The organism is Tropicibacter oceani, from assembly GCF_029958925.1.
Classification (GTDB): domain Bacteria; phylum Pseudomonadota; class Alphaproteobacteria; order Rhodobacterales; family Rhodobacteraceae; genus Pacificoceanicola; species Pacificoceanicola oceani.
This window is the reverse complement of the sequence record NZ_CP124616.1, coordinates 1,239,373-1,352,983: the sequence shown is the minus strand read 5'-3', so window position 1 is coordinate 1,352,983 and position 113,611 is coordinate 1,239,373. Positions and strand designations below refer to the sequence as shown.

General features: G+C 62.2%; 103 protein-coding genes, 1 tRNA gene and 3 pseudogenes (2 of these 107 running past the window's edge). 52 read left to right on the top strand and 55 right to left on the bottom strand.

Annotated features, from left to right (window positions below; translation table 11 throughout):
- A protein-coding gene (locus tag QF118_RS06455; RefSeq protein ID WP_282301813.1) for an electron transfer flavoprotein subunit alpha/FixB family protein crosses the window boundary here: on the top strand, positions 1-776 show its 3' portion. 151 nt of this gene lie to the left of the window's left edge; only the last 776 of its 927 coding nucleotides appear in the window; its start codon lies off the left edge, out of view; the stop codon is at positions 774-776.
- Positions 777-868: 92 nt separating this feature from the next.
- Here QF118_RS06455 and QF118_RS06450 read toward each other — a convergent pair whose 3' ends face one another.
- Positions 869-1,708 (bottom strand): DUF6473 family protein, encoded by an 840-nt coding sequence (locus QF118_RS06450; protein ID WP_282302423.1) that lies wholly within the window; start codon positions 1,706-1,708, stop codon positions 869-871.
- 157 nt (positions 1,709-1,865) lie between these two features.
- Here QF118_RS06450 and QF118_RS06445 point away from each other — a divergent pair, with 157 nt between their 5' ends.
- Complete coding sequence (locus QF118_RS06445) at positions 1,866-2,741, top strand: 3-hydroxybutyryl-CoA dehydrogenase (protein ID WP_282301812.1); 876 nt, start codon at positions 1,866-1,868, stop codon at positions 2,739-2,741.
- Positions 2,742-2,747: 6 nt separating this feature from the next.
- Here QF118_RS06445 and QF118_RS06440 read toward each other — a convergent pair whose 3' ends face one another.
- The 7 genes from QF118_RS06440 to QF118_RS06410 all read right to left on the bottom strand — a co-directional run bounded on the left by QF118_RS06440 (position 2,748) and on the right by QF118_RS06410 (position 8,208).
- A complete protein-coding gene (locus QF118_RS06440; protein WP_282301811.1) occupies positions 2,748-3,623 on the bottom strand; it encodes a lysophospholipid acyltransferase family protein in 876 nt (291 codons plus the stop codon).
- 78 nt (positions 3,624-3,701) lie between these two features.
- Positions 3,702-3,980 carry an HPr family phosphocarrier protein gene (locus QF118_RS06435; RefSeq protein WP_282301810.1) on the bottom strand — a complete coding sequence of 93 codons (279 nt, stop codon included), beginning with the start codon at positions 3,978-3,980 and terminating at the stop codon, positions 3,702-3,704.
- Positions 3,981-4,019: 39 nt separating this feature from the next.
- Complete coding sequence (locus tag QF118_RS06430) at positions 4,020-4,418, bottom strand: PTS sugar transporter subunit IIA (RefSeq protein WP_282301809.1); 399 nt, start codon at positions 4,416-4,418, stop codon at positions 4,020-4,022.
- On the bottom strand, positions 4,415-5,335 hold the full coding sequence (rapZ, locus tag QF118_RS06425; RefSeq protein WP_282301808.1) for an RNase adapter RapZ: 921 nt from the start codon (positions 5,333-5,335) through the stop codon (positions 4,415-4,417). Before rapZ ends, QF118_RS06430 begins: the two co-directional genes overlap by 4 nt.
- A 2-nt stretch (positions 5,336-5,337) precedes the next feature.
- On the bottom strand, positions 5,338-5,772 hold the full coding sequence (locus QF118_RS06420) for an HPr kinase/phosphorylase (RefSeq protein ID WP_282301807.1): 435 nt from the start codon (positions 5,770-5,772) through the stop codon (positions 5,338-5,340).
- A 3-nt stretch (positions 5,773-5,775) separates the two neighbouring features.
- Complete coding sequence (locus QF118_RS06415; protein WP_394357075.1) at positions 5,776-7,503, bottom strand: sensor N-terminal transmembrane domain-containing protein; 1,728 nt, start codon at positions 7,501-7,503, stop codon at positions 5,776-5,778.
- 3 nt (positions 7,504-7,506) lie between these two features.
- Positions 7,507-8,208: a response regulator transcription factor gene (locus tag QF118_RS06410; protein ID WP_282301805.1), complete on the bottom strand. Its 702-nt coding sequence runs from the start codon at positions 8,206-8,208 to the stop codon at positions 7,507-7,509.
- A 362-nt stretch (positions 8,209-8,570) separates the two neighbouring features.
- Between QF118_RS06410 and QF118_RS06405 the strand changes: the two genes are divergently transcribed.
- Entirely contained in the window at positions 8,571-10,169 is a 1,599-nt protein-coding gene (locus QF118_RS06405; protein WP_282301804.1) for a phosphoenolpyruvate carboxykinase, read from the top strand.
- A gap of 268 nt (positions 10,170-10,437) precedes the next feature.
- Positions 10,438-10,944, top strand: coding sequence for a DUF3859 domain-containing protein (locus tag QF118_RS06400; protein ID WP_282301803.1), 507 nt, complete (start codon positions 10,438-10,440; stop codon positions 10,942-10,944).
- A 3-nt stretch (positions 10,945-10,947) separates the two neighbouring features.
- Here QF118_RS06400 and QF118_RS06395 read toward each other — a convergent pair whose 3' ends face one another.
- The 6 genes from QF118_RS06395 to pobA all read right to left on the bottom strand — a co-directional run bounded on the left by QF118_RS06395 (position 10,948) and on the right by pobA (position 16,265).
- A complete protein-coding gene (locus tag QF118_RS06395) occupies positions 10,948-12,339 on the bottom strand; it encodes a citrate lyase subunit alpha (RefSeq protein ID WP_282301802.1) in 1,392 nt (463 codons plus the stop codon).
- Entirely contained in the window at positions 12,336-13,166 is an 831-nt protein-coding gene (locus tag QF118_RS06390) for a 3-oxoadipate:acetyl-CoA acetyltransferase (protein ID WP_282301801.1), read from the bottom strand. The genes QF118_RS06395 and QF118_RS06390 overlap by 4 nt, the downstream gene beginning before the upstream one ends.
- A gap of 102 nt (positions 13,167-13,268) precedes the next feature.
- Positions 13,269-13,889, bottom strand: coding sequence for a protocatechuate 3,4-dioxygenase subunit alpha (gene pcaG / locus QF118_RS06385; RefSeq protein WP_282301800.1), 621 nt, complete (start codon positions 13,887-13,889; stop codon positions 13,269-13,271).
- Between the two features lies 1 nt (position 13,890).
- Entirely contained in the window at positions 13,891-14,619 is a 729-nt protein-coding gene (gene pcaH / locus QF118_RS06380; RefSeq protein WP_282301799.1) for a protocatechuate 3,4-dioxygenase subunit beta, read from the bottom strand.
- Between the two features lie 45 nt (positions 14,620-14,664).
- Positions 14,665-15,042: a 4-carboxymuconolactone decarboxylase gene (gene pcaC / locus QF118_RS06375; RefSeq protein ID WP_282302422.1), complete on the bottom strand. Its 378-nt coding sequence runs from the start codon at positions 15,040-15,042 to the stop codon at positions 14,665-14,667.
- Between the two features lie 53 nt (positions 15,043-15,095).
- On the bottom strand, positions 15,096-16,265 hold the full coding sequence (pobA, locus tag QF118_RS06370) for a 4-hydroxybenzoate 3-monooxygenase (protein WP_282301798.1): 1,170 nt from the start codon (positions 16,263-16,265) through the stop codon (positions 15,096-15,098).
- Positions 16,266-16,361: 96 nt separating this feature from the next.
- Here pobA and pcaQ point away from each other — a divergent pair, with 96 nt between their 5' ends.
- The 6 genes from pcaQ to QF118_RS06340 all read left to right on the top strand — a co-directional run bounded on the left by pcaQ (position 16,362) and on the right by QF118_RS06340 (position 21,359).
- A complete protein-coding gene (pcaQ, locus tag QF118_RS06365; protein ID WP_282301797.1) occupies positions 16,362-17,282 on the top strand; it encodes a pca operon transcription factor PcaQ in 921 nt (306 codons plus the stop codon).
- Positions 17,283-17,462: 180 nt separating this feature from the next.
- Positions 17,463-17,963: a type III secretion system chaperone family protein gene (locus tag QF118_RS06360; RefSeq protein WP_282301796.1), complete on the top strand. Its 501-nt coding sequence runs from the start codon at positions 17,463-17,465 to the stop codon at positions 17,961-17,963.
- A 134-nt stretch (positions 17,964-18,097) separates the two neighbouring features.
- Entirely contained in the window at positions 18,098-18,913 is an 816-nt protein-coding gene (gene proC, locus QF118_RS06355; RefSeq protein WP_282301795.1) for a pyrroline-5-carboxylate reductase, read from the top strand.
- On the top strand, positions 18,906-19,244 hold the full coding sequence (locus tag QF118_RS06350) for a tRNA-binding protein (RefSeq protein ID WP_282301794.1): 339 nt from the start codon (positions 18,906-18,908) through the stop codon (positions 19,242-19,244). Before proC ends, QF118_RS06350 begins: the two co-directional genes overlap by 8 nt.
- Positions 19,245-19,311: 67 nt before the next feature.
- Entirely contained in the window at positions 19,312-20,430 is a 1,119-nt protein-coding gene (locus QF118_RS06345; protein WP_282301793.1) for a beta-ketoacyl-ACP synthase III, read from the top strand.
- A gap of 17 nt (positions 20,431-20,447) precedes the next feature.
- Complete coding sequence (locus QF118_RS06340) at positions 20,448-21,359, top strand: MBL fold metallo-hydrolase (protein ID WP_282301792.1); 912 nt, start codon at positions 20,448-20,450, stop codon at positions 21,357-21,359.
- A gap of 3 nt (positions 21,360-21,362) precedes the next feature.
- Here the strand turns inward: QF118_RS06340 and QF118_RS06335 are convergent, their stop codons facing one another.
- Both QF118_RS06335 and QF118_RS06330 read right to left on the bottom strand, forming a co-directional pair.
- Positions 21,363-23,066, bottom strand: coding sequence for a DUF1963 domain-containing protein (locus QF118_RS06335; protein ID WP_282301791.1), 1,704 nt, complete (start codon positions 23,064-23,066; stop codon positions 21,363-21,365).
- A gap of 111 nt (positions 23,067-23,177) precedes the next feature.
- Positions 23,178-23,762: a thymidine kinase gene (locus QF118_RS06330; protein ID WP_282301790.1), complete on the bottom strand. Its 585-nt coding sequence runs from the start codon at positions 23,760-23,762 to the stop codon at positions 23,178-23,180.
- On the opposite strand from QF118_RS06330, the gene QF118_RS06325 reads away from it, so the two are divergent.
- On the top strand, positions 23,748-24,053 hold the full coding sequence (locus tag QF118_RS06325; protein ID WP_282301789.1) for a hypothetical protein: 306 nt from the start codon (positions 23,748-23,750) through the stop codon (positions 24,051-24,053). The genes QF118_RS06330 and QF118_RS06325 overlap by 15 nt on opposite strands.
- Positions 24,050-24,508 (top strand): phage regulatory CII family protein, encoded by a 459-nt coding sequence (locus tag QF118_RS06320; RefSeq protein WP_282301788.1) that lies wholly within the window; start codon positions 24,050-24,052, stop codon positions 24,506-24,508. The genes QF118_RS06325 and QF118_RS06320 overlap by 4 nt, the downstream gene beginning before the upstream one ends.
- A gap of 84 nt (positions 24,509-24,592) precedes the next feature.
- On the opposite strand, the gene rimO is transcribed toward QF118_RS06320, so the two are convergent.
- On the bottom strand, positions 24,593-25,957 hold the full coding sequence (rimO, locus tag QF118_RS06315; RefSeq protein ID WP_282301787.1) for a 30S ribosomal protein S12 methylthiotransferase RimO: 1,365 nt from the start codon (positions 25,955-25,957) through the stop codon (positions 24,593-24,595).
- 182 nt (positions 25,958-26,139) lie between these two features.
- On the opposite strand from rimO, the gene QF118_RS06310 reads away from it, so the two are divergent.
- Positions 26,140-28,089 (top strand): AsmA family protein, encoded by a 1,950-nt coding sequence (locus QF118_RS06310; RefSeq protein WP_282301786.1) that lies wholly within the window; start codon positions 26,140-26,142, stop codon positions 28,087-28,089.
- Positions 28,090-28,146: 57 nt separating this feature from the next.
- Complete coding sequence (locus QF118_RS06305; protein WP_282301785.1) at positions 28,147-30,069, top strand: hypothetical protein; 1,923 nt, start codon at positions 28,147-28,149, stop codon at positions 30,067-30,069.
- 252 nt (positions 30,070-30,321) lie between these two features.
- On the opposite strand, the gene QF118_RS06300 is transcribed toward QF118_RS06305, so the two are convergent.
- Positions 30,322-30,924 (bottom strand): GcrA family cell cycle regulator, encoded by a 603-nt coding sequence (locus tag QF118_RS06300; protein ID WP_282301784.1) that lies wholly within the window; start codon positions 30,922-30,924, stop codon positions 30,322-30,324.
- A 117-nt stretch (positions 30,925-31,041) separates the two neighbouring features.
- On the opposite strand from QF118_RS06300, the gene QF118_RS06295 reads away from it, so the two are divergent.
- A complete protein-coding gene (locus tag QF118_RS06295; protein WP_282301783.1) occupies positions 31,042-31,851 on the top strand; it encodes an ABC transporter permease in 810 nt (269 codons plus the stop codon).
- Between the two features lie 58 nt (positions 31,852-31,909).
- Here QF118_RS06295 and urtE read toward each other — a convergent pair whose 3' ends face one another.
- Genes urtE through urtA form a run of 5 tightly spaced genes read right to left on the bottom strand, consistent with a single transcriptional unit; the run spans position 31,910 to position 37,931 of the window.
- Complete coding sequence (urtE, locus tag QF118_RS06290) at positions 31,910-32,605, bottom strand: urea ABC transporter ATP-binding subunit UrtE (RefSeq protein ID WP_282301782.1); 696 nt, start codon at positions 32,603-32,605, stop codon at positions 31,910-31,912.
- Between the two features lie 3 nt (positions 32,606-32,608).
- Positions 32,609-33,346 carry an urea ABC transporter ATP-binding protein UrtD gene (gene urtD / locus QF118_RS06285; protein ID WP_282301781.1) on the bottom strand — a complete coding sequence of 246 codons (738 nt, stop codon included), beginning with the start codon at positions 33,344-33,346 and terminating at the stop codon, positions 32,609-32,611.
- Complete coding sequence (gene urtC / locus QF118_RS06280) at positions 33,343-34,665, bottom strand: urea ABC transporter permease subunit UrtC (RefSeq protein ID WP_282301780.1); 1,323 nt, start codon at positions 34,663-34,665, stop codon at positions 33,343-33,345. The genes urtD and urtC overlap by 4 nt, the downstream gene beginning before the upstream one ends.
- On the bottom strand, positions 34,666-36,591 hold the full coding sequence (urtB, locus tag QF118_RS06275; RefSeq protein ID WP_282301779.1) for an urea ABC transporter permease subunit UrtB: 1,926 nt from the start codon (positions 36,589-36,591) through the stop codon (positions 34,666-34,668).
- Positions 36,592-36,650: 59 nt separating this feature from the next.
- The gene (urtA, locus tag QF118_RS06270) at positions 36,651-37,931 is read right to left on the bottom strand and encodes an urea ABC transporter substrate-binding protein (RefSeq protein ID WP_282301778.1); all 1,281 of its coding nucleotides are present in this window, start codon (positions 37,929-37,931) and stop codon (positions 36,651-36,653) included.
- Between the two features lie 464 nt (positions 37,932-38,395).
- Here urtA and dapD point away from each other — a divergent pair, with 464 nt between their 5' ends.
- The 3 genes from dapD (at position 38,396) to QF118_RS06255 (ending at position 39,929) form a co-directional block, all read left to right on the top strand.
- Positions 38,396-39,223, top strand: a complete 828-nt coding sequence (gene dapD / locus QF118_RS06265; RefSeq protein ID WP_282301777.1) for a 2,3,4,5-tetrahydropyridine-2,6-dicarboxylate N-succinyltransferase — start codon at positions 38,396-38,398, stop codon at positions 39,221-39,223.
- 63 nt (positions 39,224-39,286) lie between these two features.
- The gene (locus tag QF118_RS06260) at positions 39,287-39,625 is read left to right on the top strand and encodes a DUF8846 family protein (protein WP_282301776.1); all 339 of its coding nucleotides are present in this window, start codon (positions 39,287-39,289) and stop codon (positions 39,623-39,625) included.
- A gap of 58 nt (positions 39,626-39,683) precedes the next feature.
- Positions 39,684-39,929, top strand: a complete 246-nt coding sequence (locus QF118_RS06255) for a GlsB/YeaQ/YmgE family stress response membrane protein (RefSeq protein ID WP_282301775.1) — start codon at positions 39,684-39,686, stop codon at positions 39,927-39,929.
- A gap of 2 nt (positions 39,930-39,931) precedes the next feature.
- Here the strand turns inward: QF118_RS06255 and QF118_RS06250 are convergent, their stop codons facing one another.
- Positions 39,932-41,005 carry a Hint domain-containing protein gene (locus tag QF118_RS06250; RefSeq protein ID WP_282301774.1) on the bottom strand — a complete coding sequence of 358 codons (1,074 nt, stop codon included), beginning with the start codon at positions 41,003-41,005 and terminating at the stop codon, positions 39,932-39,934.
- 186 nt (positions 41,006-41,191) lie between these two features.
- On the opposite strand from QF118_RS06250, the gene dapE reads away from it, so the two are divergent.
- The 3 genes from dapE to rnr are packed head-to-tail and all read left to right on the top strand — an operon-like array spanning position 41,192 to position 45,259.
- Positions 41,192-42,337: a succinyl-diaminopimelate desuccinylase gene (dapE, locus tag QF118_RS06245; protein WP_282301773.1), complete on the top strand. Its 1,146-nt coding sequence runs from the start codon at positions 41,192-41,194 to the stop codon at positions 42,335-42,337.
- Positions 42,334-42,912, top strand: a complete 579-nt coding sequence (locus tag QF118_RS06240; protein ID WP_282301772.1) for a TIGR04282 family arsenosugar biosynthesis glycosyltransferase — start codon at positions 42,334-42,336, stop codon at positions 42,910-42,912. The genes dapE and QF118_RS06240 overlap by 4 nt, the downstream gene beginning before the upstream one ends.
- Before the next feature lie 31 nt (positions 42,913-42,943).
- A complete protein-coding gene (gene rnr / locus QF118_RS06235; protein WP_282301771.1) occupies positions 42,944-45,259 on the top strand; it encodes a ribonuclease R in 2,316 nt (771 codons plus the stop codon).
- Here rnr and QF118_RS06230 read toward each other — a convergent pair.
- Positions 45,231-45,956, bottom strand: a complete 726-nt coding sequence (locus QF118_RS06230) for a glutathione S-transferase family protein (protein ID WP_282301770.1) — start codon at positions 45,954-45,956, stop codon at positions 45,231-45,233. The two genes, rnr and QF118_RS06230, sit on opposite strands and share 29 nt — an antisense overlap.
- Before the next feature lie 81 nt (positions 45,957-46,037).
- Here QF118_RS06230 and QF118_RS06225 point away from each other — a divergent pair, with 81 nt between their 5' ends.
- Entirely contained in the window at positions 46,038-46,766 is a 729-nt protein-coding gene (locus QF118_RS06225) for a helix-turn-helix transcriptional regulator (RefSeq protein ID WP_282301769.1), read from the top strand.
- Here QF118_RS06225 and QF118_RS06220 read toward each other — a convergent pair.
- The 5 genes from QF118_RS06220 to gpmI form a co-directional block, all read right to left on the bottom strand.
- Positions 46,736-47,188 (bottom strand): hypothetical protein, encoded by a 453-nt coding sequence (locus QF118_RS06220; RefSeq protein WP_282301768.1) that lies wholly within the window; start codon positions 47,186-47,188, stop codon positions 46,736-46,738. The genes QF118_RS06225 and QF118_RS06220 overlap by 31 nt on opposite strands.
- Positions 47,188-47,673 carry an RNA pyrophosphohydrolase gene (locus QF118_RS06215; protein WP_282302421.1) on the bottom strand — a complete coding sequence of 162 codons (486 nt, stop codon included), beginning with the start codon at positions 47,671-47,673 and terminating at the stop codon, positions 47,188-47,190. Before QF118_RS06215 ends, QF118_RS06220 begins: the two co-directional genes overlap by 1 nt.
- Before the next feature lie 75 nt (positions 47,674-47,748).
- Positions 47,749-49,092, bottom strand: coding sequence for a S41 family peptidase (locus QF118_RS06210; protein WP_282301767.1), 1,344 nt, complete (start codon positions 49,090-49,092; stop codon positions 47,749-47,751).
- 8 nt (positions 49,093-49,100) lie between these two features.
- Positions 49,101-50,222: a murein hydrolase activator EnvC family protein gene (locus QF118_RS06205; protein WP_282301766.1), complete on the bottom strand. Its 1,122-nt coding sequence runs from the start codon at positions 50,220-50,222 to the stop codon at positions 49,101-49,103.
- Positions 50,219-51,727 carry a 2,3-bisphosphoglycerate-independent phosphoglycerate mutase gene (gene gpmI / locus QF118_RS06200; protein ID WP_282301765.1) on the bottom strand — a complete coding sequence of 503 codons (1,509 nt, stop codon included), beginning with the start codon at positions 51,725-51,727 and terminating at the stop codon, positions 50,219-50,221. The genes QF118_RS06205 and gpmI overlap by 4 nt, the downstream gene beginning before the upstream one ends.
- A gap of 358 nt (positions 51,728-52,085) precedes the next feature.
- On the opposite strand from gpmI, the gene QF118_RS06195 reads away from it, so the two are divergent.
- Both QF118_RS06195 and QF118_RS06190 read left to right on the top strand, forming a co-directional pair.
- The gene (locus QF118_RS06195) at positions 52,086-52,607 is read left to right on the top strand and encodes a DUF992 domain-containing protein (RefSeq protein ID WP_282301764.1); all 522 of its coding nucleotides are present in this window, start codon (positions 52,086-52,088) and stop codon (positions 52,605-52,607) included.
- A gap of 67 nt (positions 52,608-52,674) precedes the next feature.
- Positions 52,675-53,430, top strand: coding sequence for a MipA/OmpV family protein (locus tag QF118_RS06190; protein ID WP_282301763.1), 756 nt, complete (start codon positions 52,675-52,677; stop codon positions 53,428-53,430).
- Positions 53,431-53,650: 220 nt separating this feature from the next.
- Here the strand turns inward: QF118_RS06190 and carB are convergent, their stop codons facing one another.
- Positions 53,651-56,983 carry a carbamoyl-phosphate synthase large subunit gene (gene carB / locus QF118_RS06185; protein ID WP_282301762.1) on the bottom strand — a complete coding sequence of 1,111 codons (3,333 nt, stop codon included), beginning with the start codon at positions 56,981-56,983 and terminating at the stop codon, positions 53,651-53,653.
- A 299-nt stretch (positions 56,984-57,282) separates the two neighbouring features.
- Here carB and aspS point away from each other — a divergent pair, with 299 nt between their 5' ends.
- The gene (gene aspS / locus QF118_RS06180; protein ID WP_282301761.1) at positions 57,283-59,064 is read left to right on the top strand and encodes an aspartate--tRNA ligase; all 1,782 of its coding nucleotides are present in this window, start codon (positions 57,283-57,285) and stop codon (positions 59,062-59,064) included.
- Positions 59,065-59,169: 105 nt separating this feature from the next.
- Here aspS and QF118_RS06175 read toward each other — a convergent pair whose 3' ends face one another.
- Both QF118_RS06175 and QF118_RS06170 read right to left on the bottom strand, forming a co-directional pair.
- Positions 59,170-59,412: a hypothetical protein gene (locus QF118_RS06175; protein WP_282301760.1), complete on the bottom strand. Its 243-nt coding sequence runs from the start codon at positions 59,410-59,412 to the stop codon at positions 59,170-59,172.
- 158 nt (positions 59,413-59,570) lie between these two features.
- Positions 59,571-60,293: a response regulator gene (locus QF118_RS06170; protein WP_282301759.1), complete on the bottom strand. Its 723-nt coding sequence runs from the start codon at positions 60,291-60,293 to the stop codon at positions 59,571-59,573.
- A gap of 135 nt (positions 60,294-60,428) precedes the next feature.
- On the opposite strand from QF118_RS06170, the gene mce reads away from it, so the two are divergent.
- Together mce and QF118_RS06160 are read left to right on the top strand one after the other, a co-directional pair.
- On the top strand, positions 60,429-60,833 hold the full coding sequence (gene mce, locus QF118_RS06165) for a methylmalonyl-CoA epimerase (RefSeq protein ID WP_282301758.1): 405 nt from the start codon (positions 60,429-60,431) through the stop codon (positions 60,831-60,833).
- Positions 60,833-61,120, top strand: a complete 288-nt coding sequence (locus QF118_RS06160) for a DUF1467 family protein (RefSeq protein ID WP_282301757.1) — start codon at positions 60,833-60,835, stop codon at positions 61,118-61,120. The genes mce and QF118_RS06160 overlap by 1 nt, the downstream gene beginning before the upstream one ends.
- Before the next feature lie 42 nt (positions 61,121-61,162).
- On the opposite strand, the gene QF118_RS06155 is transcribed toward QF118_RS06160, so the two are convergent.
- Both QF118_RS06155 and QF118_RS06150 read right to left on the bottom strand, forming a co-directional pair.
- A complete protein-coding gene (locus QF118_RS06155; protein WP_282301756.1) occupies positions 61,163-61,852 on the bottom strand; it encodes an EI24 domain-containing protein in 690 nt (229 codons plus the stop codon).
- Positions 61,849-62,427, bottom strand: a complete 579-nt coding sequence (locus QF118_RS06150; RefSeq protein ID WP_282302420.1) for a nitroreductase family protein — start codon at positions 62,425-62,427, stop codon at positions 61,849-61,851. The genes QF118_RS06155 and QF118_RS06150 overlap by 4 nt, the downstream gene beginning before the upstream one ends.
- Before the next feature lie 99 nt (positions 62,428-62,526).
- Here QF118_RS06150 and QF118_RS06145 point away from each other — a divergent pair, with 99 nt between their 5' ends.
- Entirely contained in the window at positions 62,527-62,784 is a 258-nt protein-coding gene (locus tag QF118_RS06145) for a DUF167 domain-containing protein (RefSeq protein WP_282301755.1), read from the top strand.
- Positions 62,785-62,829: 45 nt separating this feature from the next.
- Here QF118_RS06145 and QF118_RS06140 read toward each other — a convergent pair whose 3' ends face one another.
- Entirely contained in the window at positions 62,830-63,072 is a 243-nt protein-coding gene (locus QF118_RS06140) for a DUF8831 family protein (RefSeq protein ID WP_282301754.1), read from the bottom strand.
- A gap of 156 nt (positions 63,073-63,228) precedes the next feature.
- On the opposite strand from QF118_RS06140, the gene QF118_RS06135 reads away from it, so the two are divergent.
- The 4 genes from QF118_RS06135 (at position 63,229) to QF118_RS06120 (ending at position 64,912) form a co-directional block, all read left to right on the top strand.
- Positions 63,229-63,966: a M48 family metallopeptidase gene (locus QF118_RS06135; protein ID WP_282301753.1), complete on the top strand. Its 738-nt coding sequence runs from the start codon at positions 63,229-63,231 to the stop codon at positions 63,964-63,966.
- 108 nt (positions 63,967-64,074) lie between these two features.
- On the top strand, positions 64,075-64,338 hold the full coding sequence (locus QF118_RS06130; RefSeq protein ID WP_282301752.1) for a DUF6455 family protein: 264 nt from the start codon (positions 64,075-64,077) through the stop codon (positions 64,336-64,338).
- Positions 64,335-64,649, top strand: coding sequence for a DUF6455 family protein (locus QF118_RS06125; RefSeq protein ID WP_282301751.1), 315 nt, complete (start codon positions 64,335-64,337; stop codon positions 64,647-64,649). The genes QF118_RS06130 and QF118_RS06125 overlap by 4 nt, the downstream gene beginning before the upstream one ends.
- Positions 64,649-64,912, top strand: coding sequence for a DUF6455 family protein (locus tag QF118_RS06120; RefSeq protein ID WP_282301750.1), 264 nt, complete (start codon positions 64,649-64,651; stop codon positions 64,910-64,912). Before QF118_RS06125 ends, QF118_RS06120 begins: the two co-directional genes overlap by 1 nt.
- 133 nt (positions 64,913-65,045) lie before the next feature.
- Here QF118_RS06120 and QF118_RS06115 read toward each other — a convergent pair whose 3' ends face one another.
- Positions 65,046-66,029, bottom strand: coding sequence for a complex I NDUFA9 subunit family protein (locus tag QF118_RS06115; protein ID WP_282301749.1), 984 nt, complete (start codon positions 66,027-66,029; stop codon positions 65,046-65,048).
- 147 nt (positions 66,030-66,176) lie between these two features.
- Here QF118_RS06115 and QF118_RS06110 point away from each other — a divergent pair.
- Positions 66,177-66,263 (top strand) — tRNA-Leu (locus QF118_RS06110).
- A gap of 111 nt (positions 66,264-66,374) precedes the next feature.
- Here the strand turns inward: QF118_RS06110 and QF118_RS06105 are convergent.
- Positions 66,375-66,740 (bottom strand): hypothetical protein, encoded by a 366-nt coding sequence (locus QF118_RS06105; protein WP_282301748.1) that lies wholly within the window; start codon positions 66,738-66,740, stop codon positions 66,375-66,377.
- A 652-nt stretch (positions 66,741-67,392) separates the two neighbouring features.
- Here QF118_RS06105 and QF118_RS06100 point away from each other — a divergent pair.
- The 3 genes and pseudogenes from QF118_RS06100 to QF118_RS06090 all read left to right on the top strand — a co-directional run.
- Positions 67,393-67,770 (top strand): hypothetical protein, encoded by a 378-nt coding sequence (locus QF118_RS06100; RefSeq protein WP_282301747.1) that lies wholly within the window; start codon positions 67,393-67,395, stop codon positions 67,768-67,770.
- 39 nt (positions 67,771-67,809) lie between these two features.
- Complete coding sequence (locus QF118_RS06095; protein WP_282299042.1) at positions 67,810-68,742, top strand: IS5 family transposase; 933 nt, start codon at positions 67,810-67,812, stop codon at positions 68,740-68,742.
- A gap of 53 nt (positions 68,743-68,795) precedes the next feature.
- Positions 68,796-69,479, top strand: a pseudogene (locus QF118_RS06090) (transposase); the annotation flags it as partial.
- Positions 69,480-70,102: 623 nt separating this feature from the next.
- On the opposite strand, the gene QF118_RS06085 reads toward QF118_RS06090, so the two are convergent.
- The 3 genes from QF118_RS06085 to QF118_RS06075 all read right to left on the bottom strand — a co-directional run bounded on the left by QF118_RS06085 (position 70,103) and on the right by QF118_RS06075 (position 73,113).
- On the bottom strand, positions 70,103-70,912 hold the full coding sequence (locus tag QF118_RS06085; protein ID WP_282301746.1) for an ATP-binding cassette domain-containing protein: 810 nt from the start codon (positions 70,910-70,912) through the stop codon (positions 70,103-70,105).
- A complete protein-coding gene (locus QF118_RS06080; protein ID WP_282301745.1) occupies positions 70,909-71,994 on the bottom strand; it encodes an ABC transporter permease in 1,086 nt (361 codons plus the stop codon). The genes QF118_RS06085 and QF118_RS06080 overlap by 4 nt, the downstream gene beginning before the upstream one ends.
- Positions 71,995-72,093: 99 nt before the next feature.
- Complete coding sequence (locus QF118_RS06075) at positions 72,094-73,113, bottom strand: sugar ABC transporter substrate-binding protein (protein ID WP_282302419.1); 1,020 nt, start codon at positions 73,111-73,113, stop codon at positions 72,094-72,096.
- A 179-nt stretch (positions 73,114-73,292) separates the two neighbouring features.
- Between QF118_RS06075 and QF118_RS06070 the strand changes: the two genes are divergently transcribed.
- Positions 73,293-74,486 (top strand): ROK family transcriptional regulator, encoded by a 1,194-nt coding sequence (locus QF118_RS06070; protein ID WP_282301744.1) that lies wholly within the window; start codon positions 73,293-73,295, stop codon positions 74,484-74,486.
- Between the two features lie 139 nt (positions 74,487-74,625).
- Here the strand turns inward: QF118_RS06070 and nanR are convergent, their stop codons facing one another.
- Positions 74,626-75,351, bottom strand: a complete 726-nt coding sequence (nanR, locus tag QF118_RS06065; RefSeq protein WP_282301743.1) for a transcriptional regulator NanR — start codon at positions 75,349-75,351, stop codon at positions 74,626-74,628.
- 195 nt (positions 75,352-75,546) lie between these two features.
- Positions 75,547-76,377, bottom strand: a complete 831-nt coding sequence (locus tag QF118_RS06060; protein WP_282301742.1) for a phosphogluconate dehydrogenase C-terminal domain-containing protein — start codon at positions 76,375-76,377, stop codon at positions 75,547-75,549.
- Positions 76,378-76,492: 115 nt separating this feature from the next.
- On the opposite strand from QF118_RS06060, the gene QF118_RS06055 reads away from it, so the two are divergent.
- Together QF118_RS06055 and QF118_RS06050 are read left to right on the top strand one after the other, a co-directional pair.
- Positions 76,493-77,872, top strand: a complete 1,380-nt coding sequence (locus QF118_RS06055; protein WP_282301741.1) for a four-carbon acid sugar kinase family protein — start codon at positions 76,493-76,495, stop codon at positions 77,870-77,872.
- On the top strand, positions 77,869-79,140 hold the full coding sequence (locus QF118_RS06050) for a ribulose-bisphosphate carboxylase large subunit family protein (RefSeq protein ID WP_282301740.1): 1,272 nt from the start codon (positions 77,869-77,871) through the stop codon (positions 79,138-79,140). Before QF118_RS06055 ends, QF118_RS06050 begins: the two co-directional genes overlap by 4 nt.
- A gap of 456 nt (positions 79,141-79,596) precedes the next feature.
- Here the strand turns inward: QF118_RS06050 and QF118_RS06045 are convergent.
- Positions 79,597-79,683: pseudogene (locus tag QF118_RS06045) on the bottom strand (IS5/IS1182 family transposase); the annotation flags it as partial.
- 113 nt (positions 79,684-79,796) lie between these two features.
- A pseudogene (locus QF118_RS06040) lies at positions 79,797-80,768 on the bottom strand (IS5 family transposase).
- A 250-nt stretch (positions 80,769-81,018) separates the two neighbouring features.
- Here QF118_RS06040 and QF118_RS06035 point away from each other — a divergent pair.
- From QF118_RS06035 to QF118_RS06015, 5 genes are all read left to right on the top strand, one after another.
- Positions 81,019-82,026 (top strand): ABC transporter substrate-binding protein, encoded by a 1,008-nt coding sequence (locus QF118_RS06035; protein ID WP_282301739.1) that lies wholly within the window; start codon positions 81,019-81,021, stop codon positions 82,024-82,026.
- Positions 82,027-82,078: 52 nt separating this feature from the next.
- Positions 82,079-82,870 (top strand): ABC transporter ATP-binding protein, encoded by a 792-nt coding sequence (locus QF118_RS06030; protein WP_282302418.1) that lies wholly within the window; start codon positions 82,079-82,081, stop codon positions 82,868-82,870.
- Positions 82,870-83,628 carry an ABC transporter permease gene (locus tag QF118_RS06025; protein ID WP_282301738.1) on the top strand — a complete coding sequence of 253 codons (759 nt, stop codon included), beginning with the start codon at positions 82,870-82,872 and terminating at the stop codon, positions 83,626-83,628. The genes QF118_RS06030 and QF118_RS06025 overlap by 1 nt, the downstream gene beginning before the upstream one ends.
- 270 nt (positions 83,629-83,898) lie before the next feature.
- On the top strand, positions 83,899-84,831 hold the full coding sequence (locus QF118_RS06020; protein WP_282299042.1) for an IS5 family transposase: 933 nt from the start codon (positions 83,899-83,901) through the stop codon (positions 84,829-84,831).
- A gap of 41 nt (positions 84,832-84,872) precedes the next feature.
- A complete protein-coding gene (locus QF118_RS06015) occupies positions 84,873-85,409 on the top strand; it encodes a hypothetical protein (RefSeq protein ID WP_282301737.1) in 537 nt (178 codons plus the stop codon).
- A gap of 366 nt (positions 85,410-85,775) precedes the next feature.
- On the opposite strand, the gene QF118_RS06010 is transcribed toward QF118_RS06015, so the two are convergent.
- From QF118_RS06010 to QF118_RS05985, 6 genes are all read right to left on the bottom strand, one after another.
- A complete protein-coding gene (locus QF118_RS06010) occupies positions 85,776-86,165 on the bottom strand; it encodes a type II toxin-antitoxin system death-on-curing family toxin (protein WP_282301736.1) in 390 nt (129 codons plus the stop codon).
- On the bottom strand, positions 86,162-86,386 hold the full coding sequence (locus QF118_RS06005; RefSeq protein WP_282301735.1) for an AbrB/MazE/SpoVT family DNA-binding domain-containing protein: 225 nt from the start codon (positions 86,384-86,386) through the stop codon (positions 86,162-86,164). Before QF118_RS06005 ends, QF118_RS06010 begins: the two co-directional genes overlap by 4 nt.
- An 86-nt stretch (positions 86,387-86,472) precedes the next feature.
- The gene (locus QF118_RS06000) at positions 86,473-88,302 is read right to left on the bottom strand and encodes a TniQ family protein (protein WP_282301734.1); all 1,830 of its coding nucleotides are present in this window, start codon (positions 88,300-88,302) and stop codon (positions 86,473-86,475) included.
- A 52-nt stretch (positions 88,303-88,354) separates the two neighbouring features.
- Positions 88,355-89,305 (bottom strand): TniB family NTP-binding protein, encoded by a 951-nt coding sequence (locus tag QF118_RS05995; RefSeq protein ID WP_282301733.1) that lies wholly within the window; start codon positions 89,303-89,305, stop codon positions 88,355-88,357.
- A gap of 5 nt (positions 89,306-89,310) precedes the next feature.
- Positions 89,311-91,569: a TnsB C-terminal domain-containing protein gene (locus QF118_RS05990; protein WP_282301732.1), complete on the bottom strand. Its 2,259-nt coding sequence runs from the start codon at positions 91,567-91,569 to the stop codon at positions 89,311-89,313.
- Positions 91,569-92,243 carry a PDDEXK family nuclease gene (locus QF118_RS05985; RefSeq protein ID WP_282301731.1) on the bottom strand — a complete coding sequence of 225 codons (675 nt, stop codon included), beginning with the start codon at positions 92,241-92,243 and terminating at the stop codon, positions 91,569-91,571. The genes QF118_RS05990 and QF118_RS05985 overlap by 1 nt, the downstream gene beginning before the upstream one ends.
- Before the next feature lie 432 nt (positions 92,244-92,675).
- On the opposite strand from QF118_RS05985, the gene dcm reads away from it, so the two are divergent.
- The 6 genes from dcm to QF118_RS05955 are packed head-to-tail and all read left to right on the top strand — an operon-like array spanning position 92,676 to position 98,957.
- Positions 92,676-93,749, top strand: coding sequence for a DNA (cytosine-5-)-methyltransferase (dcm, locus tag QF118_RS05980; protein WP_282301730.1), 1,074 nt, complete (start codon positions 92,676-92,678; stop codon positions 93,747-93,749).
- A 10-nt stretch (positions 93,750-93,759) separates the two neighbouring features.
- On the top strand, positions 93,760-94,230 hold the full coding sequence (locus QF118_RS05975; protein WP_282302417.1) for a very short patch repair endonuclease: 471 nt from the start codon (positions 93,760-93,762) through the stop codon (positions 94,228-94,230).
- A 12-nt stretch (positions 94,231-94,242) separates the two neighbouring features.
- On the top strand, positions 94,243-95,871 hold the full coding sequence (locus QF118_RS05970) for an ATP-binding protein (protein ID WP_282301729.1): 1,629 nt from the start codon (positions 94,243-94,245) through the stop codon (positions 95,869-95,871).
- 1 nt (position 95,872) lies between these two features.
- Positions 95,873-96,706, top strand: a complete 834-nt coding sequence (locus QF118_RS05965; protein WP_282301728.1) for an HNH endonuclease — start codon at positions 95,873-95,875, stop codon at positions 96,704-96,706.
- Between the two features lie 14 nt (positions 96,707-96,720).
- The gene (locus tag QF118_RS05960; protein WP_282301727.1) at positions 96,721-98,526 is read left to right on the top strand and encodes a DEAD/DEAH box helicase; all 1,806 of its coding nucleotides are present in this window, start codon (positions 96,721-96,723) and stop codon (positions 98,524-98,526) included.
- On the top strand, positions 98,523-98,957 hold the full coding sequence (locus QF118_RS05955; RefSeq protein WP_282301726.1) for an EcoRII N-terminal effector-binding domain-containing protein: 435 nt from the start codon (positions 98,523-98,525) through the stop codon (positions 98,955-98,957). The genes QF118_RS05960 and QF118_RS05955 overlap by 4 nt, the downstream gene beginning before the upstream one ends.
- Positions 98,958-99,011: 54 nt before the next feature.
- Here the strand turns inward: QF118_RS05955 and drmB are convergent, their stop codons facing one another.
- Genes drmB through QF118_RS05940 form a run of 3 tightly spaced genes read right to left on the bottom strand, consistent with a single transcriptional unit; the run spans position 99,012 to position 106,205 of the window.
- On the bottom strand, positions 99,012-100,772 hold the full coding sequence (drmB, locus tag QF118_RS05950; RefSeq protein WP_282301725.1) for a DUF1998 domain-containing protein: 1,761 nt from the start codon (positions 100,770-100,772) through the stop codon (positions 99,012-99,014).
- A complete protein-coding gene (locus QF118_RS05945) occupies positions 100,769-103,909 on the bottom strand; it encodes a DNA helicase (protein WP_282301724.1) in 3,141 nt (1,046 codons plus the stop codon). Before QF118_RS05945 ends, drmB begins: the two co-directional genes overlap by 4 nt.
- Entirely contained in the window at positions 103,899-106,205 is a 2,307-nt protein-coding gene (locus QF118_RS05940) for a UvrD-helicase domain-containing protein (RefSeq protein WP_282301723.1), read from the bottom strand. Before QF118_RS05940 ends, QF118_RS05945 begins: the two co-directional genes overlap by 11 nt.
- Before the next feature lie 106 nt (positions 106,206-106,311).
- Between QF118_RS05940 and QF118_RS05935 the strand changes: the two genes are divergently transcribed.
- Together QF118_RS05935 and QF118_RS05930 are read left to right on the top strand one after the other, a co-directional pair.
- Positions 106,312-109,251 (top strand): hypothetical protein, encoded by a 2,940-nt coding sequence (locus QF118_RS05935; RefSeq protein WP_282301722.1) that lies wholly within the window; start codon positions 106,312-106,314, stop codon positions 109,249-109,251.
- Positions 109,248-112,034: a DEAD/DEAH box helicase family protein gene (locus QF118_RS05930; RefSeq protein ID WP_282301721.1), complete on the top strand. Its 2,787-nt coding sequence runs from the start codon at positions 109,248-109,250 to the stop codon at positions 112,032-112,034. Before QF118_RS05935 ends, QF118_RS05930 begins: the two co-directional genes overlap by 4 nt.
- Before the next feature lie 196 nt (positions 112,035-112,230).
- On the opposite strand, the gene QF118_RS05925 is transcribed toward QF118_RS05930, so the two are convergent.
- A protein-coding gene (locus QF118_RS05925) for a RecQ family ATP-dependent DNA helicase (protein WP_282301720.1) crosses the window boundary here: on the bottom strand, positions 112,231-113,611 show its end. Its footprint extends 4,163 nt past the window's final position; only the last 1,381 of its 5,544 coding nucleotides appear in the window; its start codon lies beyond the right edge, outside the window; its stop codon occupies positions 112,231-112,233.

Sequence of the window (113,611 nt, the reverse complement as noted above, 5' to 3'; positions counted from 1 at the left end):
TTGCCGGTGTCTCCAAGGTGCTTTTCGCGGGCGATCACGGGTTTTGCCACACGCTGGCCGAACCGGTTGCCGATCTGATCAAGGGGCTTTCGGGCGACTATTCGCACATCGCGGCCCCGGCCACCTCGGACGCCAAGAACGTTCTGCCGCGCGTTGCTGCGCTGCTGGACGTGATGGTGATTTCGGACGTGACCGCCGTGGTCGATGCCGAAACATTCGAACGCCCGATCTATGCGGGCAACGCGATCCAGACGGTGAAATCCGGTGATCCGGTCAAGGTCATGACGATCCGCACCGCGGGCTTTGATGCCGCCGCCGCCGGTGGCTCGGCCCCGGTCGAGGCCATCGACACAGGCGCAACCAGCGGTCTGTCGGAATGGGTCGAAGACAAGGTCGCCGCCAGCGACCGCCCCGAACTGACCAGCGCAGGCATCGTCGTGTCCGGCGGGCGCGGTGTTGGCTCGGAAGACGACTTCAAGATCATCGAAGCCCTCGCGGACAAGCTGGGCGCCGCTGTCGGTGCCTCGCGCGCCGCGGTCGACTCTGGCTTTGCCCCGAACGACTGGCAGGTTGGCCAGACCGGCAAGGTCGTCGCGCCGGATCTTTACGTCGCGGTCGGCATCTCGGGGGCGATCCAGCACCTGGCCGGCATGAAGGACAGCAAGATCATCGTCGCGATCAACAAGGACGAAGAGGCCCCGATCTTCCAGGTCGCGGACTTTGGCCTGGTGGCCGACCTGTTCGACGCCGTGCCCGAGCTGACCGAAAAACTGTAAGCAGGCGCGGGACCACCCCGCCCTGACGCGAAACACCAAAGGCCCGCCTGATTTGGCGGGCCTTTTTGTATCCAGCGCGGCGGTTGCCGGCGTCAGGCCAGACCGCGTCCGACCATCGGGCCCAACACCTCGGCCAGGGCATCGGCCGCCTCGGCATGGGCCGCGGGGCCCATCAGTTCGGCGGCCGCGCAGGCTTCGAAATCGTTGAAAACCATGCCCATGGTCCCCTGCATCACCGCCTCTTCCGAGGGCACGACTTCGACCACGGCGGCAACGCGGGGGCGCAGCGTTTCGATCATGTCGCGGGTCACGAACAGCGGATCGCGCGCGTTCGGCGACGTCCCGTCCCCATCGACCTCGTGATCGGCAAACCAAAGCAGGACCACCTTGCCGCGAATGATGGTCAGGATGTGTTTCATCCGGGCGATCCAGGCATTGCGCAGTTCCTTGACCACATCCTGATAGCGGGTCTCGCAAACCTCGCGAAGCCGCACCAGCATGTGGCGATTGAAATGGAACTCTGTGAAATCCACCTCGGGATACAGGGTTTCCAACTGTTCGGATGCCCGCAAAAAGCGGTCATTGCGGCGCGGATGCACCATGTAGAACCGATTGGACAAATTCTGCGCACCCATGACCTGCAGCACCTTGGCGGATGCACCGCCCGCCAGATCCAGCGCCGCCGGATCGTTCAGGTACAAATCGACCCCGGCGTTCACCACGCCAAAGTTGACGCATTCCACCGACAGCAACCGCTCCAGAAGCTCGGGATAGGGCTTTGCAATAAAGCGCCCGTAGGTTTCGATCCCCCCCAGAAAGGCGATGAAATCGCCCTCCATCTGGCTACGTGGTCCGCGAAACAGCACGCGGGAATTTCCGTATCTGCATGGATAGTATTCAAGAGCCCCCGGCCCACCGGAATGGCATGTCATTTCACCCACCTCTTTATCTTCTCACCCAAGGATGAGATTCGCCGATTCATCTTGCCAAATCGCTAAAGTGACAATGCTCCGAGAAGTTGAGACACCTGCCCTTGCGGCCCCCCCGCAAGCGGGCCTATGGTTGCCGCGCGTAGCAAAGGATTGTCCCATGGAGATCAAATCAGTAGGCGTTGTCGGCGCAGGCCAGATGGGCAACGGGATCGCTCATGTGATGGCGCTGGCCGGCTATGACGTGCGGCTGAACGACATCAGCCAGGACGCGATGGACAAGGCCGTTGCACTGATCCGCAAGAACCTGGACCGCCAGGTCAGCCGCGAAAAGATCAGCGCCGAGGAACGCGATTCGGCCATGGCGCGCATCGTCACGACCACATCGCTGAAGGACGTGGCCCAGACCGATCTGGTGATCGAGGCCGCAACCGAACGCGAAGAGATCAAGCACAAGATCTTCGAGGCACTGCTGCCCGACCTTGCCCCGCACACCATCCTGACCTCGAACACTTCGTCGATCTCGATCACCCGGCTTGCCTCGCGCACGGACCGGCCGGAAAAATTCATGGGGTTCCACTTCATGAACCCGGTGCCGGTGATGCAGCTGGTGGAACTGATCCGCGGCATCGCCACCGACAAACCCACCTACGACTCTTGCCTTGCCGTTGTCGAAAAGCTGGGCAAGACCGCCGCAAGCGCCGAGGATTTCCCAGCCTTCATCGTCAACCGTATCCTGATGCCGATGATCAACGAGGCGGTCTATACGCTGTATGAAGGCGTCGGCAACGTCTACTCGATCGACCAGTCGCTGAAACTGGGGGCCAACCATCCGATGGGGCCGCTGGAACTGGCTGATTTCATCGGGCTGGACACCTGCCTTGCCATCATGAACGTTCTGCACGACGGGCTGGCCGATACCAAGTACCGCCCCTGCCCGCTGCTGACCAAATACGTCGAGGCCGGTTGGCTGGGCCGCAAATCACAACGCGGGTTCTACGATTACCGCGGCGACACACCGGTGCCGACGCGCTGAGCCGCGTCAGCCTTCCTTGAGCGACAGGGTCGTGTCGCGCAGCCAGGCAACAAATTCGCGCTGACCGCCGGCAAAGCCCTTGATCTCTTCGGGGGTGATCGGCATCCCGACCACGGGTTTTTGCGGCCGGTTGCGGGCGTGCATGACCTCGTGGATCAACAGACCCTGCCGCAACGTCGCCGACAGCTTGTTGGCGATCTGGTAGGCGCGGCTGTTCTGGCCCGGAAAATACACCGGCACCACGGTGGCGCCCGACCGCTGCACCATCTTTGCGGTAAAGGGGTTCCAGCCTGCCTCGATCGCCGGGCCGAACCAGGTTTCGGAATGGGCCACCACGCCGGACGGGAACAACACGATGACGCCGCCTTCCTTCAGGTGCGTCATGGCGCGGGCGCGCATTTCCAGGCTTTGTTCGCGGGCGTTGTCCTCGTGCGGGAAAGGCACCGGGATCATGAAGGGCTCGATCTCCTTGACGCCGGTCAACAGCGACCGGGTCAGGATCTTGTAGTCGGTGCGCACGCGGCCGATCATTTCCGCCAGCACCATGCCGTCGACCAGTCCATGCGGGTGGTTGGCGACAATGATCACCGGGCCGGTCGCCGGGATGCGGGCGATCTGCTCTGCCGGGGTCTGCAATTCGATCCGCATGATGTCCAGCGCCTGCGTCCAGAACGCCTGCCCCTCGGCGGGGCCCATGCGTTCGAACCGGCGCACTATGCGCAGCATCGGGATCTTGCCGGTCAGCCATTCCATCGCGCGGATGGTTGTCGCCTTCCACGGGTTGGTAAAGGTGTTGGCGTAGCTGATCTTGCGCTTGTCATAGGGGGCAGGATTGGACGGGCCGTTCTTGCCAGTGGCAGGCGCATGCGTGCTTTCGACCATGCCCGTCTCTGTCCCGTCGTTCTGGCCCGGGCGTCTTTCAGGCCGAGCAGTGTTCATCCCCAAGGCCCCATTTGCGGCCTAGCACTCTTCCCCGAAACGGTCGGCGACCAGCGCTTCGACCGCATCGGCCAGCGCAATCGCGTCCGGCCCCGAGGTTTGGACTTCAATAGTGGTTCCCTTTGCGGCTGCCAACATCAAAAGCCCCATGATGCTGTCGCCACTGGCGGACATGCCGTCGCGGCTGACCTCGGCAGTGGCGTCAAAGCCTTCGACCACTTCGACCAGCTTGGCCGAGGCGCGGGCATGCAGGCCCTTTTCGTTGATGATCTTCAGCGTGCGGTTAACACTCTCGGACATGAATTCGGTCTTTCGATTAATTAAGTCGGGGCGCGGGGGTCAGGCCGCGCCGGGGCCAATGTTGCGGCTGTCGATATACTTGCGACCCGCGTCAAGTGCACCCCGCACGGCATCGGTGACCGTCATGTGGCGGCTTTTGGCCAGTTTGATCAGCATCGGCAGGTTGGCGCCATACAGAATCCGGCGGTTTTCCGGCTGACAGGCCACCAACGCCAGATTTGACGGCGATCCGCCGAACATGTCGGTCACGATGACCACGCCGTCGCCCTTGTCCACCTCATCTGCGGCCACGCAGATTTCGGCCTGCTTCAACGGCCGGTCGCAATCGGCCTCGATCGAGATGGCCAGAATGCCGGGTTGCTCGCCCACAACATGCTCTACGGCCGAGAGATACTCTCGCGCCAATCCTCCATGTGCGACGATCACGATTCCGATCACTGCGGCGCCTTTCCAGCTTTGTCCGGCATGCGCCCCGAAGCCGAAGTCAGCCCCCGTCTTTCCAGTTCGCGGTGCCTAATTGACACCCGCCAGCCTTCTTGTGCAAGGGCGGCTGCCACGTGTTCCGTTACGGAAACAGACCGGTGTTGCCCCCCAGTACACCCGAATCCCACGGAAAAATGCGCCTTGCCCTCTTCGACACAGCCCGGAAGCATGAACAAAAGCAGGTCCAGCGTGCGGTCGACGAATCCGTCATAGCGCGCGTCCTGCGCCACGTATTGTGCCACAGGCGCGTCCAGGCCGGTAAAGGCGCGCAGATCGGGTTGCCAATGCGGATTGCGCAAGAACCGGCAGTCGATCGCGACATCCAGACCCTGCGGCAGCCCCCGCTTGTAGGAAAAGCTGTGCAGAGACAGCGCCATTTCCTGGCCGGTTTCGTACTGGAACCAGCTTTCCATTTCCGCGCGCAGCTCGTGCACCGTCAGGTTGGTGGTGTCGATCAGCACATCGGCGCGGGCGCGAACGTCCTCCAACAGGGCCAGTTCCCGCGCGATGCCTTCGCTGGGCGATTCATCGGGGGCCAGCGGGTGCCGGCGCCGGGTTTCCGAATACCGACGGCTCAGCACATCGGGCGCGCAGTCCAGATACAGCAGATCGCAACTCAGCCCGTCAAAGGTGGACAGCGCCTGATGGATCTCCAGCAGCCCTTCGGCGGAAAAATCCCGGTTGCGCACGTCGATGCCCAGCGCCATGGGGCGCGGCAGGCGTTCGCTGCCTTCGATCAGGCGCGGGATCAGCGAAAGCGGGATGTTGTCGATGCTTTCAAAGCCGAAATCCTCCAGCGCATTGATCGCGGTTGACCGCCCGGCGCCTGACGGTCCGGTTACCAAAACCACTCTTTGAATGCCCTGAAGCATGGTCAATCCCTTCTGCCGCCCTTGATATATTGCAGGACCGCCGCAGGAAAATAGGCAGTTTCGCAAAGGTGAAGCAAGGGAACCGCCCGGTTCATCACAACCGTCTCGCGTTTTGGGGGCAGACGGTCGGTTTCTGTTTCGTCCAGGTCGATGACCAGCGCCAGTTCGGCGCCGTCCACTGCCTCGGCCCTCAGGATGCCAAGGCCGCGCGCCTCGATCAGCCCGGCGATGGTTGCCGGCGCGGCAAGCCAGGGCGCGCCGCCATCGCGCGCGGTCACGATCACCCGGTCATCCGCCACCAACTGCGCCCCAAGCGCCATCAGCGCCAGCGCCAGCGACGATTTCCCGCTGCCCGATGCGCCTCGGATCAGGATCGCGCGGCCATCGACCGCTACGGCACTGGCGTGAAGGACAAGCGGCGGGGCAGGTTCCGCCATGACCTAGATCGGCAGACCCACCACGAAACGCGCCCCAAGCGGTTCCGAGGTCACGTCCGCTTCGGTCGGCCGGATGTTTTCGGCCCAGATCACCCCGCCATGCGCTTCGACGATCTGCTTGGAAATCGCCAGCCCAAGGCCCGAGTTGTTGCCGAAATCCTGGCTGGGACGCGAGGTATAAAACCGTTTGAAGATCTTCTGAAGCGCCTCTTCGGGAATGCCGGGGCCAGTGTCTTCGACCACGACCAGCACGCGGTTGTCGCGGCGGCGGGCCCAGACGCGGATGGCATCGCCGTCTTCGCAAAAGCTGATGGCATTTGTGATCAGGTTGACGAAAACCTGCGCCAGGCGCGGTTCAAGCCCGTTGATCAGGATCGGACGCGGCGGCAGGTCGGTGATGAACTCGACCCCCTTCTTTTCGGCGTCCTGCCCCAGGAATTCGGTGATGTTGCCCAGAAGATCCAGCAGGTTGAACTCCTGCTCTTCTTCCTTGACCAGCTCGCTGTCCAGCCGCGAGGCGTTGGAAATATCGCTGACCAGCCGGTCAAGACGGCGGACGTCATGTTCGATCACCTCAAGCAGCTTGTTGCGGTGTTCTTCCTTGCGCACCATGCGCAGGCTGCCCACAGCGCTGCGCATCGAGGCCAGCGGATTCTTGATTTCATGCGCCACGTCGGCAGCGAATTGTTCGTTGCTGTCGATCCGATCGTACAGCGCGCCAACCATGCCGCGCAGGGCGCCGGACAGGCGGCCGATTTCGTCCGGCCGTGCGGTCAGATCGGGGATGCGGATGCGGCCCGTCGTCTTGCTGCGGCGGTTGCGGTCACGGCCGATTTCGGCGGCGTCGGCCAGATCGGAAATCGGGTTGGCGATGGTCGAAGCCAGCACAAGGCTTAGCCCGATCGACACCAGCGTGGCGATCACGAACATCTGCAACACGCGCTCGCGCTCGGCGCTGACGGCCGCGTCGATTTCCGCCGCCGGTGACACCAGGGCCACGGTGCCCAGGATCGTCGCGCCCTGCTGGATCGGGGAAAAGGCGTGGAACAGGGTTTCGCCCTGCGGCCCGTTGCCGGATTCGACCCGGGTGACCGTTGGGTCGCCTGCCTCGATCATGCGGCGCAGCTTGTCCTCAAGGACAAGGTCCTCCTCGGACGAGAAATAGGTAAAGAAGCCTGACACGGTGCGCCAGACGCTGTTGAGGAAATTCGAGATCAGCGTCGGCTGTTCGTCTTCTGGCACGACGCTTAGCAGCGGCGGCAACCTGCCCGCCCCTTCGCCCACCAGGAACCCGGCCGCATCATAGACCAGCAGCTGCACGCCCTGGCGCAGGTCGATGCCCTGCACCGTGGTCGCAACGTCGATCCCGTCTGATGTGGCAAGACTGACGGGCGCGCCCGCAGGCAACTGCGCCTCAAAGACATCCGCGATCAACTCGACCTCGGATTGCAGCGCGTTGGCCTTCTGGACGGCCAGTGTGTCGCGCGACGAATTCAGCCACAGGATACCGGCAACCAGCACGTTCAGCGCGACAAGGTTGAAGGTGATGATCTTGCGCGTCAGCGGCGAACGGTTGAGCGAAAACAGGCTGCGTTGCGCACGGCTGTCGCGCAACGCCTTTTCCACCGTGCTGTCCGGGGCGACCCAATCGTCGCCCAGAACAACATCGGCGCTGTTTCGGGACCCTTCGTCCCGGTCGTCACTCATGGAGATCCGCTCGGCCAAGGCCATAGATCACTCTTCGTTGTAACGGTATCCGATCCCGTACAGCGTTTCGATCGCTGAGAAATCGGAGTCCACGGAACGCATCTTCTTGCGCAGGCGCTTGATGTGGCTGTCGATGGTCCGGTCGTCGACATACACCTGATCGTCATAGGCCACGTCCATCAGCTGGTCGCGCGATTTGACGAAACCGGGGCGTTGCGCCAGGGCCTGCAGCAGCAGGAATTCGGTGACCGTCAGGGTCACGTCCTGACCTTTCCACGACACGGCATGGCGCAGCGGGTCCATCGACAACGACCCGCGGGTCATCATCTTGGTTTCCTCGGTGTCGCCGACCACGTCACCGGCAACCGCCTCCTGGCGGCGCAGCAGGGCGCGGATGCGTTCGACCAGAAGACGCTGGGAAAACGGCTTTTTGACGTAATCATCGGCCCCCATGCGCAGGCCAAGAACCTCGTCGATCTCGTCATCCTTGGAGGTCAGGAAGATCACCGGCATCTTGGATTTCTGGCGGACGCGCTGAAGCAGGTCCATGCCGTCCATGCGGGGCATCTTGATGTCGAAGACGGCCATATCGGGCATCTTCTTGTTGAACGCGTCAAGCGCGGCTTGACCGTCGTTGTATGTCTCTACTTCGAAACCCTCTGCCTCAAGAGTCATCGAAACCGATGTCAGGATATTCCTGTCATCGTCCACAAGGGCGATTTTCGACATAGGCTATTCCTTATGCTGCTCTGTTTGCCTGATTTTTTTCGTCCACTATGAGAGATTTTTCACTTTCCAACAATCCCTAAGTACGAATCAGGCCATGATCCTGCCTTCATTCCAGTCGAATTTGGCAAAGGAATGGCTAAAAAGTCTCACCTCGATTCCGCAGATTGTCCTCAAACCTTCAGAATTGGGCGCTAACAGCTTGGGCAGGGTTTTGCCGTGGTATCGCTAAACGTCATTTGATTGCGCTAACTGCGCGCTTGCGTCCTGTTCATGCCGGAAACCGACATGTTAAAGGAAGTTGCACGGGCGGCCGACTTGCCGCACGAAACTTACTTCCCAGCGCTGCGACAGGAGCTATGCAGATGACATTTGGACGGGTAAACCCGCAATTCCGGCTTGAAGATCAAGGGATCGAAGGCCTGGGCAATGTCTATTACAACCTCATGGAGCCCGCGCTAGTCGAGGCTGCCTTGAAAAAAGGCGAAGGAGCATTGGGCAAGGGCGGTGCCTTCCTTGTCACCACCGGCAAGTTCACCGGCCGATCCCCCAAGGACAAGTTCATCGTCCGCACCCCGTCGGTCGAAGACAACATCTGGTGGGAAAACAACGCCCCCATGACACCCGAAGGCTTTGACGCCCTCGAGGCCGACATGCTCGAACACATGAAGGGCCGCGACTATTATGTGCAGGACCTTGTCGGTGGCGCCGATCCGGCCAATGCCATCGACGTGCGCATGGTGACGGAACTGGCCTGGCACGGGCTGTTCATCCGCCACATGCTGCGCCGTCCCGACCGCGAGGACCTAGACACCTTCGAAGCCGACTGGACAGTGATCAACTGCCCCAGCTTCAAGGCCGACCCGGCGCGCCACGGCTGCCGCACCGACACCGTGGTGGCGATGAACTTTGACAAAAAGCGCATCCTGATCGCCAACACCGAATATGCCGGCGAGAACAAGAAATCGATCTTCACGCTGCTGAACTACATCCTGCCCGGCAAGGGCATCATGGCGATGCACTGCTCGGCCAACCACGCCAAGGGCAACCCGGTCGACACCGCCATCTTCTTTGGCCTGTCCGGCACCGGCAAGACGACCCTGTCCGCCGACCCTGACCGCGTTCTGATCGGCGACGACGAACACGGCTGGTCCGATCGCGGCACCTTCAACTTCGAAGGCGGCTGCTATGCCAAGACCATCAATCTGAGCGCCGAGGCCGAGCCGGAAATCTACGCCACGACCGAAAAATTCGGCACCGTGATCGAGAACATGATCTACGACGAAGACACCCGTGATCTGGATTTCGAGGATGACAGCCTGACGGCAAACATGCGCTGCGCCTACCCGCTGCACTACATTTCCAACGCGTCGAAAACCGCGCTTGGCGGCCACCCCAAGAACATCATCATGCTGACCTGTGATGCCTTTGGTGTGCTGCCCCCGATCGCGCGACTGACCCCGGCGCAGGCGATGTACCACTTCCTGTCCGGCTTCACCTCCAAGGTGGCGGGAACCGAACGCGGCGTGACTGAACCGGAACCGACCTTCAGCACCTGCTTTGGCGCGCCCTTCATGCCGCGCCGCCCCGAGGCCTATGGCAACCTGCTGCGCGACAAGATCGCCAAGCACGGCGCAACCTGCTGGCTGGTCAACACCGGCTGGACCGGCGGCGCCTATGGCACCGGGTCGCGCATGCCGATCAAGGCAACCCGCGCCCTGCTGACCGCCGCGCTGAACGGCTCGCTCGCCGATGCCGAGTTCCGCAAGGACGCCAACTTTGGCTTTGACGTTCCGGTGCATGTCGAAGGCGTGCCGGAACTGCTGCTCGACCCGCGCAAGACCTGGGAAGACAAGGCGGCCTACGACGCGCAGGCGCAAAAGCTGGTGCATATGTTCGCGGACAACTTTGAACAGTATGTCCCCTTCATCGACGAAGACGTGAAGGCCGTGGCCATCGGCTGAGCCCCTCACCGTCAAACCCCTTCACAAGGCCCCGCCCACGCGCGGGGCCTTTTTCATTGGCTCACGGGTTTTCAGATATCCAGTCGCCCAAAACGCATCCGGCCCTGCTGTTTCGTGCAGTTTTCATGCCGCACCGCCGCCGGCCCCGCGACAGGCCCGGAAACTTGCAAAGTTTCCGTCCCGATTTCCCTGCAGGAAATCGCCACCCGCCGGCCTGTGACGAAAATCCCCCCTGCCGGGCCCATGCGCCCCGTGCTAGGAAGCGCGCATGTTTCGCCTTTTTGCCCTTGCCGCCTGTCTTGCCACCCCTGTGGCCGCCGTCGAACTGGTCGAGTTCGGCGTGATCTGCGATGTCGCCATCACCGGCGAACGTCCCGCGCCGCTGACCGAAAGCGGCAAGATGAACCTGATCGACCAGCAGCGCGGCTTTGATGTGATCAGCACCTCGGTGCCCGCGAAACTGGGGCTCAGTTTTGGCATCCGGATTGCCCTTGATCCGGAAAGCACCAGCACCGGAACCCGCGTGGTGGTCACCCATCCGTCGCTCGGAGCCTCTCGCACCACGACCCAAAGCTGGCCGACCGCGCTGGAGCCCGGGGGGCGCAGCCTCAACCTCTTCACCTTCGAACATGGCTACGAGATGGTGCAGGGCCGCTGGACCTTTGCGGTGATCGACGACAGCGGCAAACGGGTCGAGCAGGCCTTTGACGTGCTGCCCGAAAGCTCGGTGCCGCAGGTTCAGGCGGTCTGCTTCGACGACGCCCTGCTATCCTGAGCCCTAGGCCCGCAGCACATCCGTAAGCACGCCGTGCCGATCAAGGCTCTGCGCCACCACCTGCCCTGTGCGCGGGGCCGGGCGCGGCCTGCCCGCCTGCGCCGCCATGCGTACCAGATCGCCGATCTCGACCAACGGCAGGCCCGCATGCTGCAACCGTGCGCGCAGCGCCTCGTGCGCGGGGTTCACCGCCACGCCGGCCTCGGTCACCACCGCATCGACATGCCTGCCGGCGGTCGTGACATGACGGACCCTGTCCACCAGCTTGGGCCATCCGGCGGCGGTCAGGCGCGTGGTGATCACCGTCAATGCCGCCCCCTCGGCGGTATCGGCGTGACCACCCGAACCGCCCATCAACACCCCGTCCGCCCGCGTCGTCACATTGACGTTGAACGCCTCGTCGACCTCGGCAGCGCCAAGGATCACCGCGCTCAGCCGGTCCACCACGGCGCCGCCCACATGCGGCCCGGCATAGGCGCTGGCCGAGATCCCCTGATGACGCGGATCGGCGCAGATCGACGTGACCGCAGCCAAATCGAAACACTGCACATCCAGCAGCCGCCGAAACAGCCCCGCCTGCAACAGCGCGACATGAAACCCGGTGATCCCGCCGCTGGCGAAATCGCCCCGGATGCCGCGCTGCGCCATGGTCTGACCAACCGCCTGCGCCGCCGCCAGCGAAATGCCCCCGGCCCCGGTCTGAAAACTGAACCCGTCCTTCAACACGCCGCTTTGCGCGATCACCTGCGCCGCCATCTCGCCGATGGCCCGGCTGACAGGGTCGATGGCAGGGCGCGTGGTGCCGCTGGATATTCCGCCGGGATCGCCGATGCGGTCAAGCTCGGCCACGTGGCTCACAAGGTTTGCCGGGATGTCGATCAAATCAGGGTCAAAGGCGGCGCGATGGTCCGTTACGCCGATAACACAGTCCGCCGCCCGCGCGTCCGGCTGCGGATAGCCCATTGCCCCAAAGGCACGCGGGCCGCTGCGCCCCGTCAGGTTGCCGGATCGGTCCGCGCCCGAGGCGGCGATGAAAGCCGCATCAACCTGCAACGCCCGCTGGTCGATTGCCCGCGCGCGGCCGCCATGCGTCTGCAACTGCACCGGATGCGGTAACAGCCTCTGGCTGACCGCCTCTCCTACTGGCCCGGACACAAAGCCCGCGCTGATCCGCGTCACCACCCCTGACCGAATGTGATCGACCAAAGGCGCGTGGACCGGAAACAGCGAACTGGCGGCGACATGCAGATTGCGCAGCCCGCGCGCCGCGCAGGCGTCAAGGACCGCGTTCAAAACACCGTCGCCATTGCGCAGATGATGATGAAAACTTATCGTTGCCCCGTCTGCCAGATCGGCAGCGTCAAGCGCGGCGTTCAGACTGTTTGCCCCGCTCACGCCGGGCGCAACCCCAGGATGTCGCGCGCCTGCTGCCATGTCGCGACGGGCCGTTCGTATTTGTCACACAGATCGACCGCGCGCTGCACCAGCGCCGCGTTCGACGGCGCCAGCGTGGATTTGTCCCAGCGCACGTTATCCTCAAGCCCCGTGCGCGTGTGGCCCCCGGCGGCGATGCACCATTCATTGACCTCGACCTGGTGGCGCCCGATCCCTGCGGCGCACCATTCGGCGTCCGGCACCAGCCGCTGCACCGTCTTGATGTAATAATCGAACACCTCACGATCGCAGGGCATGGCATTTTTGACCCCCAAGACGAACTGCACATAAAGCCTGCCGGGAATGCGCCCGTCGCGGTTCATCTCGGCGGCCTTGAAGATGTGGCTCAGGTCAAAGGCCTCGATCTCGGGCTTGACCGCGTATTGGCGCATTTCCGAGGCCAGCCAATCCACCAGATCCGGCGAGTTTTCGTAGACCCGCGTCGGAAAGTTGTTCGACCCCACCGACAGCGACGCCATGTCGGGCCGCAGCGGCAGCATGCCACCGCGCGCCTGCCCTGCACCGCTGCGCCCGCCGGTCGACAGTTGGATGATCATCCCGGGGCAATGTTTCTGCACCCCCTCCATCAGCCGCGCAAAGCGTTCGGGGTCCGAGGTGGGGTTTTCGTTTTCGTCGCGCACATGGGCATGCATGATGCTGGCCCCGGCCTCGAAGGCCGCTTGCGTGCTTTCGATCTGTTCCGCGATGGTGACAGGCACGGCGGGGTTGTCAGCCTTGCGCGGCACCGATCCGGTGATCGCGACGCAGATGATGCAGGGTTTGGTCATGGGTTTGCTTGCCTTTTCAACGGTGCGCTTGCGGCTGATCGTAGACGAGTGAGTATTTTTGCCAAGAAGAAGCAGGGGCGCCGCCAAGCGCCCCCGGCTTGCCTAGATATCGAAGAAAACGGTTTCCCCGTCGCCCTGCAGGCGGATTTCAAAGCGATAGACCGCCTGCCCGTCCCGTTCGCTGCGCCCCGCGATCAGCGTGCCGCGGCGGTTTTCCCATTCGATCAGGTTCAGCACCGGGTCCTGTGCGTTGGCCTCGGCCTCGTCCTCGAAGTACATCCGGGTGTTCAGCCCGATGTTGATACCACGCGCGACGATCCACAGGTTGATGTGCGGCGCCTGAACCGACCCGTTGCGCCCCGGCGTTTTGCCCGGTTTGATGGTGTCAAAGCCCCATTCGCCCGTGGCAAAATCGGTGATCACCCGGCCCCAGCCGCGAAATCCCTCTTCGACCGGGCCGCCGCCCTCGGGGTGGGCATAGCGGCCATCCGCATTGGCCTGCCACACCTCGAGCAACACGTCCTTGACCGGGCTGCCGGTGCCGTCGATGACCAGACCTTCGACGCGGATGCGTTCGCCGTTGGCAATCGGTCCGGCGATGTCCTTGCCCAGTTCCTGTTTGTAGATGTCGAAACCCGCCGCGCCGGGGGCAAGGCCGATGTGGACATAAGGACCAGCAGTCTGGGATGGGGTTTCTTTCAAATAGTCAACCTTTTGTACCATCTCAGTTCCCCTCCAACCGGTTTTCGAACAGGGTCGAGCGGCGTCCGCGCAGCACGATGTCAAACTTGTAGGCAATCGAATCCAGCGGGATCGTCGCGTTCAGGTCCAGCGCCGCCACAAGGCTGTCGATGCCCTCCTGCGTCGGGATTGTCTTGACGATCGGGCATTTCGGGATCAGCGGATCGCCCTCGAAGTAACACTGGGTGATCAGGCGCTGCACAAACCCACTGCCAAAGACCGACAGGTGGATATGCGCGGGCCGCCAGTTGTTCACCCAGTTGCGCCAGGGATAGGCACCGGGTTTCACCGTGCGGAAATAGTAATACCCGTTCTCGTCGGTGATCGTGCGCCCGCAGCCGCCAAAGTTGGGGTCGATGGGCGCAAGATAGGTGTCCTTCTTGTGCCGATAGCGCCCGCCCGCATTGGCCTGCCAGGCCTCGACCAGGGTATTCGGCACAGGGCGCGCGTTTTCGTCCAGAACCCGGCCGTGCAGGATGATCCGCTCGCCGATCGCGCTTTCGCCCGACCTGGCGTAGTTGTGGATCATGTCATTGTCGAGCGGATCGATGTCATTGTGCCCAAAGGTCGGCCCGGTGATTTCCGAGACCGTATTTTCCAGGCTGATCAGGGAATAGCGCGGCGACCGCGCCACCGAGGTCTTGTAGTCATGCGTGTAGGCAGGCGGCTGCCATTCGCGGTCACGCTGATAATATTCGCCGGGTGTCGGCATGGGGTCTCTCCTCCTATCGGATTGCGGAGCGCGCGTTTCCTGAAATCATTCGGCGTCCAGCTCGGCCCAGGTCTGCTTGGCCAGCTTGATGGCATGATTGGCCTTTGGAACGCCCGCGTAAATGGCGACGTGCTGAAACGCCTCCATGATGTCCTCGCGGCTGGCCCCGGTGCGGGTGGCGGCGCGGATGTGCATGGGGATTTCCTCGAAATTCCCGCAGGCCGCCAGCAGCGCAAGCGTCAGCATCGACCGGTCGCGGCGACTGATCGCATCACTGGCCCATAGCGTTCCCCAGGCGCTTTCGGTGATCAGCGTCTGGAACGGCGTGTCGAGCGGCGTCTTCGCGGCCTCGGCGCGGTCCACATGGGCATCGCCCAGAACCTCGCGGCGCACCTTCATGCCTGTGTCGAAACGGTTGGTCATGGGCTCTCCGGGTTTGGGGTGAACGGGATTTCCGGCGACGGTCTTGTTCACCATCAGTATGGCAGTCCGACATAGTTTTCCGCCATCGCGATCTGCGCCGCCTTGTTGCCGCGCAGAAACGCGATTTCCGCCTGCTGCATCTTGATGTCGAATTCCGACTGATCCGGGAACCGGTGCAGCAGCGATGTCATCCACCAGCTGAACCGCTCGGCCTTCCAGATCCGTGCCAGCGCCTTTTGCGAATAGCCGTCCAGCCCGGCGCTGTCGCCGTCGGCGTAAAACCGCACCAGCCCATGATACAGGTAGTGAATGTCGCTGGCCGCGGTGTTCAGCCCCTTGGCCCCGGTCGGCGGCACGATATGGGCCGCGTCCCCGCACAGGAACAACCGCCCCCAGCGCATCGGTTCGGTCACAAAGGACCGCAGCGGCGCAATGCTTTTCTCGATCGACGGACCGGTGACCAGCCTGTCGGCCATATCGGACGGAATGCGCCGCTTCAGCTCTTCCCAGAACGCCGCGTCGGTCCAGTCGTTCGGACTGTCGGACAGCGAACACTGGATGTAATAGCGGCTGAGGTTCTCGTTGCGCATCGAACACAAGGCAAAGCCGCGATCCGACGAGGCATAGATCAGCTCGTCATGCACGGGTGGCGTTTCCGACAGGATGCCCAGCCAGCCAAAGGGATAGACCTTTTCGTATTCCTTGCGCACGGTCAAAGGAATAGTCTGGCGACTGACACCGTGAAAGCCATCACAGCCGGCCACGAAATCGCAATCGATCCGCTGTTCGGCCCCATCCACCGTATAGGTCACATAGGGTGCATCGCTGTCGGCGCCGTGGATCTGAACGCCCTCGACGTTGAACACGATCTTGCCGCCCGCTGCCTCGCGCGCCTCGTACAGATCGCGCGTTACCTCGGTCTGGCCATAAACCACCACATGCGCGCCGATCAGATCCCTGAAATTAACCTCGAACTGGTCGTCGCCGACGGAAATCACCGTGCCATCATGGACAAAGCATTCGCGGTCCATCCGCGCGCCAACCCCGGCCTCGCGCATCAATTCGACCATCCCGGTCTCAAGAATACCGGCGCGGATACGGCCCAACACATAGTCCTTGGTCTTGCGCTCCAACACGACGCTGTCGATGCCCTTGCGGTGCAAAAGCTGGCTCAGCAACAGCCCCGAAGGGCCGCCCCCGATGATACAAACCTGCGTGCGCATGCGATCCTCCCAAATCCTGATCCCCAGTAGACACTGAACCGATACGCCATGTAAAATGACATTATCGCCCACTTACTTAATCAAAAAGGCAACCACGTGCTGGACCGACGGATCAAACTGCGCCATCTCGAGGCTTTCGCCGCCATAGCCCGCGCCGGTACGCTGAAATCCGCCTGCGCGGCGCTGAACCTTAGCCAGCCCGCCCTGTCCAAGACCCTCAAGGACCTCGAAGACATCCTTGGCGCCCGCCTGATGCACCGCGACCGCGGCGGCACACAGCTGACCCCCGAGGGCGAGGTATTCCTCGAATTCAGCGCGCAAAGCCTGGCAGCCCTGCGTCGCGGCGTCGAAGGCGTGGGCGCAATCCGCGCCGGCAATGCCGAGGTGCTCAAGGTCGGGTCCCTGCCCAGCGTCGCGGCGCGGCTGATGCCGCCCGCCGTGGCGCTGTTCCGCCGCCTGTCGCCAGACACGCGGCTGACCCTGCGGGACGGCGCGCACGAGGCGCTGACAAACGACCTGCGCTCCGGCGCGCTGGACATGGTGATCGGCCGCATGGGCGATCCCGACATGATGCAGGGTCTGTCCTTTACCCAGCTTTATCAGGAACATGTGGTCTGCGTCGCTGACCCCGCGCATCCCTTGCAGGCCCATGCCCCCGACCCTTCGGAGCTGGGCAAATGGCCCGTGCTCTATCCGCCCGAAGGCGCGGCAATCCGGCCCCTGTTGGACCGCTGGCGGCTGGCGCAGGGGCTGGGCCCCTTCCCGACCCAGATCGCCTGCGTGTCGGGCGCTTTCGGGCGCAGTTTCGTGCCCGGATCGGACGCGCTCTGGTTCATCTCCGAAGGGGTGGTGGCGCAGGATATCGCCCAGGGACGGCTGGCGGCGCTGGCGTTGGATCTGGGGTTGACCAGCGGCCCCGTCGGCCTGATGACCCGCCCCGACGACGCGCCGTCACGCTCGCAACACTTGTTCGCGCGCGCGCTGGCGCAGGCCGCCGAAACCCTACCCATATCCTGAGCCATTTGGCGATCAATCCACAAGTTACAGTAGATATCCCCAAATTATTGCTTTACAGACGCCCCCTTGGACAGGCACCATATATGGTAAGGGCGCTGGGAACAGCCCCAGACCCTTGAGCAGGCAGCTAGTGCTTGGGGTCTCTGCGGCCTTCGGCGCACAACAAAAAGAGGTGGCGGCATGGCCCTGTCCGAGCATTACCTGAACGACGACATTCATCCCATCGACATCGTCGAGCATATTGCGGCGCACAACGACTGGGATTTCGACCGCATCGCGGACGATCAGATTGCCATGGCGGTCCAGGGTCAGTGGCGCACCTATTCGATCACCCTGGCCTGGTCGCATTATGACGAAACCCTGCGGATGATCTGCACCTTTGAATTCGAGCCGCCAGAAGACCGGCTGCCGACGCTGTTCGAAGGGCTGAACGCGGTGAACGACCAATGCTGGGCGGGCGCCTTCAGCTTTTGGGCCGACCAGCAGTTGATGGTCTACAAATACGGGCTGGTCCTTGCCGGTGGCCAGATCGCCAGCGCCGATCAGATCGACACGCTGATCAGTGCCGCCGTGATGGCCTCGGAACGCTATTACCCGGCCTTCCAGCTGATGAGCTGGACCGACAGGACGGCGCAGGATGCGCTGCAGGTGGCCATCGCAGAGGCCTACGGCCGGGCCTGAGCGGGTTTGGGGCTCTGCCCCGTCCCTGCGGGACTCCCCGGGATATTTTTCGCAATTGGAAGACAGGGGTACCGATGCTTGCGGTGCCCCTTTTGCATGGCTAGCTTGGCGGCAAATCTGCAAAGGGGTGGCCGATGGACATGGATGTGATCGCGGGGCGCGGGCTGGTGCTGCTGGGCTGTGGCAAGATGGGGTCGGCGATGCTGGCCGGGTGGCTGGCGCGCGGGCTGCCCGCCGCGTCGGTCTGGGTTCTGGACCCCTATCCCAGCGACTGGGTGCGGGCGCAGGGCGTGCGTCTGAACGCGGGCCTGCCGGACAACCCGGCGGTGGTGCTGGTCGCGGTCAAACCACAGATGATGGGCGAGGCCTTGCCCGGGCTTCAGGCGCTTGGCAATGGCGACGTGTTGTTCGTCTCGATCGCCGCCGGGACGACGATCGCGGCGCTGGAAGGGATCCTTGGCGCCGACACCCCCATCGTGCGCGCCATGCCCAACACCCCCGCCGCCGTGGGGCAAGGGATCACCGCCGTGATCGGCAATGCCCGCGCATCGGATGCCCACCTGACCATGACCGAAGGGTTGCTGTCCGCCATCGGACAGGTTGTCCGGCTTAGCGCCGAGGCGCAGATGGATGCCGTTACGGGGCTTAGCGGGTCAGGCCCCGCCTATGTGTTTCACATGATCGAATGCATGGCCGCCGCAGGTGAGGCGCAGGGGCTGCCCCCCGAACTCGCGATGCAGCTGGCCAAGGCCACCGTGGCGGGTGCGGGCGCGCTGGCGATGCAAGCGGTCGAAGACCCGGCGCAATTGCGCGTCAACGTGACCTCGCCCAATGGCACGACGCAGGCGGGATTGCAGGTGCTTATGGATGCCGAAACCGGTCTGCCGCCGCTGATCCGCGCCACCGTCGCCGCCGCGACCGCCCGGTCAAAGGAGCTGGCCAATGGCTGAGATCAGTTATGACGATTTCCTTGCCGTCGATATCCGCGTCGGCACCGTGACCCGCGCCGAACCCTTTCCCGAGGCGCGCAAACCGGCGATCAAGCTCTGGATCGATTTCGGCCCCGAGATCGGCGAAAAGAAATCCAGCGCCCAGATCACCGTGCATTACACGCCCGAGGGGCTGATTGGCCGTCAGGTCATGGCCGTCGTCAACTTTCCGCCCCGCCAGATCGGCCCGGTCAGATCCGAGGTGCTGGTTCTGGGCGCCAGCGACGACAGTGGCGCCATCGTCCTGATCGCCCCCGATCACCCCGTGCCGAACGGCGCGCGCATGCATTGACCCAAGGGCGCGGCTTGACCTGGCCGCTGCCCCGCGTTGTACCCTAGTCCCCGCAGGAGGACCTTTCATGTACCAGCCCAGCATCACCGGCCACGGCGTCTTTACCCCCGACCAGATCATCACCAACGATGAATTGGTCGCGGCCTTCAACGCCTATGCCGACCTGTGGAACGCCGAGAACGCGCAGGCCATCGCCACGGGCGACGTCGAGCCGATGCCGCAGTCCAGCTCTGACTTCATCGTGAACGCCAGCGGGATCGAGCAGCGCTATGTCATGGACAAGACCGGCACGCTGGACCCGGCCCGCATGTATCCGCGCCTGCCCGCCCGCGACGACGACCAGCCCGGCATCATGGCCGAAATGGCGCTGGATGCCGCGACCAAGGCGCTGACCATGGCCGGGCGCACGGGTGCCGAGGTCGATCTGGTGATCTGCGCCGCCTCGAACCACGAACGCGCCTATCCCGCCATTGCCATAGAGATCCAGCAGCTTTTGGGCGCGCAGGGCTTTGCCTTTGACATGAACGTGGCCTGTTCGTCCGCCACCTTCGGCATTCAGGCCGCCGCCGACATGGTCCGCGCCGGCAGCGCCCGCCGTGCGCTGGTGGTCTGCCCGGAAATCTGTTCCGGCCACCTGGAATGGCGCGACCGCGACTGTCATTTCATCTTTGGCGACGTCGCCACCGCCGTGCTGATCGAGCGCAGCGAAGATGCCCAAGGCCCGCGTTTCGACATCGTCTCGACCCGCTGCGCCACGCAGTTTTCCAACAACATCCGCAACAACAACGGTTTCCTGCGCCGCAACCACGACCAGATGGACGACCGCCGCGACATGCAGTTCATGCAAAACGGGCGCAAGGTCTTCAAGGAAGTGCTGCCCATGGTCTCCTCTCATATCGGCGATCACATGACGGCGATGGGCTGGCAGGCGGATGATCTCAAACGGCTTTGGCTGCATCAGGCCAACAAGACGATGAACGACTTCATCGGCAAAAAGGTCCTGGGCCGGGTGCCCGAAGACGGCGAGCAGCCGAACATCCTGCAAGATTACGCCAACACCTCCTCTGCCGGGTCGATCATCGCCTTTTCCAAGCACAGCGACGATTTGGAACAGGGCGACAGGGGCGTGATCTGTTCCTTTGGTGCGGGCTATTCCGTAGGCTCGGTTCTGGTGGAACGCGCCTGACACCGGGAGGACCCTCTTTGAAACCGATCGCCATCCTGACCGCCCTTGCCTGCCTGCCCAGCGCGCTGCTGGCCGATATCCTGACCCCGCAGCCCGTCACCCCCGGCGTCTGGGCCATCGAAGGCCCCGCCGAACAGCGCGACGCCGAAAATCTTGGCAACAACGCCACCTTTGGCCTGATCGAAACGCCGCAGGGCGCAGTTCTGGTCGACCCCGGCGGCACTTGGGCCGGGGCGCAGGCGCTGCACGCGGTCGTGAAATCCCTGACCGACCAGCCCGTTGCCTACGTCATCAACACCGGCGGGCAGGATCACCGCTGGCTGGGCAATGGCTATTGGCAGGCCTTGGGCGCGCAGGTCATCGCGTCGAACGACGCCGTGGCGGATCATCAGAACCGCGAGTCGATGCAACTGACCGCGCTGCGCGCACTGGTTGGCGACGGGCTGGAGGGCACGACGCCCTCGTATGCCGACATCACCTTTGACGACGCCTATGACCTGACGCTTGGCGGCACGCAGATCGAAATCCGCCACACCGGCGCGGCCCATACCCCCGGCGACAGCTTTGTCTGGCTGCCGGACACGCGCACCGTTTTTACCGGCGATATCGTCTATGTCGGGCGCATCCTTGGCATCATGGAGTTTTCCGACAGCGCCACATGGCTTGACGCCTTTGCCGCGATTGAGGCGCTGGAACCGCAGCACCTGATCCCCGGCCACGGCCCTGCCACCGACCTTGCCACGGCGCAGCGCGACACCCGCGATTACCTGCAAAACCTGCGCAACGCGATGCGCACCCATATCGACGACGGCGGCGATATCATCGGTTCGGTCGAGGTTGACCAATCCGCCTTTGCCTATCTCGACCAGTTCGAGGCGCTGGCCGGGCGCAACGCCCAGGCCGTCTTTGAAAAGATGGAGTGGGAATAGCCCCTAGCTGTCCCAATCCTGCCCATGGCTGTTTTGCGAAACGGCGGCGTTGAACCGGCCTTGCGCCAGCGCCTCGGGGGTGATCTGCACCGCCCAGCGCGACAGATCGCCGATCTGCCAGCCAGTCAGCTCGCTTGACGGCAGCACCAGCAGGCAGGGCGCGTCCTGCGGCAGCGCCTCATTCGGGGCGTTGCCGACAAAGATCGCCTCGACCGCTGCCTGTGCCTGCCATAGCGGCAGCAGCCGGGCCAGCGTCGCCTCGGGCAGCGCGCCGCCCTCGCAATAGACCCGACGCGCCTGCGCTTCGTACAGCTTGCGATAGGGCGCATAGCCCTGGAACTGCAACAGGCTGATCGGCTTCTTGCCCTCGGCGCGCGCCTTGGCCGACAGCCAGCCGGCGTTGGTCGTCTTGGCCAGGGCGCCGATCAAGCGGGCACAGGCCTTTTCGTCAAAGGGTGCGGCCTCGGCGCGGGCCTCGAACCGGCGCGCGATCAGACGCAGACGGGTCAGCACATCGGTCATCGCCTCGGCCTGCGCCAGCGCTGCCCCGTTGCCCTGTTCGGCCCGGTCGGTGGCCCGTGCGATCATCCGCTGCACCATCGCATCGGCGCTGTCCAGCAGGGCAAAGGCGGTGGGCCAGTCAAAGGGCAGCAGCCCGGGATCGGTCATCGTCGGTTTCACCAGCAGGCTGGCAACGGGCGAGCGCACCGCCAGATCGGGCCGCGCCCCGCCATCATCCTGAACAGTTTCCAGATACCAGCGGGGCGGTTGCAGCGCCTCGGGGCCGATCATCTCGGCCAAAGCCTCTTCGCCGGAATGCCCCTTGAAGTAGTAATCCGCCTCGGCTGGGGGCACCCTGTCCACGCCGCGCTCAGGACTGTGCAGCACGATCGCCCGGGCACCCGGATCATCCGCGCCGAAAAAGATCAGCCAGCCATCGCGCGGCCCGATCCCACCCCAGATGCCCTGCGGCAGGTCGCCCAGCGCGATCTGCGCATAAAAGCTGGCCGGTCTGCCGTCGATCATCGGCCAGTCCATGGCCTCGGGCAGCGACGGGCCGCCGCCGATCCAGCTGCGTGTCTGCCGCTGCGGCAAAGCCACCTGAAGCCTGATGCGGCCCGTGCGGAAATCGGTCAGGGGCGCGGCGGGTGGCGGCGGGGACACATCCGCGCGCGGCGCGGGCGGCGGCGACACTGCGGCCCCCGATACCGGGCGCATCGGCGGCATGTCCTCGACGGCCTTGACCCCGCCGCGCAGCAGCGCCGCGATCACCTCGGATTTCGCCTCGGCCGGGATATCCTGCAGCGATTGACGCGCCTTGAGCGCCGGGCGGCCCGGTTGATGATATTCCGCAGGGGCATCCTCGATCATGTCGCCATAGGCGCCAAAGCGATCCTTGTTCGAAGCTGCATCCTGAACGACCCCGCCGCGCCAGCGCTGCGGGACAAAGCGTGCAAGATCGGCCTGGATCTGTGCGATCGGGCTGGCGTCGCCAAAGACATCGCCACCCATCTTCTTGCCCAGCGAACAAATGGCAAAGCCCACCGCCATCAGGACCACCGCCGTGACCGGCTGGTCCCAGAAACCGGGCAGAAAGGCCACCGCATCCTTCCAGATCGCGATGGCCCAAAGCAGACCAAATCCCATGATCCCCGTGCCCAGCAGGAATACAGATCGCGCCGCATAAACCATGTGCCTGTCCTTCATGTCTTTGCAGACATCTGGCCCGGCACTTGGGGCAAAATCATGGTGCAGTCGGGGCGCTTCGTGGGAAATGCCCGCAAACGGGCGGCATTGTTCGCAAAAAAGCGCCTGTTGTCAGGCCTTGTCGCCGACCGCCTTGCGCCAGTGTTTGCGGCACAGGCTGACGTAGGTTTCATTGCCGCCGATCTGCACCTGCGCGCCGTCCCTCAGCACCTTGCCATCCGGCCCCTGCCGAATGACCATCGTCGCCTTTTTCCCGCAATGGCAGATGGTGCGCACTTCGCGCATTTCATCCGCCAGTGCCAGCAAAGCGGCCGAGCCGGGGAACAGCTCTCCGCGAAAATCGACCCGCAACCCATAGGCCATGATCGGCACCTTGAGATCATCGACCACCCGCGCCAGCTGCCAGACCTGCTCGCGGCTCAGAAACTGGGCTTCGTCGATGAATATGCAGGCAACCGGCCCCTGCTCCAGCCGCGCCGCGATCCTGGCGAACAGATCGTCGTCGGCGCCAAAGGTGTCCGCCGGACGCCCCAGCCCGATGCGCGACCCGATCCGGCCCTCGCCCGCGCGATCATCCAGCGCGGCGGTCAGCAGATAGGTCTGCATCCCGCGTTCATTATAGTTGTGGGCAGCCTGCAACAGCAGGGTCGATTTGCCCGCATTCATGGTGGAATAGTGAAAATGCAGCTTGGCCATGCCCGTCTATTGCCCTTGGCCCGCCGGTTTGACAAGGCGGCAAAAGGCGCGAAGGGCCCGTGGGAAAAATCCCTGGGGGTCACCGGACCCTTCGCGCCAGTTGACCTGTGCAAAACCACCGCGAGACAAACAGTTACTCTGGAAACCAGATACAAGCGCGGCAATTTGCAAGTTCATGCCCTCCTCAAAGGGCTTGATTTGAGAATGACATTCAACACCAATACAGTTAAGGGGGAAACGAATACGGAGCTTCCCCGGGACACCCGCCCGGGAAAAGAAGGTGACAGATGAACAATTTGGGACGCTACCTGAAGAAACACACCGAGGCATTGGTGAAGGACGTCGGCATTGAACCGGCCTGCGCGCTGACGGGAAAATCCAAGGCGACGCTGGGGCGCTATTATTCGGACCATACCGAACATGACGAACGCTTCATGCCGATCGACGCGGTGGCCGCCCTCGAAGAGGCGTCCTCGTACCCCCACGTGACCTCGGCGCTGGCGGAGCTCAAGGGCATCACCCTGCATTTCGATCAGGACCGCAGCAACACCAAGCGCGTCGGCGGCGTCAATGCCGATGTGATCGCCCTGTCACAGCGCTTTGCCATGCTGATGGCTGAATACCAGCAAAGCATTCAGGACGGCGTCATCACCGCCAACGAAGCCAAGCGTCTGCTGAACGAGACCCTGGCCATTCAAAAGGTGCTGATCAACATGAAGCTCCACCTCGAGAACGAACAGGCCTGACAGCGCATGCCCGTCCCGGACCTGATCCGGGATCTCGCGACATGAGGCCCCGGATCAGGTCCGGGGCCTCTTGCGCTCTATACCTCAGGCCAGCAGCCAACCCCAAAGGTCGTATTCCCCGGCCTCGTCCACCTCGACCGTGACGATATCGCCCGGCTTCAGCGCCTCGGCGCCTTCGTCGATGAACAGGTTGCCGTCGATCTCGGGGGCGTCGGCCTTGGTGCGGCAGGTGGCGATGCCGTCCTCGTCGATGTCATCGACGATCACATCCATGCGCTGCCCGACCTTGGCCGCCAGCTTGGCCTCGGAAATCGCCTGCGCCTTTTCCATGAAGCGGTCCCAGCGTTCCTGCTTGACCTCATCGGCCACGTGATCGGGCAGATCGTTCGACCGCGCACCCGCGACGTTTTCGTACTGGAAACAGCCGACGCGATCCAACTGCGCCTCGTCCATCCAGTCCAGCAAGGTCTGGAACTCGGCCTCGGTCTCGCCGGGATAACCGACGATAAAGGTGCTGCGCAGGGTGATGTCCGGGCAGGTGTCACGCCAGGCCGCGATTTCGTCCAGCGTGCGTTCCGCCGCCGCCGGCCGCGCCATGCGGCGCAGCGTGTCGGGGTGGGCATGCTGGAACGGAATGTCCAGATAGGGCAGGATCTTGCCCTCGGCCATCAGCGGCACCACCTCGCGCACATGCGGGTAGGGATAGACATAGTGCATCCGCACCCAGGCCCCCAGCTCGCCCAGCTCGCGCGCCAGACCCAGAAACGGAAACTTTTCGTCCCGGTCCTTCCAGTCGGTGCCATAGGCGCTGGTGTCCTGGCTGATCACCAGCAGCTCCTTCACCCCGGCCTCGACCAGCTTTTCCGCCTCGCGCAGCACGGCGCGGGCGGGGCGGCTGGCCAGACGGCCGCGCATGTCAGGGATGATGCAGAACTTGCACTTGTGATTGCAGCCCTCGGAAATCTTGAGATAGCTGTAATGCCGGGGCGTCAGGCTGACGCCGCTGGCGGGCAGCAGATCGATGAAGGGATCGGGGCTGGGCGGCACCGCGCCATGTACCGCGTCCAGCACCTGTTCGTACTGATGCGGGCCGGTGACGGCCAGAACCTTGGGATGCACCCCGGTGATATACTCGGGCTCAGCGCCCAGACATCCCGTCACGATCACCTTGCCGTTTTCGGCCAGCGCCTCGCCAATCGCCTCAAGGCTTTCGGCCTTGGCGCTGTCAAGAAACCCGCAGGTGTTCACGATCACCGCATCGGCCCCGGAATAATCCGGCGAGATGCCATAGCCCTCGGCGCGCAGCCGCGTCAGGATGCGTTCGCTGTCGACAAGGGCCTTGGGGCAACCCAGCGACACCATGCCAATGGTCGGCTGGCCTTCGCGGCGATCGGCGGCAAAGCGGGCGGCGGCCAGATCGGGCCGCAGGTCAGGGGGATTTGTGCTCATGGCCCCTCATATATCCACCGCCCGCGCTACGGCAAGGCCCGCCAACACGGCGCCGCCCCCCGCAGGGCAGGGTTTCACCCTGCTTGCCCTGCCGAAAACCGCCAATCACGCGGTATTCCCCTTGCGGCCAAGCCTGCCATTTGTCACCCAAGTCCGGTACAGCCCGGAAAGGTCCCCCTCCCATGCGTCTGATTTGGAAAACCCTTGGCTTTCTCGCCGTCCTGATCGCCGTTGCGGCGGCGGGTCTGTTCCTGCTGCCTGCCGATCGCTGGGGGCGCATCGCCTCGGACCAGCTGAGCAAGCAGCTTGGCCGCGAGGTGACCCTGTCCGACGCCCGCCTGTCGATATGGCCCGTGCTGGGCGTTCAGGCCGGCGGCGTGCGCGTCGGCAATGCCGACTGGGCCGGAGAGGCCCCGATGTTCGAGGCCACCCGCGCCTCTTTCGGGCTTGATCCGGTCGCCGCGATCCAGGGCCGCCTTGAATTCCGCAGCATCGAGGCCGTCAGCCCCATCCTGCGCCTGACCACCCGCGGCGATCAGGCCAACTGGCACTTCAGCGCCCCGCAGGCCACCACGACGACAACCACGACCTCGACAACGTCCGAACCGGCCAAACCCGGTTTCGCCCTGACAACGCTGGACCGGCTGTCGATTTCCGATGGCCGCGTGATCCTGGATACCGACGGCCAGATCAGCGACTATCGCAACACCGATCTGTCGATGCGTTGGCCCGACACCGACGGCCCCTTGTCCTTTGCCATCACGCTCAGCCCGGCGCAAAGCCCGATCACCCTTAGCGGCAGCCTGCAACGCCCGCGCACCATGATGGCCGGCGGCGCCGCGCCCGTCTCGCTCAGCATCCACACCCCTGGCGGCGCGCTGGATTTCGCCGGTCTGGCGGGCACCGCCCCCGAGGCGCAGGGCGAACTGACCATCGACCTGGACAACACCGCCAAGGCCGCCGCCGCCTTTGGCCAACTGGGGCTGACCCTGCCCGAGGGCCTGGGCCAAAGCATCACCGGCCAGATGCAGATCACCCTGACCCGCGAAGGCCGCCTTGCCCTGCGCGACGCGGCGCTCAGCCTAGACAACAACGCGCTGGAACTGGCCGCGGACGTCACCCTTGGCGGCAAACCGCGCGTCAACGCCCAGATCCGCGCCGCCGCGCTTGACCTGTCTGGCCTTACCGGCACGGACAAGGGCTCGGGCTCCGACACGAACACCAGCGCCGCCGCCTCGGACGGCTGGTCCACCGCGCGCATCGACGCCTCGGGCCTTGCCGCCTTTGACGGCGAAATCAGCCTTGTCACCGAGGCGCTGAACCTCGATCCGCTCAGCTTTGGCAAGACCCGCGCCCTGCTAAGCCTCGACAATTCCCGGGCCAGTTTCGAGCTGCGCGAACTGCAAGGCTATGGCGGGCTGATCACCGGCACCTTTGTTGCCAACAACCGCGGCGGGTTGTCGACCCGCGCCGACCTTGCCTTTGCCGGTCTCGCGCTGAGGGACCTGCTGTCCGACACCATGGATGTCAGCCGCTTTTCCGGCCCCGCCGATGGCAGCGTCAGCCTGCTGGCCTCGGGCAATTCCGTCGCCGCGCTGGTTGGCACGCTGTCTGGCGACGGCGCCCTGCGCGCCGGTCCCGGCGTGATCGAGGGCATCGACCTGACCGCCGCCCTGACCGGTCAGGCCACCGGCGGCACCACGATCTTTGACCAGGCCACCGGCACCTTCACCATCAAGGACGGCGTGCTGCGCAACAACGACCTGTCCATGGCCCTGCCCCGCCTGATGGCGCGCGGCGATGGCCGCATCGATCTGGGCGCGCGCAGCATGGATTACCTGATGACCGTCCTCGCCCCGCAGGCGCGCGGCGGTCAGGGCCTGTCAATCCCCGTCCGCGTCAAAGGCCCGTGGAGCGCGCTGACCTTCCGCGTCGACGCCGCCGAGGCGCTGAACGCCAACCTGGCCCAGGAACGCGAAGCGCTGGAACAAAAGGCCCGCGACAAGGTGAACGAAGCGATCCAGGACAAACTGGGCGTGACCGTCGGCGAAGGCCAAAAGGTCGAGGACGCCCTGCGCCAATCTATAGAAGAACGCGCCAAGGACGGTCTGCTGAACCTGCTGAACCGCTAGGGGCTGCCTTCCCCTTCGTGGCAAACGCGCCTAAGCTCAACCCGAAAGGGTTGTGTCATGTCCGTCAATCACCACCGCAAATCGCTGCCACAGATGGAGTCCGACCGCCCCTGGACCAGCGCCGAACAGCGCCTGCTGGATGGCGCGCGCAATGGTTTGGTGATCATATCCGACAGCCGTCCCGACGCCCCCTCGGACGCGGTCGACATCCGCGCCGATCTGGTCCGCCACCTACTGCTGGGTGGCTGCGACGCCTGCCCAGTGAACCACACCGGCCCCTATGTCCGCGGCGCGTGGATATCCGGCACCCTCGACCTGCAAATGATCCGCAGCGATCTGGCCTTGCAACTCGAATGCTGCAGCATCGAAAACACCCCGCTCCTTTGGGATGCCAGCCTTTACGGGCTGTCACTGGAAGACTGCCGCATTCCCGGACTGCAGGCCCACCGCCTGAAAACCACCGGCCCGGTTTATCTGTGCGGACAGGATTTCGTCAGCACGGGCACGGTTAACCTCAACAGCGCTCGGATCGGCGACAGCCTTGCCTGCGACGGCGGCACTTTCGATGGCAACGGCCAAGCCGCGCTGACGGCAACTGGCGCGATCATTAGGGGTGGCTTGATCCTGAGCAATGGTTTTTCCGCCAAGGGTACGGTGGCCCTGAATGGGGCCAACGTCACCATGCAGGTTACCTGCGCCGGAGCCAGCTTTGACGGCGACGGCCAAACTGCGCTGAACGCCGATGGCATCACCATCGGGGCCGACCTGTTCCTGAATAACGGCTTTTCCGCCAAGGGTACGGTGACCCTGATCCGGGCCTCTGTCATCGGGCAGATTGCTTGTGTCGCGGGCACATTCGACGGCAACGGACGGGCGGCTCTCAATGCCGATGCCATGACTATCGGATCCGACTTCTTCCTGAACAACGGCTTTTCCGCCAAGGGTACGGTGACCCTGATCCAAGCCTCGGTCGCCGGGCAGGTGGCTTGCGTCGGCGGCAGTTTCGATGGCGACCTCATTGCCGAGGCGATGACCGTCAAAGCAGGACTCTTGTGGCGGGACGTCGCCAAGATATCGGGGGCATTGAACCTCGCCGGTGCCCACGTTGGCGTGCTGGTGGACGATTGGCCAAGCTGGGCCAAGACAGACAAAATGCATCTGAATGGCTTTCGCTATGACCGGCTGACCAGCCTCATGACCGTCCAGCAGCGCCTCGATTGGCTGGGAAAAAAGCAAGATGCCACCATCGAGCCGCCCTTTGGCGCGCCATTCGATTTCCACGGCCGCACATACAAACTTCCTACGCCCTTCATCCACGGCAGCTATCAACCCAAATGTGACCCCCAGCCTTATACCCAACTGGCCAGGGTGCTGCGCGAACAGGGGGCGGCGCAGGGCGCGGCCCGTGTTCTGGAGGAACGCGACCGCAGGGTTTTTCGCGCCTCGTACCACCGCGCGCTGGCCGGGGTGGATGGCACGCTGCGCGCCGGTTGGGCGGCGCAGGTGGCCATTTTCAGACGCCCCTTCGATTGGCTTTTCGGGGCGGTCTTTGGCTATGGTCACCGGCCGGCCCGCGCGTTGCTATGGGTGGCGCTCATCATCGGGCTGAACTGGGCGCTTTATGCGCAGGCCTATGACCACGGCCAGATGGCCCCGACCTCGGACGTGGTCCTGACCTCGGGCGACTGGACCGGCGCGGTCGCTGCCTATGACAATGGCGCTGGCCCGCTGCCGCAACTGGCCTGGCCGGGCAGCGCGACGGAACAGGATTACACCACCTTCCACCCCTTCCTTTACGCCGTCGATCTTTTCGTCCCGCTCGAAGCCTTGGGGCAGGAAACCACCTGGGCGCCTTCGCCCCTGCGCGGGATATGGGGCAAGATCGGGTATTGGACGGGCTGGATCGTCCAGCTGTCGGGCTGGATCATCACCGCCATCGCGGCGGCGGTCATGGCTGGTCTGGTCGGGCGCAAAGAATAGGAATTCGCGCCGTTAACCATTTGCGACGCAACGTCAGGGCGCATTTGCGCCCGGCGGCGATCAATCTGTAGCAAACACGCCGCGAATCGTAACACAGCGCTGATCCGCGTGTTTTTCGCGCCGGGTACGGGGTTTGCAATCTGCACCAAACGGTGGGGGGACCGAACCTGCACCCGCATCCGGGCTGCGACCACGAAAAACGGGCCGCGAAGGCCCGTTAACCGTGGTGTGCGATGGGTTTTTGGACGGTGTTTACCGGCGGCGGTCGCGGCGCGACGACATCGGCTGGAACGCCACGCCCACGTGCGCCTCGCAATAGGGTTTGCCCTGTTGCACGGGCAGGCCGCAGAACCAGAAATCATCGGTCGCAGGGTCACCCACGGGCCACTTGCAGGTGCGCTCGGTCAGCTCCATCAAGGTCAGCTTTTTTGCTTTCTTTTCAATAGCACTGACCTTGGCCAACGCCTCTGGGCTGATCTCGTTCGCCGAAGGTTGCGGCGGCAGCGGCTGGCCTGCGGGAATGATCTGTTTGCGCGCCGGGCTGATCGGCTGGGGCGCCGGTGCCGCAGCGGCGGGCTTGGCCTCGGGCTCTTGATCGGCAACCTCGGCTGGCGCCGGCTCTGGTTTCTTGACCGGCTTGGCCTTGGCCTCGGGCTTCGCCTTCGGCTTTGCCTCGGCCTTTGTCGGAGGCGTCGCAGCACCACCGCCCGCGCGGTTGGACAGGCCAAGGCGATGCACCTTGCCGATCACCGCGTTGCGCGTGACACCACCCAGTTCCTTGGCGATCTGGCTTGCGGATTGGCCTTCGCCCCACATCTTTTTGAGCAGCTCGACGCGTTCATCGGTCCAGGACATGGCAATTCCTACTGAAAAAAGCGGCGCCGCCATGCGGGCCGCCTGTCGTTTCCGGGTTACCCCTATTCTAAACATCACAAAGCAAGTTACAAGGCGCTCAAACCGCAAGGAGGCCCCATGCCGCAGAACGACAGCTTTGCCCCCGGAACCCGCCGCTTTGGCCGCGTGAACTGGCTGGGTCTTTATACCTTGGCCCTGCGCGAGATATTGCGGTTCGCCAACGTCTGGACACAAACCCTGCTGGCGCCGCTGGTGACGGCAGGGCTGTTCATGGTGATTTTCTCGATCGCCATCGGCCCGCAGCGCGGGGATGTGATGGGCGTGCCGTTCACCACCTTTATCGCGCCGGGCATCCTGATGATGACGGTGATCCAGAACGCCTTTGCCAATACATCCAGTTCGCTGGTGATTTCCAAGGTGCAGGGCAACATCGTCGATACGCTGATGCCGCCGCTGTCGGCGGGCGAAATGGTGCTGGGCTATCTGGCGGGCGGCGTGGCGCGCGGGCTGGTGGTGGCGCTGGCCATCGCCATCGCGCTGGCGCTGACGCTGGGGATCGTCCCGGCGCACCCGCTGGCGATGCTGGCATTCGTCATTCTGGGCGCGGCGTTCCTGTCGGCGCTGGGCATGATCGCGGGGATCTTTGCCAACAAGTTCGACCAGATGGCGGCGATCACCAATTTCGTCATCACCCCCTTGGCCTTTCTGTCCGGTACCTTCTATTCGGTCGAGGCGCTGCCCCCGGTGCTGTACCAGATCACCCATGTGAACCCGGTCTTTTACCTGATCGACGGGGCGCGCTGGGGGATCATCGGAGTGTCGGACAGCGATCCGCTGCTTGGGTTTGTCGTGGCCCTGGGGGCGACGCTGGCGGTCTGCGCCCTGGCCTGGACGATGTTCCGCCGGGGGTATCGGTTGAAGGCATAAGGGGGCTCTGCCCCCGCGCTGCGCGCTCCCCCGGAGTATTTTCGCCAAGAAGAAGAGGTTAGATCGACACGCTTTCCAGCAGCGCGGCGCGATCCTGTTGCGGGTTTTGGGTTTCAAAGCTGACTTGCCCGCGGTTCATGGCAAAGACCTGGTCAGCCAGGCCGACGGCGAAGTCGAAGTATTGTTCGACCAGGATGATGGCGATCTCGCCTTCGTCGCGCAGCACTTCGATGACGCGGCCGATCTGCTTGATGATGCTGGGCTGGATGCCTTCGGTCGGCTCGTCCAGCAGCAGCACCTTGGGGCGGGTGATCAGGGCGCGGGCGATGGCAAGCTGCTGTTGCTGACCGCCCGACAGATCGCCGCCGCGCCGGTGCAGGAATTCCTTGAGGATCGGGAACAGGTCAAAGATCCGCTCGGGGATCTTGTGATCGCTGCGCGGCAGGCAGGCAAAGCCGGTTTCGAGGTTTTCCATGACCGTCATCAGGGGAAAGACTTCGCGGCCCTGTGGCACATAGGCGATGCCCGCCTTGGCGGCGGAAAAGGCGGTGGGGTGACCAAGGTCCTGACCATTCAGCGATATTGTGCCGCCGGTGAAGGGATGCCGCCCGGCGATGGCCTTGAGCAGCGAGGTCTTGCCCACGCCATTGGTGCCCATGACGCCTGTGACCTGCCCCGCCTCGGCGGTCAGGGAAATGCCGTGCAGGATCTGGCTTTGGCCATAGCGCAGGGTCAGGTCTTTGATTTCCAGCATATCTTAGCGCCCCAGGTAGACGTCGATGACGTCCTTGTTCTTGGTCACATGGTCCAGTGAGCCTTCGGCGAGGACCGACCCTTCGTGCAGGACCGTGACCTTGCAGTTCAGGCGGCGGACGAACTCCATGTCGTGTTCGACCACGACAACCGCGTGCTTTTGCGCCAGTCGTTTCAGCAGGTCAGTGGTGTGTTCGCGCTCTGCCGGGGTCATGCCGGCGGCGGGTTCATCGACCAGCAACAGGCGCGGTTCCTGCGCCAGCAGCATGCCGATTTCCAACCATTGTTTCTGACCGTGGCTCAGCTCGCCTGCGGGGCGGGTCAGGTGGTCGGTCAGGCCGACTTCACCGGCAATTTCTTCGATCCGACCGGCGCCCTTGGCGGATTTGCGATAAAGCAGCACATCGAAGGGACCGCGCGGGTTCTTCAACGCCATGGCCAGGTTTTCGCGCACCGATTGCGCCTCGAAGACCGTGGGTTTCTGAAACTTGCGGCCGATCCCGGCGCGGGCGATGTGGCTTTCGCTCATCTTCAGCAGGGAAACGGATTTTTCGCCAAAGATCACGCGGCCTTCGTCGGGCCGGGTCTTGCCGGTGATGATGTCCATGAAGGTGGTCTTGCCCGCGCCGTTGGGGCCGATGATGGCGCGCATCTCCGGCTCTCCGATCTGGAAGGACAGGTTGTTGATCGCCTTGAACCCGTCGAAGGAAACCGAGACGCCGGACATTTCAAGCAAAGTCATTCCGAGCCCTCCTCGGCGCGTTTGGCGCCCTTGTCCGGGCCATAATCGCCCTGCCTGTCGGGCGTCTTGCGCAACATGATCAGATCGAACAGCCCGCCAATGCCCTTGGGCGCGAACAGCGTGACGGCGACAAAGCTGAGCCCCAGCAGCACCAGCCACCAGTCGGTCCAGTTGATGGTGTAGAACCCAAGGTTGATGTCGGGCGCGCCGCCGCCGGTGAACCAGCTGGACAGCAAGGATACAAAGGCCGCGCCAATCACCGCGCCATAGAGCCGCCCGCGCCCGCCGATGGCGACCCAGACCGCAAGGTAGATCGAGGCGATGGGCGCGATTTCCGCCGGGTTGATGATGCCCGCCTGCGGATAATACAGCGCGCCGGCGATGCCCGCGACGATGGCGGTGACAGTGAAAACGAACAGTTTGTAGCTTTCGACGTGGTAGCCAAGGAAGCGCACGCGCGCCTCGTCATCGCGGATGCCGCGAACGACCGATCCCATCTTGCCCGTGGTGATCCAGGCGAAGAGTACATAGCCAAGCCCCAGCGCCAGCGCCGAGGCCCAGAAGAAGGCGATCGACAGCGTCGCCTGCGAGGTCTGTTCAAAGCCGGGGATGTTTTGCAGGCCCGAAAGCCCGTTGTTGCCGCGCAACCCGCTGTCGTTCTGGAACAGGTAGAGCGACAGGGCCAGCGTCATCGCCTGGGTCAGGATGGACAGGTAGACGCCGGTGACGCGGCTGCGGAAGGCCAGCCAGCCAAAGACCAGCGCCAGCAGGCCCGGGACCGCGATGACCATCAGCAGCTGCAGGAACAGGCTGTCGGAAAAGGCCCAGATCGTCGGGAATTCGGAACTGCCGACAACGCCAAAGATCTGCGTGCCGATGGCGTCGACCACCTCTTGCTCTGTCGGGGGGATGGCAGCGGCGGACAGGCTTTTGGTGACGATGAGTTCGGTCCGGGCGTACATCAGCCATTGGCCGATGGCATAGCCGCCGATGCCGAAGAACGCCATGTGGCCAAGCGACAGGATACCGCAGTAGCCCCAGACCACATCCATGGCGATGGCGACAAGGCACAGGCACAGCGTCTTGCCCAGGGTCTTGACGAAAGAGGTGGATAGGATCGCCGCGCCGGTTGCCTCGGACAGGACGGTGACGCCCAGGGTGAACAGCGCCAGCGCCAGCAGGAACCACAGAACCGACGGGTTCTGCGCGATGAAGGTTGTGCGCGGGGTTTCGCGGCACGCGGCGCCGCGACCGGCCGGGGGCTTTGCCCCCGGACCCCCAGGATATTTGGAGCCAATGGAAGCAGGGATGTCGGTCATTTATGCCTCCGCCGCGCGGCCCTTGAGGGCGACGATGCCCTTGGGTCGGAACTGGATGAACAGGATGATGAAGAGGATCATGTAGGTTTGCGCGGCCAGGGTGTTCGAGGGGTTGAGGAACTCGATCCCCTTTTGCAGGCTGCCGATCATGGAGGCGCCCGCAAGCGTGCCCCAGACGTTGCCAACGCCGCCAACCACCACGGTCATGAAGCTTTGCACGATGTAATCGGCGCCCATTTCCGAGGTCACCTTGGCATAGAGGCCAATGGCGACGCCGGCGATCCCGGCGATGCCGGAGCCAAGGCCGAAGGTCAGCATGTTGATGCGGTCGGGGTTGATGCCCATCGAGGCGGCCATGCCGGGGTTTTGCGTGACGGCGCGCACTTCGAGCCCCAACCGCGTCTTGTTCAGGATGAACAGGATCAGGCCAAGGAAGATCAGGGCAAGGACAAAGATCGCGATGCGGATATAGCTGATCTGCACGACTTCGTTGAAAACCAGCGCGCCGTCCAGCCAGCCCGGCGAGGTCAGCGGACGGGCCTGGGTGCCAAAGATGTTCTTGGCCAATTGTTGCAGCGCGATGGAAATGCCGAAGGTGGCCAGCAATGTTTCCAGCGGACGGTGATAGAGGTGGCGGATCACCAGCCGTTCCATCGCGACGCCCGCGCCAAAGGTCACGGCAAAGGCGACCGGCAGTGCGACCACCAGCGACAGGGTATAGTCGGGGATGATCTGCTGCATGACATAGCCGGTGTAGGCGCCCATCATGATGAATTCGCCATGCGCCATGTTGATCACGCCCATCACGCCAAAGATGATGGCAAGCCCGATGGCCGCGAGGAAATAGATCGAGGCAAGGCTGATCGCGTCCAGCGCCAGGTCAGCCGTCTGGTTGATCGCGACACTGCGTTCGATGCTGTCCAGAACGCGCAGGGCGGCGGCGGTCACCTCGGCGTCCGGCTCGGCATAGGTTTCGTAGAATTGGTACTGGGCCATGGTTGCGGCGGCCTGATCGTCGGTGACGGTCGGCGGGACAAGCCCCTGATCGGCAAGCCTTGCATAGGCCTCGAACCGGCGATCGAGCGTGCCCAAATCGTGCACCGGGATGCCCGCGACCGCACCGCCGTCGATATGGGCAGCCAGCGCCTCCTTGATGGCGGCGTTGGAAATGCGGGCGGGGGTCAGACCGGCATCGACCAGGCGGCCAAAGGCTTCGGCCTCGGTCAGGTCTTTGCCCAGGGTCAGGACGCGGGCGATATTGACGCCTTGCGGCAGGTCCCTGGCGACCCCGGCCGTGGTGGCCAGGATCTGGTTCAGGGTGGCGCGGGCCTCGACGCTGACGCCGCCGGCAAGGTTTTCGATGGCCGCGACGCGAACTTCGGTCGTCTCGCCATAGCGCGCCTTGAGCATGTCGACGACGCCCTGTTTACGGGCCAGCAGCGCCGCGTCCGTTTCGCCCTGCAATGACGCCTCGAGCGGTTCGATCTGGTCGCCCGAAGGCGCGCGGGCGATGGCGTTCAGCGCCTCGGTGCGTTTGGCGATATCGGGGTCGGACAGCTGGAACTGCACCAGCGCGCCGCCGATCACCTTGCGAACGCCGCCATTCGGTTTGATCGCGCTCAGGCTGGCATCCGTCAGGGTGACGGGCTGGCCGCTGTCGATATCGGTCAGGGGGTCGGCATAGTAGAACAGGCCTGTCGCCTCGTCCTGCACCACCTCGCGCGCCTGCCAGCGTTCAAGGAACTCCTGCACCTGCGGCAACCCCGAAGCCATGAGATCGTCGATCACGACGTCCACGCTTTGGCGGCCGGGCTTGGCCACTTCGTCCGCATGGGTTTGCAGAAGGGTCTGAAGATCCTGCGCCGCGGCAGGGCTGGACAGGCCCGTCAGGACCAGCAGGCAAAAGGCGATAAGCGCGCGTAACATGGGGGCTTTCCGTAAAAGGCGGGGCGCACGAGGGAGACGCGCGCCCCGGTCTGTTCAGATCAGTAATTGGATTTGATCTGAACGCAGGTTTCGGTCTGGGTGTTGTACATGCCGCAGCCGAGGTCTTTCCAATCCGAGGTCAGGACCGCCGATTCCGGCAGGAAGTCGGTCCAGGCGTCGCCGGGGACCGGCTCGGTCTGGCTGATGATGTCGAACTGACCATCGGCCTGGATTTCACCGATCAGCACCGGCTTGGACAGGTGATGGTTCGGCAGCATCACGGCGGTGCCGCCGGTCAGGTTCGGAAATTCCTGGCCGTACATGGCGGTGCGCACGGCATCGACATCGGTGGTTCCGGCATCGGTCACGGCGTTCACCCACATGTTGAAGCCGATGTAGTGTGCCTCCATCGGGTCGTTGGTCACGCGATCTTCGCCCATGCGGGCCTTCCACTTGGCGACCCATTCGGTGTTGGCCGGGGTGTCGGCAGACTGGAAATAGTTCCAGGCGGCCAGGTGACCGACAAGGTTGCTGGTATCCAGACCCGACAGTTCCTCTTCGCCGACCGAGAAGGCCACGACGGGAATGTCGTCGGCAGAGACGTCAGCGGCGGCCAGTTCCTTGTAGAAACCGATGTTGGCATCGCCGTTGATGGTGCTGATCACGCCGACCTGCTTGCCATCCGCGCCCAGCGCCACGACGTCCGACACGATGGTCGCCCAGTCGGAATGGCCAAAGGGCGTATAGTTCACAAAGATGTCTTCGGCGGCGATGCCCTTGGACTTCAGATAGCTTTCAAGGATGTTGTTCGTGGTGCGCGGATAGACATAGTCGGTGCCCAGCAGCGCGAATTTCTCGACGCCCAGTTCTTCGAGGAAATAGTCCACAGCCGGGATCGCCTGCTGGTTCGGCGCGGCGCCGGTGTAGAACACGTTCTTGGACGATTCTTCGCCTTCGTACTGCACCGGGTAGAACAGCAGGCCGTTCAGTTCCTCGATGACGGGCAGCACGGATTTGCGCGACACGCTGGTCCAGTTGCCAAAGATCACGTCGACATTGTGTACGGTCAGCAATTCGCGCGCCTTTTCGGCGAACAGCGGCCAGTCAGACGCCGGGTCGACAACCACCGCCTCAAGTTCGCAGCCCAGCAGGCCGCCCTTGGCGTTCTGGTCTTCGACCAGCATTTCCACGGTGTCTTTCAGCGTGGTTTCGGAAATCGCCATGGTGCCGGACAGCGAATGCAGCACGCCGACCTTGATCGGGCAATCGGCGGCCAGCGCCGAGGTGCCGGTCAGCAGCAAGGCAGCCGTGGGAAGAGCAGCAAGAACAGAAGTTTTCATTTGGCAAATGCCCCAGTTTTTCGGGCGGCAGCGGCGGGATGGCCAAGGGCGGAAGGAAACCCGCCAGTCCCGCGAACGCTGCCGCGTTCAGTGAATAGGTCTGAGAAAGGCGCGTGCCCCCCTCGGGGTGCAGCTCCGGAACGGTTCCGGGCGCTGCAGGGGCATTAAGGGCGCGAACATGAGCGGGACTCTCGGGATTCTTGTTCGCGCGTGCAGCATTCCAGTGGATTTGCCGAAAAATTGAGCGAAAATTTCCGCATCTGCACAATCCAAGGGCGCTTACCGAGGGTCACTTGCCCCTTCGGCCACCCGGATTTGCGCAATTTCCCGGCGAAACCGGGGAGAGAATCCCGTGTTTTGCCCGATCCTGCGGCAACCATGGCGTGTGATCCTTGCAGAACGGCTTTCCTTTGAAAGCCTTCGCGCTGTATAGGGCTGCAAACGACATTCCTTGGGAGACTCACATGTCCAACGCACAGCTCGAAGCCGCCATCGAAGCCGCCTGGGAGGCCCGCGATACCATCACCCCGTCCACCGGCGGTGAAACCCGCGAAGCCATTCAGGACACTCTGAACGCCCTCGACAGCGGTGCGCTGCGCGTCGCCGAACGTCAGGACGATGGCACGTGGCACGTGAACCAGTGGGCCAAAAAGGCCGTGCTGCTGGGCTTTCGCATCAAGGACATGGAAATCCACGACAACGGCCCGCAGGGCAGCGGCTGGTGGGACAAGGTCGACAGCAAGTTCAAGGGCTGGGGCGATGACCAGTGGAAGGCCGCCGGTTTCCGCGCCGTGCCCAACTGCGTTGTTCGCAAATCCGCCTATATCGCGCCGGGCGTGGTGCTGATGCCGTCCTTTGTGAACCTTGGCGCCTATGTCGACACGGGCACCATGGTCGACACCTGGGCGACCGTCGGGTCCTGCGCGCAGATCGGCAAGAACGTGCACCTGTCCGGCGGCGTCGGCATCGGCGGCGTGCTGGAACCGATGCAGGCCGGTCCGACCATCATCGAGGACAACTGCTTTATCGGCGCGCGATCCGAAGTGGTCGAAGGCTGCATCGTGCGCGAAGGGTCGGTCCTGGGCATGGGTGTTTTCATCGGCCAGTCGACCAAGATCGTCGACCGTGAAACCGGCGAAGTCATGTACGGCGAAGTGCCGCCCTATTCGGTGGTCGTCGCAGGCTCCATGCCATCCAAGAACGGCATCAACCTGTACTGCGCCGTGATCGTCAAGCGGGTCGACGAACGCACCCGCTCCAAGACCGGCATCAACGAACTGCTGCGCGACTGATCCGCAGACAAACGATACCAACGCAGGGCGGGGGCGACCCCGCCTTTTGCGGAAAGGCCCGCCATGACCACCGAAAAGAAGCCCAAGAAACCCAGCCGCCAGCAGGTCTTTACCCTGTTGGTCGAGGTCGGCCGCAGCAAGGGTGACGGGTTGCCCGACAAATGCACCGGCGCCGCGCTGATGTGCTACGCCTCGGGCGTGGACGAGGCTGAGGCCGTGCGCGAAACCGTGGCGATCCTGAAACAGGCGGACATGGCGCCGCTGGACGTGACGGGCTATGGCACCGCTGATGAGCGCCGCGAACAAGGCCACGAGATCGGCGAGGACGAGTTGGAGTTGATGGCCCGCGCGCTGTCGGAAAACTCGGTCATCGTGGCGCAGGTCAATCCATTTTTCGACTGACCGGATTTGCAGCGCCCGCCCCTGCCCCTATATTCTTGAAGTGGATCAGGAGGGCATCATGGGACTTGGGTTTTTCGTTTCGATCATAATCGGAGGGCTTGCGGGCTGGATTGCCAGCAGGGTCATGAAGGCCGACACCGGTCTGATCCTGAATATCGTGTTGGGGATCGTCGGGGCCATGGTGATGAATTTCATCCTGCAACGGGCAGGCATCTATGCCGAACGCGCATGGTTGCCGCAACTGTTGGTGGGCGCATTGGGCGCCAGCGCCCTGATCTGGACCGCCCGTCAACTGCGGCGCTAGGATCAGGCGGCGCGCGCTTCGGCCAGCGTGATCGCCTCGAAACTGCCCAGCACCTTCAACCCGGCGCGGGCATGTTCGGGCAACAAACCGCTTGGGCAATCGGCCAGAAGACTGCTGGCAACCCTGTCTCGGTCGCGGCGCAGACGCCCGATATACAGGCTTTCCAAGTCCGCCTCGGCGGCGATGATGGGTTCGTGACGCGGCAACAACAGTTGGTGGTAGCGAACGAACCGATGGCCATCCTCGTGCACCGCGGCAAAGCCGTTCACCAGGCTTTGCGCCGGGATCAGCACCGCCTCGCGGCCAAACAGGTATTCCACGTCGGACCCGCCGATCACCAGGCGCTGTTGCGGCGAGACGATCAGATCGCGGTGCAATCCGAAATAGGGCGCGCGCAGACGGATCGGGCGAAAGGCCCCCAGCGCCGGGACAAGACGCGATACCCGGTGAAGCACCGGCACCACGCCATGCTCGCGCGTCTTGATGGTATCGCCGCATTGCAATTGCCCCACAGCGCGATAGCCCGTCGGCGTCAGAACCTGCACCTGCCCGGTCAGCGTCGGCATCGGGCCGATCGGTTCGATATCGGTCGAAACCGCAAAGAACACCACGTCTTCGTCCATCTGGCGCAATTGCGGGCGGCGGGCGATGGTATGGATGTCCTCGATCAACAGCGGCGGCGGCGGCGGGGTCGACTGTTCGATCACCTGGTCGCTTTCCGGGCGCTCGACCGCGATCCGGCCAAACCGCTGCCGGGTGTCCCAGCTGAAAGTAACGCGCAGAACATCGGTGCGGGCATCATGCGGCGGTTGCAGGACGGTATGGAACACCTCGCTGTTCTGGGTCAGGACCAGCGCAATGCTGCCCCCCGGCACAGCCCGCACCGAGATCGAGCCATTCCAGGGATGGCGGCGTTCGTAGTGCAGCAGGGTCTGGGGGCGCCCTTCGGGCGACAGGCGCGTTTCCAGCACGATGCTGCCGCGCGCCATCAGCGCATCGCGCGGGGCGCAGGCCGTGCCAAAGACCTTGGGACAAATCCAGGACTGCCCCCCGCCCGAGGTGGCGATCCAGCTCATGCCGGGGCCTTTGCAACTGTAACCATGAACATACCGCTCGGTATCCGGGCCTTGCCGGAAGTTTTTTGTTGTCCTCTGTGATAACACGCAGCGCCCTCTGAGGCGAGACCAAAGAACCCCAGGCCATTGTCATTTGCCAAGCGCGCCCCGGCACGCTAGCCATCAGGCAACAAACCGGAGAAGCCCATGACGCCCATTGACCCCGTCGATCTGACCGCCCGCCTTGTCCGCTGCCCTTCGGTGACCCCCGAAGAGGGTGGCGCGCTTGTCCTGTTGCAGGACCTTCTGGAAGGCGCCGGGTTCACCTGCACCCGGGTTGATCGCAACGGCACCAGCAACCTGTTCGCGCGCTGGGGCGACAAGGGCGCGGCCAAGACCTTTGGCTTTAACGGCCATACCGACGTGGTGCCGATCGGCAACCCCGAGGATTGGACCTTTGACCCCTTCGGCGCGGAAATCGACGGCGGGTTCCTGTACGGGCGCGGCTCGACCGACATGAAATCCGGCGTCGCCGCCTTTGCCGCCGCCGCCGTGGATTTCGTGCGGGGCACGCCCCCCGACGGGTCGATCATCCTGACCATCACCGGCGACGAAGAAGGCGACGCCACCGATGGCACCGTTGCGCTGCTGGACTGGATGAAGGATCAGGGCGAACAGATGGATGTCTGCCTTGTGGGCGAACCCACCAGCCCCGATTTCATGGGCCAGATGATGAAGATCGGGCGGCGCGGTTCCCTGTCCGCCTGGTTCACCGTACAGGGCCAGCAGGGCCATTCCGCCTATCCGCACCGCGCGCTGAATCCCCTGCCCGCCATGGCGCGGCTGATGGATCGCCTTGCCAGCCATACCCTCGATGAAGGAACCGAGCATTTCGACGCCTCGACCCTGGCCATCGTGACCATCGACACCGGCAACCCGGCGACCAACGTGATCCCGGCGCAGACCCGCGCCTGCGTCAATATCCGCTTTAACGACGCCCATTCCGGCGCCACCTTGTCGGACTGGCTGCGGGACGAGGCCGCCAAGGTCGACAAGGCGTTTGGCACCACGACCAGCCTGAAGATCAAGATTTCCGGCGAAAGTTTCCTCACCCCGCCCGGCGCGCTGTCCGATCTTGTCGGCGCGGCGGTGCAGGCGGAAACCAACCAGGTGCCGGAACTGTCGACCACCGGCGGCACATCGGACGCGCGTTTTGTCAAGGATCATTGCCCGGTGGTCGAATTCGGCCTTGTGGGCAAGCGGATGCACGCGGTCGATGAACGGGTCGAGGTCGCGCAGGTGCATCAGCTGAAGGCAATCTACACCCGCATCCTGCGCAGCTATTTTGCATGAGCCAGCGCACCCTGATCGTCATGGTCAAGGAACCGCGCCCGGGCCGCGTAAAAACCCGGCTGGGGCGCGACATCGGCCATACCGCCGCCGCATGGTGGTTCCGCCATCAGACCCGCGCCCTGCTGCGCCGCCTGCAGGACCCGCGCTGGCAGATCGTGCTGGCCGTCTCGCCCGACCGCGAGGGGCTGCAAAGCCGCATCTGGCCCGCCCATCTGCCCCGCCTGGCCCAGGGGCGCGGCAATCTGGGGGACCGCATGGCCCGGATGATGCGCGCCGCCCCGCCCGGGCCAGTCTGCGTGATCGGCGCCGACATTCCCGGCATCACCCCCGCGTCTATCTGGCGGGCCTTCACGTCCCTTGGCGCGCATGACGCGGTCTTTGGCCCGGCCCCCGATGGCGGTTACTGGCTGGTGGGGGTGCGCAACGCCGCGGCCGTGCCAAGCGCCCTGTTCCAAGGCGTGCGCTGGTCCAGCCAGCATGCCCTGGCCGACAGCCTTGCCTCGCTCAGCGGTGCCCGCGTCGCACTGGTCGATGAATTGCGCGATGTGGATACAGTTGCCGACCTTGCGGCGTGACGCGCCCCGCGCCCCGTGCTAGGGGAATCGCATGAGCAAACATCCCACCAAGGCAGAGATCCTCGACTGGATTTCCGCGAACCCGACCCTGACCTCAAAACGTGACATCGCCAAGGCCTTTGGCATCAAAGGCGCGGCGCGGATCGACCTGAAACGTGTCCTCAAGGAACTTGAGGAAGAAGGCCATCTTGCCAAGCGCAAGAAGACCTATCGCGATCCCGATCGCCTGCCGCCGGTCAGCGTTTTGCAGATCATGGCCCCCAACGCCGATGGCGACCTGTTCGCCAAGCCGCTGGAATGGCACGGCGAAGGGGTGGAACCGATCATCCTGTTCGTGCCGCGCGAAAGCGATCCGGCTCTGGGCGAAGGCGACCGCATTCTTGCCCGCCTTCAGGTGGTGCACGAGGAAGACCACAATTACGAAGCCCGGCTGATCCGCCGCATCGGCGCCAGCCCGCGCAAGGTGGTCGGCATTTTCCGCAAGGGCGCCGAGGGCGGGCGCATCCTGCCGATCGACAAGGGCGCAGACAAGGAATGGGCCGTCGCGGCCGATGCCACTGGTGGCGCCAAGGATGGCGAACTGGTCGAAGGCGAACAGGCCGGCCCCGGTGGCCGCATGGGCCTGCCTCGCGCGCGCATCACCATGCGCCTTGGCGATCCGACCGAACCCCGGGCCGTGTCCCTGATTGCGATCCACCAGCACGGCATCCCCGACGATTTCCCCCCCGAGGTTCTGGCTGAAGCCGACGGCATGAAGCCCGCCGGTCTGAAAGGGCGCACCGATCTGCGGGACATGCCGCTGATCACCATCGACCCGTTCGACGCCCGCGACCGCGACGACGCCGTCTTTGCCGAACCCGATGACGACCCCAAGAACGAGGGCGGTCATATCCTGTGGGTGGCGATTGCCGACGTCGCGCATTACGTCCGCCCCAATTCCAAGCTGGACGACGAGGCGCGCAAGCGCGGCAACTCCAGCTATTTCCCCGACCGCGTCGTGCCGATGCTGCCCGACCGTCTGTCCGGTGACCTGTGTTCGCTGCACGAAGGGGTGCCGCGGGCCTGTGTCGCCGTGCGCATGCGCATCAACGCGATGGGCGAAAAGCTCGACCAGCGCTTTGTCCGCGGGCTCATGCGCTCGCCCGCCGCACTGAACTACCAAGAGGTGCAGGCCGCCCAGAATGGCGAGCCTAGCGACAAGACCGGGCCGCTGCTTGATCCGGTGATCCGCCCGCTTTACGCCGCCTACGAGGCGCTGAAACAGGCGCGCGAACGGCGCCAGCCTCTGGATCTGGATCTGCCCGAACGCAAGGTCATCCTGTCCGAGGACGGCAAGGTGGAATCGGTCAATTTCACCGAACGGCTGGACGCGCACCGGCTGATCGAGGAATTCATGATCCTCGCCAACGTCAGCGCCGCCGAAACCCTGGTCGCCAAAAAGACCCCGCTGCTGTTCCGCGTCCACGAAGAACCGCCCGCCGACAAGCTGGAATCGCTGCGCGACACCGCCGAAGCCGCCGGGTTTTCGCTGGCCAAGGGGCAGGTTGTGAAAACCGCGCACCTGAACCGGCTGTTGCATCAGGCAGCAGGCAGCGATGAATCCGAACTGATCAACATGGCGACCCTGCGGTCGATGACGCAGGCCTATTACAGCCCCAAGAACTTTGGCCACTTTGGCCTGGCCTTGCAGAACTACGCACATTTCACCTCGCCCATTCGCCGCTATTCCGACCTGATCGTGCACCGCGCGCTGATCACCGCGCATGGCTGGGACGACGACGGGCTGACCCCCGGCGAAATCGAGCGGCTGGAGCAGATCGGCCAGCATATTTCCGACACCGAGCGCCGGTCCATGATGGCCGAACGCGACACCACCGACCGCTATCTTGCCGCCTTCCTGTCGGACCGCATCGGCGCCGAATTCACCGGGCGGGTATCGGGCATCGCGCGCTTTGGCGTCTTTGTGAAACTGGATGAAACCGGGGCTGACGGGCTGATCCCGATCAGCACGCTGGGCCGCGAATATTTCAAGTTCGACCAGGAAACCGCGACCCTGATGGGCAGCGACACGGGCCGGATCATCGGTCTGGGGATGCGCGCCCGCGTCAAGCTGGTCGAAGCCGCGCCCGTGACCGGCGGAATCGCCTTTGAACTGCTGGAACTGGACGACGAAGGCTATGACAGCGTGCCCGGCGGGCGCGGACCGCGCGGACGCGGCTTTAACCGGGGCAAGGGCAAACCGCGCGGCAAGGGCGGCCCCTCGCCGCATCGCAAGGCGGCGAAGGCCAAGAAAAAGGACGCCAAGACCAAGCGCAAGGTCACGCGGCAGCGGCGCTCCAAAGGCTAAGCTTGGGATACAGCGCCGCGCGGCCCCGCGCGACATATTCCATCAGCCTGTCGTTGGCCCGGACTGCGGCACGCAGGGGCGTGTCGCAGGGCAGCCCGGCCAGCATGCTCAGGAACGGCAGGGCGCTGGCATCCGCCGCGCAAGGCTGGTCGCCGAACAGGTAAGGTTGATCGCCCAGCTGCACGCTCAGCGCGTCCAGATCGGCCTGCATGAACGTCAGGCGCTGCGCCTCGGAGTAGCGCGCAAAGCCCTGCCGGTGCAGCCCCTTGACCACCCCCTTGCGCAGCATGTTCGGCACCACCGCCCGCACCGGCGCGGGCATGGCGGCAAAATACACCGGCTTGACCAAGGACCAGGCGTCGTCGCGCGCCCAGCGGTCATGGATCAGCCCGTGGTGCAGGCTGTCCTCGACCATGCGCATCAGGGCATGGGCCTGGGCGCGCTGCTGTCTGTCCATTCCGGGAAACAGGTCCGCGCCCTGTCCGGTCAGCCATTCCTGAATCAGGGCGCTGTCCGGGATCACTCCGTCCGGCGTGCGCAGCGCGGGCAGTTTGCCAAGCGGGCCGGCCTTGGGGTGACTGGCCCACTCGGGGCGCCAGTCTTGCCCGGACATCTTCAGCAAGATCATCGCCTTGACGCAAAAGGGGCTGAGGCTGGGTTCATCGAACCCCGGGGGAAAGGTGATAAGCGAAAGCATGACAAACTCCTGTGTCGGTTGCCCCCTGACTAAAGATGACTACTGTCAATTTCTGGCAGTATGAGGCATCATCCTGGCATCATGTCCCGCACCCACCGCCTGTTCCAATTGATGAGCGCGCTGCGCCGGCTGCCGCCCCCCGCCACCGCCGCCCAACTGGCGCTGGAAACCGGCGTGTCGGACCGCACGCTGTACCGCGACATCGACACCCTGCGCGGCCTTGGCGCGGTGATCGATGGCGCGGCGGGCTTTGGCTATACCCTGATCGAAGACGCCCACCTGCCGCCGCTGGGCTTTCAGGACGAAGAGCTGGAGGCGCTGGTGCTGGGCCTGCGCGAGGTGATTGCCATTGGCGATCCCGCACTGGCCCAGGCCGCCGAAACCGCGCTGGCCAAGCTGCGCGCGCGGCTGCCAGAGCAACAGGCGCACCGGCTGAAACACGCCGTTCTGCGCGCGCACCGCTTTTCCCCGCCGCCAGTGCCAGGCATCGACACCCGTTCGCTGCGGCAAGCCTGTTGGGACGAACACATCGTTCGGTTCGAATACAGCGACAAGCAGGGCAGTGCTTCAACGCGCGAGGTCAAGCCGCTGTCCATCGTGCTGTTCGACCACAGCCATTGCCTGATGGCCTGGTGCCTGCTGCGCCACGATTTCCGCGCCTTCCGACTGGACCGGATCGAAGCGCTGGAAATCACCGATACCTCGTTCCGCCCGCAGCGTGTTGCGCTGCTGCGCGATTACATGGCGCGCCTGAAATCCGAAGGACAGGCCCGCGCCATTCAGGGACAGGCACCGCGCATGCAGGACTGAACCGCGTTCAGCTCGGCCCGCGTGGGCCGGGGGAACAGCAGGCTGTTGCAGGGATCGACAAAGCCGACCAACCGCCGGTCGTCTCGGCGCAGAAAGGCCAGGTAGGACTGGCCATGGCTGACCCCGGCGCAGATGTCATCAAGGCAACTGATGCGCAGGGTGATCAGCCGGTCGAAATCCGCGTTGAACCCGCGTTGGTCCAGAAGTCGGCCTTTCAACCGGGCGGGCACGTCGACCTCAGCAGTTGCGCCTTCGCGCTGCGGCAGGCGGCTTTCGTCAACGGCCAGGCGGCCATAGACCACCATCCACTCGGCGCTGTCCTGGCTGGCATAGCCAAACGCCGCCACCGGGTCGCGGTCACCGCAGCTGAGCGACAGAACCGGCGTGGCCAGCAGCGTCAGGATCAGCGCAATCGCGCGCATTACAGCCGGTCGCGGAAGGCCGCGATCACCTGTTCATAGACCCCGCGCTTGAACGGCACGATCTGTTCCAGCACTTCGTCCGCGTCCATCCAGCGCCATTCGGAAAACTCCTGGTGATCGTCGGCGTCGATGCGCACCTGATCGTCGGTGCCGTGAAAGCGCAGCAGGAACCACTTTTGCTCCTGCCCCTTGTAGCGCCCCTTCCAGATGCGCGGCACGATGTCATGCGGCAGATCATAGGCGATCCAGCCGTCCGTTTCGGCCTCGACGGTGACCAGATCGGGCGACACGCCGGTTTCCTCAAGCAATTCGCGCAAGGCGGCGGCGCGCGGCTCTTCGCCCTTGTCGATCCCGCCCTGGGGCATTTGCCAGGCGGGCACTTCGCTGTCAAAGCGCTGGCCGACAAAGGCGTGGCCCTGCGCGTTGACCAGCATCACGCCGACATTGCGGCGATAGGGCAGTCTGGCGATCTCTTCCGGCGTCATCCGCATCTTTCCCATGTTTGAACGCAATAGGGCGAGGCCCGGCCCCGCCCTATCACACTGTCTGTTGCAATGCGATTACTTGCTGCCGCTGCTCAAGGCCGAAAGCCCGTGCAGGATGTCGATGGCATAGGCCAGCTGGTAGTCGTCTTCACGCAGCTTGGCCGCCGCTTCGGCCTTGGCCTGGTCGGCCTTGATCTGCTCGATCTCGTCCTCGGTCAGCGAATCGTTGTCCAGGCTGCCGCGCAGGTCCGCCTCGGAGCGCGAGAAGCGGTTGATCGCGCTTTCGTCCTCTTCCTCGGTTTCAGGGCGGCGCGGCGGCTGGTCCACGACGATGTCGGGCGACACGCCCAGCGACTGGATCGACCGGCCCGACGGCGTGTAATAGCGCGCGGTGGTCAGGCGCATCATGCCATCGCCCCGCAGCGGCATCACCGTCTGGACCGAACCCTTGCCGAACGACTTGGTGCCGACGACGATGGCGCGGCGATGATCCTGCAGCGCGCCGGCGACGATTTCCGAGGCCGAGGCCGAGCCGCCGTTGATCAGCACGACCAGCGGTTTGCCTTCGGCAAGATCGCCCTCGGTTGCGTTGAACCGGTCGCCGTCTGCCGGGTCGCGGCCGCGAGTCGACACGATTTCACCGGCGTTCAGGAAGGCGTCCGACACCTTGATCGCCTGGGTCAGCAAGCCGCCAGGGTTGTTGCGCAGATCCAGAACAAAGCCTTCGACCTTGTCGATGCCGCCAGCGGCCTCGATTTCCTTGGCGATGCCATCGGTCAGGTTCGGGAAGGTCTGGTCGTTGAAGGTGGTGACCCGCAGCACGACGGTATTGCCCTCAAGCCGGGTGCGCACGGCGGTCAGCTTGATAGTGTCGCGGATGATCGACACGTCAAAGGGCTCATCCTCGCCTTCGCGGACCACGGTGATCACGATTTCGCTGCCCACCGGGCCGCGCATCATGTCAACGGCTTCGTCCAGCGTCAGGCCCAGCACGGATTCGCCGTCGACATGAGTGATGAAATCGCCTGCCTCCATCCCGGCCTCGGCGGCGGGGGTGTCGTCGATCGGCGAGACGACTTTGACAAAGCCATCTTCCTGCGTGACTTCGATGCCCAGACCGCCGAATTCGCCGCGGGTCTGCACCTGCATGTCTTCGGCGTCATCGGGCGGCAGATAGTTCGAATGCGGATCAAGCGAGGTCAGCATGCCGTTGATGGCGGCCTCGATCAGGTCGGCCTCGTCCACCTCTTCGACGTATTGCGCGCGGATGCGTTCAAAGATGTCGCCGAACAGGTCAAGCTGTTCATAGACGTTGGTGGGGCGGTTCTGTTCCTGCGCCAGCAGAGGGCCAACGAATTGCGTGGTCGCCACCACCGAGGCCAGCGCGCCGCCACATGCGGCCATCATGAATTTCTTCATATCCAATCTTATCCCTTGTCGGTTGCGAACCACGTCAGTGGGTCAACAGGCGCATCGCCTTCTCTCACTTCTATATAGAGCGTTTCCGAACGCCCAGCGCCACCCCTATCACCGTTTGGTGAAAGGATGTCGCCGCTTTGCAGGGCCTGCCCGCCCATCAGACCAACCGGACTGCCCGCCGGCAGGACCTGTCCGGCCTTGCCGTACACCTCGTCCAGACCGGCAATCACGAACAGAAGATCGGCCTGGGGCTCAAGGATGGTGACCAGCCCATAGTCCAGCAGCGGCCCGTTATAACGGATCGTCGCGGCGGTGGGCGTGGTGACCAGCGCCTTGGGTTGGGTGGCCAGAACGATACCGGGGCGCGTCACCCCGGCGGCATCGCTTTCGCCCGCCCGGCGCAGCAGCACGCCGCGCACCGGCAAGGCCAGCGTGCCCTTTTGCCCGGCAATGCGCGGCAGATTTTCCGGCACCTCGTTTTCGACGATCTGGCTGAGACCGCTGGCAAAGCCCTGCAGCGTCTCGGTCGAGGCGATCAGAATTTCGGTTCGGATCGGGTCCTCGGTAAAGCGGCGCGGCAGGTCGGTGCGGTCGGCGATGGCCTGGCTCAGCTCGGTCCGGGCGGCCTGTACCCCGGCCAGCCCTTCCTTGAGCGTGTCGGCCGCGCTTTGCTGCAACTCGCGCAGCGCCGTCACCTCTTGAAGGTCCGAGCGCAGCGCCGCGGCCTTGTCCGCCAGCCCCGGCGTCACCGCCGCCACCAGCATCCCGGACCGCGCCGTGCCCAAGGGCCCCTGCGGATGCAACAGCGTCTGCGGTTGCACCTGACCGCCGAGCGCACTGAGCACGCCCAACAGCTGGGAAATCTCGGCCTCTTGCGCGGCCAGCTTGTGGCTCAGCTCGGTTTCGCGGATCGCCGCCGCGCGCAGCCCCTGGCGCATCGCGGCAAGCCCGTCTTCATAGGCGCGCACTGTGCCGGTCAGCGCCGCCACCCGGTCGCGCGCGCTTTCGGCCTGATCCAGCTGGATCGACGCCGCCTCGAGCGCATCGGCAGCAGCCTGCGCCGCATCCCCCGCGCTTTGGGCAAAGGCGGGGCCTGCCAGCAGGGCAAGGATCAGGCAAAGCCGCTTCACGAGATCAGGCTTTCCCCGGTCATTTCCGCAGGCTGTTCCAGCCCCATCAGCTCCAGCAGGGTCGGCGCCACGTCGGCCAGCCGCCCGGCCCGGATCTGCGCGCCCTTGGGACCGCCGAACAGGATCACCGGCACAGGGTTCGTGGTATGCGCCGTGTGCGGCCCACCGGTTTCAGGATCAACCATGGTTTCGCAATTGCCGTGATCGGCGATCACCAGCATGGCGCCCCCGGTATCCTCCAGCTTGGCCACGACCTGTCCCAGCCCTTCGTCCACCGCCTCGCAGGCCTTCATCGCGGCCTGCAGATCGCCGGTATGGCCCACCATGTCGGGGTTCGCATAGTTCACCACGATCAGGTCATAGCCGTGGTCGATGGCGCCCAGAAGATGCTCGGTCACTTCGGCCGCGCTCATTTCCGGCTGCATGTCATAGGTCGCCACCTTGGGCGATTTCGGCATGAAGCGGTCTTCGTTTTCCTCGGGGGTTTCGCGGCCTCCGTTCAGGAAAAAGGTGACATGCGGGTATTTTTCCGTCTCGGCCAGGCGAAACTGGGTCTTGCCATGTTTGGCGACCCATTCGCCCAGCGTGTTGACGATGGTCTGCTTTGGATAGGCGGTGGTCATATAGGCGTTGTGCGCCTTTGAATAATCCACCATCCCCAGCAGGGCGGCGAACTGCGGGGTGTCCCGCTGGAACCCGTCAAATTCCGGATCGCCGATCGCGGCCAGGATTTCGCGCGCGCGGTCGGCGCGGAAGTTCAGGCAGAAAAACCCGTCGCCCGCCCGCACCCCGGCATAATCGCCGATCACCGTGGCGGGCAGGAATTCGTCGGTCTTTTCGGCGGCATAGGCCTGCTGCACCGCCGCCTGCGGGGTGTCGGCCCTGTCGCCCTTGCCCAGGATCATCGCGTCATAGGCGGTTTGCACCCGCTCCCAGCGGTTATCGCGGTCCATGGCGTAATAGCGGCCAATCACCGTGCCGATGCGCGCGCCCTTGGGCAGGCTGGCGGCAAGGTCGGCGACAAAACCGTCCGCCGATTTCGGCGCAACGTCGCGGCCATCGGTGATGGCATGGACGACCACCGGCACGCCCTGATCGCAGATCGCCTTTACCGCGGCCTTGATATGGCTGATGTGGCCATGCACGCCGCCATCAGACACCACGCCCATCAAATGCGCCGTTCCGCCCGAAGCCTTGAGCGCGGCGGCAAAATCCCGGATCGCGGCGTTGTCGAAGAACGATCCATCCTCGATCGCCAGGTCGATCTGGCCAAGGTCCATCGCCACCACGCGGCCCGCGCCGATATTGGTGTGGCCCACTTCGGAATTGCCCATCTGCCCGCTAGGCAGCCCGACATCGGGGCCAAAGGTGATCAGTGTCGCATTGGGGCATGTCGCCGTCAGCCGGTCCATCGTCGGCGTATGGGCAAGCGCGGGCGCGTTGGCCTCGGTTTCATCCCTCAGGCCCCAACCATCAAGAATGCACAGGATCACGGGTTTGGGCATGGTCTGCTCCTACTGGAAATCGGGCTTTCAAAGGGGGTTTATCAGCGGCCAGTCGGCCCGTCCAGAAAGCCGTCATTCGATAGGCAGAGCGTCGCGCTGCGCCCTTTTTGCAACAACCGGCAGGGTTTGCCGGACGAAAGGGCCGCGGCCCACCTGGAATAGCCGTTTCCCGGCAAAGCCTTGCGTGAATATAAGAATTACTCACTTTATCCATTATTATTATGAATTTTCCATCCCTCATCCCAAGGGGGTATCCTTGGATCAGGTTCTGGCGCGCCCCCAACTGGAAACGTCGCCAAAAGTGCCGGGCTGGTTGCCTTACCTCGTCCAGCCCGGTTCCAAACCTTAGGAGACCACCATGACCCTTTCGAAACTCGGCACCATCGCGGCCCTGGCAACCCTGATCGCCGCCCCCGCCCTGGCCCAGCAAACGATCCAGGACAAGATGGACACCGTCAAACCGGCGTCCGAAGTCACCGGGCAGCAGCTGGGGACGCTCGATTGCGAAATCGAAGGCGGCTGGGGGATGTTCCTGGGCTCGTCCAAGGCCGTCACCTGCACCTTTCAGCACACCGACGGGGCGGTCGAAAACTACGCCGGCAGCATGGACAAGCTGGGATTGGATATCGGCAAGACCGAAAAAAGCTATATGACATGGCTGGTCTTTACCACGGCCCAAAACAAACCTGGTGACTATGCCCTGGCGGGCAACTATGTAGGCGTATCAGCCGGCGCATCGCTTGGAATTGGCCTTGGGGCAAATGCCCTGGTCGGTGGTTCCGAAAAGCAGATCGGCCTGCAGCCCGTCAGTGTCGAAGGCGTCCAGGGCGTGAACCTGGCGCTTGGCCTGGCCTCGCTGACCCTCAAGGCCGCCCAGTAAGCGGCCGACATGAATGAATGAATGCCAAGGGGCCCGATCAAGGGGCCCCTTTCACGAATTGGAGAGCATGATGACCTTCCCCACCCGCCGTTCGACCAGCCTGATCGCCCTTGCCGTCGCGCTTGTCCCCGGCCTTGCCACCGCGCAAGACCGCAACATCCAGTTCGAGCTTGGGCTTGGGACCAGCCTGGCACCGACCTACGAAGGATCGGACGACTACAAGGCGGGCGTGGCCCTGACAGGCAGCCTGCAGGCGCTGTCGCTTGGGCCGCTGCAGATCCAGCCCGGCCAGCTTGGCTTTGGCCTTGCGCCGTCGTTCCGCTATCTGTCCGAACGCACCAAGGACGATGTCCCGATGCTGCGCGGGATCGACGATGTCGATGCGGCGCTGGAACTGGGTTTGAAGGCCTCGTACCGCTGGGACTATGCCGAGGCCTGGGGCGCACTGCGCAAGGGCGTGACCGGCCACGAAGGCATGGTTGCCGACCTTGGCGCCGATGCAATCATCGACGCCGGATCCAACACCACCCTGCGTTTTGGCCCGCGCGTGTCCTTTGCGGACGACAGCTATATGGACACCTATTTCACGGTGCCGACCACGGCGACGCGCCTGCGCGCCTATGACGCCGACGGTGGATTGAAGTCCTTTGGCCTGGAAATGAGCCTGCGCCATGACGTGACAGAAGCCTGGGCCGTGCAGGGCACGCTGGGCTGGACCCAGATGGCCGGGGATGCGGCGGATTCGCCCATCGTCAAGGCCGGTGACCGCGATCAGGGGACCGTCAGCCTGATGCTGATCCGCAAGTTCGACTGGCGCTTCTGAGCCCCGTCGCACCGCGTTTCAAGGCCGTCCCTCGGGGCGGCCTTTTTCTTTGCGACGACGCTAACCCGAAGGGGCGGGACAGCGGGTCAAGGCACCGGTGGGGCCGGGCTGAAGCCCGGCCTACGGCGACCGGGACGGGTTGGTGCGGGGTGGCTGGCGGAGCGCAAAGAAAAGCCCGCCGGTGAGGCGGGCTTTGGGTCTGTTTCAGTGGTCGGCGGTTTTAGCCCTGCAAGGACTTGACCACCAATTCCCCTTCGTCGCGGGACTTCATCGCCATGGCCGCGGCGTGAGCGCCGGCGGCAGTGGTGAAGTAGGGGATCTTGTCATAAAGCGCGACAGAGCGGATTTCGCGGCTGTCCTCGACCGCGGCAGACCCTTCGGTGGTGTTCAGCACCAACTGGATGCCGCCGTCCTTCATCAGGTCGACCACGTTGGGGCGACCTTCGTAGACCTTCTTGGTCTTTTCGCAGGCGATCCCGTGCTGTTCAAAGAACTTGGCCGTGCCGCCGGTGGCGACGATCTTGAAGCCCAGACCGGCCAGCGCCTGCGCGGCCTCGACCATTTCGGGGGTCTTGTCATCGTCGCGGACCGAAAAGAACACCGCGCCTTCGGTAGGCAGGTGGTTGCCCGCGCCCAGCTGCGCCTTGAGGAAGGCGCGCGGGAAGGACCGATCCCAGCCCATGACTTCGCCGGTCGACCGCATTTCCGGTCCAAGGATCGTATCAACCCCGGGGAAACGGGCGAAAGGCAGGACCGCCTCTTTGACCGAGAACCACGGCATGTTCGGGTCGGCCAGGGTCATCTGGTCGGCGATGGGCATGTCGGTGTCGTAGTCGGCGTTTTCCGGATAGGGCGCGCGCAGCGGGAAGGCAGACAGCTTTTCCCCCGCCATGAGGCGCGCGGCGATCGACGCGATGGCGCTGTCGGTCGCCTTGGCGACGAAGGGCACGGTGCGCGACGCACGCGGGTTCACCTCGATCAGATAGATCTCGCCATCCTTGATGGCGAACTGCACGTTCATCAGGCCGACGACGTTCAGGGCGCGGGCCAACGCGACGGTCTGGTCCTTGATGCGGTCCAGCACGTCAGCGGACAGGGAATAGGGCGGCAGCGAACAGGCGCTGTCGCCCGAGTGGACGCCCGCCTCTTCGATGTGCTGCATGATGCCCGCGACATGCACGTCGGTGCCGTCACACAGCGCGTCGACGTCCAGTTCGACGGCGCCGGACAGGTAGCTGTCGAGCAGCACGGGGCTGTCGCCGGACACGACGACCGCCTCGCGGATGTAGCGGCGCAGGTGATCCATGTCGCGCACGATTTCCATGGCGCGGCCACCCAGCACATAAGACGGGCGGATCACCAGCGGGAAACCGATGCTTTCGGCGATATCCAGCGCCTGGGCGTCGGTGCTGGCGATGCCGTTTTTCGGCTGCTTCAGGCCCAGCTGGTTGACCAGCGCCTGGAACCGCTCGCGGTCTTCGGCCAGGTCGATGGCGTCGGGCGTGGTGCCAAGGATCGGGATGCCCTCGGCCTCCAGCGCGTTGGCCAGCTTCAGCGGGGTCTGGCCGCCGAACTGCACGATGACGCCGTGCAGGGTGCCGTTTTCCTGCTCTTTGGTCAGGATTTCCATGACATGCTCAAAGGTCAGCGGTTCGAAATACAGCCGGTCCGAAGTGTCATAGTCGGTCGACACGGTTTCGGGGTTGCAGTTGATCATGATGGTTTCATAGCCCTGATCGGCCAGCGCAAAGCAGGCGTGACAGCAGCAATAATCAAACTCGATCCCCTGCCCGATGCGGTTCGGACCACCGCCCAGCACAACCACCTTCTTGCGGTCGCTGGGGCGGGCTTCGCATTCGACCTCGCCCATCATGGGCTGTTCGTAGGTGGAATACATATAGGGGGTCTGGGCCTCGAACTCGGCGGCGCAGGTGTCGATGCGTTTGAACACGGCGGTGACGCCAAGGCCGTGACGGCGCTTGCGCACGTCCTTTTCGGAAAAGCCGGTCAGCTTGGCCAGACGGGCATCGGTAAAGCCCATCATCTTGAGCGCGCGGATGCCGTCGGCGTCCTGCGGCAGGCCGTTGGCGCGGACCTCTTCTTCGGCCTCGATGATTTCGCGAATTCGGGCCAGGAACCAGGGGTCGAACATAGTGACGCCGTGGATATCATCGTTGCTGAGCCCATGGCGCATAGCCTGGGCGATGGTGCGCATCCGGTCCGGGGTTTGTTCGCTGATCGCCTTGACCACGGCGGCCTTGTCGGGCGCGCCGGGGATTTCAACCTCGTCAAAGCCGGTGAGGCCGGATTCCATGCTGGCCAGCGCCTTTTGCAGCGATTCGTGGATGGTGCGGCCGATGGCCATCGCCTCGCCCACGGATTTCATCGCGGTGGTCAGGTAGGGCTTGGATCCGGGGAATTTTTCAAAGGCGAACTTGGGGATCTTGGTGACGACATAGTCGATGGTCGGCTCAAAGCTGGCCGGGGTCACCTTGGTGATGTCGTTGTCGAGTTCGTCCAGCGTATAGCCGACAGCCAGCTTGGCGGCGATCTTGGCGATGGGGAAGCCGGTGGCCTTGGAGGCCAGCGCGGAGGACCGGCTGACGCGCGGGTTCATTTCGATCACGACCATGCGGCCATCGGCGGGGTTCACCGCCCATTGCACGTTCGATCCGCCGGTTTCGACGCCGATTTCACGCAGTACGGCGATCGAGCCGTTGCGCATGATCTGGTATTCCTTGTCGGTCAGGGTCAGCGCCGGGGCGACCGTGATGCTGTCGCCGGTGTGCACGCCCATGGGATCGACGTTTTCGATGGCGCAGACGATGATGGCGTTGTCCGCCTTGTCGCGGACGACCTCCATCTCGTATTCCTTCCAGCCCAGAAGGGATTCATCGACAAGGATCTGGCCCACCGGAGAGGCATCCATGCCGGTGCGGCAGAAGTGGATGTAATCCTCGCGGTTGTAGGCCACGCCGCCGCCGGTGCCACCAAGGGTAAAGGCGGGGCGGATGATGGCGGGCAGGCCGACGTATTCCAGCGTTTCAAGGGCAATCGCCACGCCGGCCTCGAGGTCGTATTTGCCGTTGGCTTTCTTGGGGGCGGTGACGATTGTCGCCTTGGGGTTTTCCAGACCGATACGGTCCATCGCCTCGCGGAACAGTTTGCGGTCCTCGGCCATTTCGATGGCCGCGCGCTTGGCGCCGATCATCTCGACGCCGTATTTTTCCAGAACGCCCATTTCTTCAAGCGCCAGAGAGGTGTTGAGCCCGGTCTGACCGCCCATGGTGGGCAACAGCGCGTCGGGGCGTTCCTTTTCGATGATCTTGGCGACCACTTCCGGGGTGATCGGTTCGATATAGGTGGCGTCGGCCAGCCCCGGGTCGGTCATGATCGTTGCCGGGTTCGAGTTGACCAGGATGACCCGGTAGCCTTCTTCGCGCAGCGCCTTGCAGGCCTGGGCCCCCGAGTAGTCGAATTCGCAGGCCTGCCCGATCACGATGGGCCCCGCGCCGATGATCATGATGGATTTGATGTCGGTACGTTTGGGCATGGGGGACCTCGTTTGGCGGCATGAGTACGGCATGGGGCAACGGGCCGGTGACTCGCGTCCTGCCCGCAAATTGTTGTGGGTTATAGACATGGGGCGGGTAGGTTCAAGCCCCATCCGTGGCCGAGTTCGGGGGGCTCTGCCCCCGCGCCTGCGGCGCCCCCCCGGAGTATTTTTGCCAAGAAGAAGCCAAGGGGCGCGCAAATGGCGTCAAAAGGGGTCGATTGCCTTGACTTTGGCCCCCTCAAAGGGTGTATCCGCGCCTGACCTCTTTATACGGCCTTCCACAAAGGATCCCGATCATGCACGCCTTTCGCAGCCACTCCTGCGCCGATCTGACCAAAGCCAATGTCGGCGATACCGTTCGCCTGTCTGGCTGGGTGCACCGCATCCGCGATCACGGCGGCATCCTGTTCATCGACCTGCGCGACCATTACGGCATCACGCAGGTGCTTTGCGATCCTGACAGCCCGGTGTTTGCGCAGGTCGAAAAGGTGCGCAGCGAATGGTGCATCCGCATCGACGGCAGCGTCAAGGCGCGTGACGCCGATCTGGTGAACCCCAAGCTGCCGACCGGCGAAATCGAAGTTTTCGTGCGCGACATGGAGGTGCTGGGCGCCGCCGAGGAACTGCCGCTGATGGTGTTCGGCGATCAGGAGTACCCCGAGGAAACCCGCCTTCGCTATCGTTACCTTGACCTGCGCCGCGAGCAGATGCAGCGCAACATGACGCTGCGTTCGGACGTGGTGGCCAGCATGCGCAAGCGCATGTGGGAGAAGAATTTCCGCGAATACCAGACGCCGATCATCACCGCCAGCAGCCCCGAGGGCGCGCGCGATTTCCTGGTGCCGTCGCGCCTGCATCCGGGCAAGTTCTATGCGCTGCCGCAGGCCCCGCAGCAGTTCAAGCAGCTGATCATGGTGTCGGGTTTTGACAAGTACTTCCAGATCGCGCCCTGTTTCCGCGACGAAGACCCGCGCGCCGACCGATCCCCGACCGATTTCTATCAGCTGGACATGGAGATGTCGTTTGTCGAGCAGCAGGATGTCTTTGACACCATTGCCCCGGTGATCGCGGGCGTGTTCGAGGAATTCGGCGGGGGCCGCAAGGTCGATGCGCCGCAGGACTGGCCGCAGATCCCCTATAAAGAGGCGGCGCTGAAATACGGCACCGACAAGCCCGACCTGCGCAACCCGATCGAAATGCAGGACGTGTCCGAGCATTTCCGCGGGTCTGGTTTCGCGATCTTTGCCAAGCTTTTGGAGCAGGACGGCACCGAAATCCGCGCCATTCCGGCGCCGACAGGCGGCAGCCGCAAGTTCTGCGACCGCATGAACGCCTTTGCCCAGAAAGAGGGCCTGCCGGGGATGGGGTACATCTTCTGGCGCGACCAGGGTGAGGGCATGGAAGCCGCCGGCCCGCTGGCAAAGAATATCGGCCCCGAGCGCACCGAGGCGATCCGCCAGCAACTGGGGCTGGGCATTGGCGATGCGGCGTTTTTCCTGGGCGGCAAGCCGGCGGTCTTTGAAAAGGTCGCGGGCAAGGCGCGCACCGTCATCGGCGATGAACTGGGCCTGACCGATCTGAACCGTTTTGCCTTTGCCTGGATCGTGGACTTCCCGATCTACGAAAAGGACGAGGAAAGCGGCAAGATCGACTTTGAACACAACCCGTTTTCCATGCCGCAGGGCGGGATGGAGGCGCTGATGGGCGATCCGCTGGCGGTCAAGGGCTATCAGTACGACCTGGCCTGCAACGGCTATGAACTGGTGTCCGGCGCGATTCGGAACCACCGCCCGGAAATCATGTTCAAGGCCTTTGAAATCGCCGGGTATGGCAAGGACGAGGTGATCAAGCGCTTTGGCGGCATGGTCAACGCGTTCAAATTCGGCGCCCCGCCGCACGGTGGCTGCGCCGCCGGGATCGACCGCATCGTGATGCTGCTGGCCGACCAGCAGAACATCCGCGAGGTCATCATGTTCCCGATGAACCAGCGCGCCGAAGACCTGATGATGCAGGCGCCCTCAGATCCGACCTCGGACCAGTTGATGGAGCTGGGCCTGCGGGTGATCCCGCAAGACTGATTTCGGCGCCGGATCATCCGGCGCGTCGGACAGCTTGAAAAAGACAAAGCCCCGCTGCGTGACGCAGGCGGGGCTTTTTGTTGTCTTGAGGTTGGTGCCCCTGCCCTAGTGGACCGCGGCCATCATTTCCGGCGCGACGACCTGGGAACCAAAGGCGATGACCAGCCCGAACATCAGGGCCGACATGGCGGTCATGATCATCAGGCGCCCTGCCTCGTTGCGGCGATAGGCGGCCTGTTCCCCGTCCTTTTCCATCGTGACCTTTTTCACGTAGTACTTGATCAACACCAGCGGAAGCAGCAACCCAACCGTTGCCAGCGCCATCATCATTGCGGCCTGTGTCCCCATGTCCCTTGTCTCCGATTTGCCAAATTCGCCGCAAAGTTGCAGGGCAATTGTGGCACACTTGCGTTCAGGCTGCGGGGATTTGGTGAAAAATTAACCTTTCTTAACGGCGTACCTTTGGGCGCTGGGACGCGTCAGGCCGGGGGCGGCCTGAGCTGGGGTCAGATGGCCACCCGGTCCGAAAGCCGATCCTGGATCAGCGCCGCGACCCGGGCGATGACCGCCTGCAGTGGACGACCCTTGGCGCGGGCCTCGGCCAGGTCCTCGGCGGCCTTTTGCAGCGATCCGTCTCCGGCGCTGTGGGCGACACCGCGCAGGAACTGCGCGAGATAGTCCAGCATCCGCCCGTCGCCGCGTTCGTCCAGCACGTCGGCGGCATGGGCCATGTCATCGCGGTAGGCCATCGGGTCCGGACGGACCGGATCATCGCTGACCAGGCGCGGGCCGTTCGGCTGGCGTTCTGGCGGCAGCGCCGACAGGATTTTGCTTTGAAACACCAGCACCGATTCGATCGGCTTGGCCAGAAAGCCGTCCGCCCCGGCGGCCATGGCCACGTCTTCGGAAAAACTGTCACCGCTGGTGCCCAGAAGCACGTCGATGCGCGGCGATGTATGGGCCAGTTCAGCGATCAGTTCCGCGCCAGAGCCATCAGGCAGCCCAAGGTCGATGATCGCCACGCTGGGGCGATAGACCTGCAGGTGACGGCGCGCGGACTTGATGCAATCGGCGCGCCGGATGCGCGCGCCCGAGCGCAAACACAAAAGCCGCATGGCGTCACAGGCAAAACGGCTGTCTTCGACCACCAGGACCGTCAGTCCCAGCAGGGGGCGGGTCGCCGTGGGCCGCCGATGTTGCACTTCCAGGTCGTCTCGATAGTCGTCCATGATCCCCTCCAGTGGCAGGTAGGGCTTCATGCTGCCCTCAACAGGGTGAACAAGCGGTTAAAGGCCGCACCGCCTTGTCCGGCTGGGTCTGTCGCGCCATAACCTGTTGCAACAAGGATACGTAGGAGAACCCCCATGATCGGTCGTCTGAACCATGTCGCAATCGCCGTCCCGGACCTGGAGGCCGCCGCCGCGCAATATCGCAACGCCCTGGGCGCCAAGGTCGGCGCGCCCCAGGATGAACCCGATCACGGCGTCACGGTGATCTTCATCGAACTGCCTAACACCAAGATAGAATTGCTTTTTCCGCTTGGCGACAACAGCCCGATCAACGGTTTCCTGGAAAAGAACCCGTCGGGCGGCATTCACCACATCTGCTATGAAGTCGACGATATCATCGCGGCGCGCGATCACCTGCAGCAAACCGGCGCCCGCGTTCTGGGCACCGGAGAGCCGAAGATCGGCGCCCATGGCAAGCCGGTGCTGTTCCTGCACCCCAAGGATTTCAACGGCTGCCTGGTCGAGCTGGAGCAGGTCTGATGGGAATCACCTCGGGTCTTGTCCTGTTCGCGGTGCTTTGGTTCCTGACGTTCCTGTGCGTGATTCCCATCCGCCTGCAGACCCAGGGCGACCTTGGCAAGGTCGAACCGGGCACCCATGCCGGCAGCCCGGAAGTGCACAACCTGAAGCGCAAGGCCTGGATCACCACGGCCATCGCCGGGGTGCTTTGGGCGATCCTTGCCTCGATCATCCTGACCGGCGCGATCAGCATTCGCGACATCGACAGCATCGCCGGTCAGCGCATGGCGCCGCTGGAAGACAACTGAACGCGCGGGCGGGGCAGACAGCCCCGCCCTGCGCCCTGTGCCCTACCGGCCGTTGAGCCTGTGGAACAGGTGGGTGAAGGTCGCGGCGCCCAGCACCGGGATCAGCAGGTTGACCAGCGGCACCGTCAGCGGCAGCGCCATCAGCACGCCCGCTGTCCAGATCACCGGCAAATGCCTGCGCCACATCTTGCGGGCGTTGTCCCGGCCCACCCTGCGCATCGCCGCCAGGGTGAAATATTCACGCCCCAGCAGGAACCCGTTCAGCGCCCAGAAGATGAACGGCGCCAAGGGCGAGACGAACAGATACAGCACCAGCGCCACAAGGTTGGCCGCGATCAGGATGCCCAGAAAGCCGAAGGTATCGCGCAGCGCATCGCCAAAGGGCACCGGCTGCACCGGCGGCAGCGCCGGATAGTGCCGGGCCTCGACCGCGTCAGCGACCTCTTCGAGGAACATCGAGGTAAAGGCCGAGGCCACCGGCACCATCAAAAAGACCGAGAGCACCAGCATCAGCGGCACCGCCGCCCAGCTGATCACATTGTCGATCCAGGTGACCTGGCCGATCCAGGGCAAGGTCACGCTGTCGCCGACGAACCAGCCGACCCCCCAGACAAACAGCGCGTAGAACCCGAACAGCAGCGCCAGCGCCAGCCCGATCCCCTTGAGCAGCACGCCGCGAAAACGCCGGTCGCCCAGCTGGCCCAGCGCCTTGAGAAAATCACCAAGGATCATTCAGACACCCATTCGGTGATGGCGTCCAGATCGGGCCGCGGGCGTTCGGGCGGCACCGCGCCTTCGGTCCCGATATGGATGAACCCGGCCAGGCTTTCATGGGGTTGCAACCCCAGGGCGTCGGTCAGAAAGCCCCGGTCGTGGCTGGCCCAGCCCGACAGCCAGTTCGCCCCCCAGCCCGCGGCCAGCGCCGCGTTCAGCAGCGCAAGGCAGGCGGCCCCGGCCGAATAGGTCTGTTCGATCGGCGGGATCTTGGGGCTGTCCTTTTGCACCTCGACCACCGCCACGCACAGCGGGCTGTCGGCAAAGGCGCTGGCGGCCTTGGTGATGTCCTCGTCCGGTTTACCCAATCGCGCGCCGGTGGTTTCAACCGCGCTTGCCAGCCGGGTCAGGGCCGCACCTTCGAGAACGATGAACCGCCAAGGCTCCAGCTTGCCGTGATCGGGGGTGCGTGCGGCGGCGGTCAGGATCGGCAACAGCGCCGCCCGGTCCGGAGCGGGCGCGCGCAGCGTCTTGGCCGGGCGCGAACGCCGGGACAAAAGGAAATCGAGGGCGGCCTGGTTAGCTGGGGGCATCATCACATCCTGTTCTTGGCTTGCCCATATGTCAGCGCTGCGCGCCCCGGTTTCAACCGCCAAGTTGCAAAGCAGCGCAGCTGGCGCTAGGCCTGCCGCATGAAAACACCCGACCTGTCAGACCTGGCCACCCCCGGCGCGGTGATCGCGGTGCGGGTGACGCCCAAGGCATCGCGCAATACGGTTGCGCGGGATGGTGATGTGCTGCGGGTTCATGTCACCACGGTTCCCGAGGGCGGCAAGGCGACGGCCATGGTGCAAAAGCTGCTGGCCAAGGCGCTGGGTGTGCCAAAGTCGCGGCTGCTGCTGATCCGGGGCGAAACCGCGCGCGACAAGCTGTTCCAGATTGCCCCGTGACGGGGGAAAGCACCGCCCGGCGGCAGATGAAACGGTGTTCAGGCGCTATTCGCCGCCATCGGTCCGGCGGGTATAGACGCCTTCGGGCAGGGTCAGCGCCGCGATCAGATCGTTCAGCTGGGTGATCGACAGGGTGACCTTGTCGGTGCGGTCGGTGCGCGCATCATATTGTTCGACCGTCAAGCATTCCGCAAAGCTTGAGACGATGACGTCCTCCTGCAAGGGCGCTTCGCCCTCGTCTACGAGGGTCACGATCGTGGCGTCAAATTCGTGCTCGATGCTGAACATGGCACCATGCTAGCGCGGGTGCGGGCCGGTTGAAACAGGAAATCCGCAAGGCCCGGGCCGGCCTGTCTTTGCCACGTGATCACAAGGGGGCTGGCCCATGGGGCAAAGCATCCCTATCTTTGCATCTGACAGCCATGATTTGCCCCGGATCCCCCAATGCGCCGCGCCCTGCCCCTTTTGTTCGTTCTTCTGGCCGCCTGCGCCGAGCTTCCGGTTCCCATGCCGCCGACGGGCCCTGCCCCGGGCGGCCAGGATCTGACGCCTGCGCCAAGCGATGTGCAGCTGCGCGCGCAAAAGGCGGCGCGGCAGTTCGTGCAGGTGGTCGAAACCGTCGAACCGGTGGCCGAGCAGGTGTGCCGCAACCGTTCGACGCGGTTGAACTGTGATTTCCAGATCGTCGTCGACGATCGCCCCGACCAGCCGCCCAACGCCTTTCAGACCGTTGACCGCGCGGGGCGGCCCATCGTGGCCTTTAACCTCGCGCTGATCGCCTCGGCCGAGAATGCCGACGAACTGGCCTTTGTCATGGGACACGAGGCGGCGCACCACGTCATGGACCATATCGCAAAGACGCAGGAAAGCGCGACGGTTGGCGCCGTTGTCCTGGCCGGGATCACCGCGCTGTCGGGGGCCGATGCCGACACCATCAAGGCCGCCGAAGAGCTGGGGGCCACGGTTGGCGCGCGCACCTATTCCAAGGATTTCGAGCTTGAGGCGGACCGGCTGGGCACCATCATCGCGGCCAAATCCGGCTATGATCCGGTGCGCGGAGCGCTGTTCTTCAACCGCATCCCGGACCCCGGCAACCGGTTCCTTGGATCGCATCCGCCCAATGCCGCCCGCATGGCGATTGTCCGCAAGACCTATGCCGAATTCGTCGCCGGCCAGAACTGACCGCCACGGCGCGGCGCCCCGGACGTCGTTGACCTGAGTCAAGGCGCGGCGCGGGCGCGCTGGCTACCCTGTTCGGGACATGTCCTGAAAACCAAGGGGGTCGGACCGATGCAAAGCCGCGAAACATTGAAACGCCACGCCGGACTGGTCGACAGGATGGCACAGGCGCAGGGTCTGGATATCGAAGAACAGATGCTGCGCGGCAATCTCAGCATGACCGAGCTGGAGGACGCGGTGCTGCGCTGCACCGGCTGCGATCAGCCCTGCACTTGCGAAAGCTGGCTGGCCTCGCGCAGCGCGCCGGTGGATGTACCGCCCGAATACTGCCGCAACACCGAGATGTTCGCCGACCTGCGAAAGGCCGCCCGATGATCCGCGATCAGGCCGACCCGCAGCCGTTCCGCCCGCTTGGCCCCGAACGCCGCCACTACTGGCTGGCCAAACGCATGGCCAAGGCCACCGGGGTGGATCTGGAAAGCGCCATGGATCAGGGCGAGCTGACCCAGCAGGACTGGGCAAGCATGGTCACCACCTGCCGCGGCTGCGCCTGGACGCAAGGCTGCCGGCATTGGCTGAACCAGCCGCATAGCCTTGGCAACGATGCCCCCCGATCCCTGCCCGAGGGATGCGCCAACCGCGCGCCTCTGGCCAATCTGCGCAACGCCGCACAGGAGCTGACCTGATGAGACCGACCCTGGGCGACCCTGCCCGCCACTTTTTCATGACGCGCAGCGTGGCGCGGGTCATGGGTCTGAGCCTGGCCGATGAAATCCAGACCGGACACCTGGCCCCCGAGGCCTATGCCGGGATGGTCACGCGCTGCCGGGGCTGCGCCCTGGTCGAAGCCTGCGAGCAATGGCTGGCCCGGCAAACCGAGGTCAGCCCGACCCCGCCGCCGGGGTGCTGGAACGGCCAACTGCTGAGCGATCTGCGAAAGCATCACTAGGACCGCGGGCGCCATGCGGTCCAGACAGGCTGCCGGTGCCTCCCTCCCCTTTTTTCCTCGCATCCTAAAACGAAAAGCGCGCCCCGGCGGGACGCGCTTTGACTGTCTGGGCAAGGCCGTTTTGGCGCGCGGGTTACTGCGCGCGCAGGTTGCGGGCCGATTCCTTGATGGCGTCGTATTGCCCCGAGGGGCGATAGGGCCAAAGGTATTCGTCCAGCACGGCCTCGGTCGCGGTCGGGCGAATATCCAGATCGGCCAGGGTTTTGGCACCCTCGGCAACCACGTTGTCTCGCTTGAGGCTGCGCACCTGGTCGCGGGTGATCTGCGCCGGGATCAGCCCCAGCGACACCGATTGCACCAAGTCCGAAACCGACCCGATCACGCCGGCCGCCCAGAACGGAATGTTCAGGATCAGGCGACGGCGGCGGATCGTGTGCAGCATTTCCTGCATCAATTCGCGGAAGCTGCGCACATCGGGGCCGCCCAGTTCATAGACGCCGCCCGCGGCGGTGCCCAGCACGCCCTTGACCGCGGCCTGGGCCACATCGTCCACATAGACCGGCTGAAACCGGGTGTCCGCGCCCACGACGGGCAGCACCGGCGACAGGCGGGTCAACTTGGCGAACCGGTTGAAGAATTCGTCCTCGGGGCCGAAAATCACCGAAGGGCGCAGGATCATGGCGCCCGGCATGTGTTGCAGCACGCCTTCTTCGCCCAGGCCCTTGCTTTGCGCATAAAGGCTGTCGCTATCCTTGTCCGCCCCGATGGCCGAGATGTGGACCATGCGGGCCACGCCCTGCTCAGCGGCGATTCGGGCGACGCGTTCGGCGCCTTCGTGCTGAACGGCGTCAAAATTGTTCTTGCCGCCCTTGTCGAAAGTGCCGACGCAGTTCACCACCGCATCGGCGCCATTCATCACGCTGCGCACGCTGGCATCGTCGCGAATATTGCAGAAAACCGGTTCAACCTGGCCTACGGCGCCATAGGGGCGGACAAAGATCGCCTCGTTCGGGCGGCGGACGGCGACTCGGACTCGCCAGCCTTCTTTGGCCATGCGCCGCGCGATATAGCGGCCCACGAAACCGGACCCCCCGTATATGGTGACGAGCTTCGACATCTGGCGTCTCCTCAAGGACATTTCGGGGGTAGGAATACCTTTGTGCACCCCTGCCTGCAAGACGCCGGAATGCCGCGTGCATTTTCTTTGAAAAAGGCCGTTGACACCTCCCACGATGAGGCTTAAACGCCTGCTTCACCAACCCGTGCCCAGATGGCGGAATTGGTAGACGCGCTGGTTTCAGGTACCAGTGGCCGAAAGGTCGTGGAGGTTCGAGTCCTCTTCTGGGCACCATAGTAAACCCCCGAAGTTCATGTTTTTCATGAATTTCGGGGGCTTTCTTGTCTCTGGGCCCCAAAACTGCCCCACAAACTGCCCCACACCAGTCTTCGGTTCTGGATCGGCCTACATCAGCCGCGCGGCGCGCGCGAGATCATGGAACCGGGCCGCATACCAACGAAGACCTGCATCGACATGGAGCCGCCGCCCTTCATCGACCGGCTGTGGGTGGCACGCTTCGTCTTGAAGCGAGAGCAGGCGGTCGACGACCTCCTCCAATGCCAGTGACAATTCCATGGTTGTCGATGACGGAGCACATGACGCTTCGACGGCCGCGCGAATGCTATACCCCTCGATGCCGTGGAAACGCCCCAGAAGATCGTCCAGGCCACTGCCGTGCCTGCTCAGGAACTCGCGTGTCAGCCTGACCGCAGTGCCGAATTGGACTCCCGTCCTCGGGTTGATTGAAAAGGTCTGGTGTTCGCCCATCATGGGTCCTCCTTCTGCCAGAGACAGGCGGCACTATGCCGCCAAGGAAAATCCTCTGGCTCTTGTCAAGAACCGCCGCGCAGGAGGTCGCGGCGGTTTGGCTCGGGGCTGTTGCAGGCCCCAGCCGTTCAACATGCATGGATATTCCAGTCCAATCGGCGCATGTCGAATTCTTGTTCTCGAGCACTGCCTCCTTGGATGCGCTGCTCTCGGAAGCACCCAGCCCCGGCACTTTCGACAGTAGCGCCCCAGGTTCGCCCGCTCCGTGGCCCCGCCATCAATCCGGGCGGCGCTCAGCCAGAAGCGCCGCCCGGACTGATGATGAGGGCCATGAGCCATTTAAATGAAAAGACATCGTCATGACTCTTCTATAGATGGTGGTCTTCATGGAATTCATTCCTGGGAAAATTACGTAAAAACAATATCATGACATCTCCCTGCGCCCCGGAAAACGGGTTCTGCGGACTCCCCGCTCAGTGCGCAAAAGACAGAAGTCCGGGCTTCACAGCCCACAGATGCAAGGCCGCACGTCACCTCTACGGATTGAGCAATCAGGCTTGCGGGGTGACACAGCATGAAAACGGGGCGACTTGCATTTTGAACGGGGTGCTCAGGGGACCAATTGCATTGGGCAACAACATGAATGGAGTCCCCGATGCCCATCAACGACAGATACATAGCTCCCGAGCCCGTGCTGCGCTTCCTTGCGGACGGAGACCGCACGTTTCTCGCACTGAGACTGATCCATGGCCTGCTCTTCGCGTTCGACCGCACCGTTAAGGGTCAGATGAAACTTGTGCCCAGCATATTTCCCAAAGAACATCGCTGCCGTGCCAGCCTGATCTCCGCAGCAGTTGGCCCCGAAACGGCCCGAGACAACCGGTGGCTCAGGTCGGCATGCGATGAGCTGGCCTCACAGAATATCCTGCATTCAGTCGAGATCGAGGGAAAGACGGTTCGGTTCAAGCTCAGCAAGAAGTTCGCAGACTCCTTTTTGACTCCGTCATCCGGCTCTGTTGCACAAATCGCGTGAGGGATTCATCTCGTGAATCCAGCGTGGTAGCTGGGATGCATGAGCAGACCCATACCCCCGACCTACAAGACCAGAAACTGGCCAGCCTACAATGAAGCGCTCAAGCGCCGGGGCTCGCTGACGATCTGGTTCGACCCTGAGATGATCTGGGATGCCGTGCCGACAGGCAGGCGTGGCCGCCAGCAGAGCTATAGCGACGCCGCCATACAGACGTGCCTCTCGATGAAAGTGCTGTTCGGCATGGCGCTCCGGCAGACGACCGGGTTCGTCGAGAGCCTGCTGCAGCTGGTCGGTCTGAACTGGACGGTGCCCGACTTCAGCACGCTATCTCGCCGCCAGAAGACCTTGGCCGTCAACATCCCATACCGCGGCTCCAAGGGGCCGTTGCACCTGTTGATAGACAGCACCGGGATCAAGGTCGAGGGCGAAGGCGAGTGGCACGCCCGCAAGCATGGCGGCCCTAAACGCCGCGTCTGGCGCAAGATCCACTTGGGGATTGATGAGGAAACGCTGGAGGTTCGGGCCGTCGAAATCACCGGGAGCCACATCGGTGATGCGCCGATCCTACCCGACCTTCTCGACCAAATCCCGCAGGACCAGGAAATCGGTAGCGTCACGGCTGATGGCGCCTACGACACGCGCAAATGCCACGATGCGATTGCAGATCGCGGCGCCCATGCCGTCATCCCGCCCCGCAAAAACGCGAAGCCCTGGAAGACGATCACCGCCGGAGCCGTGGCGCGAAACGAGGCCTTGCGCGCGGCGAAATACCTGGGCCGCGCACTCTGGCGACGATGGAGCGGATACCACCGCCGAAGCCGCGTCGAGACAAAAATGCATTGTATGAAGTTGCTGGGCCAGCGGCTCATGGCGCGGGACTTCGACCGCCAGGTCGCGGAACTCCAGGTCCGCATTGCCGTCCTGAACGGCTACACCGCGCTCGGCATGCCCGTCACGGAAGTCGTAGGATAAGTCCGCCCGGGGAAAGGGGAAACTCGGCGTTCAGCCGATTTGTGCAACAGAGCCTCTCTGAATCATCGGCTTGCCGCATCCTGAAGGCGGCCGATCTGATCACTGCTCCGGGCTATGTGGTGATCAAGGCCGCCGACGAGTTCACGGACAAGACCACGGCCATCAACGAGATGTGGCAGACCGACTTCACCTACTTCAAGATCATCGGCTGGGGTTGGTACTCCCTGTCCACCATCCTTGACGACTACAGCCGCTACATCATCGCCTGGAAGCTCTGCACAAATATGCGGGCCGAGGATGTGACGGACACGATCAAACTGGCTCTGACGGCGTCAGGTTGTGATCAGGCGGTTGTGCGTCTCAAGCCCGATCTGCTCAGCGACAACGGATCCTGTTACATCTCTGGTGATCTGGCCAAATGGCTGGAGGAACAGAAGATGGACCATGTTCGCGGAGCGCCGTTCCATCCGCAAACCCAAGGCAAGATCGAGCGCTGGCACCAGACCATGAAGAACCGGGTTCTGCTGGAAAACTACTACCTGCCCGGTGATCTTGAACGCCAGATCGGGGCCTTTGTCGACTACTACAATAACCAGCGATACCACGAGAGCCTGAACAACGTCACACCCGCAGACGTCTACTTCGGGCGGGACAAAGCCATCCTGCGAGAAAGAGAGAAGATCAAGAAACTGACAATCCGAAACCGCCGTTTGCAACATCAAAAACAGGCGGCATAATCAATCCAACCAAAGAGCCAGAGCCTCCAATGCTCAAACCGCTCTGATGTCCCATTTTATATGACGACGGACATGTTTCGCTCAATCTCCGGGTTAGGCTGGGCGAGTTGCGATCAAAAAAACTTCCTGTGGGAGAGTTAACGAAATCGTCGCAACCGATTTTTCGGCCAATGTCATTCTTGGAGTGGAAGATGTTGGTCTGCGCAATCTACCAGATGCCGGGACTGAACACCTAGTTTCCTTCTTTGAAGGAACATGCTGTGGAGATTTGGGAACGATCAATATTCAATCGTCAGACATAGTTTCTTCGATCCAGATAGCAGACGCTCACACATTGCGCAGCATCAGTCAACGTGGGCTCGAAGCAGACTTCCGCTGGTCCAGCGTTGGGGAGCAGAGCGCCAACGCGCATGCTTGTCTTCTAAGTGAGGGACTGGCAGGCGCAGATCATTAGCCATACCGCTCGGCACCAAGACCCTGATCGCAAAGCAGATGAAGCGGCCCGCAATGGGGCCGCTTGGACATTTGTCCCAGGCTCTTGTGTGAGGTCTGGAGTGACAATGACCATGGTCTGTCATCGGCAAGTATGGATCAGATCCATGTCCGTCCCACGCGCCGTCAGATCACGATGCGGACACTTCGGCGGGTGCCTCTTTCGCGCCGGTCATGAACGCCACTGCGTCTGACATCGTGTAATCCTTGGGGTCGATGACGCAAAGCCGCTTGCCCAGACGGTGGACGTGAATGCGATCTGCGACTTCGAACACGTGCGGCATGTTGTGGCTGATCAAGATGATCGGGATGCCACGCGACCGCACGTCCAGGATCATTTCCAATACGCGGCGGGATTCCTTGACGCCCAATGCCGCTGTCGGTTCGTCAAGGATGATGACCTTTGAACCGAACGCCGCCGCCCTCGCAACCGCAACGCCCTGACGTTGGCCGCCGGACAGGGTTTCAACGGCCTGGTTGATGTTCTGGATGGTCATCAGACCCAGTTCGGTCAATTTTTCGCGGGCGATGTCCTCCATTCGCTTGCGATCCAACTGGCGCAGGTATTTGCCGCGAAACCCGGGTTTGCGCAACTCGCGCCCCATGAACATGTTGTCGGCGATGGACAACGCGGGCGACATGGCAAGGGTTTGATAAACGGTTTCGATCCCTTCCTTGCGTGCGTCGGTCGGTGACGTGAAATGCACCTGCTTGCCTTCAAGAAAGACCTCGCCTTCGTCCGGTACGATTGCGCCCGAAACCGCTTTGATCAAAGATGACTTTCCCGCCCCGTTGTCACCGATCACGGCAAGGATCTCACCGGGATAGAGGTCGAAATCGCAGTGGTCTAGGGCAGTGACGCGACCGTATCGCTTGACCAGTCCGCGACCCTTGAGGATGGGTTCAATGGACCCGTTCGCGATGTTTTCCATAAGTGTCATGCCGAAACCTTTCTGATCCATTGGTCAACCGCGACAGCCCCAATGATAAGCGCGCCGATAAGCAGGTAGGTCCATTGTGCGTCAGCGCCGGCAAGGCGCAGGCCAAGCGTGAACACACCCACGATTAGCGCACCAAACAACGGCCCCAGAATGGACCCGCGCCCACCGAAGAGAGAGATGCCGCCAATCACCACGGCGGTGATGCTTTCGATATTGAGCAGCTGGCCCGAGGTCGGGCTGACTGAACCGATCCGGCCGATCAGGGCCCATCCCGCGATGGCGCAGATAAAGCCGGTTGCCGCGTAGACGGAAATCAGGGTGGCTTTGACGTTTACGCCGGACAGCTGCGCCGCCTCCGGATCATCGCCCACGGCATAAAGGTGGCGACCCCAGGCGGTCTGGCTCAGGACATAGAAGAGCAGCGCAAAGATCAGGACCATGGCAATCACGCCGTAGGTAAATGTCGCGCCTCCACGGCCATCCGCATCTGCGCCAATTTTGAAGGTTGTGCCAAGAAACTGCAGCAAGGGTGCTTCGGCCTCGATCTCCTGGCTGCGGATCGTGGCATTGCGGGAATACAGGAAGTTGGCCGCCAGAACGATCTGCCACATACCCAAGGTCACGATGAAGGGCGGCAGTTTCATGACGGCAACCAGCCAGCCATTGATCGACCCGATGGCCGTACCAAACGCCAGGCCACAGATCACCGCGATTTCGACAGGAATGCCGTATCGGAACGTGAATTGCCCCATGATGACGCTCGAAAGCACGGCGATGGCGCCGACGCTCAGATCAATTCCGGCGGTCAGGATTACAAGACTTTGCGCGGCGGCAACGATACCGACGATCTGCACCTGCTGCAGGATCAGCGTCAGCGCGAACGGAGAAAAGAACTTGGAGCCGAGCAACAGCCCGAACAGGATGATCGACATCACAAGGACGAACAGCGGCACCAGGGCCGGATTGACGTGAAGCGCATGCTGGATGTGGACCAAGACGCCTTTGCGTCCTTCGAATTCGGCCACCCCTTCGGTGGCAGAAGCCTTTACGACGGCTTCATAGTCATCAGCGTTGCCTGACATGGTGGATCCCCACAATTTCCCTGAGTCGCGGGGTGAGCCTACCCCGATTGATAGAAAGGGCGGGAAATTCCCGCCCTTTCGCAAGTCAGTGGCACAGTCTTAGCCCCAGCAAAGATCCTTGCCTTCAGCAACGGAAATGCTGTCGACGCCTTCGGCCGGCTTGTCTGTCACCAGCGCAACACCCGTGTCGAAGAAATCCTTGCCCGGCGTGTTTTCCGGCAGCGTGCCGTCAGCCGCATATGCGGCAATGGCTTTGATCCCCAAGGACGCCATGCGCAAAGGATACTGCTGGGATGTCGCGCCAATCACACCATCGGCAACGTTCTGGACACCGGGGCAACCACCGTCGACAGAGACGATCAACACGTCGTTTTCGCGACCGATGGATTTCAACGCTTCGTAGGCGCCAGCGGCTGCCGGTTCGTTGATCGTGTAGACGACGTTGATCGACGGATCGACGGCAAGGAGGTTTTCCATCGCCTTGCGGCCACCCTCTTCGTTGCCTGCGGTCACGTCGTTGCCAACGATGCGCGGGTCATCTTCGTCGCCGTTCACATTGGGATCAGCCAGATCAATCCCGAACCCCTGCAGGAAACCCTGATCGCGCAGAACGCCAACGGTGGGCTGGCTGACAGCGAGGTCCAGCAGGGCGATACGCGCGTTCGCGGCATCGTCGCCCAGTTGCGCAGCAGCCCATTGCCCGATCAGTTCACCAGCAAGGAAGTTGTCGGTGGCAAATGTCGCATCTGCGGCATCGATCGGGTCAAGCGGCGTGTCCAGCGCGATGACCAAAAGGCCGGCGTCGCGGGCCTGTTGTACCGCGCCGACGATGGACGAGGTGTCCGACGGGGTCAGCAGAATGCCCGAGGCGCCATCCGCGATGCATGTTTCAATGGCGGCAACCTGGGTTTCATGGTCACCGTCCACCTGGCCGGCATAGGAACGCAAAGTGATGCCGGCTTCTGCAGCGGCAGCTTCAGCGCCTTCGCGCATCTTTACAAAGAACGGGTTGGTATCGGTTTTCGTGATCAGGCACGCCGAAACACCGTGGCTATCTGCCATAGCGGCGCCGGCGGATGTGATGGCTGCAAGCGCAGTACCGACAAGAAGTTTCTTCATGATGTCCTCCCAGAACAAGTGTGCTGCGGGGCCTCCACCCCACGCGGTCAACGACCAAAAATGCTGCCGTTGCCCTTAAAAAGCGCGATTCGGGCGCATCTGTCAATTTATAAGTTAACTTTATTTATTAATTGATTTGGGCTATTCTTGATGAGCAAGGAGGTGCATAGAGTTTGCGCATGGATGACGGGTTGGTCAGATCAATCAGCACTGGGCTAAGCCAGAAAGGTGTTCGCGATCATAACGAACGCCTTTTGCTGTCGTTGCTGCAACGCAACGGCCCGATGGCTGGAAGTGACCTTGCAAGGCTGGCCGAGCTTTCCCCCCCGACGGTGTCGAGCATCTTGCGCCGACTTGAGGCAGAGGGCCTGCTTGAGCGTGGTGATCCCGTCCGCGGGAAGGTTGGCAAACCGTCAATCCCGATGCGGCTGGCCCCGGACGGCGTGTTTTCTTTCGGTTTGAAAATCGGACGGCGGTCTGCGGATCTGGTGTTGATAGATTTCACCGGCGCGCCGCGGCACGAGCGCCAGATGACTTACACCTTTCCCGAACCTGCCGACATCTTCGCGTTTTTCGAAGAAGGCGTGCGGGACATCACCAGCAGCATGACGCCCTCAAATGCTGCGCGCGTTTGCGGGCTGGGCATCGCCGCCCCCTTCGAGATGTGGAATTGGTCGGATGCCGCCGCAATGCCTTCTGCGGCCTATGGACCCTGGAAAGAGATCGATCTGAAAGAGGTCACCCAACAGCGGATCGGGTTGCCGGTCTACCTCATGAATGATGCAACTGCGGCCTGCCAGGCAGAACATACCTACGGCCGCGGCAAGGAGTTCCGCGACTACGCCTATTTCTTCATCGGTGCCTTCATCGGCGGTGGCGTCGTCCTGAACAACTCGGTCTATGAGGGACGACAGGGCAACGCGGGCGCGCTTGGGTCGTTGCGCAGTATCGGGCCGAACGGTGAAAGCATGCAGCTGATCGACATGGCCTCTATCCGCCAACTGGAGTTGCGCCTGCGCGAGGTGGATCTTGACCCCCAACAGCTTTGGACCGATCCCGAAAGCTGGCATTCACTGTCACGCTATGTTGATCCTTGGCTTGGCCAAACCGCGCAGGAACTGGCCAAGGCCGCGCTTTCCACATGCTCGGTCATCGACTTCGAGGCGATTGTGATTGACGGGTCTTTCCCTTCCAGCGTGCGAGAGGACCTTGTGAACCGGGTACGGCGATACGTCGTGACCCAGGACACCCGAGGCCTGATCCCGCCCCGCATCGAAGCCGGCAGCATCGGGGGCAAAGCCCGGGCAATCGGCGCCGCAACGCGGCCAATTGGTGCGCAATTCATGCTCAATGCCCGGCTGGATGAACCTTAGATATGGGACAGATCGGGTTTTCAGGCCAGTAGTTTGCGACCAATCCGAGAACGCTGGCGTCGAAGGCAGCCAGTGGACACCCGGCATGCCAGGGCTGGCCTTTCGAACATGAAGGCGAGCACTGCCTGCTTAAGTCTGACTAATTGGGCTCGTACAGCGGATCTGATCGTTCGAGGTGGTCGCCCATCATGGTGACCGCCCCTGCAACATCATGACGTTCAAGCAAATCCACGATCTTGCCATGCTCATGCAGGGTAGTGTTTTCACGACCCGACCAGTGCAGGACCGGTTTGTAATACTCTGACAACCAGGACAGCATCGCTTGTGTCACGGCCTGCAACAGGGGGTTTCCGGTCATCCGCGCGATCGCCACATGAAAGGCGATGTCCGCCTCGATAAAGGCCCGGTCCTGACCAAGTTTGCTGCGTTGCGCTTCGACCAGTCCCCGCAGTTCGGCAATCTCCTCGGCGCTGCAGGACCGAGCGGTGATCTGTACCGACCCCGCCTCGAGGATCTTGCGGAATTGCTTGAGATTTTCGATGTTCGACGGTTCGCTCGACAACAACAGTTTCGCAATGTCGTCCACCTGATCAAAGGCAATCCCCGGCGTCAGCTTGTTGACCTTGCTGCGCTCCCCGTGGGAAATCGAGATCAGTCCCTTGTTGGCCATGGATTGCAGCGCCTCGCGCACGGCCGGGCGGCCGACACCAAAACGCTCCATCAAGGCACGCTCTGACGGCATTGCATCACCGGGGGTCAACTCTCCGGACTGGATCATCGCCCATAGCCGTTCAAAGACCTGGTCGGACAGCTTCTTTCGGACAATGGGCGCGTCCATGTCGGGAAACTTCGCGTCTGCGGGCATGTGCTGGCATCTTTCGTTTCACATCAAAACCATAATTTCACATGTATGACATGCCGACCAGTAAGCGCCCATTTCAGCCTTTGCATCACTTGCCGTGGAATGGGCGCTATCCGCGGCAAGACCGCAGTGATGATCAAGGCCGTGATCGCGGCCCCGAACAAAAGGCCCAAGGCGGATCGCCCGGCCAAGGGTGGCTCAAGTGATCCGCTTGACGCTTGCCACGATTTCGTCGTCGTCGAAACAACGCAGCCAGTCGTCCTTCATCAAAACAGGAATGCCGAATTCGATCGCCTTGTTGGCCGCATCCGAAAACACGCCCTTGTGCTGGTCGAACATGACCGCCCCCATGATATTCATATGCCCCAGCAGAAAGTCGCGGGCGCAATCGTAGGGCACGCCCTTCTTCACGACTTCGTCCATCGCCATCCGCAGAACCTTCATCAACGAGCCATTGACCGTCTCGGACAGACCGGGTTCCAGCAGGGCAAATTGCTTGAGCGTGACGCGATGCGACCGTGCGACCGGGGCGTAAATTGCCTTCCCAACCCGCTCTCCCAGGGCGTAATCGCTCTCTGGGCCCTGCACCAGGACGTTGACGATGCCTTGCTCTGCCGCAATGCCGCCGAAATAGTCACGTCGGCCTTCGGAAGTCTTCTCGTCATTCCAGATGGGCGGATGGCAGGGATGGCACACGAAATAGGTCACATCATCCCGCTTGGGCAGATGGCCTGCGAAAGGCGCCGCTCCGTCCAGTACAAAGATCATCGCACCCGGCTTTACCTTGTCGATGATGCCGTGCGACACCTTTCCGATGACGGTGTCAGGAACCGCCAGAACGATGATGTCTGCGCCATCCAGGGCCACATCGACATCGACGCAGTCAACGCCGAAAGCCTCGCGGACAGCCGCCTTTCCGGCGTCGGAGACCTCGACATGCATGGTTTCGAACTCATCGGTCTTGGCAAGGTTCGCGCCAAGGCGCATCCCCATTTTGCCGCCCGCTCCGAACAAGGCCAGCTTTGTCATGTCTTCCCCTCCCAAGGTCCCGCCATGAACGCGGGATTGATTTGACAACTGGTATGATCAGTAACTAAGCATGTCTGTATGTCAATTCAATTCTCGGGCGCAGGGGCACAGCACGATGACGCAACCGCACATCCAATTGCCTGCTGGACCACTGGTCGCCTGGTACGGGGATGACTTCACGGGGGCCGCCGCAGTGATGGAGGTTCTGACTTTCGCAGGTCTCAAGGCGATGCTGTTCCTGGATCCGCCGAGCGACGCCCAACTGGCCCGTTATCCCGACCTCAAAGGCATTGGGGTCGCCTCCACCGCGCGGGCGCAATCGCCCGATTGGATGGACGCCGAGCTGCCCGGCATCTTTGCACGCCTCGCCGCGCTGAAGCCGGCATTGATGCACTACAAGGTCTGCTCGACCCTTGATTCTTCGCCGACGGTGGGGTCTATCGGGCGCGCCATGGAAATTGGCGCGGAATTGTTTGCGCCCGCTGCGGTGCCCGTCCTTGTCGCCGCACCGCAGATGCGCCGGTACCAATCCTTTGGTCATCTTTTCGCGGGGTTCGAAGGGTCTGTCTATCGGCTTGACCGCCACCCCGTCATGTCGCGCCATCCGGTCACACCGATGAATGAATCCGACGTTGCGAAACATATCGCCCTGCAGTCGGACAAGCTGGACGCGCGGTGCCTGTCGATGGAACAGATGTTGGCCGGCGCAGCCCTGCCCATGCAGCCATCGATGCCCGGGCGGATTGCGGCGATCACCCTTGATTCCGTGGACGCAAGAACGGAAACAATCGCCGGCCGCCTGATATGGGAGGCGCGGCATGCCAACCCCTTTGTGGTTGGTTCTCAGGGGGTGGAATATGCGCTGGTACGGCACTGGCGCGACATGGGCTGGATCGCGGATGCACCGCCACCCCAGGGGATCGGAACATCTGACAGGATGATCGTGGTCTCCGGCTCGGTCTCTCCGACAACTGCCGATCAGATCGCATGGGCCAAGGCCAACGGCTTTGCGTCGATTGCCTTCGATGCAACCTGCGCCTGCGCACCAGCCCCCGCGTTGGAGCGCGAGGTCGAACGATGCGTCGCAGCCTGCCTTGCTGCGCTGGCTCGGGGCTCCGATCCGCTGGTTCATACCGCCGAAGGTCCCGATGATCCGGCTGTCCATCGTTTCAGGCAGGCAGCAAAGGGCGCTGCCCTGTCCATGGCCGATGCCAACCAGCGTGTCGGAGAGGCGCTTGGCCGCATCCTGAAGCTCAGCCTTGTGCGCAGCGACACAAGGCGGGCCGTCGTCTCGGGCGGCGACACATCCGGCCATGCCACCCGACAGCTTGGCATCTTTGCCTTGTCGGCGCTGGCCCCCACCATCCCGGGCGCGTCCTTGTTCCGCGCTCATGCAGACGGCCCGATGGACGGCCTGGAATTGGCACTGAAGGGCGGCCAGATGGGCAGCCCAGATTACTTCGGATGGATCCGAAGCGGAGGAGGCACACGATGAACCGGATTACCGCGACATATGACATTGAATCGCCCGTGGGTGTCGCCCGTGCCGCCCAGGTGCTGGCCGGAGAGCAGTCGACCGGCACATTCACCCGGCTTGCGGCCGAAACCGATGCGTTGCGGGAACGCTCGGCTGCGCGCATCGAAAACATCCAGATCACCGGCACCTCTGCCACGCCATCCTTGCCATGCCGCAAGACCGGCGACAGCTATGAACGCGGCACCGTGACGATCAGCTGGTCGCTGGAAAATTTCGGCACCTCCTTGCCGACGCTTTTGTCGACGCTGGCTGGCAACCTGTTCGAACTGGCCGAGCTTTCGGCGGTCCGCCTGATCGACATGCACCTGCCCGGCGCCTTTGCCCTCGACCACCCCGGTCCGCAATTCGGGGCCCAAGGCACGCGCGACTTCCTGGGGGGGCACAAGGGCCCAGTGATCGGAACCATCATCAAACCCAGCGTCGGGCTGAATCCGTCCGAGACTGCGGCGCTGGTCCAGACGCTTGTGGATGCCGGCATTGATTTCATCAAGGATGACGAATTGCAGGCCAACGGCCCGCATTGTCCCTTTGACAAGCGGGTTGCAAAGGTCAGCCGCGTTCTCAAAGCGCATGCCGACAAGACCGGCAAGCAGGTGATGTATGCGTTCAACATCACTGACGAGATCGACCAGATGTGGCGCAATCTTGACCTGCTGGAAAAGCATGGCGGCACCTGCGCGATGGTCTGCATGAATTCCGTCGGCCTGACCGGATTGCGCGCCGTGCGAGAGCGGTCTTCCATGACAATCCATGGGCACCGCGCCGGCTGGGGCATCTATTCCCGCTCGCCCGACGTCGGGATCAGCTTTCCGGTCATGCAAAAACTGTGGCGGCTTGCAGGCGCGGACCATCTTCACGTGAACGGCCTGGCGAACAAATTCACCGAAGAAGACAGCGTCATCGCACAATCCGCCAAGTCGGTTCAGACGCCTGTCTGCGACACCGGCCCGGCCCATATTGCCATGCCTGTCTATTCTTCCGGCCAGACCATTTGGCAGATTGATCCCGCCCGCTGTTTGCTGGGGAACGACGATTTCATCTTTTGCGCAGGAGGAGGGATCATGAGCCACCCGGCAGGCGCAGGCGCTGGTGTCATCGCCTTGCGCCAAGCGGCGGAGGCCGCGCGCCGAGGCATCGACATTCAGGAATTCGCCAGCCAGCACTCGGAACTGAAGGCAGCCTTGAAAACCTTTAGCCGGCCAGATATCCGGGTAGGACACTCCTGATCGCATCGGCGCCTTTCATCTTGCTGCGTCAACGTTGAGGCGGGCAGAGACAGTGAAGCGATCCAACTTGGTAGACCTTTGTCGCCTCAGTCGTTGCCGCCCCGCAGTGTAGCGGCATGCACAGAGCCTCAGAGCACCGATGGCGCAGTACTTTTCAGGTTGGCCCGAACTTGCTGCTTTCGTTTCGACATCTTCGATCTCCTTCGTTGTGAAGATCAGCAGAGAACAAATCAGAGCTTGCGCCAGTGTCCGGTTTTCGGGGACCGCCTCAGGCTTCACACAACGCGGCAGGGATACGATCCCTTTAGGAGCCGATAGACGGACACAGCGTGGTCAGCATTAAGACCCCAGCACCCAGACGGGGCATGCATTGAATGGAGGGGCGGCGGATAGTGTTGAAGAAGTCGGTCGAAGTTGCTGATTTTGCGGCTCGGGTCTCTCCGGCAACGCCAAGTCGTTCGGGGCGCGGATCGTCAGGATGAACCGTTCAAAGAACTTCCATTCCTCGTCCGACATCAGGTCTCGTGCCAAGCTGGTCTCCATTGCAGATACCAGCTTGAATCACGCCCACGCCGCGGTGTGAATCACTTTTGCCAACAGGGGGCTCTGTTGCACAAATCGGCTGAACGCCGAGTTTCCCCTTTCCCCGGGCGGACTTATCCTACGACTTCCGTGACGGGCATGCCGAGCGCGGTGTAGCCGTTCAGGACGGCAATGCGGACCTGGAGTTCCGCGACCTGGCGGTCGAAGTCCCGCGCCATGAGCCGCTGGCCCAGCAACTTCATACAATGCATTTTTGTCTCGACGCGGCTTCGGCGGTGGTATCCGCTCCATCGTCGCCAGAGTGCGCGGCCCAGGTATTTCGCCGCGCGCAAGGCCTCGTTTCGCGCCACGGCTCCGGCGGTGATCGTCTTCCAGGGCTTCGCGTTTTTGCGGGGCGGGATGACGGCATGGGCGCCGCGATCTGCAATCGCATCGTGGCATTTGCGCGTGTCGTAGGCGCCATCAGCCGTGACGCTACCGATTTCCTGGTCCTGCGGGATTTGGTCGAGAAGGTCGGGTAGGATCGGCGCATCACCGATGTGGCTCCCGGTGATTTCGACGGCCCGAACCTCCAGCGTTTCCTCATCAATCCCCAAGTGGATCTTGCGCCAGACGCGGCGTTTAGGGCCGCCATGCTTGCGGGCGTGCCACTCGCCTTCGCCCTCGACCTTGATCCCGGTGCTGTCTATCAACAGGTGCAACGGCCCCTTGGAGCCGCGGTATGGGATGTTGACGGCCAAGGTCTTCTGGCGGCGAGATAGCGTGCTGAAGTCGGGCACCGTCCAGTTCAGACCGACCAGCTGCAGCAGGCTCTCGACGAACCCGGTCGTCTGCCGGAGCGCCATGCCGAACAGCACTTTCATCGAGAGGCACGTCTGTATGGCGGCGTCGCTATAGCTCTGCTGGCGGCCACGCCTGCCTGTCGGCGCGGTATCCCAGCTCATGGCGGGATCGAACCAACCTCTCGGGATATTTCTTCGGAATGCCTGCCGGTCAGGGGATCGTCAGCGAGCCACGGCGCTTGAGTGCCTCGTTATAGGCCGGCCAGTTCCTGGTCTTGTAGGTCGGGGGGGCGGTCTGCTCATGCATGCCAGCTACCACGCTGGATTCACGATATGAATCCCTGGCAGGATTTGTGCAACATAGCCCGTTCTGATCGAAGCCCGCCGCTTCCTGGACAATTTTTCGCATTGCTCAAGATTTAGGCGTCGCCGCATAATTTGCCCATATTGCAGACTTAAATTAAAGTTCCGTTAAATCCATGTGAGCGTTTTCTGGAAACAAGGCGATGCTCCTGTCCTGGTCATCGACGAGCTACACTCCTGAGGACGTATAATGAGATTTGAGAAAACGTTGATGGCAGCCTTTGCTGCCGTACTTACGACGCCTGCACTTGCTGACACCGAAATGCCATTTGCACTGGACTGGAAGTTTGAGGGGCCATCAGCTCCATATTTCCACGCACTGGATGCGGGCTATTTTGCTGACGCTGATCTGAAGGTGACAATTAGTGAGGGTGCTGGATCTTTGGACGCTATCCCCAAGGTTGCGACGGGGGCGTTCCCGATTGGTTTCGCTGATATTAACTCCCTGATGCGTTTTCTTGACCAAAACCCCGGCGCACCTGTCACGGCCGTGATGATGGTCTACGACAAACCCCCATTCGCGATCGTCGGACGCCCGTCTTTGGGCGTCACCGAGCCGTCCGACCTTGAGGGAAAGATCCTCGGCGCGCCGCCCCCCGATGGCGCTTGGGCACAGTTTCCGATTTTTGCGGCGGAAACCGGAATTGATGTAGATGCGATCACGGTCGAACCCGTCGGTTTCCCAACGCGCGAACCGATGCTGGCCGAAGGCAATGTCGCAGCCATCACCGGCTTTTCATTCTCGTCCACGCTCAACCTGAAACGCTTGGGTGTCGAAGAGGATGACATCTCGGTTATGCTGATGGCCGACTACGGTGTCGATCTGTATGGCAACGCGATTATCGTCAACACTGACTTCGCCGAAGCCAATCCCGAAGCGGTCACTGCCTTCCTTGGCGCTGTCGCGATGGGGTGGAAAGACGCGATTGCAGCACCTGACGCTGCGATTAAATCCTTGATGGAGCGAAATCCGGCCGCGGATGCAGCACTTGAAACCGAACGTCTGCAAATGGCTATCGATGCGAACGTCCTCACGGATTACGTAATCGAAAACGGCATGGGCGGCATTGATGCAGGCCGTATGGCCAGCGCAATCGAACAGACCAAATCGGTTTACGAGTTCGTCAACGAACCTGATGCATCTTTGTATTTCGATCCAAGCTATCTGCCGGCCGACGGCAGCCTGATGCTGCAATAAAAGACTTGGGGGCGCTTAAAGGGCGCCCCCCCAGACACCCGAAGGCAATCCCATAGAAAATCTCATAGAAATCAGAAACGCGCGGCACGCTTATCAAACGGCGAGCGGGCCTTTGCCCGTTCTGGACAGGCTTGATGTGTCGGTCCCTGCTGGTACCTTTGCCGCGGTCGTTGGCCCGTCCGGTTGCGGTAAATCCACGCTGACGAAACTGGTTGCTGGCCTGATGAAACCGGACGAAGGCGAGGTCTGGCTGCATGGCGAACGCGTTACCGGTCCGCGCAAGACCGTCGGCATGGCGTTTCAGAATCCTGTCCTATTGGAATGGCGCACGATCTTGGAGAACGTCATTCTGCCGCTTGAAATCGTGGCCCCGAAGATGCCCGGCAAGGACCGCATTGACCGTGCAATGGAACTGCTTGAGATGGTCGGGCTTGCCGGATTTGAAAACAAGCGTCCCTCTGAACTGTCCGGTGGCATGCGTCAACGCGCATCCCTCTGTCGGTCAATCGTGCATAAACCCGAAGTCTTGATCCTTGACGAACCGTTCGGCGCGCTTGACGCGTTTACGCGTGAAGACCTGTGGCAAACCATGCGTGACCTGCGCGCAGCAGAACCGTTCACAGCCGTCCTTATCACCCACGACCTACGCGAAAGCGTGTTTCTCGGGGATCAGGTGATCGTGCTCTCCGGTCGTCCTGCGCGGACCCAATATGTGATGGATGTTGATTTGCCCGCCGACAGAACACTGGATGTCCTGTTCACACCCGAAGCTGGTGACATGCTGCATGTCCTTCGTGACCAAATCAAAATTGCCCAAGGGCGCAGCGATGAGGGTGCGGCCTGATGCTGAGCAAGATCGCGACACCCGTCCTCGCAATTCTAGTCTTTCTTGGGCTATGGGAACTGCTGGTTTGGGCCAACGGCTGGCCCAACTATAAAATGGCGTCCCCGTCAGACCTTCCGCCTGCGTTCTGGAAATACAAGGAACTGTTCTTTCTAATGGGGTGGCAAACGCTCTGGCGGACGGTTGTCGGGCTGTTTTTGGCCGTGATCGTCGGCACGTTGATCGGCATGATCATTGGCTTCTCAAAACTTGCCCGAGACGCGCTTTATCCCCTACTCGTGGGTTTCAATGCGATCCCCAAGGCGACTCTCGTGCCGGTTATTTCGCTGATCTTCATTGGCCAGCATGATTTTAACACCATCCTCATGGCCTTCATGATCTCCTTCTTTCCTATAGCAGTTTCCGTCGGGATCGGGCTATCGACGTTAGAACCCGAATATCGGGATATCTTGCGCGCGCTAGGGGCGTCACGCTTTACGATTTTCCGCAAGATTGCACTGCCCAAGACGCTGCCAGAGTTTTTCGGCGCTCTTAAAGTATCTGCAACGCTGGCTTTTATAGGCACAAACCTGGTCGAGATCGTCAGCCCGCATGGACGTGGGCTTGGTGCCTTGTTCAAATCTGGCGAGACCAATGGCGATTACCCATTGATGTTTGCAGTGCTCATCGCTTTGGCTGTGCTCGGTATCTTGCTGTATTACGCTGTGATTTTTCTGGAACGATCATTCGCAGGTTGGGCCGATCGGGAAGGCCACTGACCTGACTGCGACGCGCTAGTATTAATGTGCAAAAATATGTGTCGATTTTGAGTTCCGGCTTTGTATGCAAAGCACGGGAGATATTGTCATACTGAAAAGATGGTCAATGTCCGCTTCGAGGGAAAATAGAAGTTTTCAAAACTGCGAAATATGGTCTCCGTTTGTGTCACGCTTAGTCGAGTTGGGGATGCCACTTGGCTCTGTTGCGGCTCTGTTGCACAAATCGCGTGAGGGATTCATCTCGTGAATCCAGCGTGGTAGCTGGGATGCATGAGCAGACCCATACCCCCGACCTACAAGACCAGAAACTGGCCAGCCTACAATGAAGCGCTCAAGCGCCGGGGCTCGCTGACGATCTGGTTCGACCCTGAGATGATCTGGGATGCCGTGCCGACAGGCAGGCGTGGCCGCCAGCAGAGCTATAGCGACGCCGCCATACAGACGTGCCTCTCGATGAAAGTGCTGTTCGGCATGGCGCTCCGGCAGACGACCGGGTTCGTCGAGAGCCTGCTGCAGCTGGTCGGTCTGAACTGGACGGTGCCCGACTTCAGCACGCTATCTCGCCGCCAGAAGACCTTGGCCGTCAACATCCCATACCGCGGCTCCAAGGGGCCGTTGCACCTGTTGATAGACAGCACCGGGATCAAGGTCGAGGGCGAAGGCGAGTGGCACGCCCGCAAGCATGGCGGCCCTAAACGCCGCGTCTGGCGCAAGATCCACTTGGGGATTGATGAGGAAACGCTGGAGGTTCGGGCCGTCGAAATCACCGGGAGCCACATCGGTGATGCGCCGATCCTACCCGACCTTCTCGACCAAATCCCGCAGGACCAGGAAATCGGTAGCGTCACGGCTGATGGCGCCTACGACACGCGCAAATGCCACGATGCGATTGCAGATCGCGGCGCCCATGCCGTCATCCCGCCCCGCAAAAACGCGAAGCCCTGGAAGACGATCACCGCCGGAGCCGTGGCGCGAAACGAGGCCTTGCGCGCGGCGAAATACCTGGGCCGCGCACTCTGGCGACGATGGAGCGGATACCACCGCCGAAGCCGCGTCGAGACAAAAATGCATTGTATGAAGTTGCTGGGCCAGCGGCTCATGGCGCGGGACTTCGACCGCCAGGTCGCGGAACTCCAGGTCCGCATTGCCGTCCTGAACGGCTACACCGCGCTCGGCATGCCCGTCACGGAAGTCGTAGGATAAGTCCGCCCGGGGAAAGGGGAAACTCGGCGTTCAGCCGATTTGTGCAACAGAGCCTCCAACAGGCACAGCATGGTTGGGAAACCATCGCGAAGGCCGCCCAGCGGCTCAAGGTCCGTCCGGCAGAGATTATTCAGGCGATACGGCAAGGTCGGATCCAACGCGTCGCCCGTAATGCCCAGTTTCATGGCTATGGCTCCGTCCATGTCTACCATGAAGAGGTCGTCCAGGCGCTCGGGCTCGATGAACCCGCCGCCTTGTCCTTCGAGCTCTTCACCAAGGCCGTGGGCCTGGCCCAGCCGGTGTTTATAAATCGATTGGTGAAGAACGGCCATTTGCCGTCGACCGAAATCCGCAACCCGCGGACCAAGGCGATGCAGCGCTACATCGCGAAGGAAGATGCCGCCGTGTTCCACGAGCGGTTCGTAACGCTCCGAACTCTCGCGAAGGCGCATGCGGTGACCTGGCAGAGCCTGGCGCCGAAACTCCGCGATGCTGGCGTGCTGCCATTCAGCCCCGATGGTGCCGACTACGGCTACCTGTACCTGCGATCCGAAGTCGAGCAGGTCCTCGGCAGCTAATCCAGACGATCATGCATGAAACTGAAAGGGCGGCGCAAATCACGCCGCCCTGTTTCATGCTTGGGATCGAAATTCAGCCCTTGTCCGTCGCCAATTTAAAAACACAGCTTTTGTCGCAAAACCCAACAATGCATGTCGGACGACAAACACAACTGTCGGCGCAGGCAATAAACGTCCATTCTCCGCAGCCAACCGATTGTTTGCGTTGACTTGAACTGCCGAACGCGCGGTGCATGTGTCCATTCTGCAAGCGATACCTGTCCTGTCCCCGAGAGCGATCAGCAACCGAGGATTGTCCCGGTCAACAAGCGAAAAGCCCCGCCGATGGGACGGCAGGGCTACTTGATGTCGTAGGTTCTGAAAACTTCAGTCGAGCGGCGACACGCCGACAGAAAGCCATTCGGCAAATTCAGCTTCGGTCACGTCTCCGGATGCCAAGCCTTCCATCGCGCGCACACCGTCGACTGGGTCTGGCCGGAATGTGAAACCATTCATTCGTAGGAACGTGATTGCGGTGACGAAAGCTGTCCGCTTGTTCCCGTCGACGAATGCATGCGCTTTTGCAATTCCGAACGCATAAGCTGCCGCGACCTCGGCGAGACCGGCGTCAGTGTAAGCCGCTAAGTTCATCGCCCGTGCGCAACCCATCTCCAGCAGCGCCTGATCCCGCAGACCTGACGCACCTCCATGGCGAGCAATTTGCCGGTCATGGATGATCGTCACTGCAGCGATGGGAACCCAAGTAAACCGGCTCATGCCAACGCTTGCAGCATATCCCGGTTCTCATCCATAACGACTTCAGCCGCGGCGAGTGCGTCTGCTACTGACGGGTCGTGTGCCAAAAGCTTGAGACTGCCGTCGTCGCCGCGCACGACAAAGAGAGTGTCCCCCTCCTTTGCATCAAGGATCGTCAGCATCTCAGTGGTCAAGGTCATCACTGCAGAGTTGCCGACCTTGCGGATTCTTGTTTCGATCATTGCCTCGCCTCCGTATTCACGAAAGTATATACGCCAAACTGTTGCAAAAGGCAAGGTTCAGCTCCGGGCCGATAGGGCCCATTATGTTAAATGCCGAGGATGCGATGTGTGTCGGCACGGTGGTAGAGGTTTACACCGATTTCGGCGGCTGAAAACGCAGGCCGAACCCGGGCGTTGCGCATGTGCCGAGAGAATGCCTGCGCGCCCATCCCGACCATATCCAGGGTGCGGGCTTCGCTGATCAGGGTCTCCGCGACTGCGGCAACTTCCTCAGCATCGAAACGATGAATGACGTGGGTTCCCTGCTTCGGCATGACCGTCACAGAAGGCAGCACGCCCCGATCCACCAGAGCCCACCCTGCCGCGGCCGGGATGCGCAGCATCGCATATGCTTTGGCGGAGGAGATGTTGGTCAGAAGATCCCGGACCAGCGATTTCACCTCCACCGGATCGACGTGAAGGGCTCCCAGCCCCTCCCCTTCAGAACGCACTGCGCCGCGAAGGTGGCCGCCGAAAAGCAGATGCAGGATGTCGACGGCACGGCACTTGGCTTTCTCTGCGGCTTTCGCCAGCGGCACATAGTTGTCCGGGGCACAGGACATGAGCGGAGCCGTCTCTGCGACGCGCGACAGAAGTTCGTCGATTGCATCCTGGGCCACGGCCTTGCGGGTACGGCCCGAAGCATCCGGGCCGTCGCCCGCCAGCGGAGCGAGCAGGCGGTCATCAATCAGCTGATCCGCCAACGGGCGCGCGCAGCCAAGGGCCTTTGGCAGCGAGATGACAGTCACGATACGCTGCATGGTCGCTGCAACCGCGCGGCCCTGCTCAGCGTCGAAAGCATGATGTGTCTGCTCTTCGGACGGCACGAGACCGCGTGCGGCCAACAGCTTGCGCAGAGTGCGCGGGTCGAGGCCCTGCTCGGAGGCCAGTGAGGATACCGTATGCAGGCGACGTTCGCCGAGGGCCTCGCCAAGGATCTCAGTGCCAGAGGCCAGCGCGAAGCGGTCAAAGATCACCGCCCGCAGAATGTCAGTCAATGCGCCATGCTTGCCGAGCGTGCGAGCACCGCTCATGGCTGTGTAGAGGCGGCCAAAAATTTTCTGCGGGCCCGGCTTGCTGCTGTCGTGCTGGAAGGCGTCGAAGATACCATGCAAGCAGTCGCGTACAGCGTCCGCCCCCTGAGCCATGACCTCATAACCCGCGCGACCGGCCTCTTCGCGCTGGTCGTCGGTCATCACCTGCAGGTCTACTTTGGGTCCAAAGGCCAGCACCGCGCCAAGCAATTCGGATGCGCGCACCACGCAATCGACAGGCTGGGAATCCAGCCACGCGGGGCCGACATGCCCCTTGAGACGGCCGATGACATAAGTTTGCAACGGCGAAACCGGGCGCGTGGGCTGCGCTTCGATTGCGGCGAGCAACGCCGCGCCCGGTGCGGGAGCGCGGTAACCGAGTTCATGGAGCTCGCCATCGTGAAAATCTTTGTCCAGGCGAAGCATAGCGATGCCGTGCTCGGGGCAAGTCCGGACCACGTCCAACGCCCAGTGCCATTGATGCCGACGCACTTTGGCGGGCTTGCAGCCTCTCGCATCGTCGGATTGCAGGCAAGCCAGACAGCACGCTGTTTTTGGGCGAACGAAGAATTCCGCCGGAAACACCTGCCCTCGCAAACGATAGGATCGCTTCCCTACGCGCACAGGCGTGTTCCGCTCCAGCTCCGCTTGTTCAACACCCGACACCTCAGCCAGCCGTGCGATGGCGTCGGGCTCACCAGACACCAACGACATCGGTGCGATCCCGATATCGCGCAGGAATGCCGTCAACCGGCCCCCGGTGTGGAACGCCGCAAGGCGCGCGGCGAAGGACAGAGCGGACTCGAAGGCGTCCATTGCAAAGTGCGGCATGAGATGGGGCATGGGATCGTCTCCGGGGGGATGGCGGGAAAGAAGAAAGAAGCGCTCGAGTGCGTCAGAGTGCGGGAACGCGGTCCAAGTCGACGCGCGACCAATTGCTACTCATGTAGACGTTGTCTGTCGGCGTACAGCCGGTCTCGGCAGCGTGCGCTTCGATGAAATGTCCGCGATCCAAAGCGGTTGCGCCTTCGTCGAGCGCGATCTCGATCGCATTCAGCAGGTTTTCGATGAACTGCCCCAAGCGCGACTGAGCCGCATGAACCATTCGACCGAGCAGTTCGTCGGCAAACGTGGGCGCACCCAGGCCAGCCTTGCGGCAGTAACTCTCGACGATACCGCGCAGCATGGCGTTGTCTGTCCCGGCGCTGATGTCCTGCAGGTGCATTTTCTTGAAGCGTCGCGTGATCTGACGGTCCGTTGCAGCGATCTGTTGCAACTCTTCGACGCCGCTGAGGATGACGATGACTGAACCTTCGCCCTGCATCTGGGCTTTCAGCAAATTGAGGATGTTGCGGGTCTCGCTCGCATCTTTCTTGCCAAAAAGATCCTGCGCCTCGTCGATCCATAGTGCGATCGTGCCAAGTTCGGCGAGGCGGTGCCGCACCATGCTCCAGATTTCGCGCTCGACGCGCTTCGTTCCTGAGCACGGATAGTCCGTAGCTTCGAGGATCGCGATGCCAAGGCCCTTCGTGGTTGCAGGGCTGGGCACCCGCGCCATGATCCAAGGACGGAGGCGGGTCTCGTCCGGCTGCAGCGCCGGATGGCGTGCCAAGGCGCGGCTGATCATCCGCGTCTTACCAGCACCGGATTTCGCGACAACCATGACACCACGGGTTTCCTGCGTGTCGGTGAAGTGGCGCGGCATCGGCAGGACTTGGCCGTCCCCGTCGGTACGCAGGAGACCGTCGAAGACAAGTCCGAACTGTTCGTCGCGGCCGGAAGCGATGTACGCATCGCGCAGTTCCTGGCCGAGATCATGGCAGGGAGAGGTTTGGTCAAAGCACATAGGGGTCAGTCCTCGAAAGTGAATCCATCATCAGCATCGCCGGACTTTTCAGCTGCACTGCGTCTGCTCCGTCGACGAAGTGGATGTGCGTTCGAAGGCTCCGGTACGGAAAAAGAGTCCGGGGTGGTTTCGGCAGACATGGTTTCCGAAATATCAAGCGGCGGTTCCGCAGAGTGCTCCACCACGTCAAGGTCGGCCTTCGTGTGCGCACCGGCAGTGCTCAGAGATATGCCGTAACCACCAGCCAGCATGTCGCCTTCGTTCGCGGGCTTCGCCTCGGTATCGCCGAAGTCGGCAAAGCCGATGGCAGTTTCCTCGACCCTGCGGAGACGCTCCTCGGTCCAGGTCTCGACCAGGATGCCCTCACGCCGCATGGCATCAGCATGCAGCGCAGTGATTTCCGCAATGGCCCTCGCGACGATGAGGCCCGATACCTCCTCACCACGCCTCCGTCGGGCGGAAAGCTCGCGCAGAGTCTTCTCCCAGATCGCTGCTTTCAACCCCTGCGCCCATGCCGGAACTGCCTTCACGTCGACCCAATCTCCGTCGAGTTCCACAGAAATCGTACCAAGATCGTTGGGATGCCAGCGCAGGCGGAGAGCTCTTTTTTTCTTGTGCATGAAATACGCGGCAAGGCGCTCGTCATGATAAGGAATTTGCATCACGGTCAGACCATTGCGCTGCGGATCGCGGGTCTCTTCCTTACCAAATGCGATCCTGCGCGCCGATTTGTCAGCGGACGGCGTAACGCCGTACTGCGCGACCATGCGGTTCCATGCGTCGAGCGGTGTCTCTCCGCCCAGTCCGCGATGCGGCGTACGATGATAAATGTCGACGACCCAGCGGACGAGCACGGCGCACAGCTCCTCAATGGTCAGTGCCGCTGTCTCTTGCGGGTCATTCCCGGCCTTCTGCACCACATCGCTGAACGTCCGTCCACTGAAACGCGGCAGCAGTTTCGTTGCCAATATTTGAAAAATGCGCTCGATGGTCCCCTTCATCGCGGGTTCTCCAGCCGGACAATGCTCGAGATTGCCAGCAAGCGCAGCGATAGCTTGTTTTGTCCTGCCGGAAATATTGTACTTCGCACAATCGGTCACGATGACACCGGGCTTCCCGTGCATGTGCCAGGGGCTGAACGCACCAATTGCGTCAGCGTAGATGCCCTTGTCTTCGTGGATCATCTCGACACATTGAAGGGCGCTGTCACTGCTGCCTTCGAGCGACATCTTCATGCCGACGATACAGCGGGTAGCGACGTCGACTGCGACGGTCACGAGGACGCGAACGGCCTTTTTGCCATGAAGACCGAGAGCCTTGATTTCCTCAATCGTCATATGATTGAGCAGACCGGAGGTCTTCAAGTACGTCATCAGGTCAATGCGCAATTCATCGATCTCGACCCGCTGCAATGGACGGTAGATGTCGAGCCCCTGACCGACCGGCGCGAAAGCACGGCGCGCGGCTTGAATGCCGTTTCGATGCACCATCACCTCGAACGGATCGAGCGCATCGATCCGCTGTCGTACCGTTTCCCGCGACGGCATATCCAGCAGGGGTTCGCCAGCAGCTTCGCGTCGCGCGTTCTCCAAACGGAATGCCGATTTCACGTTTTCCCAAACGGTGGCTTTGGTCGGTTGGGTCGGAGACATGTAGCCGATGATGATCGGCTGAAGCAACGCGTTGACTTCGGCAGTGAAGCGCGGTGCGCGGAAGCCACGGGCCCGGCGATCGTCATAGAGTGCGGTCAGGCCGCCAATATCGTATGCCTTCAACCAGCGCCGTAGGGTCCTGGGACTGTGCCACTCAGGCGTGAGGGTGTCGCCATCGATGACTCGTCCGTAGAAATCCGTGGCCAGCGCACGAATTTCATTCTTTGCAGCCGCAATGGATTCGTCGGTGTACTTCAGTTTCTTCTCGCGATGCAGCTGCTGCATGGCGAGCACCAACGCTTCTCGACGCTCTGCCGATTTATGTTCCTCTGCCGTTCGCGAGGCGAGAAACTCGGCAATGGCCAGATCCGTCGTTCTGGATGACATATGGACCGGGCGACACGGGATGTGTTGCATCGTTCCCTTGGCGATATGCAGCGCCAGGTTGGCGCTGGTGAACTCCTGCGCAAGCTGGCTGCCAAATTTCTGGACAAAGATGAAACGGTCTTCTCGAACGTCACGCACGACCCACGAATTGCGGTCGAGGATAACCTCGTCACCGATTTCCAGGGCGTACTTGGGAGTGATATTGCTGGGCAGGAAATCGAGCATCAGATGGTCCTCCGACGGACAATCGCGTCTGGGGAAATACGCTGGGGGCCAGCGAGTTCGAGAACCCCGGTCCGCAGGAGCCGCACGATTGCGCGGAACCCTTGGCCACCGGCACCGATGGCGTCCTGCAAGCGATCAATGCTGATTTCACCATGCAGTGCTTGAATTTCCCGCCGTGCCGCAGCATCGACTGACGGCTCGCTTTCACGCATCTCGTGCATGATTTCGGCATTGTGCACCTCGATCCGGTCGAGGTGTTTTTCGGTCATGACCACGACTCGATCGGCGAAGTCCGGCGTCACTTGCCGGGCGACGGCTTCCAACTCGCGGCGCAGGCGCTCGGATTTCAGGCGGTGAGCGCTCTTGACCATGACGGCGATCCGCGTCCCATCAGCAAGGTTTGCCCGGAAGTCGAAGAAATGCGTGGCTGGCCGCCCGTTGTCTGCAAGCCAGCGGAATGGCACCTGATTTTCGAGCGCGACGACGTCGCGGCGGGCGCTCAGAACGAGCCCCACCATCAGTTCGGTATGGCTCTCGATGTCCAGAATGCGCTCGTCTCCCGGTTCACCCACGACGAAATGCCCTGTGAAGTGTTCCTTGCGTCCCTTGGCAACCTTGCGCAGGTAGACCGTCTGTTTCGGCAGCACCCGGCCACCCGTTGGCGTGACATGCATCTGTCGTCTCCGCTCTCGATTTATCGGTGAGGCGGATGCCCGAAAAGCTCGGCATCATCCGTGGCGCTTCTGCGTCCTCACGATGCTCGGCAGAGTGCGATTTGGGCCTGCCGAGCGTGTCCGAGCGGGACATTGGTCGATCGAGAATTTTCAGAAATCAACAATGCGTTTCCATTACGGAAACCAATTTGGAGGTCTCTGATTGGTTCATGACGACCATCAGTTGACTGTACGACTGCAGCATGTCGATCCGGTTAGCTTTGACCGTCGTTCCCAAGCATTTCCGGTGCTCATTACATCACAGGGTCCGTGAACCTGATCGTAAGATTGGACAGGTACTTTTTCCGTGGCATAGATGGTCTACAAGTTGTAGCGTCCGTGCTTTGCAGCCCTGGTTTTCGTATGTAGGCGCACATCACTCGGAGAACACACATGACCGCTGTCTCGCACGGTTTCACCTTCATCGATCTCTTCGCAGGCATCGGCGGCTTGCGCATTGGTTTCGAGGCAGTTGGCGGAACCTGCGTGTTCACCAGCGAGTGGAACAAGTTCTCGCAGGAGACCTACCGCGCGAACTTTGAAGATGGTCACGAGATCAACGGCGACATTACCAAAGTCGACGAGCGCGACATCCCCGCGCATGATGTCCTGCTCGCTGGTTTCCCTTGCCAGCCATTTTCCATTGCCGGGGTGTCAAAAAAGAATTCGCTGGGTCGGGCCCACGGGTTCGCGGATGAGACGCAGGGCACACTGTTCTTTGACGTGGTTCGCATCCTGCGACACCACAAACCGAAGGCTTTCCTTCTGGAAAACGTCAAGAACCTCCTGTCGCATGACAAAGGCAACACTTTCCGCGTCATTCTCCACGCCTTGGATGAACTGGGATATGACGTCGACCACAAAGTGATCGACGCGCGCCACTGGGTTCCGCAACACCGCGAGCGCATCTTTATCGCCGGCTTCCGGCGTGACGTGCCCGTCGCGTTTTCCCTTGACGAGGTGATCTTCCCTGAGGGTCCGGCGCCGACACTTGTTGACATCCTGCACCCGCAGGACGGTTCGGAGACTGTTGAAGAACCCTATACCACAGGCCCCTTGGCCGAGGTGGGCGGCAAGTACACACTGACACCCAACCTCTGGAAGTACCTCCAGAACTACGCTGCCAAGCATAAGGCCGCCGGTAATGGCTTCGGATTCGGTCTGTGTCAGTCCCACAACGTGGCACGCACACTCAGTGCGCGCTACTACAAGGATGGCAGCGAAATACTGATCGCCCAGGACCACGGTACGCCCCGGCGATTGACACCAAGGGAATGCGCAAGACTCATGGGGTTTGACCGAAAGGGCTCGAACCAACCTTGGAAAATCGTCGTCTCTGACACGCAAGCCTACCGTCAGTTCGGCAACGCAGTCGCCGCGCCGGTTGCCATTGCCATTGCCGAGGCCATGGCCCCCTGGATCACCAACACGGTCGCACTGCACCCCAAACGGGGGATGCGTGCCTGACAAGCCGCCCATGACACGGTCCGCGATGATGTCGCGGATCGGCCCCAAGGATACCAAGCCCGAGATCATGGTGCGCAAGGGACTGCACCGTCTGGGCTTCCGGTACCGCCTGCATACCAAGGATCTTCCTGGGAAGCCGGATATCGTGCTCCCGAAATATCGGACTGTGATTTTCGTTCACGGGTGTTTCTGGCACGGGCACGAGGGCTGCCATTATTTTCGCATCCCCAAGACGAATACCGATTTTTGGCAAACCAAGATAGGTCGAAACCAGGAAAGGGATGCGGCGGTCCGGCAACGCCTTGCACAGTCCGGGTGGCGCATCCTAACTGTATGGGAATGCGCAACGCGCCAAGTATCGGAAGATATTCTGATATCGGTGATTGCAGATTGGTTGAAGGGCCGCGAAAAAGAGGCCAGCATTTCTGAGCAGGACTTTTTCTCACGTCTGGATGGAAAGTCCGGCTCTCGTCCGAAGTGAAAGAGCAGGAAGATGAACGACCTCATCAACGATCCGAACGCCGCGCGCCTCATCGTCGGGCTTCGTGACACGGGTTACAACGTCAAGACCGCAGCAGCCGATATCATAGATAACTCGATCGCAGCTGGAGCCAATGCGGTAAACATCAACATTGAGTTGATGCATGACGGCCGGAAGATCGTCTATTTCGGTGATGATGGTCACGGCATGACCCGCGATGAGGTTCGCAATGCGATGCGCTACGGCGCCGACAAGCGTTCCGACGCCAAAAGCCTCGGGAAGTTCGGACTGGGGCTCAAGACGGCCTCAAGCTCCGTATGTAAGCGTTACAGCCTGATTTCGAGGAAGTCGGCGAACGAGGAACTGGCGAAGCTGACCTGGGATCTCGAACATGTCGAGGCGAAGAACATCTGGGAAATGCTCGACGATCCGGTGACGCCAGATCAGGCCGACATGTTCGAGGAGCTCTGCGGGGAAACCGGGACGCTTGTCGTATGGGAGAACTGTGACCGCATCCTGTCCAAGGACTACGACCCCGGTTCGAAGGAAAAGGCCGCGATCAAGCGGCTGGCCGAGACCCTGGGCAAGCACGTCGCGCTGGTCTTTCATCGGTTTCTCGACACGTCTGATGAACGCGAACGAAACGTTGCCATTCGGATCAACGGCGTCGATGTGCCTGCATGGAACCCGTTCTATCCAACCCGCTCTGATCAGGTGCTCGCAGAGACGAAACAGCGGATAATTGTCGAACTGCCGGATGGCAGCGAGGCGGAAGCAGGGATCAAGGCATGGATCCTGCCTCATCGCCGCGACATGACAAAAGAAGAGGAAGCCGAATTCGCGCGCATTTCGAACCGTGCGCAGGGCTTTTATGTCTATCGCGAAGGGCGCCTCATTCAGGATGGCGGCTGGCTGGACGTATTTGGCGCCCCCGAACCCCATACGTCGCTCCTGCGCATTGAATTCGACTTCACACATGAATTGGACGAGGCCTTCCGCATCGACGTGAAGAAGTCCCGGATCCTGTTCCACCCGGATCTGGAAGATGGGCTGCGCAGTCTTCTGCAACCGGTCTACCGCGAAGCCGGCAACCGGTATCGCCGTATCACCCGCGACGATGCCAACAAGAAGACAACGGTCGACCACGGAAGCTCCAACAAGAACATCGCGGCAACGGCAAATGTCGCCAAGCCTCAGGTGGCAAGCGCGGATCCAGCCAGCCAAACCGTCGAGGTCAACAACCGGCGCGGTGTGAAGATCCGGATCAAGGTGCCGGTTCAGGAGCACGTCAATCCGGAGTCGATCTATGTCGAGGCTGTCACGACCATCACCAGCGGGCACCTTTTCGAGCCGGCGTACCGGAGCCCAGGCGTTTCGGATCACGTACCCGGTGTCCTGCTGAACAAGCATCATGACTTCTACCAGAAGATCTACCAGCGCGCTGCAGCCAGCGGATACGCAGTCGAGGGCATGGACCTGCTTCTGTACGCCTTCGCAATGGCAGAGCAAAACAACACCGATCCGGAACTGGAGCCTGTGTTCGAGGACATTCGCGAGGAGATCTCGTCCAACCTCAAGAAGCTGCTCCGAAATCTCCCGGACCCGACCTCAGCGGAACTGACCGAGGTTGACGAGGACTGAGATGCTGTCAGCCCGTCAAACCCTCATCCGGGAAGAACTGGAGGCCGGAACCGGCGCTGCGATCGGCATGACGGTCGACGGGTCGAAATCTCGGACGGGCCTGCGGATCTGGTTTGCGGACCTCGAAGAGCGGCACGGACCCGTGGCGGAGCTGCGTCCGTACGGTCTGAAGGGCTACGTCGTTACGCTGGGTTTTGGCGCATTTGCGGGTGAAGTCGTTCGACGCATCGCTGGTGCCGGGTCCGAGGATGTCCGTCTGGCACGGGCCCTCATCGCGTCCATCGACAACTCTGTGGAGGTCGAGGTCCACGGGCAAGAGATGGCCGATTGGAAGATCACCACCGGAGATTTCCGGATGACTGCCATCATCCGGAACCTTCCGCGGGACCCCGAGATCGCTTTGACCGAGGTCAGCCGCGACACGATCGTGCCGATGATGGCCGCCATGGCCGAACTGATCGGGTACGACATCATCGAAGAGGACGGCCACGGCGAGCCCGAGTACGAAGGGGCGGAACTGGTCACAACGGTCCGGCGCCGCGAACGCAACCCCAGAAATCGACTCCTTTGCATCAGGTTGCATGGTGAAGTTTGCGCCTGTTGCGGCCTTGATCCGCGCGAGACCTACGGTGTGGCTGGCAGCATCATCGAGGTACACCATCTCGAACCACTCTCGCTCCTGAAGGAGCCGCGCCCCTATGATCCGGCACGCGACCTCGCGCCGCTCTGCCCGAACTGCCACCGCGCTGTGCATTCACGTAAGCCCGAACCGTGGTCCCTGGAGGAACTTCGCGAATTGATGGCTGATCCGACGGGCAAGGCAGGTGTACTTTGACTTCTCCGACCGACATGCCCATCGCGTTCGATGCGGTTGCCGCTGAATTCGGCGACAGGTTCAGCGTATCTGAGCGTGTCCTCGATCCCGCCCTCCGGATCGGCAACGGACCCGTGCGCCTTGCCGCACGCTTGGGTGGCCTCAGGACGCTGCGTGGCGTGCCGAGCTTCATTGAGGCCCCCTCAGCCAGACATGCTTGGGTACTGGACGGAAATACGATCAGGCCTCTTCCGCAGGATGCCCCCGATCTGGTTGCCGAAGTCCTCGAAGGTGCCGATCCACGGGATGTCCCGTTTGCCTTAGGCATGAGACTCACGCGGGAGCCAAACGAATTGATCCTGATCGAGGCCGACGAGGAGGCATTCCGGTCCGGCACGACTGCGGCCGATGCCCTTGGCTCGGAGATGTCCATTCCCGGACTGGACGCGAAGCTGTTCCCCTATCAGGCCCGTGGCGTCCAGTGGATGTGGCGGACCGCGAGGCGGACCGGCGGCCTTATCCTTGCGGATGAAATGGGTCTTGGGAAAACCCTGCAGATCATCGCGCTGCTCATGATGGATCCACCTCCGCAGAGTTCGCCCGCGCTCATCATCTGCCCGACAAGCCTGATTGCAAACTGGGTCCGCGAAATCCGCCGCTTTGCACCGTCGCTTACCATTCTGGTGCATCGAGGCGCGTACCGAGCCGGCATCTTCCGGGACCTGCAGGTCGCCTCCGTCGTCATCACGACCTACGACACGATGGTGAACGATATCGCTGTGCTGTCATCGCTGGAATGGTCATGGGTCATCTGTGACGAAGCGCAAGCGGTCAAAAATCCGGGATCGAACCGGCGTCAGGCACTGGCCGCCATTCCACGGCGCTGCGCGATACCCATGACAGGCACCCCAGTCGAGAACACCCTTCTCGACCTCTGGTCCCTGATCGACTTGGCAGTGCCCGGAATGCTCGACCAGCAGAGCGTTTTCGAGATCGAATTCCCCGACACTGTGGAAGCAGCTAAAAGCTTGGCACGGCTTACCGACCCGGTCATTCTGAAGCGGCGTGTGGCCGATGTGGCCGGCGACCTGCCAGAACGGATTGACGTCGACCTGCCTGTTTTTCTCGACGACGACCTTGCCTGGCAATACGAGATGGTCAGGCAGACGACCCTCGAGAAGTATCCGGTGGCCGGGGCGCTGGTTGCGACGATGCAATTGCAGCTGTTCTGTGCCCACCCCTGGCTGCGGAGCCGCGACGATGCGGACGACCACGAAGACGCCGACGTGGTGGCAAGTGACGCAGCACAGCTGATGACGCCGAAGATGGAGCGGGCCATTGCGCTTTTACATGAAGCATTCATCAACCGGCGCAAAGTGATCGTCTTTGCATCCTTCAACAGGATCGGTGACTTGCTGAAACGAGCCGGGCATGACCTGCCCGCCGCATGGTGGGGCGCCATCAACGGCAGCACAGCACAAGAAGATCGCCAAGCCATCGTCGACGAATTCTCGTGCTTTGACGGTCCGGCCTGCCTCGTGCTCAATCCGCGCGCCGCAGGCGCAGGGCTGAACATCACCGCCGCAACCATCGTCATTCACTTCACGCCGCTCTGGAACCCTGCTCTCGAGGCGCAGGCCAGCGCCCGCGCACACCGCCGCGGCCAGACCGAGCCGGTCACCATCTACCGCCTGTTCTACGAGGACACGGTGGAACAGGTCATGATCGAACGATCGGCGTGGAAAAGTGAACTGGCAAACGAAACCGTGCCCGTGGCGATCCGTGACAGCGAGGATCTGACCCGGGCACTCCAGATGTCTCCCAACGGAAAGTCCCGATGAAGAAATTCCTCAAGCCCCTCAGCGCCAATGATGTCGGATCGACGGGGGCCCACATGGGCGGTATCCTCATTCCAAAGGGCGACGGCGAGCTTCTGGCTTTCCTGCCACACTTGGATCCCGACAAGTACAATCCAAGCGAATGGATCATCTGCGTGACCCCAGATGGTCGCGAACTTCGACTGCGCTACGTCTATTACAATAACCGTTTGCACAAACCGAATGGGACGCGGAACGAATATCGGATCACGCACCTGACCAAGTACTTCAGGACGGAAGGCGCCAAAGAAGGCGACACCTTCGAAATCTCAAAGGAAGATGGCGCGACCAGCTATCTGATTAATGTCGTCAAGGCCGCGAAGGAACCCGACGAACCGGTCGAAGATGGCCCCGTCCGCATCAGGATCTCTACCGGCTGGCGCCGCGTGCATTGACCTCCGGCCGGTTGGGAAATCGAAATGCCGAAGGTCAACGCCAGGTCGACTTGATCACTCGACGAGTTTCTTGAAGAACGAGAGCGGCCCCGCACTCAAAAGGCTTCTGTCAAGAAAGCCATTCCAGGCTTCACAACTGGTTTCCGGTAGGAATACGCAGTTATGGCATGCCGCGTGATTCCCATTCGAACCGCTGCGCGCCAGGCCTTCGGAACAAAGCGGATCGGCGGAGCAGAGCTCATGGTCGGCCAGCGCCTGCAGCACCAACTGCTCCATGCGGGCCGGTCGTGCCTGTCGCGAAAGCCCTCCCATCGTCCCGTCTGCATCCGGCGTGGAAGTATAGATCAGCAATCCGGCCATATCCGGTCCGACATAGAGGCGCTCACGCAGTGCGCTCGAGGAATATCCGCTGTCGAGCGACAGGCGCGCGATCAACGCATGCGCCAGAGTGTGAATCAACATATACCGCGCATTGAGTTGCTGTGGCGCGCCATCCACCTGCTTTCCTTCGGCCCGAGCACTATTCACGTGCGACTGGATCAGGTGAGCCAAATGGTCGACAACATCAGGCCGCCTCTCCCATTCGGATACGGCATCAAGGTTCAGTGACAGAAATACGCCTTCCCCATGCAAGGCTACCGCTGGCAGCCAGGAAAGACCTGATCGAGACAGAGGCACGGCATCCGGCTTGCCACCAACCTGCGCCTTCAGCCTCGTAAACCCGGTCAGCGCACGTACCTCCCGAAGCCTTTCCACCGATGAAATCCATGAGATCATCCCTGACAATGTGGGAGGCACGGGTTGTTGGCGGTTCAGCAGGATCTTCGCGCTTTCTTCAGAGTCCGACGTATCCGTCAGCAGCATCCGGAACTCGTCGAGCCTCAGATCCTCTTCACTTCCAGAAGTGTCTTCCTTCATCTCCCTGAAACGACGTGCGATTTCTTCGGCGCTTTCGGAGCCGTCCCAAGTCGGTAGGATCTTCTTGGCGATAAAAGCGATCCGCATGTCTTCATCTTCGAGAAAATCGAGCATGTCGATGAAGTCGGCCATCTTCTCCCTGAATGGCACCTTCCAGTCAGGAAGGGTGATCGCACTCTGCTCGATGGAGAAATACACGTTGCTGGCGCCGCGCTGCGTGATCCGGGGCGCTGCCTCGCATCCCGATTGGCGCCCACCGAGCCAAGGCCGGCCACCGCCGCATTTGTGCTTCGGAATACCCTTGGGCGAAAATGCCTCGGCCATGGAACGCCCGGCACCGCAGGACTTGCAGGTCAGCAACAGCCCACCGATGCCTGCGCCGACCGTCTTCAAAGCCAGAACCGGCCGGGAACACCCGGGTTCGTGCGTCAGCCATGTGGACCACGGGAAATCATCAAGATGCCCGTTCTCGCAAATCGCAACGAAGCGCACAGGTACCACTGCCGGCTTTCCACGGCATTGGCCGCAATGCAGGCTGTCGCCGTTACGCGAAGGCGCCCACTGCCCTGACCGGTTGATGACATGGCACTCGGGACAGGACAGCCAATCCGGAAAACGTTCTATCGGGAGCACGCGATCCTTTTTTTGCCCGTCCTTCAGGTAAGTCCCTACCGGCGGAGCACGAAAGTGGTCAACGCCAAGGAGTGCTTCGAGTCTCGGTTCGCGCACCACATCCTGCTTGTAGCCACCTTTCGTGTAGGCCTCCCAGGCCTCCAAACCCTGCATAACCCCCGAAAGCAGCGCCCCGCTTCCCGGCAGGCGAAAATCGACGATCGCGCCCGGACCGAAAGTCGAGATGATCTGACTGCGGCGAATGCTGCCGACGTTCTTGCTCATTGGATTTCCTCAGCGCCAGACGACACAATTTCCCTGATGACGAATTCCGTCGACGGCTCGACGGCACGCAGTGTTCCCGGGGTGGCTCGCGCGAGTCCCTTGGTGAAGCCGACAGCATTGGATGTCGCCTGTGCATCCGCTGAAATCAGCAAAGCATCGTCCGACCAGTTGGCCCAATACTGCGGCAGTGCTCCACGGCGCAGCCAAAGCTTCAGGAACTCGTCAAGCTCGCGACGGGCAGCATCAGCCTCACCGGGGTCTACGTTCGAGATTCGCCGACATATCAAATCGATCAGTGCTTTCAGGTCTGCCTCGTGGTCCGCCGCCGCGGCAGGTGTGTCCAACATGCCCGGCAGAAGATGCCGCGCCATTGCAACAAACGGAGCGTGCAGGGCCTTGTCTCGCGCCCGCGGCGCGAAGGGCGTCACACCAGTCGCCTCGACATCGCGATAAAGGGCACTGTGCCACGTCGGAAAGGTCTCATACCGGCTTCGGTCGCGGGACTTGCTGGCATTGTATAGCGTAACGACCAGCCCGGGCACGCGACCGCGTCCAACCCGGCTTGTTGCCTGGATGTATTCGGCGATGGTCTTGGGTTGGCCATTGACCAGCATAAGGCCCAGACGCCCGACGTCGAGACCGACCGAGATCATGTTCGAAGCCAGTACGACGTCAGCTGCCTCGCCACTGTCTCGGGTTGCATCCAGCTCCAGGAGCATGTTGCGGATCTCATCCGATTTGACCCGACTTGTCAGTTCGGTTGGCGGCTGAAGGTGACGCGGCTGCTCCTGCCGCCGTGCTGAAACCAGTTCAAGGCCATGCGTGACGTCGTCCTGCATGATGATCGAGGCGCTGCCGAGTTCGCGCAGCGAGTTGAAGTAGCCTACAAGCGTCCAGTAATAATCTTCCTCGGTGCCGGAAAAAGACGGATCAGCCGCAGCCTGGAGGAGCGACGATGCGATCGCCTGGTAAATGTAGCTGCCGGTACGACCGGCCGTTGTCACGCCCAGATGCAGCCGTCCCGGGCTGTCCTGCTCGACACAGGCAAAGCCTGAATTGGCATGGTGCAGGCCTGGCGGCGGAAACTGCATGACGGATCGATCGAAGAGATTCAGCACCTGATCCGCTGCACGCCTGATCGTGGCTGTAGAGCCGATCACTTTTGGGCGTTGTCCCTCCCGGGTGCATAGGGCGTCGATAGCAGTCTCGAAGAGGCCTGCCATGCTGCCCAACGGTCCGGAAATGAGATGAAGTTCATCTTGGATGATCAGATCGGGCGGCAATCGACCGGCATCACCAAGCCCAAACAGGCGACCGGTCTCCTTCTTTGTAACGATCTGAACGAACTTGTCTGCGGTGCCCAGAAGCAGTGTGGGAAGTTCGCGGTAGATGTCTTCGTCGACCGTCCAGAAGGGGAAATGGTCTCGTGCCTGACCTGAAAGGCATCCAGTGCTGTGGCAGGTTGCATGGATCCGGTCACCACTGGACGCGATATCCCATTCGAGTTGTGAACCGCAGTCCGGGCAATGCTCGATCTGTGCGGGCGAACCCGTCTTCTCTGTTTCAACGATTCTGTTGGGAGTCGTGTCCCTGCCGACCCAAAGGCCAATGGAAATCGGCGCGCCTTGCGAAAGAGCTGAAGGGATCTTGATGCCAGGGCAATCACAGTCCCCGGTCCGCAACAGATCACAAGCGAGGATCATCGCTGCAGCCCGTTGGAACTGCTGCGCCGTCAAAAGGCGCAGTGTGTAGCGCATAAGGACCGTCACGCCTGCCGCCTCGGGACCACCCTGCTGACGGCGCAGGAAAACCGTGAATGCCGTCAAGAGCAGGTAAGCTTCGGTCTTGCCGCCCCCGGTAGGAAACCAAAGGAGGTCCATCACGCCACGATCATCGTGATCCCTGTTCCCAGCCGAAGCCATGCAGAGCAACACGAAGGCCATCTGAAACGGCCGCCAGACCAGTGGGCCGATCCTCGGATCCCGTTTGCGCTTCCATTCGTTCTGTTGCCAGAGCGCTCGGTTGGCGAGCCGGAATGCGAGGAGTTCCGGACCGTCCTTCCGGAGAAGGTCCACGCCTTCTTTCATCCTACCAGACGCGATGCGACACTCGTACATGTGACGACGCGCCGTATCCTGTTGCTCGGCTGGCAATGCATGGGCCTCAGCTTCTCGGGCAGCAATCCATTGATCGTAACAAGCGCAGAGCTCGTCGAGCGCCGCGCACACATCGCCAGAAGGCGCGACGGAAAGCCACTCAGAGCCGAGCGCCCCCTCCAGCTTCTTCGCGACGAGTTTCCCGAAATGCTCTGGATCACCCAGAGGCCCCGGTGATCTGACCAGTGTCGACGGCAACCACTCGGTCGACAGGCGAACGTTTCCATCTGGCAGATGCTCCGTTCGGATGGAGCAAGTATGACCAGCGCCATAGTCGGGAGCGTCGCGATAGAGCAACGCAGCCGTGGCCCGATCTTCATCCGGCATCCGTTGCATTGGATCGGGACGAGGAACGATCCGACCGAAATCAGGATCGGCTTCGACGCTGAAGCCAACCTGATGCAGGTTGCCTATGTCGCGCAATCCGGGCTCGGGTTTCTCCGGCATAACGTTTTTGTTCAGAAGAATGATCGTCACGAGGTAAAGATCGCCATGTCTGCGCGAGCGCAACCAGAGTGCCATCTCCGGCATACCTGGCATGACATATTCGCCGTCCCGATCACTGGGCAGTTCGAAGGAATGTCGGGCTTTCAGCTGTTTGCGCGCCCAATCAAACCGCGGGCGCCCTTCGTCAGAGGTGGCATGTGGTCGGGCTTCGTAGCGGGCCGCCGAAACATCCACGTTGAGAAGTATGTTCTCACCATCCGTCGGCCGAACGGCGAACGACAAGCCTGCCGAACTCGGTCGGAAGGTATCCGGCGGCACCCGGGACGCGGCATCGTCCTCCTCATCGGAACCAAGAACTGCGCCCTCCAACTCGCCCACGCCCTGCGGGCTCTTCTGGGCGAACAGGATGCCTGTCATGTAAATTTCCGAAGGGCTGTCGTGCAGGACCTCTTCATCCGCCAAGGGACCCATGAGATCCTGCCTGAGGCGTTCGATCATCCGCTGGCGCGCGAAATCCACGGCGTTACTGGTCAACTTGATTGTCCCTCTTCCCTGTACCCTGCACGACGCCCTGAAGCACCGGCAGCAAGGTCACCGCTTGAATTCTGCCGTCTTTCCGACGGTCAACCACTGTTGTAGCTCCGACCACGCGCAAGGTTCCGGGTGCGAGGCCTCCCCGGGTGGCCTCGATGTGATCGAGGTCATCGGTCAACAGGCCATCGACTTGAGCCAGAAGGTCGCCGCCGTCCGTGACGAGATGCCAGGGCGTTTCCTCTCCAGTTCCGACCCGACGAAATGAGCAATTCGGTTGCCGGAAACCAGCCTCCCAGACGGACAACGCTGGGGCGAGACCGTCGAGAGCCCGAAGTCCCTCCGATCCGGACAAAAGAAGGCCACCACCGTTGCCACGCAACCATCTGCTGCCGTTCTTGCCGGGGCGGACCAACCCCGGCTGTGCCTTGCCCAGGTACAGATGTGTCGATGCCCGTGTTGCCCCGACGAACAGGACGCGGGCTTCCTCCAGCCAGTCGACATCGTCGCCGATCGGAACTGGAGGCAGCATGAGGAGCACGTTCGAGGCTTCCCGTCCCTTCGCACCATGAATGGAACCCAGCAGTGGACCTGCGGTGCCGACATGATCCCGTGTGTGCCCCACCGGCTCCCGTTCGACCGCGTCAGCAATGTCCTGAAGACGGGGCGTATGACCATTCCCGAGGGACTGAAGGTCCGCCAGCACGTCCTCTTCGATCAATCCCAACGGAGCCGGATGGAGGTCTGCAAGTCGCCGTCGCACATGCTCGAGGCGGATTGCTGCACCGGAGCCATGCCCAGCACAGATCGCGCCAACCAGTGGATCGCAAACACTGGTTTGGCCCGACAGCTTCAGTCTGTGCACCCGCGCGGAACGCGTAAGTCGAACCGACGCGGCCTCGGTTGCGGCGCGGCCCCGGAACAGGATCAGGCTGTCGTCCCGCCAAGGGAAAACCGGTCCGGTCAGGCTCACATTCGCGTCTGTCGCAACCTCTTCGAGCATTCCCCGAATCTCGAGATAGGTCGCACGAGGATCGCTGTCAGACTCGAGCAGCGCCCGCGCCTGTCCAAAGAACTGTCGCAAGCCAAGCGATTTCGTCCGGTGGTTTGCCGTCAGGGAACGGTTTTCCCAACCGGATAAATCTCTGAGCTCGGCATGGAGCGAGCCGCTGCTCTCTTTGTCACCGGCCCACGTTCCGTAGATCGCCTGTGCTCCGTCCCCCAGAATCGTCACGCCGACGCTCTCTGGCAACGCGTCGATCAGAGCGCGACAGAATACGCGCCGCTCTCCGACGATGTCCTGTGCTTCGTCGATCACCAGATGGGAAATGCCTGCCAGCAGATCCAGCATCGCCTGCTCGCCGTCCGACACCGCCTTTCGTGCGACACGGATTATCCGCTCATGTCCACCGCGGGGTGCATTCCCAAGCGTGGTCACAAGGTTCCACGCAAGCGAGTCGATCGTCCCGCATGTGACACCACCGGAGTAGGTGAATTCAGCCAAGGCGCTCGATACACGACGTCCGACTTCTTCCGCTGCGACCCTGGTAAAGGTGATGAGCCGAATGCCAGCCGGAGGAACGCCCTGCTTTACCAGGTGGATGACCCGTTCCGTTGCCGTATGCGTCTTGCCGCTGCCTGGCCCAGCGGTAACAATTTGCCGTGCGCTTGACGGACGCTCAATGACTGCCGTTTGCGACGGATCTGCGGCGCTCTCTCCCGTCCGGGGCAAGGGGAAATACTCCCTGAGCCAAGCTGATGCCTCACCGGCAATCGGCTGCTCCGGCACGATGCCTGCACCGCACAGCAAGCGGGTTGCTGCGTCAGAGGTGATCTCGCCCAACGGCCAGACGCCTGCATCGAGAACTTGCCAGAGCCTGGCAATATCAGCCTCGGAAACCTCACCGACCCAATCCAGGAAACTGGTGACATCGGACGGGATGAGATCAGTCGACCGCAACAATCCGTGAGCCTCACCCTGTAAGGGATCGCCCCCAAGGAGGACGCATCGGCCTCCTTGAACGAGCACCGCCACCGATCGTCGCTTGACCAGAACCCTGTCGCCGTATGACTTGCCGGATCCGAGATCACCACACGCCATCAGGGCAGAAACAACAGCCTGAGCCTGCTGCTCTGCTGCCGACCCGGTCATACCGTCAGCGACGGCAACCGCCTTGAGACCCGCGATTGCCCGGGAAGTCGGCACTGCTCCCAGATCATGGACATCCCTGCGCAGCTGCGCGGCGAGCTTCTGACCGGGGACGAGAGCGTCTACCGTGTCGACACCTGTGTTTTGCATTCCGCGTTGTACTCGACCTAAAGTAATGACATGCCTATTGAAAATCACCGCGAACCGCTTCAAGCATGTAGCACCATTATTGGCGTCTGCGTGACGAAATGAAAAGATGAATGACTTGTTTGCCAGTGAGAATCTGCTGGCGCAGATTTTTTCAGACCTGTCCCGGCAGCGGGATGGTGGAACCATTTACCTGATCGAGCACGGCTTCCCCCGCGACAAAATCGAGCAATTGCTGAACCTTGTCAGCCATCGGGCCGGGTTGCACCAGTTCACCAAGCACGCGTGGCAGGACTTCGCGCTGTCGCTTTCCGTTGTCGTGACCGAGATAGGCTATGAATACAGGGGAACCGGGACCGATTTCTGGCCATTGGTTGAGTCAGCAATCAAGGTCGATATACCAATTCCCCAACGAAACGTAATCTCCGACCTTTTCCGGGAATGCGCGAGACGGTTCGGAACTGCGCGACCATTTGATGACGCATGGTCCTCAGCCTTCCCGCATCTTGCATGGCCAGTCCGAAACGCAATGGTTCCTCGTGAGGTCCATGGACCTTTGGCACGGCTTGTCAGGGAGTTCCTCAGCCAGACGCGCAGCCTGAGCGTCACCCGCGCCACGCTGCCTGGCCTGCGGGATCTTGCCCGAGGCTTCGGTTCGCGAAGGCTGGAATCCTGGCTTCAGGACGACCACCTTGCGCTGGCGGTCATCGGCCACTTGGTTTCGGGCCGGACTGGTGATCTGGGAATGGAATCCGGCTTCCTGCAGCGGCTCACCAACGACTTGCGGTCCGAAAGCGAGGTCAGGCGGCTCGAACGCGCCGTCCGGGCGAGGCGCCTTGCGCAACATCAGGGAGTGGGTAACCTTCCCAAGGCGACCTACGAACTTCTTCTCGATGATGCCGAAGCCCGCGGTCTGAGCGCTCGAGGACCGAGCCTGACCCCTGCTGAACTCGAAGCCGTCAAGTCAGAAGTCGCAGTCCCCCTGTCGACATTGATGGTCACCGTCGGTGCGCGATCCACAACTCTTGAGCGTTTCCTCTGCGGTGATGCTGTCTTCATCGGACGTCCAATCGGAGATGTCCCCCACCCGCAGATCAACGAGATCGAGGTCCCGGACTGGCTGGAAGCTGTCATCACTCCCGCGCCGGGATTGCTGTTCCGAGACGAAGGCGACGACGGCTATCAGTCGCAGATCAGACCCACGGACAAGGTGACCCCCGGCGTCCCGTTTTACGAGGTGGTTCTCGACGGACTGGCCCTCGATGAGTGGGGGGATGGCCTTTATCACTTCACGAGCGGAACGCCGAAGGGCAATGCCGTATTGGCTCGGCATGGCATCCACGTCGAAGCCGAACCATTCCTCGAATTTCTCGGCGGCCTGACCCTTCGCCACGATGGTTCCACGGTCAGCCAAGCCATGGGACGGCCGGTACAGGCGCACCCGAGGACACCGGTTACAATCCTTGCGGAGCGCCTCGACCAAGCAGCCAGCATCGAGTTCCGACTGGCCGATGATCGATGGCAAGTATTGCCGATGACTGAGGGTATCTGGACGCTGTCGCCGCTCGACACGTCCAAGGTTGCGCAGATCGACCTGGTTTTTCGCGAAATCGAACCTCCAGCTCCCGTAAGCCTTTCACTTCAACCGGATGGGATCGGTCTCGCGGAAATCGCGCGTGGCGCCGGGGCGCTGCATCTTTCGACCCCGATCACCCTGCACGATGTCGAACTCGACATCACATTCAGTGCCAGTGATGGCCAATCCAATACCGTACGCATCCGCGCGCCGAGCTCGCCCCTCAGAATAGCTTTCGACCGCCCTGAATTTTCCGACATCCGGACCGCCGCCCGTCTTTGGACCGGTGGCGGGATGCATGCACGCCTTCAGGTCTGCGCAACGGGGCTGGACACCAAAGCCTGGGCACTGGCGGCTCCGGAACCAGAGTGGAAATATGATCGCAGTAGCGGAAGATGGACCACTGAAGGCCATGAACCGCGTGAGACACTCGCCTGCGACCCCGTGACATCCTGCATGGTGTTCAGTCCGGGCGCGATGCAGTCCGCGGCCATGTCTTCGGGATATGGTCTTCTCCGTCCGGCCGGTGGAAGCGATGGCGCCTTGCGCAGTTGCATTCTGGTGGAACCTGAAGCGGGCACGGTGCTCGACATTATCCCCCAGGCCGAAGCGGGTCAAATCACGCGCGTCGCGGACACCTACGGTAACACACATGGCCTTACTGAAGGCATTGAAGCCTACCTCAGCTGGTGTCTTGCCTCGACCGGAACGGCAATGGGCGAAGGTCTCCGATCCAGCGCCCGCCGAAAACTCGAAGATCGGCTCGTGGCCGCGCTGTGCGGTGATCTGTGGATGAAAACGGAAAAGTCCTGTCGAGGACTGGGAACAGGCTTCCATCGACGGCTGGTTACCGAAGCGATGCGGGCCGATCTGGTCTGTGGAACGACAGCCTTCTCGCCACTGGGTGACGATCAGAGGCACGAACTCGCCGGATATCTTGAAGAGTGCTTCCGCCGAATGTTGCCCGCGCCGGACCTTGTCGTCATTCCCGACGGGGAGATGTGGCCGGAAATGGACGATGCTGTCATTGATGCGTGGGAGCGTCTATCTGAGAAAGCGGTGTCCAATGGCGCAGCTGAACTCGAATTCGATGCGGGAAATGCTGATGGCAGCTGGCAGAAACTCGTTGCCCGCGCCCGTGAAGCGGCGCGCCTCCCCGAGTTGTCCGCCCTCGTACTGCCCTCGCTGCGTGCGGAGAGCCTCGAACGGCTGCCATATGAATCCAGCCATCTGGACGACCTGATCGCCGCCTTGGTTTCCAGTCATGTGGACGTTCAGTCCCGAAGCGGGCGCTGGATCACGCCCGCGGACCTGCGTGCCATGTTGTACCTTTTCCTCGCCCCGGAACGCGTAATGGACGACACGGAATGGCGGGGCAGACTGCTGCGCTTCGGCGCGGACCGCTTCACTGCGCGTGCCGTGCGATACGCGGCCCTGCGCTATCGCGCGATGACGAATGTTGGCCTTTCATGAATAGCTTTCACCTTGCCCAGTCCGGCTTTCACGCCCTCGAACGCCTGATCGCAGCCGAGTCTTGGGAGATGGGTGGCGCCCTCGGCGTCGCGGCGGACCCCTACCCGCATCAGATTCAAAACCTGCGTCGAATCCTTGCAGACACGGAAATCCGCCACCTGCTTGCCGATGAGGTCGGCATGGGAAAGACGGTACAGGCCTTGATGATCCTCAACATCCTGCGCAGGCGCGATCCATCCTTGAGGGTCGCAATCGTGGCACCTGAGCGTATCTGCTACCAGTGGCAGGTCGAGCTTTCGGCGCGCGGCCACATAGCGGCCCGCATCCAGACAGACGCAGAAGAAGAGCAGGAGCATCCCGAAGGCGAAGGCTATGTCCACCTGATCAAGGCTGACATGGTCCGCAGGCAACCGGCACGCCCGTCCCCGGATGACTATGATATGCTCATCGTGGACGAGATCCACGCCATGAACCTCGACGACGCGGCATTCCTTTCCAGCCTGTGCCGTGAGCGGCGCGACGCACAACGGTTCCGACATGTCCTTCTGCTGACGGCAACGCCGCGTCTGGGAAATCCTGCATGGGCACGGGCAGTCATCGGCGCTATCGAGCCGGAACGCTCGGAAATCGCCAATCTCCTCGGCCGCGAGCCGCTGGAGTTTCTTGCCGAAGACGCCGCTGCGGCACAGGCGCGCGTTTCTGACGGCACGCTCACTGCCTCGGCGTACAGGACTGCCTTCGCGGCGGATCGCCGAATCCTGCGCCAGACGCGGAGCCAATGGCCCGGCATTGCGCCGACGCGAAAGGTCTACACGGTCCGAACCGCGCCTTCCGACGCCGAGATGCCTAAGATCATGCTGCAAAACGCGGCGTGTCGCGACGGCGGGGAAAACCCGATTGAGTCGGCGCCATGGTTGCAGTGCCGTCAGATGTTCCGTGCAGGATCAAGCCTGCGTGACGTGCTGCGCCACCGGTCCTTCTCCGCGCACCCGGATTTACGTGACGAGGTGGAAACCACCCTGTCGCGCAATCCCGGCAACGCTTTGTTCGACGACCTGTGCGACGTGTTGCTCGGCTATTGGCACAAAGATAAAGAGCGGCGCATCATCATCGTCGCGGGCGACACCCCCACCGTCGACATGCTTGAACGGCGCCTGTCAGACATGTTCCCGCACCTCTCGGAGCGCGGGATCGCAACCATGCGTGGTCGCCACAACACCGATCTGGTGGATGTCGTGGGCGCCGTCCAGAGCCAGGCAACGGTCCTGATCATGGAAGAGTTTGTCGAGGCAGGCCTCAACCTGCACAACTTCGCCGCGGACATGGTCTTCTACAACCTGCCTTGGCAGGCCTCGCGCATCGACCAGCTGATCGGCCGCCTCGACCGCCTGCGTTCTGGCGGGTTGAGTGCCTACATGAAAGACCGGACCGTGGGCACGATCGGCATATGGCGCATGGTCGTTACCGGTTCAGCAGATGAGCGGGTTCTGGAGGCCCTCGACCTCCTCGATGTCTTCGAACATCCCTTGCCCTACCTCGATGAAGCCTTGGCCCAGCGTATCGACAGGATCATCACAGATGCAGCGGCTGGTCGGGCAAGTTTCAGGCAGGCCGCCTCTGAACTGAAGAGCGAACTTTCCTTCGGGCTGGATCAGTCGGGCGAGGGTTTTGCGTCCGCTCAGCCCGATACTTCTGGTGACCTCGGCAAAATCGTCGGAAGGATTCGTGCCTCAGATAATGCTGGCAACGCCTGGCTCCGGTTGTTGCACGTCAGCGGAGCTATGAAAGGCGGCTTTCTCAAAGCAAGCGATGGCGAGCCCGTCGCAACGCTGTCATTGCCGCCGCTTCTGGAGAATTGCCCTTACAAGATCGGCGCGATGACAACGCGAGAATCCGAAGTCTTTCGGTGGCGCCGGGATCGACTTGGGAAGCCGCCGAAAAAGGATGTCGTCCTGCCAAAGGATCGCCTCGGAAAACGGGCACGTTTCTTTTCGACCGGTGACGACCTGCATGATGATTTGGTCCGTCAGGCATCCGCCATACTGGAACCGGGGAAGGTTTCGCCGATTCCGGTCGGCGTCCACTTGTCGGATGACGAGCTGTCTTCAGATCTGATTGGCAAAACACTGATTCTGGTTCGCAGCACTTGGCGGCCCTCGATACTCAAGGACAAGCAGCTTAGAGTGCGTGAAAACGATGTTCCTGCCGTGCGCGTGGGGCGCCTTTCAGACCGTCGATGGATTTCCACCCTGTTCCCCGACGCCATCGGGACGCGCTGCCTCTTGGTCGCCGCTGACGGGGACGTCGAGGTCGGCACCGCCAAGATCGCTCGAGCCCTTCTTGGCGCAGATTGCAAACCCACAACGAACCGTCAGCTTCAAAAAACGCTCGCCCCTTTCCGCGATGTCCAGAAATTTGTGACCGCACTGGAACGGGAGATGATCCGAGAGGAACGCCTGCGCATTGGAGAGCTTCGTGAGGAAGCTACGGCTGCCTTTTCGGAAAGGAGGCAGATACTGATGTCTGAGACCGAGACATATGTTCGGTGGAAGCAACTCAGCATCGAGAATTTGCGCTCACGCAATATCCAGGACCAGCAACAGATCCAGATGATTGAAGGGCAGATCGCTGCCGAACAGCGACGCATGGAGGCAAAAATTTCGGGAATGACGGACCGTTTGAGGTGCCTTGAGGACGCGCTCCTCCGCCTCGCCAACAATTCGACGCCGGAGACCTATGCCATCATGGTGAGAGTGCTGCCATCTGCTCACTTCGCGAACTGAATTTTTGCCCGAAGGGCGGTGAGCCGACTTTCGACGCCCGTACCTTAGGCGGGCAGCGCGACATCAAAAGTCGACGTTATCTTAAGGAATTTTACTTTTGCGCGAGTGCAGATCCACCTTGGGACATAACCTTGGGACATAGATGCCGTCGGGGGCGGTCACATCATCAAAGCCATAGTAACCTTTTCGTATTGTATTAGCTGCCGATGGACCTCCATTCGGGGATGACAGTGAACCATTGATCGAGGAAAATCTTGCCGTGCTGAATTTCGTCGCTGTCGGTCTTGCGCCATGAGACGAGGGCAAACACCTCGGCATAGAACTCTTCTCCGGCCACACGCGGCGAGAAGCCTCTCTGCATCTTGCCGATCCGATGCAGCCCATTCTCGGTCGGCGCAAAGACATGCCAGGGATTTTGATCCTTCTGGTCTTCGTCTTTCTTGATCAGGATGCGATCACTGGGCTTCAGCTTGGAAATGACGGCCTTGGTCTTTTGCCTGTCCTCCTCGTCGGATTTACACCCCCACCCATCCCAGGCAGGGAAAGACAGAAAGACATCCCGGACAGAGCAGGGGATCAGTGGTGCCTTGGCTCGAGCTTCCAGTGAAGGTCGGTGCGGCTTGAGATCGAGCGGCGAGAGGTGCTCCGACCTTTCCCCCGAAATCAACCGCCTCGTCGGCGCCATGAAGCCCCCTGTTGTCAGGCTCAGGCTATATCGGGCGCGGGTGGCGGCAACATAGAAGAGCCGTCGATCTGCGCCAGTAATCGACAAGCCCTGAAGCCAGTCGCAATCGCAGACGACGACATTGTCGAACTCAAGGCCCTTTGAGCTGTGCGCCGTGAGCACCATTACGCCGTTCTGCTCGGGCCGCCAGCCATGCGCCCATTCGACGAACTCCTCGAGCGCCAGGCGCGGCGAGATCTCCACCGGCTGTTCCTCGCAAGCCTCGCTGCTCTCGGAACTCCACTCAGGACCTCCATCGTGCGCATCCATCTGGTCACGCAGGTAATCCCTGAGCCATTGTGCCACGGCACGCGCCCAGAGGCTTCCGTAATGTCTTTCCAGCCACCCGGAGACCCGCTCGATGTCCTCCGGCAGGAGCACTCGACCTACGTGCTCCTTCTTCTCGAGCCACTCCCTGACCAGGACAGCTTCCTTAACGCGCGCCAAGGGCACGAGCCCCTGGAGATCACGCGACACTTCGATCCCGGCGGCCACCAGTGCGCGCTCGACCACCGGTATATGCGCGCGCCGGCGCACCAGCACGGCGGTTGATGCCCAACGCCATTTTTCCTTGCCTACCGCTGCGCGCAGGCGGAGCAACTCGGCTGTCGCGAGGGCCGCGTGGCTCTCGATGGTCCGATCGGCATTATCAAGGATCGTTACCCGACCGAGATCGGGATCGCGCGGTCGGTGATAGCGACCTTGCAATGGATCATGGGCCCGGTCTGGATCGATTTCGATTTCCCGAGTCTTCAGGCGATCCGAGCAGTGGGAGATGATCTCCGCCGCACAGCGCAGGATGGCTCCGCTCGAGCGGTAGTTCCATGTCAGCTCAGGCATCTCCTTGGGCGTG

What these genes read in the sequence shown, in the direction of transcription:
- QF118_RS06450 (WP_282302423.1), bottom strand. Translation starts at nt 1,708, where the DNA reads ATGACATGCCATTCCGGTGGGCCGGGGGCTCTTGAATACTATCCATGC.
- QF118_RS06445 (WP_282301812.1), top strand. Translation starts at nt 1,866, where the DNA reads ATGGAGATCAAATCAGTAGGCGTTGTCGGCGCAGGCCAGATGGGCAAC.
- QF118_RS06440 (WP_282301811.1), bottom strand. Translation starts at nt 3,623, where the DNA reads ATGGTCGAAAGCACGCATGCGCCTGCCACTGGCAAGAACGGCCCGTCC.
- QF118_RS06435 (WP_282301810.1), bottom strand. Translation starts at nt 3,980, where the DNA reads ATGTCCGAGAGTGTTAACCGCACGCTGAAGATCATCAACGAAAAGGGC.
- rapZ (WP_282301808.1), bottom strand. Translation starts at nt 5,335, where the DNA reads ATGCTTCAGGGCATTCAAAGAGTGGTTTTGGTAACCGGACCGTCAGGC.
- QF118_RS06420 (WP_282301807.1), bottom strand. Translation starts at nt 5,772, where the DNA reads ATGGCGGAACCTGCCCCGCCGCTTGTCCTTCACGCCAGTGCCGTAGCG.
- QF118_RS06415 (WP_394357075.1), bottom strand. Translation starts at nt 7,503, where the DNA reads ATGGCCTTGGCCGAGCGGATCTCCATGAGTGACGACCGGGACGAAGGG.
- QF118_RS06410 (WP_282301805.1), bottom strand. Translation starts at nt 8,208, where the DNA reads ATGTCGAAAATCGCCCTTGTGGACGATGACAGGAATATCCTGACATCG.
- QF118_RS06405 (WP_282301804.1), top strand. Translation starts at nt 8,571, where the DNA reads ATGACATTTGGACGGGTAAACCCGCAATTCCGGCTTGAAGATCAAGGG.
- QF118_RS06400 (WP_282301803.1), top strand. Translation starts at nt 10,438, where the DNA reads ATGTTTCGCCTTTTTGCCCTTGCCGCCTGTCTTGCCACCCCTGTGGCC.
- QF118_RS06390 (WP_282301801.1), bottom strand. Translation starts at nt 13,166, where the DNA reads ATGACCAAACCCTGCATCATCTGCGTCGCGATCACCGGATCGGTGCCG.
- pcaG (WP_282301800.1), bottom strand. Translation starts at nt 13,889, where the DNA reads ATGGTACAAAAGGTTGACTATTTGAAAGAAACCCCATCCCAGACTGCT.
- pcaH (WP_282301799.1), bottom strand. Translation starts at nt 14,619, where the DNA reads ATGCCGACACCCGGCGAATATTATCAGCGTGACCGCGAATGGCAGCCG.
- pcaC (WP_282302422.1), bottom strand. Translation starts at nt 15,042, where the DNA reads ATGACCAACCGTTTCGACACAGGCATGAAGGTGCGCCGCGAGGTTCTG.
- pobA (WP_282301798.1), bottom strand. Translation starts at nt 16,265, where the DNA reads ATGCGCACGCAGGTTTGTATCATCGGGGGCGGCCCTTCGGGGCTGTTG.
- QF118_RS06360 (WP_282301796.1), top strand. Translation starts at nt 17,463, where the DNA reads ATGGCCCTGTCCGAGCATTACCTGAACGACGACATTCATCCCATCGAC.
- proC (WP_282301795.1), top strand. Translation starts at nt 18,098, where the DNA reads ATGGACATGGATGTGATCGCGGGGCGCGGGCTGGTGCTGCTGGGCTGT.
- QF118_RS06350 (WP_282301794.1), top strand. Translation starts at nt 18,906, where the DNA reads ATGGCTGAGATCAGTTATGACGATTTCCTTGCCGTCGATATCCGCGTC.
- QF118_RS06345 (WP_282301793.1), top strand. Translation starts at nt 19,312, where the DNA reads ATGTACCAGCCCAGCATCACCGGCCACGGCGTCTTTACCCCCGACCAG.
- QF118_RS06335 (WP_282301791.1), bottom strand. Translation starts at nt 23,066, where the DNA reads ATGAAGGACAGGCACATGGTTTATGCGGCGCGATCTGTATTCCTGCTG.
- QF118_RS06325 (WP_282301789.1), top strand. Translation starts at nt 23,748, where the DNA reads ATGCAGCTTGGCCATGCCCGTCTATTGCCCTTGGCCCGCCGGTTTGAC.
- QF118_RS06330 (WP_282301790.1), bottom strand. Translation starts at nt 23,762, where the DNA reads ATGGCCAAGCTGCATTTTCACTATTCCACCATGAATGCGGGCAAATCG.
- QF118_RS06320 (WP_282301788.1), top strand. Translation starts at nt 24,050, where the DNA reads ATGAACAATTTGGGACGCTACCTGAAGAAACACACCGAGGCATTGGTG.
- rimO (WP_282301787.1), bottom strand. Translation starts at nt 25,957, where the DNA reads ATGAGCACAAATCCCCCTGACCTGCGGCCCGATCTGGCCGCCGCCCGC.
- QF118_RS06310 (WP_282301786.1), top strand. Translation starts at nt 26,140, where the DNA reads ATGCGTCTGATTTGGAAAACCCTTGGCTTTCTCGCCGTCCTGATCGCC.
- QF118_RS06305 (WP_282301785.1), top strand. Translation starts at nt 28,147, where the DNA reads ATGTCCGTCAATCACCACCGCAAATCGCTGCCACAGATGGAGTCCGAC.
- QF118_RS06300 (WP_282301784.1), bottom strand. Translation starts at nt 30,924, where the DNA reads ATGTCCTGGACCGATGAACGCGTCGAGCTGCTCAAAAAGATGTGGGGC.
- QF118_RS06295 (WP_282301783.1), top strand. Translation starts at nt 31,042, where the DNA reads ATGCCGCAGAACGACAGCTTTGCCCCCGGAACCCGCCGCTTTGGCCGC.
- urtE (WP_282301782.1), bottom strand. Translation starts at nt 32,605, where the DNA reads ATGCTGGAAATCAAAGACCTGACCCTGCGCTATGGCCAAAGCCAGATC.
- urtD (WP_282301781.1), bottom strand. Translation starts at nt 33,346, where the DNA reads ATGACTTTGCTTGAAATGTCCGGCGTCTCGGTTTCCTTCGACGGGTTC.
- urtC (WP_282301780.1), bottom strand. Translation starts at nt 34,665, where the DNA reads ATGACCGACATCCCTGCTTCCATTGGCTCCAAATATCCTGGGGGTCCG.
- urtB (WP_282301779.1), bottom strand. Translation starts at nt 36,591, where the DNA reads ATGTTACGCGCGCTTATCGCCTTTTGCCTGCTGGTCCTGACGGGCCTG.
- urtA (WP_282301778.1), bottom strand. Translation starts at nt 37,931, where the DNA reads ATGAAAACTTCTGTTCTTGCTGCTCTTCCCACGGCTGCCTTGCTGCTG.
- dapD (WP_282301777.1), top strand. Translation starts at nt 38,396, where the DNA reads ATGTCCAACGCACAGCTCGAAGCCGCCATCGAAGCCGCCTGGGAGGCC.
- QF118_RS06260 (WP_282301776.1), top strand. Translation starts at nt 39,287, where the DNA reads ATGACCACCGAAAAGAAGCCCAAGAAACCCAGCCGCCAGCAGGTCTTT.
- QF118_RS06255 (WP_282301775.1), top strand. Translation starts at nt 39,684, where the DNA reads ATGGGACTTGGGTTTTTCGTTTCGATCATAATCGGAGGGCTTGCGGGC.
- QF118_RS06250 (WP_282301774.1), bottom strand. Translation starts at nt 41,005, where the DNA reads ATGAGCTGGATCGCCACCTCGGGCGGGGGGCAGTCCTGGATTTGTCCC.
- dapE (WP_282301773.1), top strand. Translation starts at nt 41,192, where the DNA reads ATGACGCCCATTGACCCCGTCGATCTGACCGCCCGCCTTGTCCGCTGC.
- QF118_RS06240 (WP_282301772.1), top strand. Translation starts at nt 42,334, where the DNA reads ATGAGCCAGCGCACCCTGATCGTCATGGTCAAGGAACCGCGCCCGGGC.
- rnr (WP_282301771.1), top strand. Translation starts at nt 42,944, where the DNA reads ATGAGCAAACATCCCACCAAGGCAGAGATCCTCGACTGGATTTCCGCG.
- QF118_RS06230 (WP_282301770.1), bottom strand. Translation starts at nt 45,956, where the DNA reads ATGCTTTCGCTTATCACCTTTCCCCCGGGGTTCGATGAACCCAGCCTC.
- QF118_RS06225 (WP_282301769.1), top strand. Translation starts at nt 46,038, where the DNA reads ATGTCCCGCACCCACCGCCTGTTCCAATTGATGAGCGCGCTGCGCCGG.
- QF118_RS06220 (WP_282301768.1), bottom strand. Translation starts at nt 47,188, where the DNA reads ATGCGCGCGATTGCGCTGATCCTGACGCTGCTGGCCACGCCGGTTCTG.
- QF118_RS06215 (WP_282302421.1), bottom strand. Translation starts at nt 47,673, where the DNA reads ATGACGCCGGAAGAGATCGCCAGACTGCCCTATCGCCGCAATGTCGGC.
- QF118_RS06210 (WP_282301767.1), bottom strand. Translation starts at nt 49,092, where the DNA reads ATGAAGAAATTCATGATGGCCGCATGTGGCGGCGCGCTGGCCTCGGTG.
- gpmI (WP_282301765.1), bottom strand. Translation starts at nt 51,727, where the DNA reads ATGCCCAAACCCGTGATCCTGTGCATTCTTGATGGTTGGGGCCTGAGG.
- QF118_RS06195 (WP_282301764.1), top strand. Translation starts at nt 52,086, where the DNA reads ATGACCCTTTCGAAACTCGGCACCATCGCGGCCCTGGCAACCCTGATC.
- QF118_RS06190 (WP_282301763.1), top strand. Translation starts at nt 52,675, where the DNA reads ATGATGACCTTCCCCACCCGCCGTTCGACCAGCCTGATCGCCCTTGCC.
- carB (WP_282301762.1), bottom strand. Translation starts at nt 56,983, where the DNA reads ATGCCCAAACGTACCGACATCAAATCCATCATGATCATCGGCGCGGGG.
- aspS (WP_282301761.1), top strand. Translation starts at nt 57,283, where the DNA reads ATGCACGCCTTTCGCAGCCACTCCTGCGCCGATCTGACCAAAGCCAAT.
- QF118_RS06175 (WP_282301760.1), bottom strand. Translation starts at nt 59,412, where the DNA reads ATGGGGACACAGGCCGCAATGATGATGGCGCTGGCAACGGTTGGGTTG.
- QF118_RS06170 (WP_282301759.1), bottom strand. Translation starts at nt 60,293, where the DNA reads ATGGACGACTATCGAGACGACCTGGAAGTGCAACATCGGCGGCCCACG.
- mce (WP_282301758.1), top strand. Translation starts at nt 60,429, where the DNA reads ATGATCGGTCGTCTGAACCATGTCGCAATCGCCGTCCCGGACCTGGAG.
- QF118_RS06160 (WP_282301757.1), top strand. Translation starts at nt 60,833, where the DNA reads ATGGGAATCACCTCGGGTCTTGTCCTGTTCGCGGTGCTTTGGTTCCTG.
- QF118_RS06155 (WP_282301756.1), bottom strand. Translation starts at nt 61,852, where the DNA reads ATGATCCTTGGTGATTTTCTCAAGGCGCTGGGCCAGCTGGGCGACCGG.
- QF118_RS06150 (WP_282302420.1), bottom strand. Translation starts at nt 62,427, where the DNA reads ATGCCCCCAGCTAACCAGGCCGCCCTCGATTTCCTTTTGTCCCGGCGT.
- QF118_RS06145 (WP_282301755.1), top strand. Translation starts at nt 62,527, where the DNA reads ATGAAAACACCCGACCTGTCAGACCTGGCCACCCCCGGCGCGGTGATC.
- QF118_RS06140 (WP_282301754.1), bottom strand. Translation starts at nt 63,072, where the DNA reads ATGTTCAGCATCGAGCACGAATTTGACGCCACGATCGTGACCCTCGTA.
- QF118_RS06135 (WP_282301753.1), top strand. Translation starts at nt 63,229, where the DNA reads ATGCGCCGCGCCCTGCCCCTTTTGTTCGTTCTTCTGGCCGCCTGCGCC.
- QF118_RS06130 (WP_282301752.1), top strand. Translation starts at nt 64,075, where the DNA reads ATGCAAAGCCGCGAAACATTGAAACGCCACGCCGGACTGGTCGACAGG.
- QF118_RS06125 (WP_282301751.1), top strand. Translation starts at nt 64,335, where the DNA reads ATGATCCGCGATCAGGCCGACCCGCAGCCGTTCCGCCCGCTTGGCCCC.
- QF118_RS06120 (WP_282301750.1), top strand. Translation starts at nt 64,649, where the DNA reads ATGAGACCGACCCTGGGCGACCCTGCCCGCCACTTTTTCATGACGCGC.
- QF118_RS06115 (WP_282301749.1), bottom strand. Translation starts at nt 66,029, where the DNA reads ATGTCGAAGCTCGTCACCATATACGGGGGGTCCGGTTTCGTGGGCCGC.
- QF118_RS06105 (WP_282301748.1), bottom strand. Translation starts at nt 66,740, where the DNA reads ATGATGGGCGAACACCAGACCTTTTCAATCAACCCGAGGACGGGAGTC.
- QF118_RS06100 (WP_282301747.1), top strand. Translation starts at nt 67,393, where the DNA reads ATGCCCATCAACGACAGATACATAGCTCCCGAGCCCGTGCTGCGCTTC.
- QF118_RS06095 (WP_282299042.1), top strand. Translation starts at nt 67,810, where the DNA reads ATGAGCAGACCCATACCCCCGACCTACAAGACCAGAAACTGGCCAGCC.
- QF118_RS06085 (WP_282301746.1), bottom strand. Translation starts at nt 70,912, where the DNA reads ATGACACTTATGGAAAACATCGCGAACGGGTCCATTGAACCCATCCTC.
- QF118_RS06080 (WP_282301745.1), bottom strand. Translation starts at nt 71,994, where the DNA reads ATGTCAGGCAACGCTGATGACTATGAAGCCGTCGTAAAGGCTTCTGCC.
- QF118_RS06075 (WP_282302419.1), bottom strand. Translation starts at nt 73,113, where the DNA reads ATGAAGAAACTTCTTGTCGGTACTGCGCTTGCAGCCATCACATCCGCC.
- QF118_RS06070 (WP_282301744.1), top strand. Translation starts at nt 73,293, where the DNA reads ATGGATGACGGGTTGGTCAGATCAATCAGCACTGGGCTAAGCCAGAAA.
- nanR (WP_282301743.1), bottom strand. Translation starts at nt 75,351, where the DNA reads ATGCCCGCAGACGCGAAGTTTCCCGACATGGACGCGCCCATTGTCCGA.
- QF118_RS06060 (WP_282301742.1), bottom strand. Translation starts at nt 76,377, where the DNA reads ATGACAAAGCTGGCCTTGTTCGGAGCGGGCGGCAAAATGGGGATGCGC.
- QF118_RS06055 (WP_282301741.1), top strand. Translation starts at nt 76,493, where the DNA reads ATGACGCAACCGCACATCCAATTGCCTGCTGGACCACTGGTCGCCTGG.
- QF118_RS06050 (WP_282301740.1), top strand. Translation starts at nt 77,869, where the DNA reads ATGAACCGGATTACCGCGACATATGACATTGAATCGCCCGTGGGTGTC.
- QF118_RS06035 (WP_282301739.1), top strand. Translation starts at nt 81,019, where the DNA reads ATGAGATTTGAGAAAACGTTGATGGCAGCCTTTGCTGCCGTACTTACG.
- QF118_RS06025 (WP_282301738.1), top strand. Translation starts at nt 82,870, where the DNA reads ATGCTGAGCAAGATCGCGACACCCGTCCTCGCAATTCTAGTCTTTCTT.
- QF118_RS06020 (WP_282299042.1), top strand. Translation starts at nt 83,899, where the DNA reads ATGAGCAGACCCATACCCCCGACCTACAAGACCAGAAACTGGCCAGCC.
- QF118_RS06010 (WP_282301736.1), bottom strand. Translation starts at nt 86,165, where the DNA reads ATGAGCCGGTTTACTTGGGTTCCCATCGCTGCAGTGACGATCATCCAT.
- QF118_RS06005 (WP_282301735.1), bottom strand. Translation starts at nt 86,386, where the DNA reads ATGATCGAAACAAGAATCCGCAAGGTCGGCAACTCTGCAGTGATGACC.
- QF118_RS06000 (WP_282301734.1), bottom strand. Translation starts at nt 88,302, where the DNA reads ATGCCCCATCTCATGCCGCACTTTGCAATGGACGCCTTCGAGTCCGCT.
- QF118_RS05995 (WP_282301733.1), bottom strand. Translation starts at nt 89,305, where the DNA reads ATGTGCTTTGACCAAACCTCTCCCTGCCATGATCTCGGCCAGGAACTG.
- QF118_RS05990 (WP_282301732.1), bottom strand. Translation starts at nt 91,569, where the DNA reads ATGCTCGATTTCCTGCCCAGCAATATCACTCCCAAGTACGCCCTGGAA.
- QF118_RS05985 (WP_282301731.1), bottom strand. Translation starts at nt 92,243, where the DNA reads ATGCATGTCACGCCAACGGGTGGCCGGGTGCTGCCGAAACAGACGGTC.
- dcm (WP_282301730.1), top strand. Translation starts at nt 92,676, where the DNA reads ATGACCGCTGTCTCGCACGGTTTCACCTTCATCGATCTCTTCGCAGGC.
- QF118_RS05975 (WP_282302417.1), top strand. Translation starts at nt 93,760, where the DNA reads ATGACACGGTCCGCGATGATGTCGCGGATCGGCCCCAAGGATACCAAG.
- QF118_RS05970 (WP_282301729.1), top strand. Translation starts at nt 94,243, where the DNA reads ATGAACGACCTCATCAACGATCCGAACGCCGCGCGCCTCATCGTCGGG.
- QF118_RS05965 (WP_282301728.1), top strand. Translation starts at nt 95,873, where the DNA reads ATGCTGTCAGCCCGTCAAACCCTCATCCGGGAAGAACTGGAGGCCGGA.
- QF118_RS05960 (WP_282301727.1), top strand. Translation starts at nt 96,721, where the DNA reads ATGCCCATCGCGTTCGATGCGGTTGCCGCTGAATTCGGCGACAGGTTC.
- QF118_RS05955 (WP_282301726.1), top strand. Translation starts at nt 98,523, where the DNA reads ATGAAGAAATTCCTCAAGCCCCTCAGCGCCAATGATGTCGGATCGACG.
- drmB (WP_282301725.1), bottom strand. Translation starts at nt 100,772, where the DNA reads ATGAGCAAGAACGTCGGCAGCATTCGCCGCAGTCAGATCATCTCGACT.
- QF118_RS05940 (WP_282301723.1), bottom strand. Translation starts at nt 106,205, where the DNA reads ATGCAAAACACAGGTGTCGACACGGTAGACGCTCTCGTCCCCGGTCAG.
- QF118_RS05935 (WP_282301722.1), top strand. Translation starts at nt 106,312, where the DNA reads ATGAATGACTTGTTTGCCAGTGAGAATCTGCTGGCGCAGATTTTTTCA.
- QF118_RS05930 (WP_282301721.1), top strand. Translation starts at nt 109,248, where the DNA reads ATGAATAGCTTTCACCTTGCCCAGTCCGGCTTTCACGCCCTCGAACGC.